Origin of the sequence: Rhodococcus sp. NCIMB 12038 (genome assembly GCF_002165735.1) — a bacterium.
Classification (GTDB): domain Bacteria; phylum Actinomycetota; class Actinomycetes; order Mycobacteriales; family Mycobacteriaceae; genus Rhodococcus_F.
The window spans coordinates 1-111,418 of the sequence record NZ_NHML01000004.1; the positions used below are offsets into that span (position 1 = coordinate 1).

General features: G+C 66.0%; 116 protein-coding genes and 4 pseudogenes (1 of these 120 cut by a window edge). 59 read left to right on the forward strand and 61 right to left on the reverse strand.

Annotation, left to right across the window (positions count from 1 at the left end; translation table 11 throughout):
- Window positions 1–275 (reverse strand): SDR family NAD(P)-dependent oxidoreductase (locus tag CA951_RS06115; RefSeq protein WP_143543023.1); only part of this gene is annotated, 275 nt, incomplete at its 3' end.
- 178 nt (window positions 276–453) lie between these two features.
- Between CA951_RS06115 and CA951_RS06120 the strand changes: the two genes are divergently transcribed.
- Entirely contained in the window at window positions 454–1,929 is a 1,476-nt protein-coding gene (locus tag CA951_RS06120) for an AMP-binding protein (RefSeq protein WP_256973422.1), read from the forward strand.
- 113 nt (window positions 1,930–2,042) lie between these two features.
- On the opposite strand, the gene CA951_RS06125 is transcribed toward CA951_RS06120, so the two are convergent.
- On the reverse strand, window positions 2,043–2,948 hold the full coding sequence (locus CA951_RS06125; protein ID WP_256973356.1) for a hypothetical protein: 906 nt from the start codon (window positions 2,946–2,948) through the stop codon (window positions 2,043–2,045).
- A gap of 286 nt (window positions 2,949–3,234) precedes the next feature.
- A pseudogene (locus tag CA951_RS06130) lies at window positions 3,235–3,880 on the reverse strand (enoyl-CoA hydratase/isomerase family protein).
- Window positions 3,881–4,526: 646 nt separating this feature from the next.
- Between CA951_RS06130 and CA951_RS06135 the strand changes: the two are divergent.
- Window positions 4,527–5,996 carry a PEP-utilizing enzyme gene (locus tag CA951_RS06135; protein ID WP_256973357.1) on the forward strand — a complete coding sequence of 490 codons (1,470 nt, stop codon included), beginning with the start codon at window positions 4,527–4,529 and terminating at the stop codon, window positions 5,994–5,996.
- Window positions 5,997–6,095: 99 nt separating this feature from the next.
- On the opposite strand, the pseudogene CA951_RS06140 reads toward CA951_RS06135, so the two are convergent.
- The 7 genes and pseudogenes from CA951_RS06140 to CA951_RS06165 all read right to left on the reverse strand — a co-directional run.
- Window positions 6,096–6,550 (reverse strand): annotated as a pseudogene (locus CA951_RS06140) (transposase); the annotation flags it as partial.
- 61 nt (window positions 6,551–6,611) lie between these two features.
- Entirely contained in the window at window positions 6,612–6,776 is a 165-nt protein-coding gene (locus CA951_RS44045; RefSeq protein ID WP_256973359.1) for a hypothetical protein, read from the reverse strand.
- Window positions 6,777–6,910: 134 nt separating this feature from the next.
- Window positions 6,911–8,239 (reverse strand): cytochrome P450, encoded by a 1,329-nt coding sequence (locus CA951_RS06145; RefSeq protein ID WP_256973360.1) that lies wholly within the window; start codon window positions 8,237–8,239, stop codon window positions 6,911–6,913.
- A 328-nt stretch (window positions 8,240–8,567) separates the two neighbouring features.
- On the reverse strand, window positions 8,568–9,521 hold the full coding sequence (locus tag CA951_RS06150; RefSeq protein WP_087556014.1) for a PDR/VanB family oxidoreductase: 954 nt from the start codon (window positions 9,519–9,521) through the stop codon (window positions 8,568–8,570).
- Window positions 9,522–9,525: 4 nt separating this feature from the next.
- Window positions 9,526–10,422, reverse strand: coding sequence for an LLM class flavin-dependent oxidoreductase (locus CA951_RS06155; protein WP_087556015.1), 897 nt, complete (start codon window positions 10,420–10,422; stop codon window positions 9,526–9,528).
- Entirely contained in the window at window positions 10,419–10,889 is a 471-nt protein-coding gene (locus CA951_RS06160; protein ID WP_087556016.1) for a nuclear transport factor 2 family protein, read from the reverse strand. Before CA951_RS06160 ends, CA951_RS06155 begins: the two co-directional genes overlap by 4 nt.
- Before the next feature lie 26 nt (window positions 10,890–10,915).
- On the reverse strand, window positions 10,916–11,347 hold the full coding sequence (locus CA951_RS06165; protein ID WP_087556017.1) for a limonene-1,2-epoxide hydrolase family protein: 432 nt from the start codon (window positions 11,345–11,347) through the stop codon (window positions 10,916–10,918).
- A 91-nt stretch (window positions 11,348–11,438) separates the two neighbouring features.
- On the opposite strand from CA951_RS06165, the gene CA951_RS06170 reads away from it, so the two are divergent.
- The 3 genes from CA951_RS06170 to CA951_RS06180 all read left to right on the forward strand — a co-directional run bounded on the left by CA951_RS06170 (window position 11,439) and on the right by CA951_RS06180 (window position 14,258).
- Entirely contained in the window at window positions 11,439–12,797 is a 1,359-nt protein-coding gene (locus tag CA951_RS06170; RefSeq protein ID WP_087556018.1) for an NAD(P)/FAD-dependent oxidoreductase, read from the forward strand.
- 81 nt (window positions 12,798–12,878) lie between these two features.
- Window positions 12,879–13,319, forward strand: coding sequence for a limonene-1,2-epoxide hydrolase family protein (locus tag CA951_RS06175; protein WP_087556019.1), 441 nt, complete (start codon window positions 12,879–12,881; stop codon window positions 13,317–13,319).
- An 81-nt stretch (window positions 13,320–13,400) separates the two neighbouring features.
- Complete coding sequence (locus tag CA951_RS06180) at window positions 13,401–14,258, forward strand: SDR family NAD(P)-dependent oxidoreductase (RefSeq protein WP_087556020.1); 858 nt, start codon at window positions 13,401–13,403, stop codon at window positions 14,256–14,258.
- A gap of 55 nt (window positions 14,259–14,313) precedes the next feature.
- Here CA951_RS06180 and CA951_RS06185 read toward each other — a convergent pair whose 3' ends face one another.
- Entirely contained in the window at window positions 14,314–15,450 is a 1,137-nt protein-coding gene (locus tag CA951_RS06185) for a hypothetical protein (RefSeq protein WP_087556021.1), read from the reverse strand.
- 112 nt (window positions 15,451–15,562) lie between these two features.
- On the opposite strand from CA951_RS06185, the gene CA951_RS06190 reads away from it, so the two are divergent.
- The 3 genes from CA951_RS06190 to CA951_RS06200 all read left to right on the forward strand — a co-directional run bounded on the left by CA951_RS06190 (window position 15,563) and on the right by CA951_RS06200 (window position 19,713).
- Complete coding sequence (locus CA951_RS06190) at window positions 15,563–16,804, forward strand: phosphotransferase family protein (protein WP_087556022.1); 1,242 nt, start codon at window positions 15,563–15,565, stop codon at window positions 16,802–16,804.
- On the forward strand, window positions 16,798–17,895 hold the full coding sequence (locus CA951_RS06195; RefSeq protein ID WP_087556023.1) for a hypothetical protein: 1,098 nt from the start codon (window positions 16,798–16,800) through the stop codon (window positions 17,893–17,895). The genes CA951_RS06190 and CA951_RS06195 overlap by 7 nt, the downstream gene beginning before the upstream one ends.
- Window positions 17,896–18,057: 162 nt before the next feature.
- Complete coding sequence (locus CA951_RS06200; protein ID WP_256973363.1) at window positions 18,058–19,713, forward strand: PEP-utilizing enzyme; 1,656 nt, start codon at window positions 18,058–18,060, stop codon at window positions 19,711–19,713.
- Window positions 19,714–19,826: 113 nt separating this feature from the next.
- Here the strand turns inward: CA951_RS06200 and CA951_RS06205 are convergent, their stop codons facing one another.
- The 3 genes from CA951_RS06205 to CA951_RS06215 form a co-directional block, all read right to left on the reverse strand.
- Window positions 19,827–21,323 (reverse strand): PEP-utilizing enzyme, encoded by a 1,497-nt coding sequence (locus CA951_RS06205; RefSeq protein ID WP_179220125.1) that lies wholly within the window; start codon window positions 21,321–21,323, stop codon window positions 19,827–19,829.
- Between the two features lie 155 nt (window positions 21,324–21,478).
- Window positions 21,479–22,099 (reverse strand): TetR/AcrR family transcriptional regulator, encoded by a 621-nt coding sequence (locus tag CA951_RS06210; RefSeq protein ID WP_087556026.1) that lies wholly within the window; start codon window positions 22,097–22,099, stop codon window positions 21,479–21,481.
- Window positions 22,100–23,017, reverse strand: coding sequence for a hypothetical protein (locus tag CA951_RS06215; RefSeq protein ID WP_179220126.1), 918 nt, complete (start codon window positions 23,015–23,017; stop codon window positions 22,100–22,102).
- Between the two features lie 623 nt (window positions 23,018–23,640).
- On the opposite strand from CA951_RS06215, the gene CA951_RS06220 reads away from it, so the two are divergent.
- The 3 genes from CA951_RS06220 to CA951_RS06230 all read left to right on the forward strand — a co-directional run bounded on the left by CA951_RS06220 (window position 23,641) and on the right by CA951_RS06230 (window position 26,920).
- A complete protein-coding gene (locus CA951_RS06220) occupies window positions 23,641–24,651 on the forward strand; it encodes a hypothetical protein (RefSeq protein WP_087556028.1) in 1,011 nt (336 codons plus the stop codon).
- Window positions 24,648–26,285 (forward strand): PEP-utilizing enzyme, encoded by a 1,638-nt coding sequence (locus CA951_RS06225; protein WP_087556029.1) that lies wholly within the window; start codon window positions 24,648–24,650, stop codon window positions 26,283–26,285. The genes CA951_RS06220 and CA951_RS06225 overlap by 4 nt, the downstream gene beginning before the upstream one ends.
- 164 nt (window positions 26,286–26,449) lie before the next feature.
- On the forward strand, window positions 26,450–26,920 hold the full coding sequence (locus CA951_RS06230) for a nuclear transport factor 2 family protein (RefSeq protein ID WP_256973364.1): 471 nt from the start codon (window positions 26,450–26,452) through the stop codon (window positions 26,918–26,920).
- Between the two features lie 13 nt (window positions 26,921–26,933).
- Here CA951_RS06230 and CA951_RS06235 read toward each other — a convergent pair whose 3' ends face one another.
- From CA951_RS06235 to CA951_RS06260, 6 genes are all read right to left on the reverse strand, one after another.
- Window positions 26,934–27,350, reverse strand: a complete 417-nt coding sequence (locus tag CA951_RS06235) for an arsenate reductase ArsC (RefSeq protein WP_087556030.1) — start codon at window positions 27,348–27,350, stop codon at window positions 26,934–26,936.
- Entirely contained in the window at window positions 27,347–28,444 is a 1,098-nt protein-coding gene (gene arsB, locus CA951_RS06240; protein WP_087556031.1) for an ACR3 family arsenite efflux transporter, read from the reverse strand. The genes CA951_RS06235 and arsB overlap by 4 nt, the downstream gene beginning before the upstream one ends.
- On the reverse strand, window positions 28,441–28,827 hold the full coding sequence (locus CA951_RS06245; protein WP_087556032.1) for a helix-turn-helix transcriptional regulator: 387 nt from the start codon (window positions 28,825–28,827) through the stop codon (window positions 28,441–28,443). Before CA951_RS06245 ends, arsB begins: the two co-directional genes overlap by 4 nt.
- Before the next feature lie 364 nt (window positions 28,828–29,191).
- Window positions 29,192–29,377 carry a hypothetical protein gene (locus CA951_RS06250; RefSeq protein ID WP_087556033.1) on the reverse strand — a complete coding sequence of 62 codons (186 nt, stop codon included), beginning with the start codon at window positions 29,375–29,377 and terminating at the stop codon, window positions 29,192–29,194.
- 94 nt (window positions 29,378–29,471) lie between these two features.
- Window positions 29,472–30,536 (reverse strand): NAD-dependent epimerase/dehydratase family protein, encoded by a 1,065-nt coding sequence (locus CA951_RS06255; protein ID WP_087556034.1) that lies wholly within the window; start codon window positions 30,534–30,536, stop codon window positions 29,472–29,474.
- 114 nt (window positions 30,537–30,650) lie between these two features.
- Complete coding sequence (locus CA951_RS06260) at window positions 30,651–30,959, reverse strand: WhiB family transcriptional regulator (protein WP_087556035.1); 309 nt, start codon at window positions 30,957–30,959, stop codon at window positions 30,651–30,653.
- Between the two features lie 546 nt (window positions 30,960–31,505).
- Here CA951_RS06260 and CA951_RS06265 point away from each other — a divergent pair.
- The 3 genes from CA951_RS06265 (at window position 31,506) to CA951_RS06275 (ending at window position 33,764) form a co-directional block, all read left to right on the forward strand.
- Window positions 31,506–32,354 (forward strand): SDR family oxidoreductase, encoded by an 849-nt coding sequence (locus tag CA951_RS06265; protein WP_087556036.1) that lies wholly within the window; start codon window positions 31,506–31,508, stop codon window positions 32,352–32,354.
- A 66-nt stretch (window positions 32,355–32,420) separates the two neighbouring features.
- Window positions 32,421–33,323 (forward strand): Rieske 2Fe-2S domain-containing protein, encoded by a 903-nt coding sequence (locus CA951_RS06270; RefSeq protein WP_256973367.1) that lies wholly within the window; start codon window positions 32,421–32,423, stop codon window positions 33,321–33,323.
- A 63-nt stretch (window positions 33,324–33,386) separates the two neighbouring features.
- On the forward strand, window positions 33,387–33,764 hold the full coding sequence (locus tag CA951_RS06275; protein WP_087556037.1) for a hypothetical protein: 378 nt from the start codon (window positions 33,387–33,389) through the stop codon (window positions 33,762–33,764).
- 93 nt (window positions 33,765–33,857) lie between these two features.
- On the opposite strand, the gene CA951_RS06280 is transcribed toward CA951_RS06275, so the two are convergent.
- The 3 genes from CA951_RS06280 to CA951_RS06290 form a co-directional block, all read right to left on the reverse strand.
- Window positions 33,858–34,505, reverse strand: a complete 648-nt coding sequence (locus CA951_RS06280) for a PAS and ANTAR domain-containing protein (RefSeq protein ID WP_087556038.1) — start codon at window positions 34,503–34,505, stop codon at window positions 33,858–33,860.
- A gap of 100 nt (window positions 34,506–34,605) precedes the next feature.
- The gene (locus CA951_RS06285; protein WP_256973369.1) at window positions 34,606–34,929 is read right to left on the reverse strand and encodes a hypothetical protein; all 324 of its coding nucleotides are present in this window, start codon (window positions 34,927–34,929) and stop codon (window positions 34,606–34,608) included.
- Window positions 34,930–35,003: 74 nt separating this feature from the next.
- On the reverse strand, window positions 35,004–35,330 hold the full coding sequence (locus CA951_RS06290; RefSeq protein ID WP_087556039.1) for a hypothetical protein: 327 nt from the start codon (window positions 35,328–35,330) through the stop codon (window positions 35,004–35,006).
- A gap of 311 nt (window positions 35,331–35,641) precedes the next feature.
- Between CA951_RS06290 and CA951_RS06295 the strand changes: the two genes are divergently transcribed.
- Complete coding sequence (locus CA951_RS06295; protein WP_087556040.1) at window positions 35,642–36,919, forward strand: APC family permease; 1,278 nt, start codon at window positions 35,642–35,644, stop codon at window positions 36,917–36,919.
- A gap of 208 nt (window positions 36,920–37,127) precedes the next feature.
- Window positions 37,128–37,394: a WhiB family transcriptional regulator gene (locus CA951_RS06300; protein WP_087556041.1), complete on the forward strand. Its 267-nt coding sequence runs from the start codon at window positions 37,128–37,130 to the stop codon at window positions 37,392–37,394.
- A 77-nt stretch (window positions 37,395–37,471) separates the two neighbouring features.
- Here CA951_RS06300 and CA951_RS06305 read toward each other — a convergent pair whose 3' ends face one another.
- Both CA951_RS06305 and CA951_RS06310 read right to left on the reverse strand, forming a co-directional pair.
- Window positions 37,472–37,723, reverse strand: coding sequence for a hypothetical protein (locus CA951_RS06305; protein ID WP_087556368.1), 252 nt, complete (start codon window positions 37,721–37,723; stop codon window positions 37,472–37,474).
- Between the two features lie 124 nt (window positions 37,724–37,847).
- Window positions 37,848–39,086, reverse strand: coding sequence for an acyl-CoA desaturase (locus CA951_RS06310; RefSeq protein ID WP_087556042.1), 1,239 nt, complete (start codon window positions 39,084–39,086; stop codon window positions 37,848–37,850).
- 120 nt (window positions 39,087–39,206) lie between these two features.
- On the opposite strand from CA951_RS06310, the gene CA951_RS06315 reads away from it, so the two are divergent.
- On the forward strand, window positions 39,207–39,914 hold the full coding sequence (locus CA951_RS06315; protein WP_087556043.1) for a TetR/AcrR family transcriptional regulator C-terminal domain-containing protein: 708 nt from the start codon (window positions 39,207–39,209) through the stop codon (window positions 39,912–39,914).
- Between the two features lie 24 nt (window positions 39,915–39,938).
- Here the strand turns inward: CA951_RS06315 and CA951_RS06320 are convergent, their stop codons facing one another.
- Window positions 39,939–40,322: a TIGR03618 family F420-dependent PPOX class oxidoreductase gene (locus CA951_RS06320; RefSeq protein ID WP_087556044.1), complete on the reverse strand. Its 384-nt coding sequence runs from the start codon at window positions 40,320–40,322 to the stop codon at window positions 39,939–39,941.
- Window positions 40,323–40,393: 71 nt separating this feature from the next.
- The gene (locus CA951_RS06325; RefSeq protein ID WP_087556045.1) at window positions 40,394–40,987 is read right to left on the reverse strand and encodes a dihydrofolate reductase family protein; all 594 of its coding nucleotides are present in this window, start codon (window positions 40,985–40,987) and stop codon (window positions 40,394–40,396) included.
- An 88-nt stretch (window positions 40,988–41,075) separates the two neighbouring features.
- Between CA951_RS06325 and CA951_RS06330 the strand changes: the two genes are divergently transcribed.
- On the forward strand, window positions 41,076–41,528 hold the full coding sequence (locus tag CA951_RS06330; protein WP_087556046.1) for a helix-turn-helix domain-containing protein: 453 nt from the start codon (window positions 41,076–41,078) through the stop codon (window positions 41,526–41,528).
- 8 nt (window positions 41,529–41,536) lie between these two features.
- Here CA951_RS06330 and CA951_RS06335 read toward each other — a convergent pair whose 3' ends face one another.
- A complete protein-coding gene (locus CA951_RS06335; protein ID WP_256973423.1) occupies window positions 41,537–41,905 on the reverse strand; it encodes a ParD-like family protein in 369 nt (122 codons plus the stop codon).
- A 53-nt stretch (window positions 41,906–41,958) separates the two neighbouring features.
- Window positions 41,959–43,470: a YdiU family protein gene (locus tag CA951_RS06340; protein ID WP_087556048.1), complete on the reverse strand. Its 1,512-nt coding sequence runs from the start codon at window positions 43,468–43,470 to the stop codon at window positions 41,959–41,961.
- Window positions 43,471–43,701: 231 nt separating this feature from the next.
- Between CA951_RS06340 and CA951_RS44050 the strand changes: the two genes are divergently transcribed.
- The 5 genes and pseudogenes from CA951_RS44050 to yidC form a co-directional block, all read left to right on the forward strand.
- The gene (locus CA951_RS44050; RefSeq protein WP_256973372.1) at window positions 43,702–44,166 is read left to right on the forward strand and encodes a helix-turn-helix domain-containing protein; all 465 of its coding nucleotides are present in this window, start codon (window positions 43,702–43,704) and stop codon (window positions 44,164–44,166) included.
- Window positions 44,163–44,501, forward strand: coding sequence for a hypothetical protein (locus CA951_RS43305; RefSeq protein WP_160102655.1), 339 nt, complete (start codon window positions 44,163–44,165; stop codon window positions 44,499–44,501). The genes CA951_RS44050 and CA951_RS43305 overlap by 4 nt, the downstream gene beginning before the upstream one ends.
- 58 nt (window positions 44,502–44,559) lie before the next feature.
- Entirely contained in the window at window positions 44,560–45,003 is a 444-nt protein-coding gene (locus CA951_RS43310; RefSeq protein WP_179220127.1) for a zeta toxin family protein, read from the forward strand.
- Window positions 45,004–45,216: 213 nt separating this feature from the next.
- On the forward strand, window positions 45,217–45,540 hold the full coding sequence (locus tag CA951_RS06355; RefSeq protein ID WP_087556050.1) for a DUF6412 domain-containing protein: 324 nt from the start codon (window positions 45,217–45,219) through the stop codon (window positions 45,538–45,540).
- A 134-nt stretch (window positions 45,541–45,674) separates the two neighbouring features.
- Window positions 45,675–46,541: pseudogene (gene yidC, locus CA951_RS06360) on the forward strand (membrane protein insertase YidC); the annotation flags it as partial.
- A gap of 6 nt (window positions 46,542–46,547) precedes the next feature.
- Here yidC and CA951_RS06365 read toward each other — a convergent pair.
- The 5 genes from CA951_RS06365 to CA951_RS06385 form a co-directional block, all read right to left on the reverse strand.
- Complete coding sequence (locus CA951_RS06365; protein ID WP_087556052.1) at window positions 46,548–47,153, reverse strand: TetR/AcrR family transcriptional regulator; 606 nt, start codon at window positions 47,151–47,153, stop codon at window positions 46,548–46,550.
- Entirely contained in the window at window positions 47,146–48,015 is an 870-nt protein-coding gene (locus CA951_RS06370) for an ABC transporter ATP-binding protein (RefSeq protein WP_087556053.1), read from the reverse strand. Before CA951_RS06370 ends, CA951_RS06365 begins: the two co-directional genes overlap by 8 nt.
- On the reverse strand, window positions 48,012–48,836 hold the full coding sequence (locus CA951_RS06375) for an ABC transporter ATP-binding protein (RefSeq protein WP_087556054.1): 825 nt from the start codon (window positions 48,834–48,836) through the stop codon (window positions 48,012–48,014). Before CA951_RS06375 ends, CA951_RS06370 begins: the two co-directional genes overlap by 4 nt.
- Window positions 48,833–49,912 (reverse strand): ABC transporter permease, encoded by a 1,080-nt coding sequence (locus CA951_RS06380; RefSeq protein ID WP_087556055.1) that lies wholly within the window; start codon window positions 49,910–49,912, stop codon window positions 48,833–48,835. Before CA951_RS06380 ends, CA951_RS06375 begins: the two co-directional genes overlap by 4 nt.
- A gap of 76 nt (window positions 49,913–49,988) precedes the next feature.
- A complete protein-coding gene (locus CA951_RS06385) occupies window positions 49,989–50,522 on the reverse strand; it encodes a putative immunity protein (protein WP_087556056.1) in 534 nt (177 codons plus the stop codon).
- A gap of 156 nt (window positions 50,523–50,678) precedes the next feature.
- Between CA951_RS06385 and CA951_RS06390 the strand changes: the two genes are divergently transcribed.
- From CA951_RS06390 to CA951_RS06405, 4 genes are read left to right on the forward strand one after another with little or no spacing between them, the layout of a single operon-like run.
- Window positions 50,679–51,056, forward strand: coding sequence for a PEP-utilizing enzyme (locus CA951_RS06390; protein ID WP_087556370.1), 378 nt, complete (start codon window positions 50,679–50,681; stop codon window positions 51,054–51,056).
- Window positions 51,053–52,249, forward strand: a complete 1,197-nt coding sequence (locus CA951_RS06395) for a hypothetical protein (RefSeq protein ID WP_256973374.1) — start codon at window positions 51,053–51,055, stop codon at window positions 52,247–52,249. The genes CA951_RS06390 and CA951_RS06395 overlap by 4 nt, the downstream gene beginning before the upstream one ends.
- A 3-nt stretch (window positions 52,250–52,252) precedes the next feature.
- The gene (locus CA951_RS06400) at window positions 52,253–53,887 is read left to right on the forward strand and encodes a PEP-utilizing enzyme (protein ID WP_087556057.1); all 1,635 of its coding nucleotides are present in this window, start codon (window positions 52,253–52,255) and stop codon (window positions 53,885–53,887) included.
- Window positions 53,888–53,901: 14 nt separating this feature from the next.
- Window positions 53,902–55,047, forward strand: coding sequence for a hypothetical protein (locus CA951_RS06405; protein WP_256973375.1), 1,146 nt, complete (start codon window positions 53,902–53,904; stop codon window positions 55,045–55,047).
- 45 nt (window positions 55,048–55,092) lie between these two features.
- Here the strand turns inward: CA951_RS06405 and CA951_RS06410 are convergent, their stop codons facing one another.
- A complete protein-coding gene (locus CA951_RS06410; protein ID WP_087556058.1) occupies window positions 55,093–55,923 on the reverse strand; it encodes a LuxR C-terminal-related transcriptional regulator in 831 nt (276 codons plus the stop codon).
- A 165-nt stretch (window positions 55,924–56,088) separates the two neighbouring features.
- Between CA951_RS06410 and CA951_RS06415 the strand changes: the two genes are divergently transcribed.
- From CA951_RS06415 to CA951_RS44055, 11 genes are read left to right on the forward strand one after another with little or no spacing between them, the layout of a single operon-like run.
- Window positions 56,089–56,760, forward strand: coding sequence for a PEP-utilizing enzyme (locus tag CA951_RS06415; protein WP_087556373.1), 672 nt, complete (start codon window positions 56,089–56,091; stop codon window positions 56,758–56,760).
- Window positions 56,761–56,764: 4 nt separating this feature from the next.
- The gene (locus CA951_RS06420) at window positions 56,765–58,342 is read left to right on the forward strand and encodes a hypothetical protein (RefSeq protein WP_087556059.1); all 1,578 of its coding nucleotides are present in this window, start codon (window positions 56,765–56,767) and stop codon (window positions 58,340–58,342) included.
- Window positions 58,329–59,798 (forward strand): AMP-binding protein, encoded by a 1,470-nt coding sequence (locus CA951_RS06425; RefSeq protein WP_087556060.1) that lies wholly within the window; start codon window positions 58,329–58,331, stop codon window positions 59,796–59,798. The genes CA951_RS06420 and CA951_RS06425 overlap by 14 nt, the downstream gene beginning before the upstream one ends.
- A gap of 23 nt (window positions 59,799–59,821) precedes the next feature.
- Window positions 59,822–60,430, forward strand: a complete 609-nt coding sequence (locus CA951_RS06430) for a hypothetical protein (protein ID WP_087556061.1) — start codon at window positions 59,822–59,824, stop codon at window positions 60,428–60,430.
- Window positions 60,427–62,166, forward strand: coding sequence for a pyruvate, phosphate dikinase (locus CA951_RS06435; protein ID WP_087556062.1), 1,740 nt, complete (start codon window positions 60,427–60,429; stop codon window positions 62,164–62,166). Before CA951_RS06430 ends, CA951_RS06435 begins: the two co-directional genes overlap by 4 nt.
- On the forward strand, window positions 62,163–62,702 hold the full coding sequence (locus CA951_RS06440; protein WP_087556063.1) for a biotin/lipoyl-containing protein: 540 nt from the start codon (window positions 62,163–62,165) through the stop codon (window positions 62,700–62,702). Before CA951_RS06435 ends, CA951_RS06440 begins: the two co-directional genes overlap by 4 nt.
- Window positions 62,695–64,104, forward strand: a complete 1,410-nt coding sequence (locus CA951_RS06445) for an acetyl/propionyl/methylcrotonyl-CoA carboxylase subunit alpha (RefSeq protein ID WP_087556064.1) — start codon at window positions 62,695–62,697, stop codon at window positions 64,102–64,104. Before CA951_RS06440 ends, CA951_RS06445 begins: the two co-directional genes overlap by 8 nt.
- Entirely contained in the window at window positions 64,101–65,603 is a 1,503-nt protein-coding gene (locus CA951_RS06450; RefSeq protein ID WP_087556065.1) for a carboxyltransferase, read from the forward strand. Before CA951_RS06445 ends, CA951_RS06450 begins: the two co-directional genes overlap by 4 nt.
- Window positions 65,600–66,013 (forward strand): Zn-ribbon domain-containing OB-fold protein, encoded by a 414-nt coding sequence (locus tag CA951_RS06455; RefSeq protein ID WP_087556066.1) that lies wholly within the window; start codon window positions 65,600–65,602, stop codon window positions 66,011–66,013. Before CA951_RS06450 ends, CA951_RS06455 begins: the two co-directional genes overlap by 4 nt.
- On the forward strand, window positions 66,010–67,149 hold the full coding sequence (locus CA951_RS06460) for a thiolase family protein (protein ID WP_087556067.1): 1,140 nt from the start codon (window positions 66,010–66,012) through the stop codon (window positions 67,147–67,149). The genes CA951_RS06455 and CA951_RS06460 overlap by 4 nt, the downstream gene beginning before the upstream one ends.
- A complete protein-coding gene (locus CA951_RS44055; protein WP_256973376.1) occupies window positions 67,146–68,315 on the forward strand; it encodes a tyrosine-protein phosphatase in 1,170 nt (389 codons plus the stop codon). The genes CA951_RS06460 and CA951_RS44055 overlap by 4 nt, the downstream gene beginning before the upstream one ends.
- Before the next feature lie 244 nt (window positions 68,316–68,559).
- Here the strand turns inward: CA951_RS44055 and CA951_RS06480 are convergent, their stop codons facing one another.
- From CA951_RS06480 to CA951_RS06495, 4 genes are all read right to left on the reverse strand, one after another.
- Window positions 68,560–69,054, reverse strand: coding sequence for a DinB family protein (locus CA951_RS06480; protein WP_087556068.1), 495 nt, complete (start codon window positions 69,052–69,054; stop codon window positions 68,560–68,562).
- A gap of 13 nt (window positions 69,055–69,067) precedes the next feature.
- Window positions 69,068–69,631, reverse strand: a complete 564-nt coding sequence (locus CA951_RS06485; RefSeq protein ID WP_087556069.1) for a pyridoxamine 5'-phosphate oxidase family protein — start codon at window positions 69,629–69,631, stop codon at window positions 69,068–69,070.
- A gap of 67 nt (window positions 69,632–69,698) precedes the next feature.
- Window positions 69,699–70,700: a MerR family transcriptional regulator gene (locus CA951_RS06490; RefSeq protein WP_087556070.1), complete on the reverse strand. Its 1,002-nt coding sequence runs from the start codon at window positions 70,698–70,700 to the stop codon at window positions 69,699–69,701.
- 11 nt (window positions 70,701–70,711) lie between these two features.
- A complete protein-coding gene (locus tag CA951_RS06495; RefSeq protein ID WP_087556071.1) occupies window positions 70,712–71,380 on the reverse strand; it encodes a HEAT repeat domain-containing protein in 669 nt (222 codons plus the stop codon).
- 79 nt (window positions 71,381–71,459) lie between these two features.
- Here CA951_RS06495 and CA951_RS06500 point away from each other — a divergent pair, with 79 nt between their 5' ends.
- The gene (locus CA951_RS06500; RefSeq protein WP_087556072.1) at window positions 71,460–71,975 is read left to right on the forward strand and encodes a putative immunity protein; all 516 of its coding nucleotides are present in this window, start codon (window positions 71,460–71,462) and stop codon (window positions 71,973–71,975) included.
- Window positions 71,976–71,984: 9 nt separating this feature from the next.
- On the opposite strand, the gene CA951_RS06505 is transcribed toward CA951_RS06500, so the two are convergent.
- The gene (locus CA951_RS06505; RefSeq protein ID WP_143543026.1) at window positions 71,985–72,587 is read right to left on the reverse strand and encodes a hypothetical protein; all 603 of its coding nucleotides are present in this window, start codon (window positions 72,585–72,587) and stop codon (window positions 71,985–71,987) included.
- A complete protein-coding gene (locus CA951_RS06510; protein ID WP_087556074.1) occupies window positions 72,580–73,515 on the reverse strand; it encodes an alpha/beta hydrolase in 936 nt (311 codons plus the stop codon). Before CA951_RS06510 ends, CA951_RS06505 begins: the two co-directional genes overlap by 8 nt.
- 49 nt (window positions 73,516–73,564) lie before the next feature.
- Here CA951_RS06510 and pip point away from each other — a divergent pair, with 49 nt between their 5' ends.
- Both pip and CA951_RS06520 read left to right on the forward strand, forming a co-directional pair.
- Window positions 73,565–74,521 (forward strand): prolyl aminopeptidase, encoded by a 957-nt coding sequence (gene pip, locus CA951_RS06515; RefSeq protein WP_087556075.1) that lies wholly within the window; start codon window positions 73,565–73,567, stop codon window positions 74,519–74,521.
- A 38-nt stretch (window positions 74,522–74,559) separates the two neighbouring features.
- Window positions 74,560–75,471: an amidohydrolase gene (locus CA951_RS06520; protein ID WP_087556076.1), complete on the forward strand. Its 912-nt coding sequence runs from the start codon at window positions 74,560–74,562 to the stop codon at window positions 75,469–75,471.
- A 62-nt stretch (window positions 75,472–75,533) separates the two neighbouring features.
- On the opposite strand, the gene CA951_RS06525 is transcribed toward CA951_RS06520, so the two are convergent.
- A complete protein-coding gene (locus CA951_RS06525; protein ID WP_087556077.1) occupies window positions 75,534–76,703 on the reverse strand; it encodes a serine hydrolase in 1,170 nt (389 codons plus the stop codon).
- Window positions 76,704–76,851: 148 nt separating this feature from the next.
- Between CA951_RS06525 and CA951_RS06530 the strand changes: the two genes are divergently transcribed.
- From CA951_RS06530 to CA951_RS06540, 3 genes are all read left to right on the forward strand, one after another.
- Window positions 76,852–77,187, forward strand: a complete 336-nt coding sequence (locus CA951_RS06530) for a YciI family protein (RefSeq protein WP_087556078.1) — start codon at window positions 76,852–76,854, stop codon at window positions 77,185–77,187.
- Window positions 77,184–78,404: an RNA polymerase sigma factor gene (locus tag CA951_RS06535; protein WP_087556079.1), complete on the forward strand. Its 1,221-nt coding sequence runs from the start codon at window positions 77,184–77,186 to the stop codon at window positions 78,402–78,404. The genes CA951_RS06530 and CA951_RS06535 overlap by 4 nt, the downstream gene beginning before the upstream one ends.
- Window positions 78,405–78,497: 93 nt before the next feature.
- On the forward strand, window positions 78,498–79,214 hold the full coding sequence (locus CA951_RS06540; protein ID WP_087556080.1) for a DUF899 family protein: 717 nt from the start codon (window positions 78,498–78,500) through the stop codon (window positions 79,212–79,214).
- Between the two features lie 21 nt (window positions 79,215–79,235).
- On the opposite strand, the gene CA951_RS06545 is transcribed toward CA951_RS06540, so the two are convergent.
- From CA951_RS06545 to CA951_RS06575, 7 genes are all read right to left on the reverse strand, one after another.
- The gene (locus CA951_RS06545; RefSeq protein ID WP_087556081.1) at window positions 79,236–80,465 is read right to left on the reverse strand and encodes a cytochrome P450; all 1,230 of its coding nucleotides are present in this window, start codon (window positions 80,463–80,465) and stop codon (window positions 79,236–79,238) included.
- 74 nt (window positions 80,466–80,539) lie between these two features.
- Complete coding sequence (locus CA951_RS06550; protein WP_087556082.1) at window positions 80,540–81,385, reverse strand: DUF4097 family beta strand repeat-containing protein; 846 nt, start codon at window positions 81,383–81,385, stop codon at window positions 80,540–80,542.
- Between the two features lie 279 nt (window positions 81,386–81,664).
- Entirely contained in the window at window positions 81,665–82,882 is a 1,218-nt protein-coding gene (locus CA951_RS06555) for an NAD(P)/FAD-dependent oxidoreductase (protein WP_087556083.1), read from the reverse strand.
- Between the two features lie 46 nt (window positions 82,883–82,928).
- On the reverse strand, window positions 82,929–83,222 hold the full coding sequence (locus tag CA951_RS06560; protein WP_087556084.1) for a putative quinol monooxygenase: 294 nt from the start codon (window positions 83,220–83,222) through the stop codon (window positions 82,929–82,931).
- A gap of 247 nt (window positions 83,223–83,469) precedes the next feature.
- Window positions 83,470–83,715, reverse strand: coding sequence for a hypothetical protein (locus tag CA951_RS06565; protein WP_087556085.1), 246 nt, complete (start codon window positions 83,713–83,715; stop codon window positions 83,470–83,472).
- Between the two features lie 88 nt (window positions 83,716–83,803).
- Complete coding sequence (locus CA951_RS06570) at window positions 83,804–84,133, reverse strand: branched-chain amino acid transporter permease (RefSeq protein WP_087556086.1); 330 nt, start codon at window positions 84,131–84,133, stop codon at window positions 83,804–83,806.
- Window positions 84,126–84,869 (reverse strand): AzlC family ABC transporter permease, encoded by a 744-nt coding sequence (locus CA951_RS06575; protein ID WP_087556087.1) that lies wholly within the window; start codon window positions 84,867–84,869, stop codon window positions 84,126–84,128. Before CA951_RS06575 ends, CA951_RS06570 begins: the two co-directional genes overlap by 8 nt.
- A 77-nt stretch (window positions 84,870–84,946) precedes the next feature.
- On the opposite strand from CA951_RS06575, the gene CA951_RS06580 reads away from it, so the two are divergent.
- The 6 genes from CA951_RS06580 to CA951_RS06605 all read left to right on the forward strand — a co-directional run bounded on the left by CA951_RS06580 (window position 84,947) and on the right by CA951_RS06605 (window position 91,176).
- Window positions 84,947–85,387, forward strand: coding sequence for an Lrp/AsnC family transcriptional regulator (locus tag CA951_RS06580; RefSeq protein WP_005254660.1), 441 nt, complete (start codon window positions 84,947–84,949; stop codon window positions 85,385–85,387).
- Between the two features lie 16 nt (window positions 85,388–85,403).
- The gene (locus CA951_RS06585; RefSeq protein ID WP_087556088.1) at window positions 85,404–86,387 is read left to right on the forward strand and encodes a histone-like nucleoid-structuring protein Lsr2; all 984 of its coding nucleotides are present in this window, start codon (window positions 85,404–85,406) and stop codon (window positions 86,385–86,387) included.
- A gap of 159 nt (window positions 86,388–86,546) precedes the next feature.
- The gene (locus tag CA951_RS06590; protein WP_087556089.1) at window positions 86,547–87,914 is read left to right on the forward strand and encodes a hemolysin family protein; all 1,368 of its coding nucleotides are present in this window, start codon (window positions 86,547–86,549) and stop codon (window positions 87,912–87,914) included.
- Entirely contained in the window at window positions 87,907–88,920 is a 1,014-nt protein-coding gene (locus tag CA951_RS06595) for a hemolysin family protein (protein ID WP_087556090.1), read from the forward strand. The genes CA951_RS06590 and CA951_RS06595 overlap by 8 nt, the downstream gene beginning before the upstream one ends.
- Window positions 88,921–88,957: 37 nt before the next feature.
- Window positions 88,958–89,488, forward strand: coding sequence for a hypothetical protein (locus tag CA951_RS06600; protein WP_179220128.1), 531 nt, complete (start codon window positions 88,958–88,960; stop codon window positions 89,486–89,488).
- Window positions 89,489–89,715: 227 nt separating this feature from the next.
- Window positions 89,716–91,176: a PepSY domain-containing protein gene (locus CA951_RS06605; RefSeq protein ID WP_087556375.1), complete on the forward strand. Its 1,461-nt coding sequence runs from the start codon at window positions 89,716–89,718 to the stop codon at window positions 91,174–91,176.
- A 21-nt stretch (window positions 91,177–91,197) separates the two neighbouring features.
- Here CA951_RS06605 and CA951_RS06610 read toward each other — a convergent pair whose 3' ends face one another.
- Window positions 91,198–91,866 (reverse strand): AIM24 family protein, encoded by a 669-nt coding sequence (locus CA951_RS06610; protein WP_087556092.1) that lies wholly within the window; start codon window positions 91,864–91,866, stop codon window positions 91,198–91,200.
- 21 nt (window positions 91,867–91,887) lie between these two features.
- Window positions 91,888–92,364 (reverse strand): Lrp/AsnC family transcriptional regulator, encoded by a 477-nt coding sequence (locus CA951_RS06615; RefSeq protein ID WP_087556093.1) that lies wholly within the window; start codon window positions 92,362–92,364, stop codon window positions 91,888–91,890.
- Window positions 92,365–92,498: 134 nt separating this feature from the next.
- Here CA951_RS06615 and pdhA point away from each other — a divergent pair, with 134 nt between their 5' ends.
- Genes pdhA through lpdA form a run of 4 tightly spaced genes read left to right on the forward strand, consistent with a single transcriptional unit; the run spans window position 92,499 to window position 97,243 of the window.
- Window positions 92,499–93,635 carry a pyruvate dehydrogenase (acetyl-transferring) E1 component subunit alpha gene (pdhA, locus tag CA951_RS06620; RefSeq protein WP_087556094.1) on the forward strand — a complete coding sequence of 379 codons (1,137 nt, stop codon included), beginning with the start codon at window positions 92,499–92,501 and terminating at the stop codon, window positions 93,633–93,635.
- Window positions 93,636–93,638: 3 nt separating this feature from the next.
- Entirely contained in the window at window positions 93,639–94,643 is a 1,005-nt protein-coding gene (locus CA951_RS06625) for an alpha-ketoacid dehydrogenase subunit beta (protein WP_087556095.1), read from the forward strand.
- Window positions 94,640–95,869: a dihydrolipoamide acetyltransferase family protein gene (locus CA951_RS06630; protein WP_087556096.1), complete on the forward strand. Its 1,230-nt coding sequence runs from the start codon at window positions 94,640–94,642 to the stop codon at window positions 95,867–95,869. Before CA951_RS06625 ends, CA951_RS06630 begins: the two co-directional genes overlap by 4 nt.
- The gene (lpdA, locus tag CA951_RS06635) at window positions 95,870–97,243 is read left to right on the forward strand and encodes a dihydrolipoyl dehydrogenase (protein ID WP_087556097.1); all 1,374 of its coding nucleotides are present in this window, start codon (window positions 95,870–95,872) and stop codon (window positions 97,241–97,243) included.
- A gap of 253 nt (window positions 97,244–97,496) precedes the next feature.
- On the opposite strand, the gene CA951_RS06640 is transcribed toward lpdA, so the two are convergent.
- The 3 genes from CA951_RS06640 to CA951_RS06650 all read right to left on the reverse strand — a co-directional run bounded on the left by CA951_RS06640 (window position 97,497) and on the right by CA951_RS06650 (window position 99,330).
- Complete coding sequence (locus CA951_RS06640) at window positions 97,497–97,817, reverse strand: hypothetical protein (RefSeq protein WP_087556098.1); 321 nt, start codon at window positions 97,815–97,817, stop codon at window positions 97,497–97,499.
- Between the two features lie 40 nt (window positions 97,818–97,857).
- Complete coding sequence (locus tag CA951_RS06645; RefSeq protein ID WP_087556099.1) at window positions 97,858–98,172, reverse strand: hypothetical protein; 315 nt, start codon at window positions 98,170–98,172, stop codon at window positions 97,858–97,860.
- Between the two features lie 282 nt (window positions 98,173–98,454).
- A complete protein-coding gene (locus CA951_RS06650; protein ID WP_179220129.1) occupies window positions 98,455–99,330 on the reverse strand; it encodes a hypothetical protein in 876 nt (291 codons plus the stop codon).
- 500 nt (window positions 99,331–99,830) lie between these two features.
- On the opposite strand from CA951_RS06650, the gene CA951_RS06655 reads away from it, so the two are divergent.
- The gene (locus CA951_RS06655) at window positions 99,831–100,265 is read left to right on the forward strand and encodes a VOC family protein (RefSeq protein WP_087556101.1); all 435 of its coding nucleotides are present in this window, start codon (window positions 99,831–99,833) and stop codon (window positions 100,263–100,265) included.
- Between the two features lie 12 nt (window positions 100,266–100,277).
- Here CA951_RS06655 and CA951_RS06660 read toward each other — a convergent pair whose 3' ends face one another.
- Window positions 100,278–101,117: a nucleotidyltransferase domain-containing protein gene (locus CA951_RS06660; protein ID WP_087556102.1), complete on the reverse strand. Its 840-nt coding sequence runs from the start codon at window positions 101,115–101,117 to the stop codon at window positions 100,278–100,280.
- A gap of 38 nt (window positions 101,118–101,155) precedes the next feature.
- Between CA951_RS06660 and CA951_RS06665 the strand changes: the two genes are divergently transcribed.
- Window positions 101,156–101,551 carry a VOC family protein gene (locus tag CA951_RS06665; protein ID WP_087556103.1) on the forward strand — a complete coding sequence of 132 codons (396 nt, stop codon included), beginning with the start codon at window positions 101,156–101,158 and terminating at the stop codon, window positions 101,549–101,551.
- 10 nt (window positions 101,552–101,561) lie between these two features.
- Here the strand turns inward: CA951_RS06665 and CA951_RS06670 are convergent, their stop codons facing one another.
- Window positions 101,562–102,710 carry an aromatic acid exporter family protein gene (locus CA951_RS06670; protein WP_087556104.1) on the reverse strand — a complete coding sequence of 383 codons (1,149 nt, stop codon included), beginning with the start codon at window positions 102,708–102,710 and terminating at the stop codon, window positions 101,562–101,564.
- Between the two features lie 276 nt (window positions 102,711–102,986).
- Between CA951_RS06670 and CA951_RS06675 the strand changes: the two genes are divergently transcribed.
- On the forward strand, window positions 102,987–103,154 hold the full coding sequence (locus CA951_RS06675; RefSeq protein WP_179220124.1) for a hypothetical protein: 168 nt from the start codon (window positions 102,987–102,989) through the stop codon (window positions 103,152–103,154).
- Window positions 103,155–103,578: 424 nt separating this feature from the next.
- On the opposite strand, the gene CA951_RS43315 is transcribed toward CA951_RS06675, so the two are convergent.
- Window positions 103,579–103,851, reverse strand: coding sequence for a hypothetical protein (locus tag CA951_RS43315; RefSeq protein ID WP_087556106.1), 273 nt, complete (start codon window positions 103,849–103,851; stop codon window positions 103,579–103,581).
- A 6-nt stretch (window positions 103,852–103,857) separates the two neighbouring features.
- On the opposite strand from CA951_RS43315, the pseudogene CA951_RS06685 reads away from it, so the two are divergent.
- Window positions 103,858–104,181, forward strand: a pseudogene (locus CA951_RS06685) (transposase); the annotation flags it as partial.
- A gap of 355 nt (window positions 104,182–104,536) precedes the next feature.
- On the opposite strand, the gene CA951_RS06690 reads toward CA951_RS06685, so the two are convergent.
- From CA951_RS06690 to CA951_RS06705, 4 genes are all read right to left on the reverse strand, one after another.
- Window positions 104,537–106,183 (reverse strand): NAD(P)/FAD-dependent oxidoreductase, encoded by a 1,647-nt coding sequence (locus CA951_RS06690; protein ID WP_087556107.1) that lies wholly within the window; start codon window positions 106,181–106,183, stop codon window positions 104,537–104,539.
- 216 nt (window positions 106,184–106,399) lie between these two features.
- Window positions 106,400–107,545 (reverse strand): acyl-CoA dehydrogenase family protein, encoded by a 1,146-nt coding sequence (locus CA951_RS06695; RefSeq protein ID WP_087556376.1) that lies wholly within the window; start codon window positions 107,543–107,545, stop codon window positions 106,400–106,402.
- A gap of 147 nt (window positions 107,546–107,692) precedes the next feature.
- Entirely contained in the window at window positions 107,693–109,483 is a 1,791-nt protein-coding gene (locus CA951_RS06700; protein WP_087556108.1) for a sigma-54-dependent Fis family transcriptional regulator, read from the reverse strand.
- Window positions 109,484–109,567: 84 nt separating this feature from the next.
- On the reverse strand, window positions 109,568–111,145 hold the full coding sequence (locus CA951_RS06705; protein WP_179220130.1) for a long-chain fatty acid--CoA ligase: 1,578 nt from the start codon (window positions 111,143–111,145) through the stop codon (window positions 109,568–109,570).
- A gap of 245 nt (window positions 111,146–111,390) precedes the next feature.
- On the opposite strand from CA951_RS06705, the gene CA951_RS06710 reads away from it, so the two are divergent.
- On the forward strand, window positions 111,391–111,418 hold the beginning of the coding sequence (locus CA951_RS06710; protein WP_087556109.1) for an SMP-30/gluconolactonase/LRE family protein. It continues 872 nt past the right edge of the window; only the first 28 of its 900 coding nucleotides appear in the window; its start codon is at window positions 111,391–111,393; the stop codon falls past the right edge of the window.

Sequence of the window (111,418 nt, forward strand, 5' to 3'; positions counted from 1 at the left end):
CNGGCCCAGCCGACGCCGGCGCAGTTGACGACGATGCGCAGCGGCACACCCGACTCGACGATCTTCTCGATCGCGGCCTGGACCTCGTCGCCGCTGGTGACGTCGGTGGCGAGGAGGGTGACACCGTCGGGGACGTTGTCGCCGGCGCGTTCGATNGACTGCTGCAGGTCNAGTCCGAACACGGTGGCTCCGGCGCCGGCGAGACGCTTGGCGGTGGCGGCACCGAGGCCCGAGGCCGCTCCGGTGACCAGTGCGGCGGTGTGTGCGATGTCCATGCGGTGTCCTGTCCTGGAGGTGCGTGCCGATCGGCGAGAATACGCTTGTGGTAGATAATCGAAGTATAGAGTAGTGGGGCGAGGTCTACCGTCAAGTGCCGTCCCGAGAAGTGGAGCAACGTAAGTGGGCTATCCAGGAACTTTCGCGCGATCACATCCCGAGCGCTCTGCAATGATCATGGCCGGTTCCGGGGCTCGGATCAGTTATCGAGAGCTTGATCGGCGGTCGACGTCTCTTGCCGTACTGCTGAGGAGCCGGGGTTTGTGTGCCGGCGACACCGTCGCAGTCGTTGCCGAGAACAGGATCGAGTGGGCGGAGGTCATCTGGGCGACTGTCCGCGCAGGATTCGACATCGCGCCCGTCAATTGGCACCTGGGTGGCGACGAGCTCGGTGCAGTCCTCGGTGCGTGCGACGCGCGGGTCGTCATCACGTCTCGGGACTGTCTCGAGGCAGTGCGGGCAGCGGTAAATCGACGCCTGCCTGAGGTCGAGACGATCTTGGTGTTGGGTGGCGACGTGGAGGGCGCTCCCGGTGGGCTCGGAAACGTCGAAGACTACGAAACAGCCTTGCTGTCAGCAGTTTCCGCAACAGAACTGCCGGACGAGCAACTCGGTGGCCGCGTGATGTTCAGTGCGGGGACGACGGGCACTCCCAAGGCGATACGGCATTCCGCACCGGTCGTCCATCCCGCCGAGGCACCACCTCATCTCGGTAGATACACGGAGTTGTTCGACTTCGATATCGACACCGTCTATCTGTCCCCGGCGCCGATCTACCACACCGCCCCCTTCAGATTCGTCCTCGCGATCACTCAGCTCGGCGGGACCGTCGTGTGCATGGAACGATTTGATCCGATGCAGGCGCTGCAGGCAATCACCGAGCATCGGGTCACCCACGCGCAGTTCGTCCCGACGATGCTGATCCGTCTGGATCGACTTCCGGAAACGGTCAAGAGTTCCGCCGATATGTCCAGCCTGAAGGTCGCGATAACCGGAGCCGCGCCGTGCCCGCCGGAACTCAAGCTCCGGATCATGAATTGGTGGGGGCCGGTGCTCCACGAACTCTACGGAGCATCGGAGAGTTACGGTAATTGTCACATCGGGCCGGACGAAGCGCTGGCGCGCCCCGGTTCGGTCGGCAGAGCACTCGTCGGCACGATTCACATCACCGACGACGACGAAAGGGAATGCCCCGTCGGCCGGGACGGAACCGTCTGGTTCGAAGGCACTCCCCGGTTCGCGTACAACGACGACGAGCAACAACCCCGGGACGGGGGATGGCAGACCGTGGGGGACGTCGGCCATCTCGACAGCGACGGCTACCTCTACCTGACCGGCCGGAGAAGTCAGCTCATAATTTCGGGCGGTGTCAATATCTATCCGCAAGAGGTCGAAGATCTTCTGCTGCTGCACCCCATGGTCTCCGACGTCGCGGTCGTCGGCCTTCCGGACACCGAATACGGCGAGATCGTTGCTGCGTATGTCGTACTGCGGGAGGGATTTCGGAACGTGACGCAGACCGAGTCGACACTCAGCGCATACTGCCGATCGAAACTTGCCGGCTACAAGTGCCCGCGGCGCGTCATCGTCGTAGAGAGCCTCCCGCGGGGTGACAACGGAAAGTTGTACAAGAGATTCATCGAGACCTCATAGGGAACCGGTCGAACACGCATGACACACGCCGATCCGTTGGGACCGGCGCGTGATCAGGGGCTTTCGACACCGAGTTACGGTGGCACGGGATGGGCCCGCCGGCGATGCGGCGCTTACCGTTGCGCCTCCACTCCGCCTTCCGCGGGAACTCGAGGAGGAATGTAGTTGGGCCGGAATGGCGGCCGACCGAGCAGGGTGTCGAGGATGAATGCAAATACCGCCACACCGAATGCGATGGTCACCATGCCGAGCAATTGTGTGGGAAGCCAGGGATAGTTGCCGTTGACGGCGATCCAGGACGGCATCGCGATGAAACCGTAGACGGCGGTGACGGACAGGGGAGTGATCAGGAGCATCGATATCGACTTCCATCCGCGCAACTGCTCGCGGTAGCGGTAGGCGATCGCTGCGGCCAGGAACACGCCGACCGAGTTGCACGGAATCCACCACCACGGCAGTTGCGAGATGATGACGAGCGGCTGGTTACCGTAGTAGTGGTAGACCCCCATTCTCAATAGAATCTCTTCGAACACAACGGAACTGGCGGCTGCGCCCGCCCACATCAACCAGATCATCTTGGTGCGAGGGTTACTCTCGAGCAGCTTGTAGATGAAGATCATGAAGGCGCCGTATCCGAACCATCCTGCGACGATCCACCAGGGCATTTCACGGCCGAGGATGGTGTAGGCGTGGTTCGATTCGCTCCAGGGGAAGTACACGGCACCGATGACGTCGTAGAACACCTCGGGTATGCAGATCACCGCCCCGCTGAGTGCGAGCAACAGCGGGAGCAGCGACCCGGTTCGCCGGATCTCGCGGATTCCCAGGCCGACGCCGATGAGTCCGACCGCAGTCATGCAGACGGTAGCGATGATGTTGTTCGTCGACATGTACGGCGTGTTGTGCGGCGGGGTGGGGATCCCGAACTCGGGATCTATTGTGAAGTCGGCGCTTCCGAGGACGGGACCCTGCCGGATCGAGGTGATGATCAGGGCGGCGATGATGGCGATGACAACCACGGCCGCAATGATCAACTTGCCTCTCGACGTGATCCCGTCGAACGAGGACTTCTCGCTACTCTCGGTGGGCGTGGCCCGTTGTATGGAGCCTTGCGGCGGCGTGGAAACCATTACTGCGCCTCTCTGTGGCACGGCGGATTGTGGGCTTCGGCCATGAGCGGGTTCGCGGAGTGACACGACTCAGATAGTGGCCGTCGCTGGGTCGACTCTATGACATAGACCACAATAAAGTCTAGGTTTCGACTGTCGTTGATGCGACATATCGTCCGTGGATGCGACGGGCCGGTCAGCGACGCGCGACGACATCGAAATCGGGGGCGCGCTTCTCGATGAACGCGTTGACCCCTTCGATGCCGGTAGGACTGTTCGCCGCGACGGCGATCGCTGCCGCTTCCGCGTCGAGTTGTTCGACCAGGGGCCGGTCGGCGGACTCGGCAAGGAGCTCCCGAATGCGCGCGTAGGCGGCGGTGGGGCCGCTCACGAGCGATCTGGCTACCCGCATTGCCTCGTCCTGCAATTCCTCCTCGGGTACGAGGCGGCTGAGGATGCCGAGGCGAACTGCTTCGTCGGCATTCAGGACGGCGTCGGTGAGGAGGATCTCGCGTGCTCGTGCCGGCCCGACGGCCCGCGGAAGGGTCCACGACATCCCACCATCCGGTGTGAAGCCGATCGACGGGTATGCCGGCCGTAGCTTGGTGGATGGGGTGCCGAGTGCGATGTCGGAGTGGAGCACGATACTCATGCCTGCACCCGCGGCCCAACCGTTCACGGCGGCCACGACCGGCGCCGATGTCGTCGGGCCCCGCGCCGTGCAGTGCGTCGATGCCCTGGGCGAGACCCATGGCCGAGAGGGAAGTGCCTCGCGCGGCGGTCGCCACGGAGATGGTCAAGACGCCGGCGTCGGACGTGAGGTGTGTGCGGGAAGTGGTCACTGGGAGTCCTGTCAGAATGCGCGCCGCCCTCGTGGGCGATCGCGGAACCTCGGCCGGGGTGCCTGTCGGCGGCGCATCGGCACTTGTGCACAGTGCGTCCGCTCGCACCCGGGAATTGCACAACCAATAATAGTCTAATGTTAGAGTATCCGCGGGGGAGAAGAGCGCCGATCCCCGCCCGCGCCGGCCCATGAGTGCTGTCGAATGAACTGTCGCGGAGCGGATCCCACGTCGGAAACATGCGCGATGCATGCCGAGAAGCGCACGTCACGCCTGGCGGCATCGGTACGAAGATATGTCGGAGAAGCGTGGGGCCGTCATATTCTGCTCGACAATCTATTGCACTATAGTCCAATAGTAGAGTTTAATTGTGGTGCCCGTCACTTGTTGCCGCAGAAACGTGCGGCATCACCGTGTCGGAGGGTGCTGCCTCCAAGGCTGTCCCGGCCTTCGTCGGCACGGCAGCATCGGCGCTCACGATGAGGAGAAGCTTTTGTACACCACCGTTACCGACCCGATTCGCGGAACATCTGAACCTGACCGGTATTGGACCAGCACCAACCTGGGCGAGGCATGCCCGGAGGTCATGTCACCCATGTGCTGGAGTTTGTGGGAGCGGTCAGCGGAGCTGGGTTGGCTCTACTCGATGTACGCATTCGGCGTGCTACCGAAGAAGAAGGTCACTGTCTCTCCGGACGTAAACGACCGCGGCCTGTCCTGCTTCTACGGGAGGCAGGCACTGAACGTCGACGCAATCAAGAAGATCATGTCGGCGCTGCCTGGAGTCGATGCCGACGACTTCGAGCGTGACCTCATGGGAAGTGTCCGACCGGATGCGCCGCGGTTCAAGTCGAGCTACGCCCGTGTTCCCGTGCTCGTGTTCAAGGCGCCATACGCCCTGCTGCGGACCGGCCCGAGGTTGAAGTCTCTGCACGACGAGATGTACGAGCGATGGGTGGCGTCGGTCTTCCCGCGGGAACAGTCGAGCAACGAGCCCATCGACGATTTGGTGCAAGCACGCGAGCAGTTTCAGCGTATCTTCTCCGTCCACTGTGTATGGCGGTTCGTGTTTCAAGGCGCACAGAGCGCGGTGGCACAAGCGGCCGAGAAGGCCGGAGATGCAACACTTGTCGATCAACTGCTGTCGGGAGTGGGAGATGTCAACGAGACGAGGATGGCTGACGACCTCTGGCGATTGGGTCAGGGCGAGCTGACCGAGGGCGAGTTCCTCGAGGCTTGGGGCTACCACGGACCGAATGAAGGAAATCCCTACACCACGGTGTGGCGTGAGAACCCCGCACCCATCCGTGCATTGGCGGCGGCATACGCTCAGCGGTCCGAACGACCCGCGGTGCGTGCAGCGCGAGCCCAGGAAGTCGGCATCGAGGCGGAACGCCGCCTTCTCGCCGCGACTCCATGGTCTCGCCGTCCGGCGACGCGTTGGTTGGTGCGTCGGATGCGAAATATCATCCGGACGCTGCAGGTCGGGAAGGCGGCGTACCTCATGGCAATTGACACCGCCCGGGCAGCGGCTCGCAACCTCGGTGCTCAACTTGTGGAACGCGGCGTACTCCGGCAAATCGACGACATCTTCTTCTTCACGGTCGAGGAATGTCAGGAACTGGCCAGCGGACGCATACCGAATGTGCAAGAGATCGTCGAGGTTCGCCGCGCAACACGCGACGAGTACAAGGCAATGGTGCTTCCCGTCGCGTTCCGGGGCATGCCGGAACCGCTCAAGGTCGACGTCGGTGTCGACGATGTCACCGAATTGTCCGGGGCTGCGAGCGGCGGCGGTAGCGTGGAGGGTCGGGCGCGTGTTGTGGTCGACCCGGATCAGGAAATCGAACTCGACGCCGGCGATGTCCTGGTGTGTCGGTTCACCGATCCGAGCTGGGCTCCCCTGATGGCGCTGGCCGAGGCCCTCGTCATCGACATCGGTGGGTCGGCAAGTCACGGGGCGGTGGTTGCCCGCGAACTGGGCATTCCCTTCGTGATCGGCACGGAGAGCGGGACGAGGGTCATCCACGACGGGGATCACATTCGGGTGGATGGTTCCGCGAACCTGGTCAGCGTCCTCACGCGAGCAAACGCGACGGAAACCGCGACGGCGTGAAGCGGGGAGCAGCGATCACGTAGCTGCGATAGATAAACCTCGATCCACCCGATCGCCGTGGGTTGAGTGCTGAGTTCGGTTGCGGGCGTTAATGGGCTGTCAGGGTGGGGGTGACCGCCCGACCTGGTGTCGGGTTGTTCCACTGAGGTGGTTCCATTCGGTTTCCCAGGGCCAGTGCCGCGGCAGGTGCAGGGTGAGCCGGCGGGCCGAGGACGCGATCCGCGCCGGCACCGAGATCAGGGTCCGGCGGATGGTGGCGGTCGTTGCTGTGGCCGGCCGCGTGCCGGTGAGGTGGCGGCGGCGCGGGTGAGATTGAACGCCATCACCGCCAGCACCAGCCAGGGGCTGTTGGCGGCGAACCGACCCGACGGCCGGTGCGCGAGCGCGGAAGCCGTCAGGTCGGTGAACCGCCAGGTGTCGAACATCGTGCCCTGCCCGTCGGTCGACCGGGGATTCAGGTCGGGGATGCGGCGCACCACCAACCGGCCCGGTGTTCGTTCGGATGCAAGGCGGGTGAATGCGGTGAAGTCGATCTCGGCGACCTCGGCGCGCGCCGATGGCGGAATCTGCCCGCACCAACACCCCACCCGGTGAGCGTAGGAGCGTCGACGGTGCTTACGGGCGGTCGAAGACCGTAGGCATCGTCAGATGCTCGTCCGCCAGGTCAGCGAGGCCGCCGTGCTGCGCCAACCCGAGTACCAGGATCAGGCCGGCCGCGGCGAGGAGGTTACGGTCGTCGAACGCCGCGGCGGTCACCGTGCGGGTGTGGGATAGTTGCACCTTAGAGATGCTCTTCGTGTTGATCGAGCTGGTTCTGTGAGAAGTCCAATTCTGTCAGCACGCAAACGACAGTGCGAGTCCCGGATGGGACTCGCACTGTCGTTTGATCTGTAGGGCAGACTCGTCGCTGACAGTCAGCGCGAGGGCGGAGAGAAGGTGATCGAAAGCGATTCGATGCCGTGAAGCACGAAACTCCGGTGGAACGTCACTTCCTGGTCGGGATCGGCCAGAGCAATGGAATGGCAACGTTCCAACAGAACCGACAGCGCTGCCTTGGACTCCATCTTGGCCAAGTTCATTCCCAAGCAGGAGTGCTCGCCGCGGCCGAACGTCAGATGGCGGGCACGCGCATTGTCGAGATCGAGTGCGTCGGGCTCGCTGTACACCGCTTGATCGCGGTTGGCTGAGCCGGTAACCAGGTAAATCAGACTATCGGCAGGAATGCGGGTACCTCCGACCTCCACATCCTCGACGGCGACCCGCCAGATTCCCTGTACAGGCGGTTCCAGGCGGAGCACCTCATCGAGGAAGTTCGTGATCTTTTCGGGATCCTCACGCAGGGATTCCTGCAACGCGGGATCCTTGGCGAGCATCCAGAGTGCACTGGTCAGCAGGTTGGTCGTCGTTTCGTTGCCGGCGACCAGGAATTGCACCAGCATCTGGAGTAGCTCGGCGAGAGTCAGGGGATCTTCGCCATCGAGTCGCGCCGCCAGCAGGTCGCTCAAGAGGTCATCGACAGGATGCTCGCGCCGGCGATCGAGTTCCTCGGTGAAGTAGTCGTAGAAAGCGTCGACCTGGTCGAAGATCTCGATGATCGCATCCATGTCGTGAGAGAGTGCGCCGACGCCACGTGTGAAGGCGTTGGACCACTCCTTGAAGGTCGCCATATGTGACGGCGGCACACCCAGTAGGGTCGCGATCACCGTCATCGGAATGGGCATGCTGAAGCCGGCGACGACGTCGGTGGGCCCGTCAGTGGCGAAGTTGTCGATGAGCTGGTTGGTCAGCTCTTTCACTGCGCCGTCGAGTTCTGCTACCCGGCGAGGCGTGAAAGCGGCATTGACAAGTGAACGCTGACGCTTGTGCAAGGGCGGATCGGAGAACAGGAGGACGCGCGATTTGCTCAGTTCGATGCGCCGGGCCGCCTGTTGCCGGGTGCGCTCCGGGAGATCGGCATTCTGCAGTATCTGCTGGGCGATACCTGATACCGAACTGGGCCCGCTGGCCATACGGTTCGAGAACCGGGTGGCATCACGCAACACATCCAGAACGTCTTCGTGCCGCGTGACAATCCACGCGCCCAACTGCTCATTGTATGAGACCGGGTCGCTGTGGCGCTGGGCGGCGTATGCGCCGTAGGGACACCGAACGACGTCGGGGCGCAGCGCTAGCAGGTCATCGAATGTGGCGGCGGGGCAGGTTGTTGTGTCCGCTCGATCTGTCACCGCAAACTCCTCATGCACGATTGCTAGAATATTGATTACTAGAGTATCTGACGTCGCGGCGACGTGTCTATACGCGGCGTTGACTCATCGAAAATTCCGTCGACCCGGTCGGACACGAGCGCGGCAACGCGGTCGGCAAACACAGGTACACACTGATGGTGGTCACCGACATCGCCACCGGCGCAGCGGAGAACCATTTGGTCCTCGACAGGCCGCAAATGGGTGGTCGCGGTGGCGAAGATGACCAGTTCGATGAGGGAGGGGAAAGATGCTCACGATTCTCTCCCCGGCACAAAGAAAACGGCGACGATCCAGAGCATCTGTTCGCTGGATCGACGCCGTATGATCACAGATCGAGTACGAGTTGTCTTCCCTTGCAGCGGCTCACGCAGATCATCATCATGTCGCCGTTGTCCTGCTCGTCGGGAGTCAGGTAGTCGTCGCGGTGGTCGGGCTCGCCGTCCAGTACCTTTGTCTCGCATTCGCCGCAATACCCCTCCTCGCAGGAGAAAGGCTGATCGGGGAGCACTTTTCGCACCTCGTCCAGGATGTTGACTCCTTCGGGGACGGTGAACGTGGCACCGGTTCGTCGTAGTTCCACCTCGAACGAATCGCCACTGGTGTCCACGGGCCCGCTGGCCGAGAAGCGTTCGAAATGCAGACCGCCGAGATGGTCGTGCGCGGAGAACTCCGCCGCAACCGCGTCGATCATCGCGCTCGGGCCGCAGGTATAGATCACGGTGCCGCCCGGCGCATTCGCGAGGATGGACGCCAGATCGGGATAGCCGCGCTCCTCCTCGATCCACAAGTCCACCTGATCTCCGAGTGAACCGAGCTGCTCGCGATACGCCATCGAACTGGCGCTACGGCCACCGTAAACGAGAGTCCATTGTGCCCCCGCTTTGCGCACCTGCTCGATCATGGGGATGAGTGGTGTGATGCCGATCCCCCCGCCGATGAAGATGTACGAGTCGGCCTCGACCAGGTGGAAGTTGTTCTTCGGAAGGCGGATTCCCAGCTCGACGCCGGTCTCGGCGGCATCGTGCAGTTCCTTCGAACCGCCGCGGCCGTTCTCCTCCCGCAGAACGGCGATCGTGTACTTCGATCGATCGTCTCTGTTCCCGCAGAGTGAGTATTGACGAGACAGTCCCGAAGGCAGGTGCACTTCGATGTGAGCCCCCGGCTCCCAGGTCGGCAGGGGATGCCCTTCCGGATCTGCGAACGATACTTCGATGACGTCGTCGGCGACCACGGCCACATTGGTGACGCGCAAGGTCAGGCTTTCGATGGTGGTGATCATGTGATCAGCCCTTCGCGGCTTCGACAAGCGGCTTCAGGTTCGTGAGAACCTCGAGCCATCCTGTTGATGTTGTGATTTCGGAGCAGAAGTTGGTCTCGATGATGACTCCTTCGAGGTCTGCGGCAACGCACTCCGCAACTCGGGTGGTCATCTCGTCCACGGTCATTCGTTTGCCGGCGGTGGATTGCTGAGCGAGTCGGTAGATCGCTCCGACCGGGTTCTTGTCTTGCGGCCGTTGACTGTTGATGTCCTCGAGGATACCCAGCACATTGCCGATGGGGATGGAACCGGGATTCCACAGGTCGAAGTCGCGAGCAGTTCGCGCGAGCCCTGCTTTGGAGTACATGCCCGACATCAAGCGGGGGATCCGTGTGGGCTTCGGTTGCATGATGGCCGGTCCGATGTCGAAGAACGCGCCATGGCGTTCCACCGGATCGTCGCTCCAGCACGCACGGAGGGCGGGAATGAAGTCATCCATCCGCTTGCCTCGCGTGCGGGGGTCGACTCCGACGGCCCGGTGTTCTTCCTCGGACCATCCCACGCTCAACCCCACGACGGACAGGCGGCCTTCGCTGATTCGGTCGACGGTGGCAAGTCGGTTGGCCAGTTGCGCAGGCCAGTGATTTCCGCCGACGAGAATGCTGGTTCCCAGTTGCAGGCGATCTGTCCAGGTTGCCACGGCGGCGAGCAACTCGGTGGGCGCCCACACCGAACGGTAGACGTCGGGCTGGTCGGTTGCGCTGCCGCCGTAGTCGCCCGACTGCTGGAGTGCGTAGAGGAAGTGGTCCTGCACCCACAGGGTGTCGAAACCCATGTCGTTGGCTTGTTGAACGAAGTCACGGATCAGGGACGCCGTCACGACCGGCCCCAGTTGTGGCAGCGTGAGCCCAATTGTTGTCACGAGGTAACTCCCGTTTCCTGCTTCGGAAGTTCGTGTCGTTCGATTCGGGAGAGTCGACTGCGACAGATGCGCCATCGCCCGTCGTCGCATCGCCGGTATGTCTCCGTGTAGTGACCCCACCCCTCGTGGGATACGTAGCCGCTGCCGGCCGGGGACTCTACGCGGTCGTACATCGGCCAGATGGCCGTTGCTGTCGTCTCGTCGAGAATGTCGATCTCGGGTACGTGTCCGTGGTGGACCGAATAGCCGGTTTCGAAATGCCTGGCCACGCTTGCAAGAAACTCCTGCTTACCGCGGGGGGAGGAGGTCGATTCGGCGAAGTCGACGATGAGGTCGTCGGTGAACAGGTCTGCGAATTCGTCCCAGAGTCGGAAATCAACGCAACGGAAGTATCGAGCCTTGAGTTGGCGAATGTCCTCTATGGCAACGAGTCGACGAACATCCTGTTCTATCGATTCAACAGTCATTGTTCCGTCCTCTGTGCGACGAAGGGTTAGTGGGTGTGTCGCGGGAATCGTTCCCGGATAGGCGAGTCCGCGTTGTAGTCGGAGTATCGCGCGATCTTTCCGTCAGTGACGACGAACGATCCCATGATCGGTATTTCGATCGCGACGCTTCCGTCGGCGGTATGTACCCGGTCGATTCGCTCGGTGAGCACGATGTTGCCGCGCGAGGCGATGTTCAGTAGCTCGGCGGTGCAGTACTCCATCTCGAGGGTGTCGTGCAGCGTGGTCAGAAAGTCCATCGCCGACTGCTTACCCTTGGTGGCCGGTGACCCGGTGTTTTCCCAGGAAACGTCTTCGGTCATCCAGTGGTCGTAGCAGTCGCGCATGTGCGGCCAGGCGCCAGGTCCCCAGTCGTCGAGAAACCCGACGACCGCCTTCTCCGAGTCGGTCTGTGCTTCCGCTCCAAGGTGGATGATCATTCTCGCCCTTCCATGTTCCTTGTCACATCAATAGTCGCATGCAAGACTATTGATCGTCAACGCAAGTTCTGCAAGATGCCTGGGAGGCGCGATGGGTCTGGACTCGGTCGTCATCGGCGGAGGAGGTATCTCGGGCCTGCTCGCTGCCGCGGCGGCGAGCCCGTTCGCGCGGCAAGTCGTCATTGTCGAGAAGGACGAGATACCGGTCGAGCCGGCACCTCGGCGCGGAGTCCCCCAGGGAAGGCAGGTCCACGCGCTGCTCGGCGCCGGCCAGGACGCCATGGCCGAACTGCTGCCGGGTATCGTCGACGACTTCGAGGCGGCCGGAGCCCGCATGGTCGACTCGCCCGCCGACCTGGCCGTCTATGGACGCTTCGGCTGGGCCGGTCGCGTGCGGAGCGGAACTCGCACTGTGATGATGCGCCGACCCGTACTAGAGCACGTGGTGCGGGACAGGGTGCTGGCCCTGCCGAACGTCACCCTCCGGTCGTCGGCCGTCACCGGGATATCGGTCACCGATGACCGGTCACGCGTGGCGGGATTCGCATTGCTCGACGGCACCACGCTGGAGGGGGACCTCGTCGTCGACGCCACCGGGAGGGTCTCTCGATCGGTGGAGTGGCTCGGCGACATCGGGTACGACGCTCCGCAGGAGAGGGAGATGCGGTCGCACATCGGATACGCCACGGTTGAGGTGCGGCTGCCCGACGGTGTCTTCGACGACGGCGTGGCAGGCGTGTTGGCGCACCCCCATCCCGGCAACTGTCGGGGCGCCGCGGTGGTACCTGCCGACAACGGGATCTATCTGATTGCCGGCCTCGGGATGATGAATCAGGATCCGCCCCGGGATATCGACGGGTTCATGGCTCATCTCGACGGCGCGCCGAGCCCCATTGTGGGGGAGATTGCCCGGAAGGCGGAGTTCCTCACCGACATTGCCACCTACCGGGTGCGCGGCAGCCGGCGGCGGGTCTGGGAGGATCTCACCCACCGACCCGACGGTTACCTGCTGATCGGCGACGCCGTCATGGCATTCAACCCGCTGTACGGCCAAGGCATGTCGGTGGCGGCCTGTGAAGCAGTGGCCCTGTCGCGCAGTCTGTCCGAGGATTCCTCGGCCGCTGGTCTCGCGTCTCGCGCACAGACGGCGATGAAGGAAGTTATCGACATCGTCTTCGCGATGGCGGTGTCGACGGACGGAGCGTACGAGGGCGCCGAGCTGATCGGGGTGCCGAGACCGTCCGCAGACGATATGGAGGCGGGTGCACTGCTGTCTCGGGTGGCGACCGATGATCCGGAAGTGGCCCTCGCGGTCAAGCGATACGCCCACTATTTCGATCGTGGTGCGCTGCAGTCGCCTTCGATCGCCGACAAGCTGGCAGCCTGGAAGGTCGGCAACCGGAAGGTTCTCCACGACAACCCGGTGGTTGTTCCCGGCATCATCGGCTGAGTGTCACTCTCTGTAATCCGCGTCACTAAACTGATACTCTCGTAGTGGAATATCTACTTCTCGACCTTTCAAGGAGATGCCATGGTCTCGGCCGGCAACGACAAGGAACAGTTCGTCCTCGATTTCTTCAAGGGAATGGGGCCTGACCTCGAGTCATTCAAGAAGACCTATCGCGAGTACCTCGCCGAGGACGTGGAGTGGGAAAGCGTGGGGTTCGATCATCACCCCAATCTGGAAGACTCCCTGAAGTACCTCGACACGCTCGCCGAGCAAACCGGAATGGCCTACTGCGATATCAACGTGATCAACATCGGTTCGGCCGGCGACCTGGTCTTCACCGAACGGGTGGACACGATGTACCGGGGCGACGGGTCGAAGATCATGGACTTCCGTGTCGCCGGTGTTCTCGAGGTGCGCGACGGCAAGATTCGCCGATATACCGACTACTTGGACAGCCTCGGCACCGCAACTCAGCTGCAGTCGCTGGCTCAGGAGATGGGCCACGGGGCCGTCAGCGCCTGACCTGATCGCTGCGTGGGGATCCGCATTTCCGGATCCCCACGCAGTGTCGTTGAATTGAATCGATTGCCAGGAGGCAACGTCATGATCACCGCTCCCTTTCGCATGGATGGTGAAGTCGCGGTTGTCACCGGTGGCACCGCGGGGATCGGGTACGAGACCGCGAAGGTGCTGCTCGCTGCCGGAGCCAGGGTCGTCGTGTGCGGGCGCAATTCCGATCGCGGGCAGCATGCGGTCGAGCAACTGGGAACGGTCGGCGACGTCCACTTCGCCAGGGCGGACGTGAGCGACGAGGCTTCGGTCACCGATCTGTTCGGCGAGGTCCGCTCTCGCTACGGGGCGGTGAGTGTTCTCGTCAACAATGCCGGCCCGACCGATCTTCTGCACTCGCGCGATGTCGATGGTCCGTTGGGTGCGGTACAGCCGACTGCGTTTGCAACGCTGATGGAAAGAACCGTCACGTCGAGCTACCTCCCGACTCGTGAAGCGCTGGGCGACATGGTCGGTGCGCGTGCCGGATGCATCATCATGATCTCGTCCATGGCCGCAGCACAGGCGATGCCAGGCTTCGACACCTACGCCACCGGGAAGGGAGCGATCGAGTCGATGACCCGTGCGATCGCGGGAAGCTATGGGCATCTCGGAATACGCTGCAACGCAATTCGTGTCGGTCGAATAGCGGTAGATCACGGTGGAGGACTCGGAGCGGCCGCTGACCCGGCCGAGGAGGATCCCGATGCCTGGCGGGAGCCCACCCTTCCGAGGGCAGGGGCCCCTGAGGATATCGCGCACGCGGTGCTATATCTCAGCTCGAGCGCCGGGCGCTACGTCAACGGTGCGGTCCTCCCTGTGGACGGCGGTGTCGGGGTGCGTTCGCTCATGCCCTGGCAGACGCCTCGGCCGGAGATGCTCGCCGATCGCACGACTGCAGGCCGCAGCTGATATCGGGCGAAACACCATTCGACCCCGCTACGCCCGGGCGTAGCGGGGTCGCCGTTCACTCGGCGAGGCCGCGATGCGGCAGTGCCCCGCGTGTCATCACGGCGCAGTAGCCGGTGGAATCGATTCCGTTCACCGTCATTTTTGCGAGTTGCTCCCGATGCCCAGTCGGAGTCGGCAGGCCATCGAGGAGGACCTCCTCGCGATCGGCATGCACGTAGACGTCGTACTCGGCGACGTTTCCGCGCCAGGCGCCGAGGCCACGACCATCCCGGTAGCCGCCGTCGTATCCCGTACCGGCGTACGCCCAGGCGTGGATCAACGGTGTGGCGCGGACGGTGAGTTCCTGCCCGTCACCGATCACGAGTCCCAGCCGCACCTCGTCGTACTGCCGGGTTCCGGGGTGGAAGGTGATGTCGAATGCCGAAACGCTGACCGGCAGGCGCAGACCCTCTCGTGTCATGGCGACGATGTCGCTGAAAGTAATCCTCCCTTCGCCGTCCTCACGCTGCTGGAGCGACACCCAAAGATCGTCGTGCTCCACGACCAGAGCGATGTGCAGCAGCGATGCGGCAGGCGCGGTTGGGGATGCGGCTTTGGCGGCCTGTGGATCCGCGACCGAGCGATCGAATCCACCGACTCCGGGCCGGACACCCCAGGAATGGTCACGGGTACCCCACCAGTCATTCACCGTCGCCTTGTTCTCGGGGTACTGAATCCAGCCCTCCCAGCGCCCGGGCTGGTGATATCTCGTGATCTCCTGCCCGACCCGTCCACCGCGCGAGTCGACGTAATGCGCCTCGCACGCCGGCGCGTGGTCGCTGGTGAAAGTCAGGTCCGCGGCAATCGGCGTGTCAGGGTTGTCCAGGCGGACGTTGATCTGCCGGTACGGCTCGACTACGTCCACGCTGAGCCCACCCACCCCCGTGGTGAGGACGTCATCGCTGAGAGCGCGGGAGAACCGTGAGTTGTGCTGCCGGTCCCCCTCGAGGATGCAGAGGAATCCGTCGCATACACCCATGTTCTTGTAGACGGCGAGCCCAGCGACGAATCCGAAACCGCCGGAGGGATCGACACCTGCGAACCAGTAACGGTCGAAGAATCGGTGATCGCTCGTCGCGGCGTACAGGAACGGCCACGGCGCCTGGTGGAGCAGGGTCTCGTCCGCGGGGTGGAGAGAGCGTTCGTCAATCACTGGTCACCTCGTGAGAGCAGGGTCGGATAATCGAAGCATCGATAGTCTAACTCTAGATGTTATTGCTGTTCGGTGCTACGGTGCGGGAGTGCGACATTCGGTAACCTCACAGGTGGCTAGCGTCCTTCGAACGGAGCTGGCGCTCGTCGGCGCCGACCCGGATCGGGTTGCCGAGTTGGTAACTGTCGGGCGTGCTCTGCTGAGGCGGGCGGAACTCGACGACGACCTCGGACGCAGACGTGCCGCAACTCCATCGCCGCAGGGCGCCGATCAGCTCCTCGCTCGCGAGTTGCCATCGGTCGGTGAGGAACTGGACGGTGCGCCGGTGCCGATCGACTACGGCACCTCCGCGGAACTGACCGTGACTGCTGCGAGCCTCGGCGCGGCACTCGCTCGCCATTCGCGGAGCGGACGCACCCTGACTTCCGTCGAGGACGTGAGGCGACTGTCCGGTGGCTTCTCCAAAGAGATGGTGATGGCGACAGCCGCGTACACCGACGGCTCCCGCGAACGATTCGTCGTGCGCAAAGTGGCACCGGGACGTCGGGCAGACGGCCTTCGCGCAGAATATGACGTCCTGCGGTCGACGTTCCGCAACGGCTGTCCCGTGCCCGAACCGTGGTGGTACGACGCGGAGATACTGGGCGCCCCGGCGATCGCGACGTCTGCCGTCGCCGGTGTACCCGCCGGCGACCCGAACGGGTGGCTCGTGCCACCGTCGGCGACGGTGTTGGCATCGGTGGCACGAGCCGTCGCCGGTCAGCACCGGGTCGGCGTCGAGGCGATCGACACGGCCCCGCTGCCGCCGTTGGTGTCCGTCGACGACCGGCGGGAGGCGCTCGCCGAACGACGGGGCGTCCTCGAAGGTCTATGGGCTGACGGTGACGACGCGTGGGCACCGGTATTCCACCTGGTGCTCGAATGGCTCGAAGCCACGGTCGCAGATCAAGCTGACGCGCCGGTGCTGGTGCACGGGGATTTCGGGCCGCACAACTTCCTTCTCGAGGGTGAGGAACTGTCGGGCGTGCTCGACTGGGAACGTAGTCACATCGGACTTGCAGTCGAAGATCTCGCGTACTTGCGACCCACGCTCGACGACGAGTCGTGGTCGAAGTTTCTGCGCGAGTATGTTGCAGCGGGCGGACTGGAACCTTCTGGCGACGCGCTCGCGTGGTACATCGTGTGGCAGGACTTCTGGCGGGCCGTCTCGGCGTACCGGATGCGCAATATCTTCCTACAGCGGCCCGAGCAGGTTCTCTACGGCATCTCGGGGTTGCTGCTCGCTCCACGTTTCCTCACGCGGGCAGCCCTTTCCGTGTCTTCGATGCACTCGTCGGGAGCCGTCAAATGCTGACGCCACTGGACGAGAGCCTGTTCCATCAGACGTCGGACCCCTTCGCCGTGGTGGCGACACCGGACCACCGATTCTTCGACCGGTACTGGTTCTCGGGGTTGGACCCCGACGGCGCGTGCGCCTTCTTCGCCGGCACGGGCCGGTACCCGAATATGGAGACGCGAGACGCCTTCGTCAACGTGCTGATCGGATCCCGGCAGCACAATCTGCGCCTCGCCGCCGAGATCGACGTGATCGCGGATGCGGCCGACGTCCATCACGCCGAGGTCGGACCCTTCAGAATCAATGTGGAGGAACCGTTCCGGAAAATCCGGTTGACGGTCGATGGACCGTCTCAGCCCGTACGGGCCGAACTCGAGTTCACCACCGCCCGCCATCCCCATCTCGAGGCCAAGCATCGAGAAATGGCGGGCCACCGACTCATTCAAGAGCAGACCCGTTACGACCAGGTCGGGTCCTGGAATGGCTGGGTGGAGGTCGAGGGGCGGCGCATAGACGTCAAGGACTGGTGGGGCGACCGAGACCATTCCTGGGGTGTTCGCGTCGACGTCGGAGGACTCGAGCCACCACCGCTGTCGCGCCGCGTCGGTAGCTTGACGATATGGTGCAACTTCTCGACTCCGACCCGGTACGGACTTATCCAACTGCGCGAGTATGCAGACGGCCGGCCCCCATATGTCGACGGGCGGATCTATGCGAATGACGGTTTCTCGCAGTCAGTTACGGCGGTCGACCACAAGGTGACGAGGGCGTCCGGCGGTTGGAGTGAAGCTCTGTTGCAGCTCACGCTGGAGGATGGCGGTGAGCTCACGATGCGTGCGACGCCACACCCGCGCAAAGCCTGGGCCAGCCGCGGGGGCGGCTACAACCGCGGCTTCAACGACGGATTGGGCTTCGGCGCTCGTCGCGGCGACGTGGCCGAATACGACGTCTACGACCTGGCCGACTCCGGTGCGGTCTCTTCTGTCGGACGTCCGATCGAGCCTGGTCATCGGGAGAATCTGGCAGCGATCGAGGTCGACGGTGAGGCCGGATTCGCCCACCTGCCGATCATGTGGCGCAGTGGTGACATGAGACGGCAGAACGGGTAAATAGATCTAGTATCCGATTGTTGATTGCACTAGTATTCTCTGTGAGCGGCGCCACTCGGAGTCGCCGGAAGGAGAATCATGGGCGACATTACGCGGCCCTGGGTAGTCGACAACGAATTGAGTGCGCGGTGGCCTGTGTACACCCGCGGAAATGTCGGCGAAGTGTCGTCTACCGTTGCGACACCGCTGTTCTGGAGCATGATTGGTGGCCCACCTTCGGAACGCGAGTGGCAGCAGGCGCTCGCCGAATTCGGTGCATTCGACCTCGACGAGTTCCGCGGCGATGTCATCGACATCCAAGGGCTCGTGCACGGATACGTGTACTTGAACCTCTCCAACATGCGCACCTTCGGCGCCCGGATGCCCGGTGCAACAGCAGATCTGATGGACCGCACCTATCTCGGAGACCGGGAAGCGCCGCCCTACATCCCGCACCCCGACGACGACAAGCCCGAGTACACCGATCGGATCCTGGCCACTGTCCAGCGGGTCATGAGCGAAACCGAACGGCCGGACATCGAGGAATTCCGAAAGGCCGCGGCGAAACTGCGCGCGGCACGCCCCGACTATGAGTCGATGAACGAGGCCGACCTGGTCGCTTACCAGCGCACAGTGATGCGCGAGCATTACCCGGTCTTCACCCGCACCCACCTGCGGATGGTGTACGAGGGCTCCATCGTCACCGGCGCCCTGGAAGAAGCAGTGGCACCGTTCGGCGATCCAGGGCTCGCGGTACGGCTCACCGCCGGCCTCGGAAACATCGCCTCGGCCGCCCCCAATCACGCAATGTGGAAACTGGGCCGCCTGGTGCGGGGGAGTTCGAACCTGACCGCCCAGTTCGATCAGGGGGTCGCGACCCTCGACGAGAGGCTCCGATCCGCAGCCGACTCGGACGCGAGCGAATTCGTCACCGCATTCGACGAGTTCCTGTACGAGTTCGGTTCGCGCTCCACTCAGGAATGGGAGGCCAACGCGCGAACCTGGGAAGCGTTCCCGACCATCCCCCTCGGAATGATCGACCGCATGCGCCTCCAGGAGGAGGACAAGAACCCGGTCGAACAGAGCAAGCGGCTCAGAGAAGAGCGCGAACTCTGCGTTGCTCAGATACGAGACAAGCTGGCGGACCAGCCGGAGCAGCTCGCAAAGCTCGAGGCCGCGCTACGGTCGGTGGCCGTCTACTCACCGGCCCGCGAGCAGAGCAAGACCAACACGATCAGAGTCCTTCACGAAGCCAGGCTACCGATGGCCGAACTCGGGCGCAGGTATGCAGCACAGGGAGTCTTCGCACGACCCGACGACATCGTCATGGTCCGTGAGGATGAACTGGACGCGCTCGTCGCCGATCCTCAGTCCTTCCGCGACACCATCGTGGAACGCTGGGAATGGTTCGATCAGTTGTCGGAACTCGAGCCGCCGTTCATGGTCGAGGCCGGCAAAATTCCCCCGATCACCGAATGGCCGAAGAAGACCGACCCCGGCGCCGAGCTCGCGACATCCGGCGACGTGTTGACAGGACTACCTGCCTGTGCAGGCGTCGCCACAGGAATTGCGCGCCTCATCACCGACCCCGAGAACGCACCGGATCTGGAACCAGGTGAAATTCTCGTGGCTCCTCTGACCGATCCCGGGTGGACGCCGATCTTCACCTCCGCAGCCGCCGTCGTCGTCAATGTCGGCTCCTCCATGAGTCACGCGGCCATCGTCAGCCGGGAGCTCGGCATCCCGTGCGTTCTCGGTGTTCGGCAGGCGACAAAGCGAATCAAGGACGGCATGCTGCTGACCGTCGACGGTGGTGCCGGGACAGTCACGGTGCACTGACCTCGGCGTTCCTGGGGCAATCTGACTCTTGCGTCCGCCGCTCGGGCGCACCGAGGCGCCGCATCCCGCCGGATGCGGCGCCTCGAAACCGTTGCAAGAGGACTCAGTGCAACTCAATTTCCCGGTCGAGGGCTGTCAGTCGCCCGACGGGCGCGATCCACCGTGACCGTCCCGGTTACGCCATCGACCACCAGGTGGTCCCCATCGTGTATCACTGTCGTCCCGATGTCGGTACCGATCACGTAGGTGATTCCGAGCTCGCGGGCCACGACTGCCCCGTGGCTCGACTGGCTGCCGATGTCCACCACCAGCGCAGATGCCAGTGCCATCATTGGCGTCCAACTGGGATCGGTGAAGCGGCAGACCAGAATGTCGGAACTTCCGAGGTCGACATCGTCATTCAGATCGGTGACGACGCGGGCGGTTCCTGTGACGACGCCGCCTCCTGAGGCCTTTCCGATGAGTGAGGTGGGGGTCGCAGGAGCGGCCGCGGAGAATCCGATGTCCTCCGGCGGCATACCCGTGAACGCAACAGGAAGGGTGATCTGCTCGTACTTGTGACGTTCTGCCTTGCGGAACGAGATCACGCCGCGGACGTCTTTCGAAGTGTCGTTCAGAACTTCGTCGAGCTCGTCGCTCGTCAGGAAGAAGACGTCGTCGCATTCGGAGAGTCGACCACGCGCCACGAGATCGGATCCGAGAACGCGAGCCGCAGCGCGGCATCCGTCCAAGGCCATGAGATACGCGGCTTTCGTGAGTTCGAGCTTCCGCGTGAGTCCCGCCGCTCGCCGCAGCATGAACAGTACAGATTTCCGCCGAATGGGTGGTAACGCGGCCAGCAGTTCCTTTTCGGCTGAAATGCGCTCAGTGATCGAGTGTGATTCGCGGTCGATCGGTCGGGCCATTTCAGGTCGGTTCCGATACGACTTGATGAGATTGCGAAGTGGTGCGTCATCCTCGCGCCACGATCGTGTGAAGACGTTTCCTTCATACGGTCCATGGAATCCGTAAGTCTCGATGAATGATTCGAGACTTCCCGTACCGTGAGCGATCTCCCACAGCGCGTCAGCCATCTGAGTTTCGGCAACGTTGCCGTACCCGCGCAGGGCCCGCACAGCGAGGTCCGGCACACCGGATCTCGCTGCCGCATTGTTCACCGAGCCCTCGGCTGCAGGAATCAGAAATCGAACCTGGGAATGTATGTACATCGCCTCGCCGAAGCGGCGGGATGCATCGCGCAGCAGTTCGATCGGTTGCCCGGCCACGCTGCGATCCTTGCTTCCGCAGTACACCTCGCGCCGCCACCATTCAGCCTGGTCGCGGTACATCTCCGAAAATCGTGATTCGAGGCGCAACAGGGCGACCGGTAGCTTCGTCATGATAACGGGGATGCGCCGCGGTGCAGACGCCTCGGGTTCGAGACCGTCCCGGACACTCCCCAGCAGATCACGCTCGACATCGTCGGGCTTGACCCCGGGCAACCGAGCCAGGACCGACCGCAGAACATCGACGTTGACCGCTTGGCGTCCGTAGATGGCAGCGGTCGACCTCTGATTCATGTCAGGCGACATCACCTGCTCGCGTCGTGACAAGACCCCGAAATCGCCCATCGACCTGAGCCACGCGGATTCCAACCCGGCTCCCCACACGCTCCAACACAGCGGGGTCAGGATTCGGGGTGTCGCCTCGGCGGTGTTGGTGGTCGACCAGAACCGGTCCGGTTCGCTCGCCCCACGGACAGGATCGAACGTCGGCAACGTCGATGTCATGAGTCCACTCTCATTTCCGGGCTGTCGGGGGAGGGGTGCCTTGAAATAGCCAGTACAGGTTTGACGACGAAGTCCTCGATCCAAGCCCGGATATCACCGTCGATCAACTCCGGCCGTGTCACGAACACATAATGGTTGGTCATGAACCAGTGCAGAATCCGGGCGTCGGGCATGTCGGAATCCAGTTCCTGCCGGCGACGACCGTGGTCGAGTATGGGTTGCCAATACTCGACTTCCATCGACATGAGATTGCTGTCGTCGGCGACGAGGCGGGCAGCTACTTCTCCCAGCTCTTCCGAAAAGATCACGGAGAGCAGTTCGTTTTTCATTGTGAGTTCGGCGCCAACCAGTAAGGACTCGACAATCAGATCGCGGACAGGACCGGACACGGGTATCCGATGCCGGCGCTGATTGTTGACCGCCAGAATTTCGGCCTCGAGGAGCGCGCGCACGAGCTCCTCCTTGTTGGCGAAATACCGGTACAGGTTGGGCCTTGCAATCCCGACCTGCCCCGCGATGTCGTCCATCCGCGTTCCCTCGAAGCCCCGCTCCCTCAGCGTCACGCGTGCGGCCTCGATGATTGCCTGGCGACGTGTATTCACTTCCCGTCCGCCCATCTAATCCGTGATCCTCTTGTCTGCGGGTATGCGGTCGCGGAAGTACTCGAACCAGCCATATCCGAACTCGACCTTGCGTGGGTCACCCCGGAGTGTGGTGATTCCGGCCATCGACCCGTAGCCGTCCCAGCGTGAGGCCTCGAAGTCGTCCATGTGACCCGTCTTATCGGAGCGGTACTCCCATACCTGTCCCGCCGACTCCTGTTGTGCGTAATGGATCTGGCCGGATTCTTCGATGCGGTAGCGGCAGTCGAGCTCGTTGTTCGACAACACGACGGTACCTACGCCGTCGAGGTCCTCGACCACGGCGGCCACACACATTCCCCGACTGCCACGGACCAGCGTGCCCCATTGCATGGTCCCGTCATCCAGTAGGTTCCCGAACGCGTTGAAGCTGTGCTCGAGTTCTGTGAAGAATTTCGCTTCCTTCGGCTCGACCCCATGCCTCCAGTAGCCCGTTTCGACGACCATGATTCCGCGGCACGGCCGGCCGAGCACCGTTCCGGAAACGCGGCAGGGGTACTCGGAGTAGAACCATGGATCCGTCGGCATAGGCGCATATCCCTGCACGCCCAGAGCGCCTGGCACACCCTCGAGATGCAGGAGGTCCCCCTCGTCCCACAGTACCGAGGTGTCTGTCAGTTCGACTGTCAGTGGCCGTTCATCGCGCGGCGCAACCCCTTCACGCGTGCGTTGCAACACGGGTTCCGACCATCGCCGAAGCTCGGGTGAGCTGAAGCGGCGGAGCTCACCTCTGGCGCTCTGGCTCGTCTCCGGTCGAAGGCTGAGGGCTCCGAACTCGTCGCACATTATGTAGAGTCCGCCGGTCATGGAACCGATGTACTTCCGCTCCACGACGTAGGAATTGCCGTCGTCGTCGCCGAGGTATGCATAGGTGTATTGGACCTGCATTCCCAATCCGTGATAGGTCGACGTCGGCAACATTGTCGCCACCCGTGGCCGGAATGGTCCTACGACGGTATGGAAGTCGAACTCCCCGAATTCGGGGGTCACTGCCTCTACTCTTGCCGTCACTTTGTGTGTCCTGTCTGTTGGTGGCGAACCTGCGGTTCGCGTGTGTGTGCCCTGTCGCAGCTCGGGTGCCGATCGACTCCCACCGCCGAAGGGTGGTCCCGGCCCAGGAGGTGATACGTGAACCGTATATCCGTATCAGAGCGATTTCCAGCAAATGCGCGATTCCGATCTTCGATTTCTGGCGGGCGGCCCGGTGTGCACACCCGACCCCCGGTCTCCTCGACGTCTCCGAATCGGCGTGGCACGAGAAAATCGTTCGATAGTCGAGGTTCGTGAAAAATGCTCGGCGCGAACATGTACCGCCGATACTCGACGGGAGGTGCATTGGGATGGCCGCGGTATCGCATCCGAGCCGAGTCGAGCCGAGCCGTGTCCGGCGGCACGGTGGTGGGCAGGCGCGACATAAGTCGGACCGTCGATGATCTGAGGCTAGACTTTCGGCCTCGTCGTGACTAGCATCACATCTAGTTCGATACTCAACATCACACTTCGTATCAGGGAGAGCAATGACTTCGTACAAGCTCGGAGACTTCGGTGCGCATCCGGTCGTAGGTGCCTTCGATCCGGATCCGGAGGATATGGAACTACTCGCGTCGAAGCACGGCATAGGCCTGCAGGCGACGTGGCTTTACGGGTTCTTCCGAGATGCCGACGGATTGACCTACTGCGCCGAACGCAAGTTCGTCGGGTCTTTGACTTCGGGCTGCTTCGTGATGACCCAGCATGGGGACGCGTCAAACGAACTCAACGTGCACAAGGACTCGGGCCGCAGTGCGCGAGGCGAGTTGCGACGTGTTCTCGAGGGAAAGACACGCCGCTGGTCCGACCCAGTTTTCCAGCGTCTGCCGAAAGACGTTCTGCCGAACGGTGAGCAACCGATGGAATTGGAGTTCACTCGCGAGAGACTCGTCTACAACGAAGGTGACATTCTTTCACTCGAAGGCGCTTCCGTCGGTCGAGGAGTGCAATTCTTCATTCCCTCGCTCGACCGCCCGCTGCTGTACACCTCCACGTGCTTCTGGATGGAGGGCGAGTTCCAGGGCAAGCACGTTTCCGGACCGATCTGGTTCGACAACGCCTACTGGAACCACGGCCTGGAATGGAAGGAGTATGGATACTTCAACGACTTCCAGATCATGTGGCACGTCTTTTGCAACAAGTTCGACGACGGGTCATTCGAATGGGGCCACCTGGTCTCGGGTCGCGAGGGATTCAGCCCGGGAGTCGTCGTGCAGAGCACAGGTGAGGTCACCGCTACCAGTAAGACCGATCCAACCTTCGAGTTGGCGGACGGTGCGTGGCCGACGAAGACGACGTGGCTGGTGGACGACAAGACATACACGTTCGAGGGTCCGAATACGGGACGTATGACCGAATTCTCGGAGTCTCGCTGGGCAAATTATCGAGCGCAACTCGGTCAGACCCGCCTCGACGGTGACACGCGCACCCTCGCCGACGGGCTCACGTGGAACGAAGGGTTCACCAATCGCATCGGACCTGACGGCAAACCGGCATGAGTGCCCTTACTCCTGCTACGGAAGAGCTGTTCGACACGGTGCACGGCAGCTCCGAGCCGAACCGATTCTGGACACTCGCAAATACCGGCGAGGTGACTCCGGGCATCCTTGCCGCCCTGGACTGGAGTGTCTGGGACAACTTTGAACTCGCCGTCCGGCAGGCATGGTGCGACCTCGGAATCATGAACAAGCGTGACGTGTACCTGCCCACCGATCCCAACCTGCGGCAGACATACGTCTTCTACGGCCGGCACTCGCTCAATGTCGACTACGTCCGCAACTTCATGGGTTCGGTGCCGGGTGCATCTCCCAACGACTTCGAGCGTGACGTGTGCGGCACAGTGAGAGAGGGGATGCCAGACGAGAAGGGCTCGTACCGTCGTGCGCCGGCGATGCTCAGGAAGCTCCCCGGGGCTTACAGGCGGACCAACTCGCAGCTTCAGCAGCTTCATCATGAGACTCTGACGTGGTGGCGCAACAATGTACTGCATGGTGTCGGAAGCGACGATCCGCTCTCTGATCTGCACGCGGCCGCACAGTGTTTCCGGCGGACCATGAGCATGCACATCAGGGTGCGCACCTTCCTGCAAGGTGTTCAGGGCGGTCTGGTGTCGCTGGCCGAGAAGGCGGGAAGGCCTGACCTCGCGTTGTCCGTATTCGCTGGATTCGGCGAAGTCAGCGAATCTGCTTTGGCAGACGACATCTGGGCACTCGGGTCCGGCAGTCTCGACCTCTCGACTTTCATCGAGCGACATGGTTACTACGGTCCCAATGAGGGGATGGTATGGACATCGTCATGGAGGGAAGACCCGACACCGTTACAGGCCATCGCCCGTTCCGTGGCCGCTCGCCAGTCGAGTGATGTGGCCGCCCGTGCGCAGGCGGCGGTGGCGGCGCGCGAGGACGCGGAACGTGAACTTCTCGCAGGGTTGTCGCCACTGCGGCGACGCCTGGCGCGTATCCTGTTTCGCCAGGCCGCCACTCAGGTGCGCAATCTGGAACTCGGGAAGGCCACCTACCATATCGCGCTCGATGGCTGCCGCGCCGCAGCGCGCCGAGTAGGAGACGACCTTCGGGGCCGAGGCGTCATCGACGATCCCGAGGATGTGTTCTTCCTCAGTATCGAAGAACTGGCGGAGCCACCGCTACACGCGAGGGAACTCATCGCCTTCCGTCGACAGCGTCGAAAGGAGTACGCCGCAATCGAGTTGCCGATGACCTTTCACGGCGTACCCGAGCCGACGTCGACATCGCCGATCGATGTAGACGTCACGGAAATCGAGGGAATCGGTGCCAGCAACGGCGTCGTGGAGGGACGCGCACGGGTCGTCAGTGACGCTGACACCGAGGGTCTCTTCGAGGAGGCGGGCGACATCCTCGTATGCCGCACGACCAATCCGAGTTGGACCCCTTTGTTCACTCTTGTCGATGCGGTCGTGATCGACATCGGCAGCACTGCGAGCCACGGCGCCATCGTTGCGAGAGAACTCGGAATTCCGTGTGTTATCAACACCGGCAGCGGCTCGAAGGTTATTCGCTCTGGTGACCGAATTCGAGTTGACGGCAACCGTGGGCTGGTCACAATTATCGACCGCGCGAAGAATCTCGGCGACAGTCACACCAGGGAGGCCTGAGCGCTCCCAGGTGCCGCGGAGATTATCGATACCGCCACCACCGGCGCCTCGACGCGACGACTTTGCAAACGGCTCTGCAGATTTCGGCCGCGGGCGGGACCAGATGTGTCACGGTGGTGAGTGTACGAAGCTCGAGGCCACGTGGAGGCGGTGTGAACGCCGGTGTGACACGAAGAATTCCCGGCTTCGCCGCCGCGATGCTGGTGGTCGGTGGGCTGACCGGATGCGGCGGCGACACGAGTGAGACGGCGTCGCCGTCCATCTCGCCGACCGCATCCGCCGGCGCGACCGGGGAGCAGGAGGCGGTGCTCGCTCAGGAAGCGCGATGGCTGACAGCCATCACTGCCGGTGACCGCGACACGATCGAATCGATCCTCGGTCCGGATTTCAAGCACATCACCAGTGAGGGCAGGCTCCTCGGTCGCGACGAGGAGATCGCGAGCATCGTCCCGGTGGCGTTCACAATGAACGCCACCGGCCAGGTCGTCGACATCGTCGGCGACACCGCCGTGATACACGGCGTCAACACCGTCACCGAGTCCGGCAATGTGCTGGCGCGAGAACGATTCACCGACGTGTTCGTCAAGCAGGACGGAACCTGGATGGCACTGTCGGCGCAAGAGACCTCGATCTGACCGGAATACGATCTCAGGGAACGAAGTCGGTGGTGGGTGCAAGTTCGGCGATCAGGGCTTCGACTCGCGCCTTGATCTCGTCGCGAATCGGACGCACGGCGTCGACGCCCTTGCCTGCCGGATCGTCGAGCGCCCAGTCCCGGTAGCTGACTCCGGGGAAGACGGGGCAGGTGTCGCCGCAGCCCATGGTGATGACGACGTCGGAGCATTCGACGGTGTCGGGCGTGAGGATCTTCGGGGACTGACCGGAGATGTCGATCCCGATCTCGGCCATCGCGTCGACGGCGGCGGAGTTGACAGTGTCGGCCGGGGCGGTCCCGGCGGAGCGGACCTCGATCCGATCACCGGCGAGGTGTGAGAGGAATCCGGCGGCCATCTGGGAGCGGCCTGCGTTGTGGACGCAGACGAACAACACGCTGGGCGTGGTCATGGGAGCGAGCTTTTCGTGACTGATGCGGGCTGCGCGCGGAACCGCGTGCGAAGCGCCAGGGCCACGTAGACCAGGCCGACGAGGACGGGGACCTCGATCAGCGGTCCGATGACACCGGCCAGGGCCTGCCCGGAGGTGGCGCCGTAGGTGGCGATGGCCACCGCGATGGCGAGTTCGAAGTTGTTGCCTGCGGCGGTGAACGCCAGGGTGGTGGTGCGTTCGTAGCCCAGACCCATGACGGCGCCGAGCAGGTAGCCGCCGACCCACATGATCGCGAAGTACGCCAGCAACGGGATCGCGATTCGGACGACGTCCCACGGCCGGGAGGTGATCTGGTCCCCCTGCAAGGCGAAGAGGATCACGATGGTGAACAGCAACCCGTACAGCGCCGACGGGCCGATGCGCGGAAGGAATGTCGACTCGTACCAGTCGCGGCCCTTGGCGCTCTCGCCGAAGCGGCGCGTCAGGTAGCCGGCGAGCAGAGGGATGCCCAGGAAGATCAGCACCGACTTCGCGATCTGCCACGGCGAGGTGTCGATGGTGGTCTGTTCGAGACTGAGCCAGCCGGGCAGCACGGACAGGTAGAACCAGCCGAGCGCGGCGAACATGACGACCTGGAACACCGAGTTGATCGCCACCAGGACGGCAGCGGCCTCCCGATCACCGCACGCCAGGTCGTTCCAGATGATCACCATCGCGATGCAACGGGCCAGGCCGACGATGATCAGACCGGTGCGGTACTCCGGCAGGTCCGGCAGCAGCAGCCAGGCCAGCGCGAACATCAGCGCCGGGCCGAGGACCCAGTTCAGCAGCAGGGAACCGATCAGCAAGCGGCGGTCGCCGGTGACGGTGTCGAGACGGTCGTAGCGGACCTTCGCGAGCACCGGGTACATCATGACCAGCAGTCCGAGTGCGATCGGCAACGAGATGCCGTCGATCTCGACGGCGCTCAGGGTGTCGCCGAGCCCGGGAATCAGCCTGCCCAGGAGCAGCCCTGCGATCATCGCGACGCCGATCGACACCGGCAGGAAACGGTCGAGGGCCGAGAGTTTGCCGACGACGGCAGGGTGCTCGGTAGCCGGGGCGGCGCTCATGCGAGGGTCTCGGCGCAGGTGGGGGACGGCACGGCGGGGCCGCCCTCGGTCAGCAGCACGGCGGACAGCTGTTGCAACGCCGACGGGATCACCCAGTAGTACACCCAGGTGCCGCGGCGTTCGCAGTCCAGCAGCCCGGCGGCGCGGAGCACCTTCAGGTGGTGCGAGATCGTCGGCTGCGACAGATCGAACGACGCGGAGATGTCGCAGACACAGGCTTCGCCGCCGGCGTGGCTGGCGATCAGGCTCAGCAAACGAAGGCGCACCGGATCGCCGAGGGCCTTGAACATCCGGGCCAGGTCGCCGGCCCAGTCCTCGGTCAGTGGTTCACGCGTGAGCGGCGAGCAGCACTCGCCGCCGTCCGGCCCATCCTGATTCGACATGCGTCGATATTGACAGATGTCGAATCAAGCTGCAACACGGAATGCGCTCACGAGAGTCGCCTGCCGAGCATCGGACGGCCTGATCGACGAAATATGTTGTGCTACTTCCCTAGTTCGCGCGCATCGGGACCCGGAGGGCCGCGGCGTGACCTCGTATCGAATCGGCCGTTGAGGTCTGTTCGGGAACGACTTAATCTGGAGGGAGCGGGCCGTATCCCGTCGGGTCGAGATTTGGCAGTCCGGGATACGACTCGCCGGAGGGGTTAGTCAAGCACCGTGCGCGGTCGGACTGCGGTTCCGGTCGCGTCATAGACTGGCTATCCCGGGCCCAAGCCTGCCGCTCGTCCGCTGCCGTCCGATCGTCCTAGCGAGCGCCTTCGGTGTCGTCGAAGAACGACCAGCCGTCGGTGTGCTGGACTTCCATCCGCCAGCCGAGTTCGCTGTTGTCGGCACGGACGTCGACGAACCAGGCGTGTGCATCTTCCGCGCTTTCGATGTCCTTGGTCTCGACGACGTTGCCGGTGGGATCGAGTACTCGATAGGTAGCCATGCAGTCCGAATGCCCAGGGACGGACTGGGTTAACCGATCGATCGCCCGGATGGGCTCGGACCACCGATTCGAACATCGACTTGGACAGCGGTATTCAGGGTGTGCGTCCGACGCCGGTAGTGATTTCGTGCCATCGGCGGCGGGCGGTGTCCGCGGCCAGGGGCGCGGTGGGCAGGCCGCTTCCCGCCCGGAGGCCGTCGAGGAATTCGGTGAAGGTGTCGTGTGGGGTGTAGGCGGGTGACCAGTCGAGTTCGGTCCGCGCGCGGGTGCTGTCCATCAGGGGTAGATGCAGCACCGTGTCGACGAGTCCCGGAGTGGCTGGAACAAGGCGTGTGTGCCATGCGGCGGCGAGGGTGGCACGCAGTGCCCCCGCGGGAATCCGCACGGGGCGTGCCCCGAAGTAGTCGGCCAGGAACCGCCGATCGACAGGAGGGTCGGTGGCCAGGTTGTACGCGCCGTGTACCGGCCGGAGGACGGCCTGTACGTATGCGGCTGCGGCATCGTCGGTGTGCAGGATCTGTACCCGGAGCTGGTCCGGTAGCGGCACGGCGGGCACAGCTGCGCGGCGGGCCAACGAACCCGGCACGAATGGGCCGCCGAACAGCCGGCGCTGTGAGGTCGCGGACTCGCGTTTGAAGATGAACCCTGGCCGCATCCGCACCACCCGGACTGCGGGATTGCGGATCTCATACGCGTCGAGCCAACGTTCGAGATAGGCCTTCTCTCGGGGATACGCGGCTCCGGGCCACCCGTGGGTAGGCCAGTTCTCGCTGACTTCCCGGTCGGAGGGTCTCGGGGAGTAAGCAGCCACGGACGACGCATATACCAGGGCGGGTACTCGTTCGGCGGCGACGGCGTCGAACACGCCGATAGCGCCCAGCACGTTGTTACGCCACGTCACGGCGGGTTTTCTCGTCGGCTGGAACAACCAGGCGAGATGGATCACGGCGTCCGCGCCACGGACAACAGCTCGCAGGTCACCCGTCGCGATGTCGGTAGTGACAAAGGTGGTCTTCGAGGTGGTCCAGGCGGTGGGCCTGCGGGCGACTGCCAATACAGTCTCTACGTCCGGGGTGGCCCCGAGGGCGGACACCACGCTGGTCCCGACGTTGCCGGTCCCGCCGATCACCACCACGCGCAGTCCGCGTCTGCTGCTCACGTGGTCCGGTTACCCCTGTCGGTCGGTGGCGAACCGGTCTGCCAATGGGCAGCTCGAAGGCCTTCGCCTACCCGAGTAGAGCGACGACGCGGCCCCGCGGCAGCGTCTGTCCTGTTAGTGGGTTCGTCGCTCCCACGCGCGTGGGGGTCGGGCGGCGTGGCGGGTGCGTCGGGTGTGGCGGGTGCGTTCGGTTTCGGACATGCCGCCCCAGATGCCGTAGGCCTCGGTGGTGGTGAGGGCGTGGTCNCGGCATTCGGCGAGGACGGGGCAGTTGTGGCAGATCTGTTTGGCGGCGTGCTCGCGTCGGGCGCGGACGCTGCCGCGTTCTCCGTCGGGGGAGAAGAACATGTCGGTGTCGGTGCCGCGGCAGGAGGCGAGATGCTGCCAGTCCTGGTCGATGGGGTGGTGCGAATGGTCGAGCATGGTGGCGTGGGTCGCTTTCGAAAGTCGAACGGGTTAAGCCCCCGCCTGCTGTGGTCGGCCGAAGTGTGTGCGAGATGACCCCTCGACATATCGCGTGCACACTCGCGCGGCCCGGGGACGTGGTCGCCAACGGAGCAGCGACGGACCGGATCCGGGACGGCAATTCGGTGCGCCGCCACATCCACAGCAGTAGGTGTCTGGGTGCGTTGATGCCTGGGCTCGACATCGGTGATACCGGGAGNAACCCCGGATGCTTCACCCCCTGTGTCGCCCGGAAGGGGCGGGTGCAGGGTGTGTGGTCAAGGGTAATGACCCGGCGCTCGATGTTGAAGAGAATCGCTGGAAAGTAACTGCCATCACAGCCGGTGACGCGTTATGGGCGTGGAACTGCTCAGTCGCGGCGGCGGGGGCTGCTTGATCTGGGTGCAGTCGACGGTGTCGCCGAATCCGGGGGTCTGGTAGAGGTCTCGGGCGTAAGTCGCCAGCGATTCACCCTGTCGAGGGTCGGGTATCCGTGGGATGACCGTTTCCCGATCGGAGAGGTGAATGAGCGAACACACCCCGCACACCATCGACTACCCTGGCCGCACCTCGGAGATGGCGGAAGAGCCGCGTGACGAGATGCGCGCCTACCGGGGAAACGCACTGTTGGAGGGCAAACGGGCACTGATCACCGGTGGGGACTCGGGGAAAGGGCGTGCGGTGGCGGTCGCCTTCGCGAAGGAAGGCGCGGATGTGGCCATCGCGTATCTCGAGGAGGACGACGACGCCGCCCACACCGCCGGGTTGGTCGAAGCGCAAGGGCGGCAGTGCCGCACATTCGCCGGCGATCTCGCCGAGCCGCAGCACTGCCGGGATGTCGTCGCCCGCACGGTCTCGGAGTTGGGTGGGCTGGACATCGTCGTCAACAACGTGGCGTTCCAGGAGCCGGTCGACGATTTCCTCGAGCTGTCGGACGAGCAGTGGCGGCGCACGTTCTCGGTGAATATCGACAGTTACTTCCACGTGACGAGGGCCGCGGTGCCGCATCTCGGTCGGGATTCTTCCATCATCAACACCGGTTCGGTCAACGGACTGCGCGGGAACAAGGCGCTGATCGACTATTCCGCAACCAAGGGTGCGGTGACCGCGCTCACCTACTCGTTGGCTCAGGCGCTGTTGGATCGCGGCATCAGGGTCAATTGTGTTGCGCCCGGCCCGGTGTGGACTCCACTGATCCCGGCGACGATGGACGAGGAGAAGGTGGCCGATTTCGGGAAGCAGGCACCCTACGGGCGGGCCGCGCAACCCGATGAGATCGCACCGTCCTACGTCTTCTTTGCTGCCGGCCTGCTGTCGTCCTACTACTCCGGGGAGGTCCTCGCCCCACTCGGTGGCGAGACGCTACCGGGCTGACGAAGATCGGGTATCCACGCCTGGATGACGCGAAAGGTGTTCGATTCGAATGAATATCGAGATGAGGTGGACGTGAACCTGCTCGAGCGAAGCGTGCGTCGGCTCGAACATGCCCGCACTGTGGATCGGCCCGCGGACGCGGTGGTGGACGCCATCAACAAGTGGCTTCCAGCGGGTCGGGTCAAGGACGCGTTGTCCGGTACCGATCTGGGGCACCCTCTCCACCCGTTCCTGGTCACCGTTCCCATCGGGGCGTGGGTCAGCGCGGGCTTCCTCGACGTGCTCGGCGGCAACAGTGCGCGTCCGGCCGCGGCGAAACTGGTGGGTCTTGGGGCTCTTGCCGCCGTGCCGGCCACGCTGACGGGTGCGTCGGACTGGGCCGACACCCTCGGTGCCGAGCGCAGGGTCGGCGCAGTCCACGCGGCGTCGAACTACGCGGCCATCGCCTCGTACCTCGCGTCGTGGACCGCCCGAAGGCGTGGCCGTCACGGCGTCGGCGTCGGCCTGTCCGTGCTCGGTGCAGGACTGCTCGGAGTCAGCGGATGGCTCGGTGGCCATCTGTCTTACGCCGCCGGAGTCGGCGTAGATACCACCGCGTTTTCCACTCTGCCCTCGGAATGGACGGATGCGGCCGCGGAAACAGCCCTGACCGGCAGGGACATGCTCGCCGTGCTCGTCGGCACCGTGTCGGTGCTACTGGTGAACCGAAGCGACGGCGTCGTCGCGCTGAGCAATCGCTGCACCCACCGAGGGGCTCCACTCGGCGACGGCTCCCTGCAGGAGGGGTGTGTCGAATGCCCGTGGCACGGGAGTCGCTTCCAGGTGGCGGACGGTCGGATCGACCGAGGCCCGGCGACCCGGCCACAGCCGGTGTACGAGGCCCGCGTGCGGAACGGACGGATCCAGGTCCGGCAATCGGACGAACAGCGGACGCTTCGCACCAACCCCGTTGCCAGCGGCAATGATTGACGGCCCGCCGCGGCGATTGCGGCGCGGTGCGTGGGCCACGCCGGTGCGGGGTATACGGGCGCTATGTCGACTTCCGCCGCGCGCATTCTTCCTCGGGTTCTGGGTGTCCTGACCGCCGCATACAGTGTTGCGATCATCGCCTCACCGAAACTTCTCGCGAAGCCCTGCAAACTCACTCGCGCCGACGGCGTCGTCCCTCCCGAGGTCGCGACGGTGATCCGGGCGGTGGGGGTGCGTGATGCGGCGAGCGGCCTGGCCCTGGTCACGGCACCTGCCGGGGCGGCGCTACGCGCCGCAGTCGCGGTCCGGGTGGTCTCCGATTTCGGTGATGCCGCGGTCTTCGGACTCACGCTTCCCGACGCGGCGACCAAGGCAAAGGCCGCCGGCGTCGCCGCGGCATGGGGCACGTTGTGCGCCTACAGCGGGCGTCACACCGGATAGGGGCGTCGGCGCGCCGAGCAGCAGTAACGGTGCGGGAGGGGTGGGGCACGCGGCCGAGCGACTGACCTCCTGAACAGCCCGCGGGACCGTCCGCTACTGCGGTCGGTGGGATGGTTGGTGGGCGGTGAGCAGCACGTGGTCGAATCGGGTGCGCAGGCCGGTGTCGGGTTCGACCTCCTCGAATGCGGCGACGATGTGTTCGGCGATCGTGCGGAGCCGGGTGTTGGTTTCTTGTGAGCGCCAGGTAAGGATGTCGAACGCGCGGTCGGCGGGGATACCGTAGACAAGCATCAGCGCCCCCTTGGCTTGTTCGATTACAGCCCTCGATTGCTCGAGTTCGGCGACGGTTTCGTCGACCGAATCTTTGACGTCGCTGCGGTGGGACTCGGTGATGTCGATGTAGAACCCGCTCGTGCCGATCACGGCGCCGGCGTCGTCGTGCATGCGGTCGCCGACGACCACGACGTGGCGGACCTTTCCGGTGGCGGTGATGATGCGATGTTTGCTGGAGAACGGTTCGGCGTCGTTGATCATCCGGTCCAGGACCCGTGCGACGTGCGGGTGGTCCTCGGGGTGTTTGTGGGAGAGCAGCAGTTCGGTGGTCGGCGTGACCTCGCCGGGCCGGTAGCCGTGCATCTGTGCGACGGCCTCGGACCATTCCCACCGTTGCCCGTCCAGGAAGAAGCGGAAGCTGCCCACCCGTTGCGGCTCACCGCCACCGAAGACCTGTTCAGAATCCACGCCTCATTTTCTAGCAAATCGCGCAGCCCGCAATTTGCTGGGCGGTCGGTCCTGCCCAGAACCGTGGGTCAGCGGCGGGTGGTCGAGACTGCTGTCTCGTCTACGAGCGCCGGGACCAGGACAGATCGTCGAGACGGGCCGCGCAGGCATTCTCGTGGGCGACGATTGCCTCCTGCCAGTCCCGATCGGTCATGCCGAGCCGGTCGCGGATGGCTGGAGGTGGAACCCTGAGATGCGTGGCGATGTGCGCCCACGACCTGCCCGCCTGGAGGGCCTCGATCACCGCGCGGGCGAGGCGCTCGTCGGTCTGGTCGCCATCAAGGACGGCATCAGCGCTGTCAACGGCCACGGGACGGTTGTGCGGTCTGGTGCGCTCGATGAGCGCGGAGTCGTATTTGCATCCCTGCGACTCTAGCGGTTGCAAGGAAATAATGATATGGCGCGCCACCCGACTCGATATCAGTGATCCTCGTCGGGCGGCTTCAGGTGGGGTTCTTACTACTCGGCGCGTCCGGACGGGAAATGCACCGACCCGTCGTTGCCGACGCAACCACCCTGGACCGGGCCGCTGCCGAAGAAGACGCCGTTGAGCTGCCCGCTGCCTCCGGGGGAGTTCGATCCGACTCCGGCACCCCCGACGCCGATCGCCCCACACTGGTAACTGTTCATGTCGTTCGGGGAGTCGTTGTGGACGTGGAGCTGTGTACCGGGTGTGTTCGGGTCTCCATGAAATGCCGGTGCCGCCGCTGCGAAGCCGGAACCGAGTGCAAAAGCGGTGGCGATCGCGGCCGATGTAATCGCCGTGCGCAATGCGAACGTGTTCATCTGATCTCACCTTTGATTTGATTGTCGCCCGGCTTCCACCGGCCGATGAGTCTCGGGTTGCAGACGATGTCCGGAGTACCTGTTTCCCGATGGACCAATTATGGTCCGAGCGGTTGGTGGAAATCACCCCTTCGCGTGGTTACCGACAATCCGAATGCGAAGTCCACACCCGGCCGTCGCAGCCCTGCTCGTGGCTGCGAGTATGCCGCAGAGCCGAAACCGTTTGACACCGTGGAGTTCACGTCTGCGTACCGGAGGGCGCTAGCGTTGGGCGGCCAGACATCGCACGTTCGAAGGGGAAACTGCCACGCATGACCGATGACGAGAATTCGGACGGCAACGACGCGTACCCCGCCGCGTCACCGCAGTTGCGTCGGCGGTTGGGGGTGTTCGACTCGGTGATGATCGGCCTGGGGTCGATGATCGGGGCGGGGATCTTCGCTGCGCTGGGGCCTGCTGCGTCCGCCGCCGGCGGCGCACTGCTCGTCGGGTTGGCCGTGGCCGCGGTCATCGCCTACTGCAATGCCAATTCGTCGGCCCGGCTCGCCGTGTTGTATCCGCAGTCCGGTGGCACCTACGTCTACGGACGTGAACGCCTGGGACCGTTCTTCGGGTATCTCGCGGGTTGGGGGTTCGTCGTCGGCAAGACCGCGTCGTGTGCCGCGATGGCCCTGACCGTCGGCGCCTACGCCTGGCCCGGCCGCGAGCATCTCGTCGCGGTGGTCGCCGTCGTCGTGATCACCGCCGTGAATTACTTCGGTGTGCAGAAGTCGGCCCTGGTCACTCGGGTCATCGTGTTCACGGTGCTCGCCGTCCTCGCGGTTATCGTCATCGTGTGTCTGACCGGCCCCGACACCGGGTTCGACGGCCTGGAGATCACGTCCGGCCACGGCGTGACCGGCGTCCTGCAGGCCGCCGGTCTGCTGTTCTTCGCGTTCGCCGGGTACGCCAGGATCGCCACGCTCGGCGAGGAGGTGAAGGACCCGGCCCGGACCATTTCCCGGGCAATTCCCCTCGCCCTGGCGATCACCCTCGTCGTGTACCTGTGCGTGGCGGTCGCCGTCCTGAACGCGCTCGGTGCCGACGCCCTCGCGGCCGCGACGGATCCGCTCGCGCAGGCGGTTGCCGCTGCGGGATTCGGGGGTCTCGAGCCGGTCGTCCGGGTGGCCGCGGTGATCGCCGCGCTGGGCTCGCTGCTCGCCCTGATCCTCGGGGTCTCGCGGACGACATTCGCGATGGCACGCGACGGCCACCTGCCGCGTCTGCTCGACGCCGTCCACCCCCGGTTCGCGGTGCCCTACCGGGCCGAGTTGGCGGTGGGTGTGGTGGTGGCGCTCCTCGCCGCAACCGCGGACCTGCGCGGCGTCATCGGGTTCTCCTCGTTCGCGGTGCTGATCTACTACCTGATCGCCAACGCGTCCGCCTGGACTCTGTCCGCGAAACCGTGGCCGCGTCTGGTGGCGGTCGTCGGTGCCGTCGGATGCATCGTCCTCGCCGCGTTCCTTCCCCTGGCGTCGGTGATTCCCGGTGTGATCGTCCTCGCGCTCGGGGCCGTGATCTACGCGATCCGCGCATCCCGTCGTACCTGATCCAAGCGCCTGATCCAAGCGTCGACGCGCGATCGGCACGAGGTGCAGTTAATCTGTCATCGGTGCGATTGTCGATCGCGCCTCGTCGCCGGAGCCGATGTGTTGCGAAAATCTGTCCGCAGCTGAATCCTTCCCTTGCTTCATCGGGCTGTGCCCGCATTCCCAGTGCCCTGACCGTGTTCGGTGTTCGAGAGGGGAATGACTCCACATGTCGGAACTCCACTGGATCACGCGAGGCCGGTGCCGAGACGGAGACCCGGATCGGCTCTTCGTGCGAGGAGCCGCCCAACGCAAGGCCGCCGCGCTGTGCCGGCACTGCCCGGTGCTGATGGAATGCGGCGCGTATGCGCTCGACAATCGCGTCGAATTCGGCATCTGGGGTGGGATGACCGAACGTCAGCGCCGGGCACTGCTCGAGGCGCATCCGCATGTCCGCTGGGCCGAGCTTTTCGCGAAGCTTTCGCGTGCGCGGTAGCCCTCACCCGGTCAGGTAGAGAACCTCGACCGCCGCTGCCACAGCGACTGCGGCGCTGTGGCAGCTCGATCGGGGGATCAGTACGGCAGCGAGGAGCAGCTGGGGTGGTCGACGACGGCCTGACCCTGGCACATTGCGCCCTGCGCGTCGTCGTCGAAACGGTCGCGCCGATCCCGGTCGCGGTTGTCACGGTCCGACTGTGAGGTGACGGCGACGTCACCGCCGCCCGTCGAAGCGGGCATGGCGTGCGCGATTCCGGCCGCGCCGGTGACGGAGAAGGCGACTGCGGCGAACATCAGGCCGGCGCGAATGGCGGTGTGGCGAAACATGCGGAGTCCTTGCTGGTGGGTGGTCGAGTGTTCCTTGACCACACCAACACTGCCCCCGGAGGGAGCCGGTCGACAGCCACCCAAGGGTGCTCATTACCCACCCCCTGTGGGAGCAAGCGGTGCGTCAGGCCCGTCGGCGCCCTGTCGCATGTCGTCGGCGGTTCGCTGTGGCTTCGCGCAACGCGGTGCGCAGTCCCGCACGCCGTCCGGTGCCTCCGTCGGAGGGCGGGGTGAGGGCGGTGCGGAATTTCAGTTCGGACGCGGTCTCGGGAGCGTCGTCGGCGGTCGCGGACAGGAACCGGTCCGGGAACGCCAGTTTGTGGATGGTGCGTAGGGTCAGGAAGTATTGCTTGGCAAGCGAACCCGTGGTGTATGGCAGATCGTATTTCTCGCACAACGCGCGGACCCGCGTCGCGATTTCTGCGTAGCGATTGCTGGGAAGGTCGGGGAACAGGTGATGCTCGATCTGGTAGCAGAGGTTGCCGCTCAGGAACGCTAGCACCGCTCCGGCCCGGAAGTTGGCGGTGCCCAGCATCTGGCGTAGATACCATTCGGCCCGGGTCTCGTGTTCCAGTTCCGCGGGCGTGAACTTCTCTGCGCCGTCCGGGAAGTGCCCGCAAAAGATCACGACGTACGCCCACAGATTTCGGAGCAGGTTGGCCGAGAGGTTCGCCTTCAGCGTCCGTCGCCACCGCCGCCCGCTGACGGCGGGGAAGAGCACGTAGTCCTTGCCGGCCTGTCGAGCGATCTTGCCGAGCAGTGCTCGGGTGTGGGCACTCTTCTCGGCGGCGGTGTCGACGCGGTCCCGTTCGGAATACAGGCCGTGCAGGGCGATGCCCCATTCGAATGTGGACGCCAGCAACAGGTTCCGCAGCGGCTGCAGTAGATTGTCCGGCTTCCAGGGTTGGTCGCGGGTGATGCGGATGACGCCGAACCCGAGATCGTCGTCCATCCCGACCACGTTACTGAACACGTGGTGGCGATAGTTGTGCGAGTACTGCCACTGGGACGACACGCCTGCCATGTCCCACTCCCACGTGCTGGAGTGGATTTCGGGGTCGTTCATCCAGTCCCACTGACCGTGGGAGACGTTGTGCCCGATCTCCATGTTCTCCACGCTCTTGGCCAGAGCCAGGGCCGTGGTCCCGAGGACCCACCCGATTCGCGCCCGGCTGCAATGGATCACCAGGCGCGCAGCGGCATCCAGCGCACGCTGGAAGGCGATCGTGCGACGGATATAGGTGGCATCGCGCTCACCGAGCGAATCGGTGATGTCTCGCCGGATGGCGTCGAGTTCGGAGCGGAGCGCCTCGACATCCTCCTCGGTGAGATGTGCGTATTCCTTGATGTCGGATATCGCCATATTCGACTCCCGATTTCCGGACCCGCTCCGTGCTTCACCCTGAAGTGAACGCCGCATTCCTCAGGCTGTCAACACTGTAGATCTACAGTTCAGGCCTACAGTGTTGGTGGAGGTGTCGTGATGGCCGATGAGCCCGAACGTCGTTCGATCCACTCCGACGACGGCCCGATTACCCGGGAGCGGATACTCGAAACTGCGCTCGAGATCGTCGACCGGGACGGAATCGACGGGCTGTCCATGCGCCGCCTCGGCAAGGCGCTCGACCGCGACCCGATGACTCTCTACCGTCACGCCCCGAACAAGGCCGCGCTGCTCGACGGTCTCGCGGAGCGCGTGCTCGACGAACTGGAGGTCGATACCGGCGACGGCGATTGGGCTACCCAACTTCGGGAGGTCGCGCGGGGTTTCCGTCGGCTGGCCCTCGCCCATCCTCAGGTCGTGCCGCTCCTGGTCACCCGGCCGCTGTCGACGCCGCTCGGGCTCAGGCCGCTCGGCACCCTGCGCCCCCTCGAGGACATCCTGACCCTGCTGACCCGGACGGGTTTCACCGACGCCGACGCCCTGCATGTCTATCGGGCGTTGTTCGGTTTCCTCTACGGCCACGTCCTCAACGAACTGCAGGAACTCGTCGAGCGCCCCGAAGAATCCGACGACCTCCTTCGCCTCGGCCTGCATCGTCTGCCGATCGGCGAGTTCCCGCTCCTGCGGGGTCTGGCACCGGTGCTGGCGTCCTACGACGGCGCCGCCGAACTCGAACGCGGAGTCGACATCCTCCTGGCCGGCCTGACCGCGACGCTGAAGCGCGGGGACAGCTCACCTCCGGAGTGAGCGAGCAGTCCGTCTGTAATCGGCTCAGCCGACGCCGACAGTCTGTCGCTCGGGCTCGATCACGGCCACGACGCGCTCATCGTCTCGGGGGTAGGGCGCGCCGGTGTATTTCGTGGACAGCTGGTCGATGATCGCCCACGCGGCATCGCCGTCGAGCCATTCGACGACTCGCCCTCGGACGACGACGGGCTCGAACGGGTTGTCTACGGGCGCGATGGACAGTGCCATCCGCGGGTCGCGGCGCAGGTTGCGTGCCTTGCGTGAGCCGGGGCCGGTGAGGAAGACGATTCGGTTGTCGTGGGTGCCGATCCAGAGGGGAACGGTGTGGGGCGAGCCGTCCGGGAGTGCCGTGGCGAGGTGAGCGATCGAGGTGCCGTCGAGTACGCGGCGCACGTCGGGGTCAAGCATGGGTCTGCTCCTTCATCGGGGTTGCCGGCGCGAAGCCGGGGTCGTGGGGGTGGGCCCGCCGTCGGCGAGGGTCATCGGACCACCGCGTAGCGGAGATGGGTCACGCCGGGCGCCGGGACGGCCTCCCGTAGACGGAGTTGTACGTGCTCCGGAAGTTCCTGGAAGAAACGGCGACCGGCGCCCAGCAGGACGGGCACCTGGTGCAGGACCACCTCGTCGACGAGCCCGGCCGTCAAGGCCGCGGTCAGGACTCCGCCGCCCATGAGGCTGACGTCCTTGTCTCCGGCGGCTTCGCGCGCCGCCGCGACCGCGTCCTCGATGCCGCTGGTGACGAGCGTCTGTTGCTCGGACAACTCCGGCACGGGTTGATGGCTGAGGACGAACACGCGAGCGGTCGGGTGGGGGCCGCCGCCGCCGAAACGACCGGAATCCTCGTACGTGTTGCGTCCTGCAACGACCGCACCGACGCGTCCGGCGAGGGTGTCGAAGATCCGGGCGCTGGGCTCGCTCAGACTGAACCCGTCGAACAACCGGCTGGGGGTGTCGCCGTCGCCGTACCAGTCGAACAGGGATGTCCCGTCACCGATTCCGTGTCCGGGTCCGGGACTGCGGCCGGTGATGTAGCCGTCGACCGAGACTGCGTGGGCGCTGATGACCTTGCTCATTCGTGTCCCTTTCGGGGTTCCTTCAGGAGACTCCATGAGCGTAACAGTGTGAGTTCCTTGAAGGAACCCCAATTGGTAGGCTGGATCCATGCAACGCACAGATTTCGGTGGGATGGCGTGCTCGATCGCGCGAACGCTCGACGTCATCGGGGAGCCCTGGTCACCGCTGATCCTGCGTGACGTGTGGGCCGGATTCACCCGGTTCGAGCAGATTCAGGCCGACCTCGGCATCTCGCGCAAGGTCCTGACCGAACGACTCAACCACCTCGTGGAGCGCGGAGTGCTCGAGCGCCGGCCCTACGACCGACGGCCGCGGTACGAATACGTTCTGACGGAGAAGGGCATCCAACTCCTCGACGTTCTGATGGCAATGGCCAACTGGGGCGACAACTGGCTCGCGGGGGAGGCGGGCCCGCCGGTCCTCTACCGCCACCACGCGTGCGGCGAGATCAGCAAAGTCGACCTGCGCTGCACACACTGCGGCGAGTCGATGCACGCCGGCGACGTCGAACTACTTCAGGGCCCCGGCGCTGCTGTGTGACTGTCGTTTCACTCGGGCAGGACTGTGTGCGTGCCGTCGGGACGGTGCTCGATGAGCTGACCGTCCTCGGACAGCGCGACCGTGGTGACTCCCCGGGCTGCAAGCGTGGCGTCGTAATCGGTGGTGGCCAGTTGTTCTTCGATCGCCGCGTCGATCTCGGTGTCGAACACTGTGCCTTCTTCGATTCCGAGTTCACTGAGCGGCAACCGGCCGGCGAGAGCGTCCTCCACTCGGCGCCGGGCCGCGGTCTGCCGACTCGAGACCGCACGCCCCACCCGAGCCCAGTGTTCGAGTTGCTGGCGTCCTGTCCGGTGCTGCCGTTCTCCTTCGGCCATGGCGCTGGCCACCAGGTCCGCTGCCCACCTGGAGCGCCGGATACGGGACGCTGTCGCCGATGGAGAGGGCGACGACCCTGCTCGTCGTGCGAAAGTTATGTGCCGCAGAAGGTTTGGAATGTTCTGGTGAATGACGGCGGGGCGGGTGTGGTGTAGTCGGCCCAGTCGTCGCGGCGGTCGAATGGATGGGTGACGACCTCGAGGAGCTTCTCGAATGGAGCGAGTTCACCGTCGGTCGCGGCCCGCAAGGCTGCGTCGAGCTGATGGTTGCGTGGGATGTACATCGGGTTGACGCGGTCCATTGCGTCTGCGGTCTCCGCTGCCCCGCGCCCGTGTTCTTGCAGGGCGCCGCGCCAGCGTTGCAACCACGGCCCGGTGTGCTCGCGCGGTGCGAGGGCGTCGAGAGGTGTCGAGTTTCCGCGTAGTTCGTCGGCGAGAGCGCGGAAGCCGCTTGTCCAGTCGATGCCGTGGCCTTTCATCAGCGTCAGAAGGTCGTCGATCAGTGTTCGGTCGAGGGGTGTGCCGGTCATACCGAGCTTTGCCGCCATACCGGTCGCGTAGTGGCCGTCGTAACGCTGATCGAAGGTGTCGAGGGCTGCCGATGCCGCGGTGATCGCGTCGTCCGGTGTGGAATCGATCAGCGTGAGCAGCGTTTCGGCGAAGCGCGCCAGATTCCACTTCAGGACAGCGGGTTGATTGCCGAACGCATAGCGGCCGCCGTGGTCGATCGAACTGAACACCGCTGCCGGGTCGAATGTGTCGAGGAAAGCGCACGGACCGTAGTCGATGGTCTCCCCGGAGATGGTCGTGTTGTCGGTGTTCATCACTCCGTGCACGAAACCGGTGAGCATCCACCGTGCCACCAGTGATGCTTGCGCTTCGACGACGGCCTCGAAGAATCTCAGGTAGCGGTTGCCGGCGCCGGTCGTCGGCAGTTCGGTCAGCTCGGGGTAGTGGCGGGCGATCGCGTAGTCGGCGAGCGGTTGCAGCAGCCCGGCTTGCCGCGCGGCGTATTCGAAGGTGCCGACCCGGAGGTGGCTGGCCGCGACCCGGGCGAGTACGGCGCCGGGTTCGGTGCCGTCGCGGTGCACGTGCCCGCCCGTCGCGACCACCGACAGTGCGCGGGTGGTGGGGATGCCGAGGGCGTACATGGCCTCGCTGACGAGGTATTCACGCAGCATCGGGCCGACTACTGCGAAACCGTCGCCGCCTCGGGAGAACGGCGTTCGCCCCGAGCCCTTGAGGTGCAGATCGACGCGCTGCCCATCACCGCTGGTCAGTTCGCCGAGCAGCAACGCCCGACCGTCCCCGAGGAGCGGGACGTATCCGCCGAACTGGTGGCCCGCATATGCCATCGCCACCGGTTTGGCTCCGGTCGGTGCCGTCGATCCGGACAGGACACCGACCCCGTCCTCGCTTCGCAGTGCCTGTACGTCCAACCGCAGCGTCGCCGCGAGCTGCTCGTTGAGCACCAGCAGCGTGGGATCCGGCGCAGGAGCGCCCTGCCACGGCACCGTCAGGGCGCCCAGGTCGTCGGCGAAGGTGCTCTCGAGGCCGGACACCGCGGTGTTCGTGCCCACTGTGGAATCCGGGATTGCAGCCATCATGACAGGGTAATCGCCGCGTGACTGGCGGCTGCATCACGCGGGGCACAGCCGATCCCACGTGAGTGCCCACACGGTGCGGGTGCCCGGCCTCCTTCATCGGTGGGCCGTGATCGATGGTTGGCCTGGTCAAGGACGCTGGAGCGATCGATTTGGCTCAGTGGACGGGGTCGGTGGGGGTGGGTATTGTGAGGTCGGTGATTCATTGTGAATCAACCCGAGGAGGTGGTTGTCGTGGACACCATCGACCGCAAGGCCGTCGCCGCTCTCGACGTGGCGGCTGCCCGGCGCAGGGTCGCCGACCTCGATGTCCTGCGGGCGGTGGCCGAGGCGAACGCCGCCAACATCACCCAACGGGTCATCCATGAGCACATCGGAATCTCGCAACCGACGATTCATCGCATGCTGCGCACCGTGCTGGAGAACCCGGCTCTACTCGATCGAACACCGACCGAGGTCATCGACCGCCGCACCGCCGGCGAGATCAGCGACGACGAGATGATGCAGATTCTGCTGGACTGGCAGTTCACCTTCGGCCGCGTCCCGGTCAGCGGTGGAGTGTCTGCCGATGCGTACGAGCCCGGCAGCTGGGACGAGATCGAACGCGCCTACTACCGCGGATTGCTGACCGACGATGAGATCGGTCGGCTGATGGAGCGAAACAGGGAAGCCCTCGAACAGGCGGCACGGTCTGCGTGAACTACCCGGATCCGCTGCGCGGTACCGTTGCCGCGCAGCTGGCCGCCATGTCTATGCCCGGCGGCCCGCTACATACCAAGTCCGACACGAACACGATGGTCCGGTTCGCGGCATCCCCTACCCGGCTGCGGTTCCGCCGCACGGTCATCGACCGGTATCTCGCACGGGCCACCCCGCTGCGCGAGGGACGCTCGGCGATCCTCACCGCCGGCGCACCCGGGGCCGGGAAAAGCACCCTGCTCCGCGAACATATCCCCGACTTGGACGGATACCGAAGCCTCGACGCCGACGAGGTCAAAGAACTTCCTCATCGGACAGGCACTCCGCGACGGTGACTATGCGGAACTACTCGGCACGAACCTCGCGGACGGCGCACCGCTGGCGCCGCGGGAGTTGGCAGCGTTGGTCCACGACGAATCCACCGCCCTGATCGATCAGATCCGCCATCTGTGCCTGGACCGCGGCGAGAACGTCCTGATCGAGGGAACACTCCGGTGGCCCGCACAGGGCCCCAAGGTGTACGAGGAACTGGTCCGCGCCAACTACACCTCGTTGCGGGTCATCGGAGTCGAAGTACCCCGAGGCATCGCGCACGAGCAGGCACTGTCCCGCTGGTGGCAGGGTCGCCTCGCCTGGCATGTCGACTCTTCGTCGCTCGGTGGACGGTTCACCCCGCCCGCGGCGATCGACGACTGCTACGACGACGCCGCGATGTCGAAGTGCGCCCGCAACGCCCAGACGCTCGCCGCGGCGGCGCGCAACAGTGAAGGTGTGACGGTGGTGGAACTCGAACTGTTCCGACGCTCCGCGGCCGGAGGATTCGAAACAATCGAGTAGATGGTCACGTTCGCTGTCACGTTGAAGGGTCAGTGGGAAGGCAACCGCTTGGTACTCGGGGTGGGTGCAGATTCTGCGGTCGACGGGGAGTGTGGAGGATCTCGAGGCCGTCCTCGACACCCTGATCGACTACCTTCGGGGCTTGGAATCCCACGCGACCTGCTGATCAGCTCGGGTTCCATCGGCACCTGGCGTGCTCGGTATGCTGCACGCATGGCACGGATCCGGTCTGTTCTCGCGCAGGGGCTGAACATCGTTCAGCTCGCGTGGGTTGCCGTGCTGGCATTGGTGATTGCCGCAACGCTCGCGATCGACGGACCGACTGCAATCGTGGGCGCCGCGGTGGCGATCGTTTTCCTGCTCGCCGTCGCAGGTCATGCGCGGTCGCCGTTGCACTTGTTGACGGAGCCGGCCACCGGTCCACCCCGTGAGGAGCAGCGCCTGCGTGGCGCGTTCCGTCGTCAGAGCGCCCCGGACACCCCCGGCCGCCCTCGCCTTCCCCGAGCACCCGGACGGGTCCTGGCCGCCGCCGCGTAGCACCTTCGGGTACTGCGTCGGCCGCCTCGTCGACCCAGTCACAAATTCACGTCCCTGGTCCTCGAATCTGGCGTGAAACTCCGACTCGCACGATGCCGCGGTCTCGCCGCGCCGTGCAGCAAAGAGGTCCTCCCATGCTCGACTTCATCTATTACCCCGTGTCCGCGATCCTGTGGTTCTGGCACACGGTGTTCGGCGCGGTACTCGGCCCGGACAACGGCGTCGCCTGGGCCCTGGCGGTAGTCTTCCTGGTCTTCACCCTCCGGACCCTCCTACTCAAACCCGCGATCAAACAGGTCCGCACGACCCGCCAGATGCAGGAACTCGGACCACAGATCAAGGCACTGCAGAAGAAGTACGCCGGCGACCGGGCGCGTCAGGCCACCGAGATGCAGAAGCTGCAGAAAGAGCACGGGTTCAATCCGTTGATGGGCTGTCTGCCGGCATTGGTTCAGGCGCCGGTGTTCATCGGCCTGTATCACGTGCTGCGCTCGTTCAACCGCACCGGAACCGGACTCGGCCAGCTCGGGATGTCGCCCGAGGCCAACGCGCACACCGCGAACTACATCTTCAGTGCCGCCGACGTGCAGTCGTTCCTCAGCGCTCGCCTGTTCGGGGCGCCGATCTCGGTGGCGATCACCAGCCCGCAGAGCACCCTGGCGTCGTTCGCCTCGCACGGGGGAATCCCGACGGTGGCCACGATCGCGGCGGTGGCGATTCCCCTGATGGTGATCGCCGGCCTGGCCACCCACTTCAACGCGAGGGCGTCGCTGGCGAGGCAGAGTCCGGAGGCAGCCGCGAATCCGCAGTCCGCGATGATGAACAAGATGGCGCTGTGGGTCTTTCCCCTCGGCGTTCTGGCAGGCGGTCCATTCCTGATGATCGCGATTCTGCTGTATTGGGTGAGCAACAACATCTGGACCTACAGTCAGCAGCATCTTGTGTTCGCCCGCATCGACCGGGAAGAGGCAGCGAAGGAGCGTGCGGTGGTCGAACGCCGCGACTAGTTACTCGTCGAAGTCGCGGAAGAGGTAGTTGTCGATGTTCGGCCCCACGCGCTGAGCGAGGATGTCGATGGGGGCGTTGGCGACGTCGGGCAGCAGGAGGATGTACTTCGATATCGCCAGCCCGGCCGTTTGGCTGACCACCAGTGCGTAACGCTCGTCCTGGTGATCGCGACGGACGACACCGCCGAGTGCGCGCTGCACGAGTCCGAGAAAGAAATCTCGTACTCGCATGGCGATCTCGTCGTGCGTCACGGCGACTCGCAGCAGCGCGATTGCGCGTGCGCGCTGTTGTGGGTTCGTCTCCCAGAATTCGAGTACGCGTCGGACGAAGATCTCACCGGGCGCATCGGTCTCGGGGGTGATTCCGGAGAACACGGTCTTCGCATCGACCTCCGGCTGCAGGGCGGCCACCAGCAGCGCGTTCTTGTTGCCGAAGTAGTGATGAATCAGCGCCGGGTCGACTCCGGCCCGGGCGGCGATAGCGCGCATCGTCGTTCGGTCGAAGCCCCTATCGGAGAACAGCTCTCGCGCCGACCTCAGAATGGTGTCGCGCTTGTCGGCGGAGTCTGCGACGACCTTCGGCCTGCCGGGAGCGCGACTATCCATGCGCTCCGGCACGCGCGAGGACCAGCATGCGCTCTTCGATGGTGGCGCGCACGGGCCGGATGTCGGCCGCGATGCCGGCTGAGTCCAGCACGGAATCGATCGTCGCCGGGTCCGTGTCCGGGACTCGGATCGCACGGCCGTCCAGGATCACGGGGACTCCGGCATCGTTCAGTGCCGCAAATGCCTGTGCCCAATCCGGTGTGTGCACCGCGACCGCGCGGGTGTCGCCGATGATGTCGTCCTCGCTGCCGGCGCCGACGAGTTGCCCGGACGACATCAGCAACAGGCGATCACACTGCTGCGCTTCTTCCATATAGTGGGTGGTGACCAGGACGCCGACGCCGTTGTCGGCCTGGTGCCGGATCGTGTCCCACAGTCTTGCGCGGGACAGTGCATCCACGCCGGAGGTCGGCTCGTCCAACACCAGCACGGTGGGCTTGTGTGCCAGCGCCACGACGAACGCCACCTGTCGTTGCGCGCCCAGGGCCAGTTCCCGGACGAGGGTGTTGCGCGCATCGTGGAGTTCGGCAGGGACACCCGGCACGGGAACACCGTAGGCCTCCGCGCTGAAGGCCAGGTTCTCTTCGACGGTCAGATCACGGTAGAGGCCCAGGTTCTGGGGCACGTAACCCATGTGTGCCCGGCGCGCTCGGTCCGGCGGGCCGCCGAGCAATTCGACGGCTCCTTCCGTCGCGGCGAGCAGACCCAGGAGCATCCGGATCAGCGTGGTCTTGCCGGCTCCGTTGGCTCCGAGAAGGCCGACCACCTCGCCGGGGGCGACCGTCATCGACATCGAGTCGACGGCCGTGAAGTCACCGAACTTCCGGGTCACCGAACGTGCCCGTAGTACCTCAGCGGTCATGACGTCCCGACCTCCTGCCGGCGTGTCAGCGATAACGCGATGACGATGTCTTCGAGGTCTGGCGTGATGGTTGCGGCGTCGGTGTCTGGATGGCCGTCCTCCCAGTATTCGTGACGCTCCCGGCCGCGGCGCCATGACCATTCGGGTCGCACCGGATCCGTTGCCGAGGTGATGGTGCCGGTGAATCCGGCGCGCACCTCGTCGTAGGAGCCCTGGGTCAGGATTCGGCCGGAGTCGAGGACGACGAGATGCCCGGCGCGCTCGGCCTCGTCGAGGTATGTCGTCGACATCACCACGGCTGCACCGTCCGCGGCGGCCTCCGAGATCATTCGCCACAGGTCGATGCGGCTCACGGGGTCGACGCCGGTGCTCGGTTCGTCGAGGATCAGCATCTTGGGTTTGTGCAGCATCGCCATCGCCGTGCCCAGTTTGCGCCGCATCCCTCCCGACAACGCGGAGGCGAGTCGGTCCGCTGCATCACCCAACCCGGACCGGTCGATGAGTTCCTCGCGCCGCTCGGCCAATTCGCTGCCGCCCAGGCCGTAGATGCCGCCGACGAAATCCATGTTCTGCCGGACCGTCAGGGCCGCCCAACTTCCCGGGCCCGCGCAGAGGAACCCGATTTCGTGTTTACCCGGGGCGTGAACGGTCCCGGTGTCGGGGAGGACCTCCCCGACGAACGTCCGCAACAGGGTCGACTTCCCCGCCCCGTCTCCGCCGACCAAGGCCACCACCTGGCCTGCCGGAACCTCGATGCTCACTCCGTCGAGGGCTGTTCGGTCGCCGAACCGGACGACGACGGAGTCGGTCGCGGCGATCATGCGGCGTCCGCACCGGTCGGATCGACCGATTTCGATGCCTCCGGCTTGCTCGCCTTCGAGACGTCGGGCGCGAGATCGCGCCGGAAACGAAGCGTCGACCCGGTGAAGACCACGATCGCCATCACGGCCAACACGACCAACGGCAACCACAGCGACGAAATCGGTGCATCACGCAACATGACGCCCTGCGAGATCATCGTGAAATAGGTCAGCGGAAGCAGGTAGCCGATCCAGCGAACCCCCGCCGCCATCGCATCGAGCGGAAAAATCATGCCGGACAATAGAATCTGCGGCATCAGGAACAAGAAGGCCGTTTGGATGGCCTGTCCGGTGGTCTGCGAGATCGTCGATATCAGCACACCGAGACCGAGGACGACGAACAGGAAGAGCGCGGCGCCCAGCGCGAACACCAGCACGTTGCCGTTGAACGGCACCCCGAACAGCACCATGCCCAGCACCGTCACCACGATCATGTCCAGCGAGGCGAGCAGGAAGTAGGGCACGATCTTCCCCAAGATCACCTGACTCGGCCGGATCGGCATGACCGCCAGTTGTTCGAGGGTCCCGGCCTCACGTTCCCGGACCAGACCGATGCTGGTGACGATCGTGCCGATGAAGGTGAGAATCAGGCCGATGATCGCCGGCACCATCACCCACGACGTTTTCAGCTCGGGATTGAACAACACCTCGGTGCGGACCTGGTCGCCGAGTTTGTTCAGAATCGACACGGTCGACTGCGCAGCGAACAGATTCGAGCCGTCCACCATTGCCGTCGACTGCTCGGCCGGGGTCGACCCGGTCACCACGACGACATCGACCTTGTTCTCCCGCAACAGGTCCGTCGCTTGCGCGGTCGAGCCGTCGACGTCGGTCTGTGTCACATCGAAGTAGGCCGGCAGAGATGTACTCACCGCCTGAGCGGACGGACCCACGACTGCCGTTTTGACCGAGGACACATAGAAGTTGGCCGCGTAGCCGAAGATCACCAGTAACAGGAGCGGCAACGCGATCAACATCGCCAGGGTGCGGGGGTCCCGCCGAAGTTCGCGAAATTCCTTGAGAATCATGGCGCGCATAGTCGATGCTAGGCACGCCGAGTGACCAGGGTCAACAGTTGATGAATTACACGCCGTGTCGGCAATCAGTCGTCGATCAGCGGCGAAGGGCATCGTCCAGCATGCGGATCAACTCGCCGACCCGCCCGCCGCCACCCGGTGCCGCCGGAAAACGTCCGAGTACGTCGACGACGACCGGTGTCGCACGCTGGACCGCCTGCCCGACGTGTCGGGCGCCGACGACCCGATCGTCCCCGGCGACGAGTTCGCCCGCTCTGGCCGCGTACGCGGCCGCTCCGAGAATGTGCTTGACCTGGGTGGCCTTCGCCAACGGATGCAGGTAGGCGGCGCCTGCCGCAGCCATCGCCGCCCACGCCGCCTCGCGCGCCGCCTCGGTGTCCGTGCCCTTGGCGGCCGCGAGTGCCGCCCACGCCGCGTCGCGCAGAGACTTCCCGCGCTCACCACCCCGAGCGAATTCCCACGCGGTAATGATCGCGTCGCGGGGCCGGGGGTCGCCCGGTTGATCGGCCTCGAATATCTCGAGCACCCCCTCCGCGCACCCCGCGGCGAACGCGGTGACCTCACGAAGATCCTGATTACTCAGAACGATTTCCGTTGCTTCCCGTGCCATGGATCCATTTTCGACCACCGGCCGCCGGGGACATCGAGACTGTCCCCCAAAGTGGACTGTGGCGCACGACACAGCCGATCGTAGCCTTCCTGGCACCGACGAAAGTGCGTGTTCAAGACAATCCCACGCCCACGAATGGGCCGAACGGAGTATGTGATGAGCGGAGACCTGAACGAGGTCGGGACCGGTGTCAACCTATTCACCGCAGGGGAGGTTCGCGGTACCGCGAGATGGTTCAACGACACGGCCGATGTGCTGTCGATCGACGACGACGATCTCGAGGACACGATCGCGTTCGTCAGCAAGGGTGGTATGACCTTCCTGTCGCCGATCCTGCCGGACCTGCGCGCAATCGTCTGTACGGCCGGTAGCCGGGAATCGCACCTCGCGATCCTGTCTCGAGAGTCCGACGTGCCCTGCGTGCTCGCCGCCGAACTGACCGGAACCGTCGCAGACGGCGACACCGTGGTGCTGGACCTGTCGGATACCGAGACCGCACGCGTGGCCGTCGCTGCAGGGGCGGTGACGGCGTGACCGCACAACTGACCACTCCCGTGAACGTGGAGGCTCTGTACACGGACCCGGCCTACGAGCCCACACTCGAGGAGTGGAATTGGCTCGTGCACGCCGCAGGTGCGGCCTACAAGTCCGAACTGTCCGCGCGGACCGTGTTCGAGTCGGAACTGTTCGGCATGAACACCTACATCTTGATGTCGATGATGGAGGACTACCTCAGGGTGCCCGAGCGCATCCGTATCATCCGGCAGCACGCCACCCCCACCGAACTGGTGGGCAAGGCTCTGCCGATCGGCAACAAGCGCAGCTTCATCAACCTCGCGGCCACCCCGCTGCACTACCTCACCGGACGTGAACTCTTCGTCGACCTCGGAGAGAGCACCCTGTCGGACGGTCTGGAGGACCAGCTCGAGGTGCTCCGCTTCTGGCGCGAGGCGACCATCGCCATGCGCACCGACAACGTCCTGTTCAACATGGACGCGGAGCCGCAGAACAGTTCGCATGTCATCGACGACGACCTGCTGGCGGAGATCCGGTCGCACCTCGTCCCCGCCGACGACGAGGTCAAGGCGGGGATTCGCAAATTCGGTGCGCGGCTGACCGCGTACGCATTCCTGGAGAACTGCGACGCGCGCACCGCGGTGTGCGACACCGGGCCCTATCAGCTCGAGGACGGTACGTTCCTGGCGCTGCGCGAGACCTGCGCGGACGGCGACGGAGACTTCCCCTGGGTCGACGGCATCCGTGAAACGCTGCCCTACCACCATTTCGTCATCGCCCACCGGCTGCCCGCCACTGTGAAGATGGACAACAATGTCTGGGGCACGGCCTGGTTCACGCCCAGCGACTACCAGGCCGACATCATCGAAACCCGCGTGTTCTGCACCGACGGTGGCACCCTCCGCCCACTCGGTGCCGACGAGGTCGACGAGGCCACCAAGGCGATCCGCAAGGCACACCGAGCGCTGTACCAGCGGTTGGCCGAAACCGATGCCGAAGAACGCAACCTGTACGCCACCGAGATGTACGCGTGGAAGCTCAAGGCGTGGGCACGACTCGCCGGCTGCTACGACGAGATCGATTGGGCCATCACGCCGCGGATCGCCGAATCCTTCCAGAAGTTCAGCGATCCCGACCTCGCGCTGCAGTTGATCGGCGGTGTCTTCGTTCCGCAGGACCGCGACGGGTGCTTCCGTCCACTGGGAGGCTGAACCATGTCAATTCTCGGTAAGGGAAATCCGTCGTACGCCTTCGCGCCGGTCACCGGAACAGTGCACCATTTCCGGTCGCCGGACGACGTGATCGCTTCCCTCGACAGCGATCTCGAGTCCACGATCGCGCTCGTCGCATCGGGCGGCACGACATTCCTTTCGCCGATCCTGGGCCGGCTCGGGGGAATCGTCTGTCTGGACGGAACACTCCGCTCCCACCTGGCGATCGTGTCACGAGAGTTCGAGGTCCCGTGCCTGGTCGGTACCGAACTGTCCGACGACATCCCCGACGGCACCGAGGTCACGCTCCGTATCGAGGAGCAGACGGGGGTCGTTGCTTCCCCGGATCCTGACATCGCATCGGACTCGTCCGCGGATGTGAGCGCCGCGTGGTGGGAATACATCCGGCGCGTGGGAGACGAGATCGCCGTCAAGGACTTTACGCTCGACGTGTCGGGCGCCGCGCTCGAGGCACTCATCGCCGAGGAACTCACCGACGACCGCCTCGACGACCTCGTCCAGCACATGGGCCGGGCATTCAAACCCGAATTGACGCGTCGCTCCGGTTTCACCTCCGAACTGTTTCCGATGCTGCCCTACATGTCGCTGTCGGTCATCGAAGATTTCCACAGCTACGTGGATCGGATACGCGTGATCGACGCGGCTGTGCCGGCCGAAGAGTTGGGTCGCCAGTTGCGTGAGGGGCCGAACAAGGTCAGCCCGCTGTGGATCTGGATGATCGGCTATCACTTCCTCTGCGGTCGAGAGTGCCTGATACAGATGGGCACCATCGAGGCCGGTGACCATCGGGAGGATATTCGCACCGTCGTGGATTTCTGGCGCCGCCTCACCCTGGCGCACCGTGGTGACGGCACGCTCGACTACAAGGACGCCGGATTCACCAACCGCTACCTGTCGCCGACAGTCGTCGACGAGCTGTCCGGCGCTGCAATCGCGTTGGACGCGACCACCGCGAAGAGCCTCAAGAGGCTGAACGCCACGGTCTCGGGATACTCGTTCCTGTACTTCTGTGATTCACGGGTCGGTATCTGCGACTCCGGTCCGTATCCGCGGCCGACGGGAAACAGGCAGACGATCGTGCGGGACTATCTCTCCCTCGGCCCCAGTTCGTGGGCCTATCCGTGGGCGGACGATCTGGACCCGCCCTACACCGGGTTGACGATGGTCCTGACGTTCGACCGCTCGAAGTTCACCGAGTTCGAAATCAACGACTGGGGAACCACGTTCACCGAGCCGGATCAACTTCTCGCTGTGGTCGACGAAGCTGCCGTGTACGGGTATCGCGCCGACGGCACCCGTGAACTGATCGCGCCGGAAGACTGGCCGAGTGTTGCCGCGGATCTCAGCCGATGCCACATGGGTCTGTATCAGAAATTCGCCGCCATGGACCGAAGCGAGCGAATTATGGCCGCCACCACCATGTACACCTCCGGTCTTCGCCCCTTTGCCGCGCTGGCCGGGGTGACGGAGCAGGTCGACTGGGCGATGTCGCCGAAGACCCTTGCGCTCTACCCTGATCCATTCGATGACGACGACAAGGCTGCGGCCATATTCGGTGGTGCCCTGGTGGCACACGACATGCCCGGATCCTTCTCGCCCATCCGCCCGAACTCCTGAGAGGAGGCGTTCACATGCGCCAATCGATGCAGAAACTCATTCACGCCGACGAACTGTTGTGTCACCAGACGCCCGAAACCTTCGCGACCATCAGCCACGCCGACACGTCCTGGACGGAGAAACTCTGGGCGTCGCTGTTCGCCCGCGACGGGTCCATCCAGGTCGACATCGGCCTCGGGAAATACCACAACCGGAACGTGATGGACATGTTCGCCGGCGTCTCTCGAGGCAAGGAACAACTGACGGTCCGTGCCAGCAGGCAGCTCGATCTCGACGGCGAACGGACCGGCGTGGGGCCCTTGGACTACGAGATCATCGAGCCCCTCCGTCAGGTGCGCTGGGTCCTGCAGGAGAACGACGTGGTCCCACTGCGATTCGACCTCACCATCACCGGAGTGCTGCCGCCGTTCCTCGAACAGAAGGACGTCCAGCGCGAGCTGCAGGGGTTCCGGGTGCAGTCCGACCTCCTCCGGTACCACCAGGCGTCGACGATCAGCGGTGAGATCTGGATCGACGGCGAGCGTATCGAGGTCCGGGACGAGGAGTGGTTCGGCTTCCGCGACCACTCCTGGGGAGTACGGATGGACGTCGGCGAGACGGCGCCCGACGTCTTCAAGCCGCAGCGCCTCGACGGCGACTTCATCCTCACCTGGAGTCCGATGTGGCTGCAACGTCCCGACGGAAGTAGTTACGAAATCCATCACTACCTGCAGTGGGTCGACGGAGCCGTGACCTACTTCTCGGGTTTCGAGAACCTGCCGGACGGCACTCAGCGGCAGCTTCACGGGATGCGGGACGAACTCAAGTACGATCCCGTCAACCGCCGCCTCCTCGGGGGCAAGATGACGTTCGACTCCGGTTGGGGCGAGACCCGGACCCTCGAGATCGAACCGATCAGCGACACCGGATTCCATCTCGGTACCGGACTGTATTTCGGCTTCAAGGGCCATCGCCACGGGCAGTGGCACGGTCCTTCGCATCTGGACGGCGAGCGGTATGCCGATGTATCCGAGGAGAATACGGCGCGCGAGGTGCACCAGTTGCGTGACTGTGTGATCAGGGTTCGTGAAGGCGACGCCGTCGGATACGGCATCTTCGAATCGATGGTGATCGGTGAACATCCCCGCTACGGGCTGACGAAGGAGAGTTCCTTCCTCTGACCGGAGCGTGACGGGGCCGCGGACGAACAGTCCGCGGCCCTTTTGTCATATCCGCTGCGCCCGCGCCAGCAGCGCCAGTTCCATCCGCGACTGGCAGCCTGTGGTGGTGAGGATTCGGGTGACGTACTTCTTCACGCTGTCCTCGGCAAGGGAGAGGATCTCGGCGATCTGCGCATTCGACAATCCGTCCGCGACGAGTCGGACGACCTGCCGCTGCCGCACGGAGAGCCGTGCGAGGGCGGCCTGCGACTTCGACGCGGGCAGGCCGCGAGCCATGGCGGACAACTGCTGACTCAGCAGGCGCAGCGTAGCCGCCTCGGAGGCGCCGATCTTGCCGGGCTCCGGGTCGAACATCCCCAGCAAAGCCGTGTGTCCCGCACTCAACTCCAGGCGCAATGCGGCAGCGGTCTGCATGCGCCACGTGGAGGAGAGGAAGTATCGGACGTAGGCGTCGGCCGCCGCGGGTACCTGGCCCATCGACTGCAGTTCGTCCAGTGAAGACACGCCGCTGGAGACGAGTTGCCGCATCGCGGCCGGCGTACCGAAGATGTCGTAGCGAGCCCACCGGTCCTGATATTCGGGCAGCATCTTGGCAGTTTTGCCCACCGTCAGGGGTGCCGAGTCCTCGAACACGGTGTGGAAGGTGGCGCCGGCGAAGAACGAGACATGCCGCAGGGCGAAGTGCTCACTGATCGCCTCGACGGCCCGTTCCTTGAAGTCGGGAAGGCAGGCAGCGCCGGAGCACTGTTCGAGGATGTCGAAGGCGCGCTCGTAGTCGGCCTTGCTCAGGTTGGCTCGGAATGGGGAGCGGTCCCGGGACGAGGACTTTGCGCTCGGCGTCGTCCCGGAAGTGTCCCCCAACGTGGACTGGGTCACACCACGGAGCGTAACTAGTTTTATCTCACAACGCCAAGAAGCCGGAGAAAAAATACCAGGTAGCCACCTGTTTCCGGCCGCGATGGCGGCTGCGTCAGTCCCTAGGAAACGTGAGGTGACATGTCCGACTCCGTGGTTACGCCCCCGAAATGGGGATCGACCGAAATGCTCCCATTGCCGGGCCGATTCAACACCGCTGTGCGGTCGTTGGCGGCACGACGATTCGCCGCCACCGGCGAGCAATGGAAAGACAGCGTGTTCGAACGCCAGTTCGATATTTTCTCGGTGGAGGACGCGCGAGCGATCGAGCAGGAGGCCCTGGATTCCGGGTACCGGTTCGAATACTCCGCGACGGTCTCGCTCGAATCCGAGCCGCACAAATACAAGCGAACCGACCGAGAGGCGCGGGCGTTCTCGGAAGACCGGGACTCGGACGGTCGCCGCCACGTGGGTATCGGCGACAACGTGATCAAGAAGTCCCAGACGGTCATCGGACCGGTCGCATTGATCTCCGCAGTCGAGCAGGTCATGGAATTGCTCACCGACGGCATCCCGCCCGGCACCATCGCCGTGATCGACGACTCGGGCGGCACCTTGACCGCACCGATCATCGAAGGGTTCGCCGGCGTCATCTGCCTCGGTGGCACCGTGCGGTCGCACCTGGGCATCCTCGCCCGGGAGTACGACGTCCCCACACTGATGAACTGCAAGATCAACGACCTGAAGAACGGCGACCTGGTCGAACTCGAGGTGACCGCGGCGCCCCCGGCAGCGGATGCCTACGAGACGGGTGACACCGGGCATGCCCGGATCTGGCTGATCGAAAGCGAGAGCTGAGACCATGGCGAATCTGAACTACCGGACCCTGCTGGAGACCAACAACTACCTCCGGAGTCTGTCCGACACCACCTACTGGCTGTGCATCACGCGCACGGTGCAGGAGTCGAAGCTGTTCCCGATGAACCCGTACATGCTGGTGAGCTATCTCAACAGCTTCTACCGGTTGCCGACGCTGTTGCGCGAGATCGACGCGGCGACGCCGGCTGAGGAACTCGGAGACCGCGCCCGCGAGGTCAGCCTGAAGGTGGACACGGTCAACGCGGCGTGGGGTATGCCCGCGTTCTACCTCATCGGCCGGGAAATGCTGATGAACTGGGGGCTCCTGCGGCCCACCGACGCGGTCGACGACGTCGTCGACGTGCTCGACTTCTCCCGGCGGTTCAATCTGGCCTACCACCGCAACGACGGACACCTGACGAACAAGGAATTCGGCGACCGCAGCCAGTTCCTGCCCGAACGAACCCTGCAGGTCTTCGAGTCCGACCTGCACGGTGTGGTACCCGGTGACCGGCTGCACACCGCCGCAACCAAACTCGTCGCCCAGCTGTCCCAGTACGCGTTCCTCGCGCACTGCGAGTGCCGCATCGGTCTGCACAACAGCGGCCCCTACGACTTCGGCAACAACCGGCAGATGATCATGCGGGACTTCTTCGACCTCACCGAGGGCGATTACCCGTGGCTCGACGGCATCGCCACCCAGTTGCCGTTCAACAATCTCACGATTCCGATCGTCTTCAAGGGCACCAACTTCCACTTGATGGACGACTGGGCGTCCTTCGAGGCCGAACCCGGATACAACGCCGCCAATATCGAGGCCGTCGGGATGTACACCTCGGATGCGTTGACCGACGGATACATTCCGGTCGGCATGGACAACGCCGACACGCTGGCCGACACCATGGAGCAGTACCGCGAGATCCTCAACGAGGCGACCACCGACCTGTGGAAGCGCATCGCCACCTGGTCACGCGAGCAGATGATCGACGCCGGCGCCCTGGTCTACTCCTCGGTCGGCAAGGACTTCGCTCATCTCGCCGGAACCTACCGGCAGGACGACTGGTTCCAGGTCGACGAACGCGTGCAGCGGTTCAAGCCCCTGCTCAACGACGAATACGGGCGCGACAACCTCGGCGAGATGGTGGGCCTGCTGGGATTGCCCCACCAGACGAGCAACGAGTACACCATGGCCCGCTACTCCGACCAGAACCGCAACATGCTCACCGGCATCCCGTACTCGGTGCTCACCGACGACGACTACGCACCGACCGCCGGTGACCGGTTCACCGGCTCGTCGAGCCTGCCCGGCAAGACCGGTTTGTGGACCACCAGCGCCGGACGCATCGATCTCGACGACTACAACACGCGCGCAAAGGGATTCACCCCTGCCGTGCTCGATGGCAGCAACCGCTACCTCGACGAGGAATGGGTGAAGTGGAACCACGGGACCCCGCAGGCGGACGAGTTGTACCGCCTCACGCAGCGGGGCTCACGGAACATCGAGGGCCGCGGGTCCGGGCTGCGTCGCGCCGACCTGCCCACCACCGACGACACGACGGGGACCGACGATGCAGATCGGTGACCTGATCCGCCGCGCCGGGCGTCAGTACGGTGCCGCCCCCGCCCTGATCGACGGCGATCGAGTGGTCAGCTTCGCCGAGTTCGACCAACTCACCGACCGGCTCGGCCACGCACTGCTGGCCCGCGGCCTCGACGCCGGTGACCGTGTCGCGGTCCTCATGCCGAACGGTATCGACGGCGTCGTCGTCTACTACGCACTCGCGAAGGCCGGGCTGGTCCGGGTCCCGCTCAACGTGCGCGAGACGGCCCACGAGCACGCCTACAAGGTCGAGGACTCGCAGGCGCGAGCCCTGGTCTACGCAGGGGATCCCCCAGCCCGGGTCGAGTTGATGATCACCGCCGACGAGCTGCCCGGACTCGTCGCCGGCGCGCCCGACGGCCCGTGTGACGTCCGGCGCGACCAGGACGAACCGCTGCGGTTGGCCTACACCGGCGGCACGACCGGCAAGCCCAAGGCGGTGGTCCTCACCACGCGCAGCGAACTCGCCGAAGTGGCGAATTTCCTGGTCGACCTGCTGCCCAACCTGCGACCGGACTCGGTGATGCTGCACGCCGCACCGATCACCCACGGCAGTGGCGCGTTCTTCCTCCCGCATCTGGTCAAGGGCGCCCCGAACGTCATCGTGTCGAAGTTCTCGCCCAGCGCCTTCCTCGAGGCCGCGCAGAAGTATCGGGCCACGTCGACGTTCATGGTGCCGACGATGATCGCGATGCTGCTCGAGGATCCCGCAACGGCAACAGCGGATCTCGCCCTCGAACGGTTGTGCTACGGCGGCGCCCCGATCGCGACCAGTGTGCTCCGACGCGGAATCGACATCCTCGGACCGGTTTTCGCGCAGCTCTACGGTCAGGCGGAGGCGCCGCTGGCGATCACCTGCCTGCAGCCGTGGGAGCACACACCGGAGCGGCTGACCTCCGCCGGCAAGCCCTACACGTTCGTCGAGGTGCAGGTCCGGGCCGCCGACGGCACGGTGCTCGGACCGGACGAGGTCGGGGAGGTCATGACCCGGGGACCACACACGATGAGCCGGTACTGGCGTCGCCCGGACGCCACCGCCGAGACGATCGAACCGGACGGCTGGTTGCACACCGGTGACATCGGACGCTGGGACGGCGACGGCTACCTGCACCTTCTCGACCGTAGGCACGACGTCATCATCTCGGGTGGCTTCAACGTCTACCCCCGCGAAGTCGAAGACGCCCTGCTCACACACCCCGCGGTCGTCGAGGCCGCCGTGGTGGGCCTACCCGACGAGAAGTGGGGCGAACGGGTCGCCGCCGCCGTGGTCACCCGCTCCACCGCCGAACCCGACGAGATCCTCGAGTTCTGCGCCGATCGGCTGGCCGGCTTCAAACGACCTCGTTCCCTGGAGATCTGGCCGAACATTCCCACCAGTCCGGTCGGGAAATCCCTGCGCCGCGAAGTGCGCGACCGCATGGTCGCCGCGCAGGTGTGACCGCGACACCGAAAGGACCAATCATGCTCGACCCCAACGAACTCACCGTTCACACCCTGACGCTGCGTCAGCTCGGATCCGCCGAACAGCTCGCCGAGATCAACGCCCTCCCGATCGCCGACGTCGAGGCGGCGCTGGAGAAGGCCGTCGCGGATGGCGCGGTGATGGCCGCACGCGGCAACTACATGATCACCCCGGCCGGCCGCGAGTTCCTCGACGAGGTGTACCTCCGCGCCTTCGCCGATCTGCGCGCGGACCCGGCCGTCACCGACGCGATGGATTCGTTCGAGACCGGCGTCAACAAGCAGCTCCTCAGCCTGACCACCGACTGGCAGACCATCGAGGTCGACGGTGCCCGCGTCAGCAACGATCACGCCGACGCCGATTACGACGCCAAGATCGTCGAGAAGCTCGGCCGCGTGCACGAGAAGACGCAGAAGGTCCTGCAGCCCCTGGCCCAGCAGGACCTGCTGGTCGATCGTTTCCTCGATCGGATCGGCGCGGCGCTGATCCGCGCCGAGGGCGGCGAGACCGACTACGTCAGCGGCGTCCGCGTCGACTCCGTCCACACCGTGTGGTTCCAGATGCACGAGCACATCCTCCGCCTCACCGGACGGGAGCGCCCCGAATGAGCACCGCAACGGGGTTTCGCTGGCTGGTCGTTCCCGACGAGAACGCCGCCGAGCCGAGCCGCGATCTGGTCGGCGGGAAGGCGTGGAGCCTGTGGCGGATGCGGTCCCTGGGCCTGCGGGTGCCACCGGCGTTCGTCGTCACCACCGCGGCCTGTGAGACCTACTTCACCGACGGCGGCCTGCCCGAGGGCCTGGCCGACGAACTGATCACCGGAATCCGGTTGCTGGAAAAGCAACTCGGCCGCACGTTCGGCGGCACCGAACGCCCGCTGCTGGTGTCGGTCCGCTCCGGCGCCGCGATCAGCATGCCCGGCATGATGGACACCATCCTCGACCTCGGCTGCAACGACGAGGTCGAGGCCGCCCTGGCCGCAGAAAGCGGCGACCGCGACTTCGCCGCCGAGGTGCATCGCCGCTTCACCGGCTTCTACGGCCGCCTCGTCCTCGGCTGCACCGAGGAACTCGAAGACCTGCCCGACACCGCGTCGGTCCGGGCCGCAATCGCCTCCGACACCGGTGACGTCGTGCCGGCCGACCCCTGGGAGCAGCTCCGCGCCGCGGTGGCCGCGGTGTTCGCATCGAGCCGATCCCGGCGAGCCCTCGCCTACCGCAAGCACTACGGCATCCCGGACGATCTCGGCACCGCGGTCACCGTGCAGGCAATGGTGTTCGGCAACCTCGACGACGACTCCGGCACCGGGGTGCTGTTCACCCGTAACCCGGTCGACGGTTCCCGCGAACCCTACGGCGAATATCTGCAGCGCGGGCAGGGCGAGGACGTCGTGTCCGGCCGGATCACCCCGAAACCCCTGACCGACCTGGAAGAGCGCTGGCCGACCGTGCACGCCGAATTGCTCGAAGCCGCCGAGCAACTCGACCGTGAGGGTCGCGACGCGCAGGACATCGAGTTCACCGTGCAGAGCGGCGAGCTGTTCCTGCTGCAGTCCCGCCCGGCGAAGCGCACCGCCCGCGCCGCAGTACGGATCGCCGTCGAACTCGTCGACGAGGGTGTTCTCGAACCGGGGGAGGCCCTGTCCCGGGTCACCGCGGAGCAGATCCGCACCCTCCTGCGCCCGGAGATCGCACCCGGTGCCGCCGACACCGCGGAGGTACTGGTGACCGGGGTGGCCGCAAGCCCCGGCGTCGCCACCGGTGTTGTCGTGGATACTCCGGAAGCGGCACAGGCGAACCCGGGATGCATCCTGGTCCGCAAATCGACCAGCCCGGACGACGTCCACGGCATGATCGCGGCCGCCGCGGTGGTCACCGAGCAGGGCGGCGCAACCTCACACGCCGCCGTCGTCAGCCGAGCCCTCGACACTCCCTGCGTCGTCGGCTGCGGCACCGACACCGTCGCGAGCCTGGTCGGCCGCACCGTCACCGTCGACGCGACCACCGGCCACGTCTACGCCGGCGCACTGCCGACCTCGGCGATCGACGAGAGCGACGACGAGGACCTGCGCCGCCTCACCCGGTGGGCCGAGAGCGCCACCTCGTTGCGGGTGGGTCCCGACGTCGCCGTCGCCCCGATCTTCGACGCGGAAACGCTTGCCGCCGAGGACCTCGGTGAGCAATTGCCCGACATCCCGCCCGGCACCAAAACCGTACGCGGCGCGGTGTTCTGCGCCCCCGACGGCGTGCGCGCCGCACTGGACGCCGGAGTCGACGCGATCGTCACCGCACACCGGTTGCCGGTGCTGCTCGCCGCCATCGCACACCAAAGGAGAACCTCATGACCACGCCGGAACGGGTGACCCATCGCGAGGTGCGGGAGATCCTGCGCACCTTCCAGGACTCCGGATGGGCCGCCATGACCCTCGAACTCGACGGCATGCGTATCACCGTCGGCAAGGACGGCCCCCCGGCCACAGCGGGCCACTCGGCGGCCCCGGCCCCAGTGCCGGCCTTGGCTCCGGTCCCGGTGTCCGCGCCTGCTGCCGCCCCCGCTACCGCCGTGCCTCCTGCCGCGAGTCCCGCGAGCACCCCTGCCACACCCGCACCGGCCGCAGTTGTGGACACCACCGGCTGCGTCGAGGTTCGATCCCAGACCGTCGGCGCCTTCTGGGTGGCCCCGGGCCCCGGCGAACCGCCGTTCGTGCAGGTCGGGCAGACCGTCGAGGCAGGGCAGCAGATCGCCATCGTCGAGGTCATGAAGCTGATGAACCCGGTGGTCACCCCGCGCGGCGGGGAGATCGTGCAGATCTGCGCCACCAACGCGGATCTGGTCGAATTCGACCAGCCGCTGTTCCTGATCAGGCCGACCGATGGCTAGCCCGTCGACCCTGACCACCGAGTCGCCGCGCCGCACCACGCTGCGGCGGGTCCTGATCGCCAACCGCGGGGAAATCGCGGTCCGCGTGATCAAGGCCTGCCGGGCCCTCGGCATCGAAACGGTCGCGGTGACCTCGACCGTCGATCGCGACGGACTCGCCGCCCGGATGGCCGACCGCGCCGTCTGCATCGGCCCCGCCCCCGCAGCGCAGAGCTACCTGGCGATCCCCGCGGTGCTCAGCGCCGCGCTCGGCACCGGGTGCGACGCCGTGCACCCCGGCTACGGGTTCCTGTCGGAGAACCCGGAATTCGCCGCCGCCTGCGTCGCCGAGGGCCTCACCTTCGTCGGACCGCGGCCGGAAGCGGTTGCCGAGGCCGGCGACAAGGCCCGCGCCCGTGAACTCGCCCGCTCGGCCGGCATCCCCGTACTGTCGGGATCGCCGGTGATCGACTCGACCGAGGCCGCGGTCGCCGCGGCCGCCGAGCTGGGCTATCCCGTGCTGGTCAAGGCCGCCGCCGGCGGCGGTGGGCGGGGAATGTCGGTGGTCGAGAACGAGTCCGAGCTGCGCGCCCGCTGGTCGTTGGCCGCGGCGGAGGCCCAGTCGGCGTTCGGCGACGGACGACTGTACGTCGAGAGGTTCATCCGCAACGCCCGCCACATCGAGGTCCAGGTGCTCGGGGACAAGCACGGCTCCGTCATCCACCTCGGCGAACGCGACTGCACCCTGCAGCGGCGCCACCAGAAGGTCGTGGAGGAATCGCCGGCACCCAACCTCCCCGAGAAGATTCGTCAGGACATCCGACGCAGCGGGGTTGTGTTCGCCGAGGCGCTCGGGCTCGACAGCGCCGGAACCGTCGAATTCATCTACGACGCAGACTCCCACGAGTTCGCGTTCCTCGAGTTCAACGCCCGAATCCAGGTCGAACACCCCGTAACCGAGATGGTCACCGGCGTGGACCTCGTCGCCGAACAGCTGCGCTCGGCGGCCGGCGAACCGCTCCGGTTCACCCAGGACGACATCGACCTGACCGGGCACGCCATCGAGGTCCGCATCACCACCGAGAATCCGGCCCGCGGCTTCACCCCCAACCCGGGCACGGTGCAGACCTGGGATCCCCCGGAGGGCGAGGGCATTCGCGTCGACAGCCACTGCGAAACCGGTTACGTCGTCACCCCCTACTACGACTCCCTGCTCGCCAAGATCGTGGCGCACGGGACCGACCGTGACGTCGCAGCGGACCGGATGGTCGCCGCCCTGGGCCGGCTGGGGGTGACCGGAGTTCCCACCACCGCGGATTTCGCCCGGGTAGCGCTGGACCATCCGGACTTCCGGGCCGGAACCGTCACCACCGATTGGATCGCCTCTCGGGGCCTCCCCGACTACTTGGAGAAGATCTCATGAGTTACCTCGACTGCGCCCCGCGTAACGCCGACGGCAGCAAGCGCAAGATCGACATCGTCGATCAGACGCTGCGCGACGGTCCCCAAAGTTGGTGGGGCATGCGGCTGCGCAAGGACATGGGTCTGCCCATGGCGTCCGAGCTGGACCGCACCGGCTTCCACACCATCGACCTCGTCGGAAGCTCACTCTTCGAGGTGCTCGCGCGGCACTGCAAGGAAGACCCGTGGGAGCAGCTGATCTCGCTGTCGAAGTCGATGCCGGAGACGACGGTCCGCGCCGGAACCCGCAGCAACGGCATCGTCACCTTCGGTCTCACCGCCGACAGCGTCATGGACCTGTGGGTGCAACGACTGATCGCCCACGGCATCGGCGCCTTCTGGATCTACGACGGACTGTTCAACATCGACAAGATCGGCCGCCTGGTCAAAACCGTGCAGGCCGAGGGCGCGAAGGCACTGCCCTGCATCCTCTTCGCGGATACGCCGTACCACACCGACGAGTACTACGCCGCCCGCACACGGGAGCTGGTCGGTCTCGGCGCGGACGGCATCGAACTCGAAGACGCCGCCGGACTACTGACTCCCGAACGCACCCGTTCCCTCGTCGCTGCCATCAAGGGCGCGGCCGGAAACCTGCCGGTGGAGATCCACTTCCACAGCAACAACGCCCTCGCGCCACTGAACTACCTCGAAGGCATCCTCGCCGGCGCAGATCGTGTCCACACGGCAAGCCGTCCCCTCGCCGCCGGGGTGTCGCTGCCCTCGACCGAGAACACGGTCGCAAACCTGCGCTACGCCGGATTCGACGTCGACCTCGACGAGTCCCGCTTCGCCGCAGTCGAACAGCACCTGCTGCGCGTCGCGGAATACGAGGACCTGCCGGTCGGCCAGCCGGCAGAGTACTCCCTGTTCCAGTACCGGCACCAGCTTCCCGGCGGCATGGCGGGCACCTTCAAGGCGCAGCTGCGTGACCGCGGCATGGAGGATCGCTTCGAGGAGGTCCTCGACGAGATGTCCCGGGTGCGAGAAGAACTCGGATACCCCGTCATGGCCACCCCGTTTTCCCAGCTGGTCGGCACCCAGGCGGTGCTGAACGTGGTGTCCGGGTCGCGGTACTCGGTGGTACCGGACGAGGTGATGATCTACGCGAACGGCTTCTACGGCACACCGGTTGCGCCGATGGACCCGAACGTGCTCGACACCATCCTGAGCTCACCCAAGGCCAAGAGTTACCAGAACTGGGAGCCCCCGCAGCCGAGCCTGGACGAACTGCGCAAGAAGTTCGGTGGATCGATCAGCGACGACGAACTGCTCCTGCGTCTGCTCGTTCCGGAGAGCGATATCAATGTCATGCGCGCGACCCCACAACGCAACCGCGACTTCGCCCCGACCAGCAAGCAGATGAAATACATCAGGGACCTGGTCGAGACCTCGGTGGGCGCCTACCTGCATATCGAGGCGGACGACTTCTCGCTGACACTGGAAGGCGATCACCGGTGAGCGAATTGGGCGTGGGGCGGCCGACCAAGCGCCGTGCCGGCTCCGCCGTCGGGGGACTGCCGGTCGCCGACTCGCGGCCGATTCTCGACGGTGATGCCGTGCTCGGCTCCCGGTGCACGGTGTGCCGGTACCCGACCGCGCAACAGGACCTGCCCTGGTGCCCGGTGTGTTACGCCGCCACCGAACCGGCCCGCTTCGCCCGCACGGGCAGCGCCTGGTCGTCGACCGTCGTCAAGATCCCCGTGGGCACCCGCCGGCCGCCCTTCGGGCTGGCGTACGTCGACCTCGACGACGGCCCCCGGGTACTCGTTCACCTCGACGAACCCGCGGTACTCGAACTCGGTACCCGCCTCGAGATCACCGGAACAGACGACGGCGACCTCGTCGCCACCACGGAGGTGCAGCGATGAACCAGGCCATGTTGTGGGGCGTCGGAACCTCGTCCTACGGCCGATTCCCCGACCAACGAGTCGAGTCACTCGCCTGGACAGCGGTCGCCGAAGCAGTCCAGGATGCCGGCATCCGGCCCGATGCGATCGACGCGATCATCGTCGGGTCGGTGTTCGGCCCGCCCGGGGTGGCCACCCGCATCCAACGCGGACTCGGTATTCCGTCCGTGCCCATGTGGACCGTCGAGAACGCTTGCGCCAGCGGCACCGCCGCTTATCACGAAGCGGTCGAGGCCGTGCGGCACGGCCGATTCAAGTGCGTACTGGTACTCGGAGTCGACCAGATGTCCACCCTGTTCTCCGGGGCCATCGTGCCGGAGGCGACCGATCCGGAAGGCGCTGCATCGCTGCCGTTGCCGGGACTCTATGCTCTGCAGGCGCAACGTTACGTCGGCGAATTCGGTGTCACCCCGGAACAGCTCGCGGCCATCGCCGTCAAGAACAAGACCAACGGGATGGACAACCCTCGCGCCCAACTGCGGGACACGGTGCCCACGATCCAGGAGGTGCTCGACTCCCGGATGATCGCCGAACCGTTGACCTTCCTGCAATGCTGCCCGACCAGCGACGGGGCCGGCGCCGCCATCGTCGGTGGCGACCGCGGCAACCGCAACGACCTGCGGATCGAAGCCTCCGCGATGGTCTCCGGTGCCCTGTGGGACCAGCGCAGCGAGGACGTCTGGGGCTTCGCCAGCGTCGCCCGCGCCGCCGAGAAGGCATTCGACCAGGCCGGCCGCACCCCGCAGGAGATCGACGTGCTCGAGGTACACGACGCCTTCACCATCGGTGAAATCATCACCCTCGAGGCGCTCGGCATCGCACCCCGCGGCAAGGGCGCCGAACTCGCCCCCTCCGGCCACACCACCCGCGATGGTGCGCAACCGGTCAACCCGAGCGGAGGACTGCTCTCACGCGGACATCCTCTCGGCGCAACCGGAATGGCGCAACTCGCCGAAATCGCCTGGCAACTGCGCGGACAGGCAGGACCGCGGCAGGTCGCCCGGCACCGTGTCGGGCTGGTCGAGACGATGGGTGGCGGAGCGGCCGGAATGGACGGCAACGCCTGCGTGGTCACCATCCTGTCCACCCAGTCATGACCGCGAGCTACGGAGGGCTTCTCGGGTTCCGGGACGTCGGCGGACTGCGAACCCGGGACGGTGGGCGCGTCCGGACCGGGGTGCTCTTCCGCAGCGGGACACCGCAGTTCTTGGACGAGCAGTCGGCGCGGGCACTGATCGCAGACACCGGGATCCGGGCGACCATCGATCTGCGGTTGCCTCACGAGGTCGCGGTGGAGGGGCGGGGACCTCTCGACGAGTTGGGGGTTCGCCACTTCCCCCACCCGTTCAGCATCGGCGACCGCGTGGCCGAGGACTCGGCGGTTGCCCCGATGGACGGTGACGATCCGCTGGTCACCCGCTACCTGAAGTACCTGGCCGAGGATGCCGCCGGGGTCGTCTCCCCGACCATACGGCTTCTCGAACCCGCCGTGCTCCCGGTCTTGGTGCACTGCATCGTCGGCAAGGACCGGACCGGAGTGGCGGTCGCGCTGCTCCTCGACGCCATCGGGGTGCTCCGCGAGGACATCGCCGCCGATTACGCCGCCGCCCCCGACGACGTCGCCGCATCCATGCGGCGACTGCGGCAGATGGCGTCGTACGGATCTGCAGCCGACCTCTACCCACCGGAGGCATGGACGGCGCCGGCGGATGCGATAAAACGGTTCCTCGGCGACGTCGACCAGCAGTACGGCGGAACCCTCAACCTGCTCCAGGGCAACGGCATAGGGCCGGACGAGATCCGCCGACTGACCGAACTGCTCATCACCTACGACGACGCAACGAAGAAGGAGTACCGCATGCGAGTAACTGAAACCTGCGTCATCCGGACAACACCCGATGCCGTGTGGAAGGTCGGCGGCGACACCGCGAATGTCGCGGACTGGATTCCCGCGCTGGAGAAGTCCCACCAGCACGGTGACCTGCGGTACGCGACCTTCGCCAACGGCGGAGGCGAGGCGACGGAGCGAATCGTCCACCACGACGATCCGCAGCGAAGCTACACCTACGAGTACGTCTCTGGGCCCCTCCCTCTGTCGTTCTATTCCTCCACCTTCACCGTCAACGACCATCCCGAGGGCGCCGAAGTCGTGTGGAGTGCCGAGTTCGCATCCACGTCCCCCGAGAGTGAACCTGAACTCGCAGAGGCGATCACAGACATTTACCGTTCCGCGTTGGTTGAATTAGCCAACCGCACACAGTAATTGGGTTCGACCCCTGCTCAGTGGTTCTGGTTGAAGAACGGGATCAGGGCGTCGAGGGCGATCTTGACGGGCTCGGGCTGGTCGTACAGGTCGTAGTGTGAGAAGCCTTCGGCCACGACGAGTTGTTTCTTTTCGGAGCGGGCGCGGCGGTAGATCTCGAGGCCGTCGCGGTAGGAGCCGAAGGCGCCGGGCTTGCTGTCAGCACTTCCCTCCCGTCAGCGCGACTCGACGGCCCGCGGGCAGGTCACGGAGTGCGGTCGGCGAGGATCTGCTCGCGCAGGATGTCGGCGTGCCCGGCATGTTGCGCGAGTTCACGCAGTACCTGCAGATACAGCGCCCACACGGTGCGCTCGCCCCGGCCGTCGACGACGTCGTCGAGCGCCAGAGGAGACATCGTCTGCCGGGAGAGGGCACAGCGTTCGGCGTGCGCGTCCAGCACGGATGCGATGGTGTCGGCTCGGGTGAGGGTGAACGACCGGTCCGGGGTGCTCGCGATGCCCATCTCCCGGTACGAGCGGCCGGTCACCGCCTGGTCGAACCAGACGCCCTCGACGTAGGTGACGTGCTTGACCAATCCGAGCAGCGTCGTCTTCGACGGCACCAGATGCCGGCGCGCCTGCTCCTCGTCCAGGCCGTTCAGCGCGCTGCGCAGCGCGGTCCGGTATCCGTCGAGTAATTCGTCCAGCCGGCCACGGAGATCGGCGGTCCACTCGTCGCGCTGCGGTTCCGGCGATCCCATGCAGGCATCGCAATCACACGGACCGGTCTGTGTGATCGATCGGGGGTCGTGAATTCGACTGCGCAGCAAGCTGAGCGAAATCGGCGGCGTAAACCGTCATCCAGTGCGGATGCAGCCGGTAGTAGACCACGTCGTTGTCCCAGTCGAAGGCGTCTTCGCCGTAGAAGTCCTTGAAGTAGGCGAGCAGGTCCGGCCAGTCCGCGGCCGGCTCCCCGTCTTGCGGGTTGAGGATCTCCACCGCGCCGTGCGTGAATACGCCCAGGTCCTCACCGCGCATGTGCGCGGCACTGGCGACGGGCCGGGCGGCGAGGTGCCGGGCCTTGGCCGCGCCGCGCGCCGTGCCGAAGTGCCACTTCCCGTGCAGGAAGTGCCCGTCCACACCGCTGATCCGGGGTTCACCCGTGGCCGTGACGGTGGACAGCGCGAGCGTGCACATGCTGGTGACGACCTGGGTGAGGTGCTCCGCGGTCAATGTTCTGTCGGTGTCGATGATCGACCGGAGATGTGCGGTCGAGCGGGACAGCGAGGCGTCGAGGAGTCGCTGGAGTTCATTGAGTTCTTCGGGTGTTTCGAGCATGGGAGTCCTTGTCTGTCGATTCGTGGAACCATGCTCGCACCGAGACCCTGACATCGTGTGTCAGGAATTATCCGCGGTCCTGCGCGTGGATGATCGCCGCCGCGGTGGACGCGATCGTCCGGTCGTCGTCGTGGGTCAGCCGGGTGAGTGCCCTCCGTGCCGCGGTGCCGGGAATCTCGGCGAGGGCCTGCGTGATCCGCAACCGCGTGGGCGCGTCGTCGACGGTGTCGAGCGTGTCCTGCATGGCCCCGACGATGTGGTCGGCGGAGGGAGAGAGCGTCGTCAGCAGACCCAGCACCTCGGCGGCCTCGACGTCGAGCCGCCCCGTGACGACCATCTGGAGGAGGACGGGTATCGACTCGCTGTTTCCGCGAGCGCCGAGCGCGAGGGCCGCGTACCCGCGGACCGTGGCGTCCGAGTCGTCGAGGGCCCGTCTCAGATGCACGACGGCTTCCTCGGTGTGGATGGCCGCTATCGCGGTAGTGGCCCGACGCCGGACGTCGACCTCCTCCGCGTCCAGGCCGTTGGCGAGTTCCGCGAGTCCCCGACCGGCGATCCTCGCCAACGACCACTGCAGCGCCCCGGCCACATTGAGGTCGTCCTCCGTCAGGGCGGCCTCGACCAACGCCTCGACGGGCAGCGACGCCTTCCCGTTCGCGGACAGGATCGCCTGCTGACGCCGCGCCGCGGACTCCGATTCGAGCGCCCGCAACAGGGTGACGAGGTTCAGGACATCGTCCCACTCCGCGGGGGAGGCAGCGTCGACGCTTTCGAGCCTGCCGAGCAGTTCCTCCTCGGCGGCGATCCGCCGGCGGGTGTGCCGAATGAGGTCTCCCACCAGATCGGCCGGTGCGAAATCGGGCTCGTCCAGGGCGCGCTTGGCCTCGTTCAACGACAGCCCCAACGTCCTCAGGCTCTCGACGTGGAAGAGCCGTCGGATGTCATCGGCGGAGTACTCGCGGTAGCCACCCGACGTGCGGCCGGTGGGCTCGACCAGACCCAACCGGTCGTAGTGGCGCAACATCCGCGTGCTGACACCGCACCGCCGCGAGACCTCGCCGATCAACATCCCATCTCCTCCTACTGCGTGTCGGGGCCGGCGACCGCGACGCGCTTCGCCATCTCGAGTGAGAGGGCGAATCCGCTGTCGGGGTCGTGGCAGAGCTGCCGCGTCGCATCGGCATGCGCGCGAATGTGCGGATCGGGACTCCTCTCAGCTGCGTCGAGGACCGGCAGGGCGCCGTCCCCGAGTCCGACGAAGGCACGGCTCAGACTGAGGTGCATCTGATGGTCGCCGCGTCCGAGTTCGGTCACCAATTCGCCCGCGAGCGCAGCCTCGTCGCCGGGCGGCACGAGGACCACGGCCGCCCGCCACGCGCTGCGCGCGACCTCGTCGTGCCGGTCGTGCAGCAGCGCCGACACCGCGGGCCACGCGAGCCGATCCCCGATCTTGGACAGGGTGTGCAGCGACTGGCTACGGGCCTGCGCGGATCCGGATCGGAGTTCGTGGATCAGTCTCGGCACCGTGACGTCGGCAGGCAGCCGGCACAGTGCCCAGGTCAGCATGTCGCGGACGTAGAAGTCCGGTTCGACGGCACACCGGTCGACGAGAGCGTCCGCGAAGCGCGGATCGGGGTGCGTGCCCGCAGCGAGCGCCGCCCGCAGCCGGGCGGACGGATCGGCCGCGGCCAGAGCGTCGACGAGGTGAGCATTCGGCCCACCGTGGTTGGTTGTATTCACGACAACCACCTCCTTCGCCGACCATTCGAGTCCTTGTCACTGTGTCAGGGTCAAGGCCGGGTGGATGCGCGTCATGGAAAATCTAGCCATGATCCTCCCGAAGGTCCGAGACCCGCGTTTTGTGACGATCCGCCGCGGTGGCACCCTCACCGACGCGGATCACCAGCTTCTGGCGCTGTGGGCGGCGTCGTGCGCGGAGCACGTGCTGAACCTGTTCGAGTCGGTTCGGCCCGACGACGCACGGCCGCGTGATGCGATCGAGAACGCCCGCGCGTGGGTGCGTGGGGAGGTCAAGATGATGGAGGCTCGCGCCGCCGGTGGCCATGCCATGGGCGCGGCCCGAGACCTGCGTGGAGCAGCCCGGCACGCCGCCTACGCTGCGGGGCAGGCCGGGGCGGTCGCGCACGTCGCGGCGCACGAACTCGGTGCCGCCGCCTATGCGATCAAAGCCGCACGTGCTGCCGCGCCCGCGGGTGAGGCAGAGGCAGCCGGACGACGTGAGTGCCGGTGGCAGCGTGACCAACTCCCCGAGGCGATTCGCGAACTCGTCCTCGACGACCAGCGGCTGCGGAACGACATCTGCTGGTCGGTGTTCGACTGCTGAGCGCGTCGGCTACCGCACGTCACCCGTTCGGACGCGGCGCCCCCGTCCGAGCACCCAGCCGGCGTAACCGATGAACACGACCCCGGCTCCGGCACCGGCCGCCGCGCTCGGCGCCACGGCGCCGGCAAGCCCGAGACACGCAGCGGCCACCGCGACGACCGCCGCGACGACACCGGTCAGAGCAAGGCCCCGGGCATGGAACACCTTGCCCAGCGGAACGAAGTGGACACCGACGACGAACAGCGTCCATGCCGCGTCGTAGGCCTGATGCCCGCCCGCGGCGAGGAGGAGGTTTCCGCCCACGATCAGCACCACCTCCACTGCCACCGTGAGCCAGTAGCGGCGGCGGACCCGCGGGTCAGCCATCGGAGAGCCGGGCGTCGTCAGTCGGCGCACCAGTAGCGCCACCAGCGCGACCAGGAGCAGCGCCGAGACCACCGACCCGGCGATCAGGTAGGGGACCCACGGTGCCGGCGGATCCTCCTGCGCCCAGCCGAACCAGGCGATCCCCGCGACCGCCAGCACCGCGGCGCCGATCACCTCGCCGCGATCCCAGAGCGCCGCCGTCGGCACTATCGGAACAGAAGTTTCGGACAACTGATGCTCACTCATGCCGATCACCTCCAGCACTCGGGTGTAGATGACCGTTGAGCCACCTCTGCATGTCGTCATGGGCCGCTCGCGCCATCGGGGTCGGGTGGCCGGTGAATCCGTGGGGTGCGTCCGGGTAGATACGGAGATCGACGTCGACACCCGAGGCGGACAGTCGCGCGGCCATGGCCAGGTTGTCCTGGAGCAGGATGTCCTTGTTGCCGACGACCATCAGGACCGGAGGCAGGTCGGTGAGGTCGGCATAGATCGGGGAGAGGTCGGGATGAGTGCGGTCCGACGTCGCGCCCGCGTAGGCGTCGAGGAAGTACTCGTCGGCGATCAGGCGTCCGGCCGGTGTCTGCGCACTGAGGTCGTACGTTCCGAACTGCAGGACGGCGGAATCAATGGTGGATATCCCCCGTTCGCGCAGCCGTAGCAGCGTGGTCGTCGCGAGCGTTGCACCGGCCGAGAAGCCGCCGATGGAGATTTTCGACGTTCCGAAGCGGTCCGCGGCGTGCTCGAGGAGCCACAGCGCCGCGGTTTCGCAGTCGTCGGGTGCGGCCGGCCACGGGTGTTCGGGAGCGAGCCGGTAGTCCACGCCGACGACCGCAATGCCGAGCGCGTCCGCGAGCCGTCGGTTGCGGACGTCGCTGCCGGCGGCCGACCCCATATAGAAGCCGCCGCCGTGAATCTCCAGGTAGACACCTGTCGCTGCCCGGCCGACGGGGGCGTGAATACGCAGCGGGACTCGACGACCACCGGCGACGACGACCTCCTCGACGGCCGGCGGTTGCGACGGGGCGGGGGCCGGGGCGTCGGCGCGGAACGCGCGAAGTTCCTCCCGGCTACTCGGACCCCGACCGGCGACGCGCGTCGCGTAGAACGCCCGCGACGCGTCGACGAGAGACAGCAGGCGCGGGTCGATCAGATCTGTCAGTCCGAGTTCCATCGAGACTCACAGTACGGACAGTAGGCCGGCGCCGTGGCAGGGTGAGTCGGTGGGCGACGCACTGTATCCGGCGGTAGAGCCGTACGAGTCCGGACTCCTCGACGTCTCCGACGGTCACCACGTGTACTGGGAGACCGTCGGGACCCCGACCGGGGTCCCCGTGGTGTACCTGCACGGCGGACCGGGCTCGGGTAGTACCGCCGGAGCGCGACGTTATTTCGACCCGACCGCCTTCCGCGCGGTGCTGTTCGACCAGCGCGGGTGTGGTCGCAGCACGCCGCTGGCAGACGGCCCCGATTACGACCTGGGGTCGAACACGACCGGGCACCTGGTCGACGACATCGAGAGCCTGCGTGACCATCTCGGGATCGAGCGGTGGATCGTCACCGGCGTCTCGTGGGGCGTCAACCTGGGATTGGTGTACGCACAGAAGTACCCGGAACGGGTGATCGCGGCGGTGTTCGGTGCGATCACCACGGGTTCCCACAGGGAGATCGAGTGGATCACCCGTGCCATGGGGCGCGTGTTCCCGCAGCAGTGGGAACAGTTCGTCGCGGTGGTGCCGCAGACCGAGCGGGCGGGGAACATCCCGGCCGTCTACGCACGCCTGCTGGCCGACCCGGATCCGGAGGTGCGCCGAAAGGCGGCGGTGGCGTGGTGTGCGTGGGAGGACACGCATGTTTCGCTGATGCCGGGGTGGCAGCCGAACCCGCGTTACGACGATCCCGCATTCCGGAGCGTGTTCGCGCGGTTGGTGACGCACTACTGGTCACACGACTGCTTCCTCGCCCCGAACGAGATCCTCGACGGGATGGGCGCCCTCGCCGGCATCCCGGCGATCCTGGTGCACGGACGTTACGACGTGTCCGGCCCGTTGGACACCGCGTGGGAGATCGCGCAGGCCTGGCCGGGCAGCAAGTTGGTCGTGCTCGACGACGCCGGGCACGGCGGAGAAGGATTCGCCGCCGCACTGACGGCCGCCGTGGACAGATTCAACGCGAGTTGAGCTCAGCCAAGTCTCGGCCGCTCGGGGCGAAGTGAAATATGCTGTGTGAGGTGGACATCGTCGATGCTCATCATCATTTCATCGATCTGCCCGATCTCGCGTACCCGTGGATCGACAGTCGCCCACTCGCGCTGACCGCCTTGCTGCCGAATTACTATGACGCGGCGCGCCGATACGTACCGCACGACTATCGGGCACAGGTCGACGGGATACCCGTCACGGCCTCGGTCGCGTGTGAGTTCGGCGCAGCGGATGGTGTCGCGGAGGCCATCTGGGTTCAGCAGTGTGCCGATCGCGTCGGTGTTCCGAACGCCTTCATCGCGGCTGTGCAGCTCGATTCACCTGATCTGGCAAGTGTTCTCGCGCGATACCGGGATCTGCCGGTGGTCCAGGCGGTGCGTCAGCCGCTGTACTGGGCGGCCGACCCCGTCAAGCGTCTGGGTGCGCGCGGCGACTACCTGTCGGACCCGGAGTGGCTGCGCGGGTTCGAGAAGGTCGCCGAGGCGGGACTGGTGTGGGAGTTGCTCGTGTACGACGAGCAGCTACCCGACGCGCACGAACTCATTGCGGCGTTTCCCGACACGACCTTCGTGTTGGAGGCGGTCGGCTGGCCCGTCGACCTCACTGCCGAGGGCTACTCCCGTTGGAAAGAACGCCTCGGTGCGGTGAGTCAATTTCCGAACGTCGTCCTCAAGTTTCAGGGAATCGCCCTCATCTTCGGAACCTCCCTGGACGCGATCGGTCGCTGGGTGCGGACGGCAGTAGGGATCTTCGGTGCCGGACGATGCATGTTCGCCTCGCATTACCCGATCGACCATCTGCTGTGGGACAGCGAAACCATGGTGTCCACGATGCAGGCAGCCCTCGGCGACCTGCCGTCGGCGGAACAGGCGCTCTTCTTCGGCGAAACCGCGCGGCGGGTGTACCGCCTCCCGGCGGCCGGGAGTTGATGTTCGACCGGGCCGGTGGACGATGGCAACCGTGGTCGTTCCGTTGACGACACCCGCGGAGGTCAGACGTTCGGGGGCCGGTCGGGGACGAGGAGAGCACCGATGTCTTTACCGATCGGGACGGCGTTGTTGTTGTCGGAGTTGGCTTTCGGTCCGAGGGTGCAGTAGACGACGATCGTCGTGTCGGTCTTCGTGTCGTAGAAGGCGACGCCGTTGTAGCCGCCGAAGGCCGGGTTCATGTAGAGCCAGTCGTCGATGTGGACGACCCCGAACGCGAAGTACTTCTGCGCCGTCATGGGTCCGAGGCCTGCGGTGCTGGGGGCCATCATCTCCTTGAACTGCTCCTCGGAGAGCAGCTTGCCCGCGGCGAGCGCACGCACCCACACGGAGACGTCGGCGAGGGTGGAGTTCATGTTGCCGCTGTTGAGGAAGGCGGTGGGGTTCCAGAACGTGGAGTCCTCGAAGACGCCGCGTTCATTCGTGTAGCCGTGCAGCGTCGGCTCCGTCATCTGGGGTGTGAGTACGACGTCGCTGGCGTTCATGCCGAGCGGGTCCAGGATGCGCTGCTGGATGAGGTCGTGGAGGGTCGTGCCGGTGGCCTTCTCGAGGACCACGCCGAGCAGGCACAGGTCGCTGTGGGTGTAAGCCCAATTGGTGCCGGGCTCGAACAGCGGCGGCCGCGAGTTGGCGAGGTCGAAGATCTGCTGCGCGGTGAAGCCCGCCATCGGATTGGCGTAGAACTGCTTGAGGAATTCGGGGTCGGTGACGTAGTCCGAGATGCCGGTGGTGCTGTTGGCGAGCATCCGCGGGGTGATCTTGTCGGCGCGCGGGAAGTCGGGGACCCATTCGGCGATGGGCTTGTCGAGGGGGACGACGCCGTCCTTGTCGAGTTGCAGCAGCACCGTCGACAGCATCGGTTCCATCGGCTGGCCCACCCGCAACTGCATGTCGGGTGTCGCGGGAACGCCGATGGGGGATCCGCCCAGCGCGCCGACGGTGACCTGCTCGTCGCCGCGCCACACCCCGAACACGGCGGACGACAGGTCGAGTTCGGTCATCTTGCCCTGGACGATCTGTTCGATCTTCGCGACGTCGGCGGATTCCGGGGCTGTCGACTCCGTCCCACCGCCGCTGGTGTCATCCGAACCGCACGAGAGGGTGGCGAATCCGATGGCGACGGCGAGGGCGGCGGATGCACCGCGGCGCATCCACCGGCGAGTCGGCTTACTCATAACGGACGATCCCTTCGACGAGCGGGAATCTTGCGGGAGCAGCGATACGTGAATCTACCGTCGCCGACGCCGCGCGGGGAGCAAACGGGCGGGTGTGCCCCGTCGGATCCGGTGACCGTCCGGCCACTGCTCGGGCAAGATCGGAGGTATGAAGTACGTCCTGCTGATCTGCGACGACGAGTCGGTATCGCCGACGAACGAGGAGCTCGAGGCAGACCCCGTGCATCAGGCGTGGTGGGCCGACGTGCAGCGGCGCGGCGGTCTGCTCGTCGGCCAGCGGTTGCGGCCGGTGGTGGACGCCACGACGGTCCGGGTCCGCGACGGTGAGACTCTGGTGTCGGATGGGCCGTTCGCCGAGACCAAGGACTTCGTCGGTGGATTCGTGATCGTCGACTGCGAGAACCTGGACGAGGCGATCGAGATCGCGGCCGGCCATCCCTACGCGCGGTGGGGCGGCGTCGAGATCCGCCCTGTGTGGGAATGACGGAGTCCGAGAACCGAGTCCGTGCGGCCGTCGATGCGGCGTTCCGGGATGAGTGGGGTCAGGTGGTTGCGACGCTGATCGGGATGACGGGGGACTGGGATCTGGCCGAGGACTGCGCGCAGGACGCGTTCGCCTACGCGTTGACGAGCTGGGAACGCGACGGCATTCCGCGGCGCCCCGGTGCGTGGCTCACCACGACGGCCCGCAACCGCGCGATCGATCGGCTGCGCCGCGACGCCGCGGGTGCGGGCAAGGTGCGCCAGCTCGCGGTCCTGGCCCGCGACCCGGACGAGGTGCCGCACGACGAGATTCCTGACGAGCGGCTGCGGCTGATCTTCACCTGCTGTCATCCGGCGCTGCCGTTCCCGGCCCGGGTCGCGCTCACCCTGCGGACGTTGGCAGGTTTGAGCACCGCCGAGATCGCTCGGGCCTTCCTGACTGCCGAGTCCACGATGGCGCAGCGTCTCGTCCGCGCGAAGCGGAAGATCCGGGAGGCCGGGATCCCGTACCGGGTGCCGCCCGTCGAACTGCTGCCGCAGCGGCTGACCTCCGTCCTGGCGGTGCTCTACCTGATCTTCAACCAGGGCTATGACGAGGAGAACGGGGAACGGGCCCTGGCCGCCGAGGCGATCCGCCTGGCCCGGCTCCTGGTCCGGCTGATGCCCGGGGAACCCGAACCGCGCGGCCTGCTCGCGCTGATGCTGCTGCACGAGTCACGGCGCGCGACCCGCACCGACGCCGGTGTGCTGGTCAACCTCGAGAACCAGGACCGGTCTCGGTGGGACCGGACGCTGATCGCCGAAGGAGTGGCAACGCTCGACCAGGCGCTGGCGGCGCGACGTACCGGTGCCTACCAGGTGCAGGCTGCCATCGCCGCCTGCCACGTCACCGCGCCCGACGCGGCGAGCACGGACTGGCCGCAGATCGCGGCCCTGTACACCGAGTTGGCGCGGCTGGCGCCGTCCCCGGTCGTGGATCTCAACCACGCCGTCGCGGTCGCGATGGCCGACGGCATCCCGGCCGGCCTGGCCCTGGTCGACGAGATCGAGGCGTCCGGCCGGCTCGACCACTATCACCTGCTGCCCGCGACCCGCGCCGACCTGCTCCGACGGGACGGCCGGGCCGCCGAGGCCAGGGCGGCGTACGAGCAGGCCCTGCAGCTGGCGCCGACCGACGCCGAGCGTCGCTACCTGACCGGCCGTCTACGCGAGGTCTGAGAAATCTCGAGATTTTCTCGCGATTGTTGTCGATCCCGGACGGCATCCTTCGTCGGTTGGTTGAAAGCCCACCTGGATGAAAAGGAGACTGTCGTGAACACCGAAGCGACCCCACCGGCACCGTCCGTCGTCGACCACGCGACCTACCAGGCCGAATTGGACGCGTTGCGGGTGCGGGAGAAGGCGCACACGCACGAAGGCGACGCGATCGCGGCGGCCCGCCGGCGACTGCCGATGGTCGAGGTCGACCCCAGCATCACCCTCGTCGGCGCCGACGGGCCGGTCCCGCTGCTGGACGTGTTCGAGGGCCGCGGTCAGTTGATCGCGTATTTCCATATGTGGCACACCGACGAGCCCGTGGCCGAACAATGCGAGGGATGTACGTTCTTCAACGGGCAGGTGCGGGAGCTGTCGTACCTGCACTCCCGCGACGTCACGTATGCGACGCTGTGCCAGGGTCCGTACGACGTGAGCGTCGGCTACCGCGACTTCATGGCCTGGGACGTGCCCTGGTACTCCGCGCAGGACGCCGCGGATGCTCTGCTCGGCGACCGCCAACGGTCCCCGGCGCCGCTGATCTGCTATCTGCGACAAGACGACCGGGTGTTCGAGACGTTCTGGACCAGTGGCCGTGGCCTGGAACCGATGGCCCCGACGTACGGGCTTCTCGACATGACCACGTACGGCCGGCAGGAGTCGTGGGAGGACTCGCCCGCCGGGTGGCCGCAGCGGTGGCAGCGTCGCACGCGGGACATCATGCGCACCGACGGTCGGCCCACCGCGCAGTGGTCGAGAGTGCTTCGCTCGTGAGTACTTATTAACCGCCCGACGTTAATAAGTACTCACGGGCCGAAGGCACACCGGAAGCGAGTGCACGCCATAGATGTTCATGTCGGACTTGAGTTTCACCTCGCTTGCCGGGACGGCGAGCTCGAGATTCGGGAAGCGGCGCAGCAGTCCCTCGAAGCCGGCGCGCATCTCGAGGCGGGCCAGTTGCTGGCCCAGGCACAGGTGGACGCCGTGGCCGAAGGACAGGTGACCGCGGGCCTTGCGATGGATGTCCAGGGTGTCGGGGTCGTCGAAACGCAAGGGGTCGCGGTTGGCGGCCAGCAGGGAGACGACGACGGTCGATCCCTGCCCGATCGTCTCGCCGCCGAGTTCGATGTCCTCCGTGGCGTAGCGGTAGAAGATGTCGGCGACGGCCAGGTAGCGCATGAGTTCCTCGACGGCATCGGGCATCAGCTCCGGGTCGGCGCGGAGTTCGGCCAGCTGCTCGGGATGCTCCAGGAGCGCGAAGGCGCCCAGCGCGAGCATGTTGGCGGTCGTCTCGTGGCCCGCGAGCAGCAACAGGAACGCGACGCCGATCAGTTCCCCGACGGTGAGGTCGTCGTCGCGGGCCAGGTCGGACAGGATGTCCTCGCCGGGCGCCGCGCGTTTGAGCGCGACCAGTTCGGCCAGGTACCCGGTCAGTGCGCCGTACGCGGCCATCTTCTCGTCGAACGCCTGGTCCTTGATCAGGAACTTGGCCGTGTTGACCTGGAACGTCTCCCGGTCCGCGTAGGGAACGCCGAGCAGTTCGCAGATCACCAGTGAGGGCACCGGCAGCGCGAACTCCTTGACCATGTCTACCGGCTGGGTCAGGCGCGACATCTCGTCCAGTTGCCGCTCGACGACGTCGACGATGTGCTCCTCGAGTTGCTTCATGCGTCGCACGGTGAAGGCGCCGGTGAGCTTGCGCCGCAACCGGGTGTGGTCCGGCGCGTCCATCGCGATGAACAGTCCCGGCACCTGCGGGGACGGCTCGGTGGCGGCGGGCATGCCGGGCGTCTCGTACGGCACGTGGAGAATGCCGATGTCCGAGCGGGAGCTGAACCGGGTGTCGGCCAGAAGCCGGCGGACCGCGTCGTAGCCCGTGACGAGCCAGCCCTCGTGACCGTCGGGGAAGATCAGCGGACTGACGGGTCGAGCGTCGCGCAGCCGGGTGATTGCGCTGGGCGGGTCGAACGGCCCTGCATCGCGATCCATGGGGAGGCCGTGCGGGACGGGAACGGTTCGGCTCATCGGATGTCCTTCTCGTGCCGGGTGAGTTTGCTTGACAGTCATGGGTTCTCCTGTTCGACAGGCTCGGAAGTGGATCAGGAACGGCGGATCGTGATGCCGCCGAACGAGGTGTGCGCATGCACCTCGGCGGTCCTGTCGGAGGCCGCCGGCCGGGTGACGTCGTCCAGGGCGTTGTGCACCCGCCCGAACTTGGACTTCACGTCCAGCCGTGCGGCGGTGCCCTCGGCGATGCCGATCTCCAGGTCGCCCATCCCCGTCCCGACCTCCACCGAACCGTGGGCCACCTCGGCGATGCGAATGTTGCCGTTGGCCGTCTTCGCCTCGACGCTCGCGCCTGCCCGGTCGACGGAGATGGCGCCGTTCGCCGAGCGCACCCGGACGTCCCCGGTGACCGCGGCGATCGTGGTGTCGCCGTTGGAGTTCTTCACGACCACGGAGCCCGCGGTCTCGCCGATGCGGATCTTCCCGGAGCCGGTTCGGATCTCGGCGTTGCCCGCGACGCCGTCCGCGCTGACGTCGCCGGCGGCGGTGTTCACGCGCAGGGAACCGGTCCGCTCGAGCCGCACGTTGCCAGCGGAGGTCTTGAACGTGCATTCCCCGAGCCGGCCCGTGCCGCTGAGGTTTCCCACCTGCAACGCACCGGATACCCTTGAACCGCTGGGCAATTCGATGGACACGTTCACCGACCTGGTCTTGCGGGAGAAGTCGAAGGCGCGCGCCTTCGGTCCCGTGACCTGAAGAACGCCGTCCGCGTAGTCGATGCGGACCTGCTGGGTGGCCTGAACGTCCGACTCGTCGGATTCGTCGCTCGGATGCACGTCGACGACGGTGTCGGTCCGGTCGCTCGCGGTGATCCACACATTGCCGACGCCGAGGCCGAGCGTGACGGAAATCGGTTCGGGTGTCTCGAATTTGGGCATGGTTGTCCCCTTCATCGAGGGTGGGTGGCACGTCCCGCAGGCCGGGGACGTGGTGTAGCGGGATGCACTGCCGCATCCTCGACCGGCTCAGCAGGCGGTGCGGTCGCGGTGTCTCACATACGAGATCGAGTGCATGGCACCACTATGGCACCACGATGGCATCAACGCAAGACATAGATGGCTCACATAGCATGCGGCGCGGCACCATGCAGTGAAAAGTTGCTGGTCGGGAAGCGACCAAGTCGATCGGCGCAGGATGTCTTCAGACGGCCCGGACGATCACTGTCCGGGGTCGGGTCGTGCCTGCAGCACCGGCGCGGCGGCGGCCAGCAGCGCATCGCGGTCGCGGTTCAACGGCGGATAGATGCGCTGGGTGTTGATGGTGACCTTGGTGGCTTTGGCCTGCGCGCCGCGCGTCACGACCTGGCGATCCCACCCCTCGGTGTACACCGCGCCTGCCGGTCCGAGGTCGAGAATGGTCGCGTACCAGGGGATCCGGAGCGGCAGCATCGGCTCGTCGAGCAGATCGCTGACGACGTTGTAGCCCGCGTAGCGACCCATCGGGCGCCCGTGCTGGCACGACATCACCGACAGGTGACCCTCGTCCACCCGCGCCGCGGCGACGTCACCGGCGGCGAACACGCCGGGCGAGCCGATCACGCGCAGATAGTCGTCGACCGGCAGGCGGCCGAGCCGGTCGCGCTCGGCATCGAGTTGTGCGGTCAGCGGGTTCGCCCGCATGCCCGCGCACCACACGACGGTCTCTGCGGCCAGCACCTCGCCGGAGGAGAGCGTCACCCCGTGCTCGTCGACGGCTGCGACGCCGACACCGGTCATCGTCTCGACGCCGTTGTCGGACAGGCCCGCTTCGATCACCGGTCGCGCCGAGTCCCCCATGTCGGAACCGACGTGGGGGTTGTGGTCGATCAGCACCACCCGCGGTTCGCCGTGACAGGTCTTCGCGAGCATTCCGGGCAACTCGGACGCCGTTTCGATGCCGGTGAGTCCGGCGCCGACCACCACCGCGGTCGCCGCGCCGGCGCCCGCTCGGCCGTTGGACAGTGTGGCCAGGTGGCGTTGCAACTTCATCGCGCCGTCGTACGTGTCGACGTCGAAGCCGAATTCCCGCAGACCGGGGATGTCGGGTTTCGCCACCCGACTGCCCAGCGCCAGGACCAGGCGGTCGTACCGCTGCGTGCCCCCTGCCCCGTCGCCCGAGACGGTGACAGTGCGCGCCGCGGTGTCGATCGCCGTCACCTCGGCGGTGATGTGCCCGACGCCGACCGGGTCGAGCAGGTCGGCCAGCGGGATGCGGCACGCGCTCAGGTCCGCCTCGTAGTTGCGGACCCGGATGTCGTGGAACGGCTTCGCGCTGATCACCGTGACATCGACGGTGCCCGCGGCGCCGAGTTCGTCGAGCCGCCGCGCTGCCCCCAGCGCGGCCCACAACCCGGCGAACCCCGAGCCGAGGACGAGGACGCGATCGGAATCGGTCACCCTGCCATCGTGCCAGGTCTAGGCCGCGACGACTGCCGGATCGCGGTCATTCGCCGAACAACGACCGCTCGTCGGCGACGTCGTACTCGGCTACCGACGCCGTGAGCATCGCCGCGCCCTGCTCGTCGCTGGGGCCGCTGCTGCGGAAGGCGTCGACCGCCGCTTGCGACTCCCAGCGCTCGAAAATGTTGATCCGGCGGGGGTCGATCAGGTCGGCGGAGATCGCGAAGTCGAGGCAGCCGGCCGCGCCGCGCGCCTGTTCGACGACGGTCACGCAGCCGGCGAGGTAGGACTCGCGCTGCTCCGGTTCGACGGTGAGGTGCCCTGCGACGATGACCATGGGTTCGCTCCCGGTTCGGGTAGTCGGACGCTTGTTCCGGAGTCGGGGTGATTTTCGGGGGCGCGGAAGATCGCGGAATATCTCCGAGGGCGGTACTGTTGAACGCGCTGACGGTGTCGGACATACCCCGGGTACCACATTAAATTCGTCGCCTAGAGCGACCACTTGCCGAGAGGCGATATGACGGCACCGTCGCAGAAGCCGCCGGCACCTTCGGGTGCCGGCGGTTTTCGTTGTGCGGTGGACCTTACTTTTCCTTCTTTTCTTTCCCGAGGCGGGCGGCGAGCATCGCCTTGCCCAGATCGCCGCCCTTCCGGCTGACGGCCTGGGCGCGGCGGAAGAAGTCGGCCAACTCGGCGTCGCCGTCCATGTCGGCGTCGGAGATGTAGCCCTCGAGACGCAGCGCGTTGCTCAGTGAGGCTTCGACGAACCAGATCAGGTTGTAGTCCTTGTCCCGTAGACCCGTAACCGAACCGGCATCTTGTTCACTCATCAGTGCGTCCTTCCCGAGAAACGGCCGACTGTCTTGTGGTTCCTGCCTACCCGTGTGGTTGCATCGTAGAACGTGAGGCGCGCCGGGCTCAGGCGAATGCCCAGTTCATCAGGACGACGTAGAGACCCGTCCCGACGACGATCGAGAGCACCGCATTCTTGCGCCACAGGTGTACCGCGGCCGTGGCCCCCACCGCGATCAGTTCGGGGATTCCGTGCGACGGGGCGGCGACGGAGACGTTCTTCAGCGAGTACGCAACCAGGATCAGCATGATCCCGGCGGGCATGTAGACACCCAGGTAGCCGACGAGCGCGGACGACCGCAACGGCATGACGATCGCGAACGGGATCGCCCGCAGGGCGAACGTGATCACTGCCATGATCGCGACGGCCGCGAGGATGTAGCCGGCGTCAGGCATCGGCGGGCACCTTTCTGCGTGTGACGAAATACCGGACGACGAGCAGGCTCACGAATGCGCCCATCGCGATCGGCAGCATGTGTTCGGCGTCGACGAGTCGCGCAGTCAGGGCGCACGCCACGGCGATCGTGGGAATCGCGAAACCGCTCTGGGCCCGGATCGCCTCGATGGACAGCACGACGAACAGTGCGGTCAGCGCGAAGTCGAGTCCGACGATGTTATCCGGGATCCACTGTGCTGCAGTCGCTCCGAGAATCGCCCCACCGATCCAGTACGCGTGGAGATACAGCTGCGAGTACACGATGACCCGACCGGTCATCGACCTCCGGTCGCCGGTGACCGACATGGCGTACGCCTCGTCGGTCAGCGCGAACATGCTGTAGAGCCGGGCGAGCCGGCCCTTGACCCGGTCGAGGGGAAAGCTCAAGGCGTAGAACACGTGCCGGAAGTTCACCAGCAGTGCGGTCAGTGCGATGTAGGGGAGTGGCGTCAGGGTGGCGACCATGCCGACCGCGATGAATTCGAGGGAACCGGCGTAGATCAGCGAGGTGAAGACCATTGCCCACCAGGGGTTGAGTCCCTGCTGGACGACGAGCACCCCGAGGGCGATCCCCAGCGGAACCAACCCGATCCCGACGGGGAGGGACGCCTGAAGGGCCCGACGCCATTCCGGGGTGTGCCGGTGGTCGGGGTCGACGACTGCGGTCGTGGAAAAGGGGGCTGGATCGATCACCACGCAAATCTATAGCAACTATCCCGGTGCACGATTGCGAGCGAATGCCCATAAGTGGCCTCGTGCGCAATAATAGTGCGATGGATGATATCGATCACGCAATTCTCGACCACCTGCGCAACGACTCCAGTCTGACCAACACCGAATTGGCAGATTTGGTGGGTCTGACTCCCTCCCCGTGCCTGCGCAGGGTCAAGAAACTCGAGGCGGACGGCGTCATCACCGGCTACCGCGCCATCGTCAGCCAGGAGGCGCTGGATCGGGGATTCCAAGTGATCGTCACCGCCGAGATCGGCGTGAACGACCAGGCGACCATCGAGCAGTTCGAGTCCCGGGTCGCCGCCTTCGACGAGGTGATCGAATGCCGCAGGCTGTTCGGGATCCCCGACTACTTCATCCGGGTCGCGGTCCGCGACCTCGCGACGTACGAGAACTTCATGGCCACCAAGCTCAGCGGACTCCCGGCGGTGTCGCGGGTGACGTCGCTGATCACGATGAAGACCATCAAGAGCGCCGACTGACCTTTATTCTGGCGGTATGCCCGACGACCTGCTGATCGCGCGGAATCCGGACGCTGATTCGACGCTTCCCTATCTGGTGCGGGTTCCGCTCGGACCGGGCGGCATTGTCGTCAAGGCGAAGCAGCCCTGGCCCCGCGCATCCAAGGTCTACTGCCACCGGGCCGACGAGTGGCCCGCCGACGCCGAGATCTTGGAGCGGCTCGAGGTTCGTTCGTGCACCCGGCGAGGTCCCGCGATCGACCTGGTGCTCACCCGTGCCCGGGAGAACCGCTCGCAGTTGGTCATGACCCGGGCGCGGGGCCGGGAGATGATCTTCTGGCAGTCGCCGCGCACCGCCAAGCAGGCGAGGCCCGCCGTCACGGTGCCGACGGCGCGGGCTCACGGCCGCGTCCTCGACATCGTCGTCGACACCGCCGAGAAGTATCCGTACACGTTCGGGAAGCAGCAGGCGACCACGGTCCGGCGACGGTTGTCGGCGGGGGACTACGCGGTCGAGGTCGGCGACGAGATCGTGGCAGTGGTGGAACGCAAGACGATCGAGGATCTTGCGGCGAGCCTGCTGTCCGGGCGGATGACGTACGCGGCGGCCGAGTTGAGCGCACTGCCTCGGGCCGCTGTGGTGGTCGAGGACCGGTACAGCCGACTGTTCAAGCTGGAACACGTCAGCGGCGCCAGGGTTGCGGAGGCGCTCGCCGAATTGCAGGCCCGGTTTCCGGCACTGCCGGTGACGTTCTGCGAGACACGGCAACTGGGGCAGGAGTGGACGTACCGCTGGCTGGGCGCCTGCCTGCACGAGTGGGAGTCGGCTCGGGCGACCAGCGATCTCGAAACGACGTTCGCGACGGCGCCTCCCGTGGCGCCCGCGAAAGTGGACGTGCAGCGCCCCGCGGTCGTCCGCGCCTGGGCTCGGACTCAGGGCATCGAGGTGTCGGAGAAGGGTCGGATCCCGGCGGCGGTGATGCGCGCGTTTTCGGCGGCTCACGCCGATCGATACCGGTGAGGCTGCGCACCCCTCGTGCTAAAAGGTAAAGGGTCCTTTACTATGGGTGGCTCGTACTCCTATTACAGAGAGAGCCGTGACCAGCGCTTCGCGCCCCCGAAGACCCAGCCCGCCCCAGAGTGATCACCGCAGTCCCGGATGCAGGACGCGGGTGAAGCCATGGTGACCGTCCTGAGCATCGGCTTCGGCGTCGTCGTCGTATTACTGATCACCGCCCTGACCGGCTATTTCGTCGCGCAGGAATTCGCGTACATGTCGGTCGACCGTTCGCGGCTCAGGGCCAGGGCCGAGGCGGGAGACCCGGGTGCCGCACGCGCACTGGGCGTCACCCGCCGCACCTCGTTCATGTTGTCCGGCGCCCAGTTGGGCATCACGGTCACCGGTCTGCTCGTCGGTTATGTCGCCGAACCCCTGATCGGGCGTGGTCTCGGCGAACTCCTCGGCGGTGTCGGCATCCCGACCGCGGTCGGGATCGGTGTCGGTGCCGTCCTCGCCGTCCTGTTCTCCACCTTCGTCCAGATGCTGTTCGGTGAGCTGTTCCCGAAGAACCTGGCGATCGCCCGTCCCGAACCGGTGGCGCGATGGCTCGCGCTGTCGACCACCGTCTACCTGAAACTCTTCGGCTGGCTGATCTGGTTGTTCGACCAGTCGTCGAACCTGCTGCTGCGGGCGCTGCGGATCGAGCCGGTGCACGACGTCGAACACTCGGCGACCGCGCGGGACCTCGAGCACATCGTCGCCGAGTCCCGCGACGCCGGGGAGCTGCCACGGGAACTGTCGACCCTGCTCGACCGGATCCTCGACTTCCCCACCCGCACCGCCGGGCACGCCATGATTCCCCGCGCCCACGTCGACACCGTCCGGGCCGACGAACCCCTGAGCAGCGTGCTCGGGAAGATGGGCGCCGGCCACACCCGCTATCCCGTCGTCGGGACCTCCTCCGACGACCTGCGCGGCGTCATCCACCTCCACGACCTGCTCGGCGAACAGTCCGACGGGGTGGCCGCGTCCCGGGCCCGCGCGGCCGTCGTCGTGCCGACGTCGCTGCCGCTGCCCGACGTGCTGGAACAGCTGACGGCTGCCCGCGACGAGATGGCCCTCGTCGTCGACGAGTACGGCGGTTTCGCCGGCGTCATCACGATCGAGGATCTCGCGGAGGAACTCGTCGGTGAGATCGCCGACGAACACGATCCCGACGGCGACGCGTCCGTGACGGGCTCCGAGTCCGAGGGCTGGACGATGCCCGGCGACCTGCACATCGACGAGGTGGAGCGCGTCCTCGGGCACGACCTGCCGTCCGGTGACTTCGAGACGCTCGCCGGCGCCGTCATCGCGGAGTTCGGTGGTCTCCCCGTCGTCGGGGATGTGGTCGCGATCCGATTGAACCCGGATCCGGCCGACCTGATCACCGACGCCGACCCACCCGCCCGCAGCCTCGTCGCCGAGGTGCGGGCGGTCGACAAGCACGTTCCGTCCTCGCTGTTCGTGAGGCTGCGCGTCCTGGAAAGCGAGACGACCGATGAGTAATCCCTGGGTCGTCGTGGTGGTCACCGTCGGGTTGATCGCGGCCAGCGCGTTCTTCGTGGCGATCGAGTTCGCGTTGATCGCTGCCCGTCGCCACCGACTCGAGGACGCCGCCCCCACCAGTCGGGCGGCGCGGGCCGCCCTGCGCAGCGCGTCCGAGCTGTCGGTGTTGCTGGCCGGATCCCAGCTGGGCATCACCGTGTGCACCCTCGCGCTCGGTGCCGTCACGAAGCCGGCCGTGCATCACTGGCTGACCCCGGCGTTCGCGGGGTGGGGTGCCCCGCTGTGGCTGGCGGACGTCCTCGGATTCGTCCTCGCCCTGATCATCGTCACGTTTCTGCATCTCGTCGTCGGCGAGATGGCACCGAAGTCGTGGGCGATCGCGCATCCGGAGAAATCGGCGACCCTGCTGGCGATCCCGATGCGCGGATTCATGTGGGCCACCCGCCCGCTGCTGCTGGTGCTGAACCGGATGGCGAACCGGTGCCTGCGACTGTTCGGCGTGGAACCGGTCGACCAGGTCGGGGCGGGCCAGGATCCCGACGCGCTGCGTCACCTCGTCGAGCACTCCGCGACCGTCGGCACGCTCGACGAGCGGTACCACGGCCAGTTGACCAGTGCCCTGGAACTCCAGTCGCTCACCGTGCGGGACATGGTGCGGCCGAACACCTCCCCGAGCAGCGTCCCCCCGGATGCGACCGCGGCGGCGATCAAGGCGGCCGCGGATCGAAGCGGCCACCTCCGGCTGCTCGTGCGCGACGACGACGGGATCAAGGGTGTGGTGCACGCGCGGGACAGCCTCCGGGCAGGCACCGCGGTGACGGCCGCCGACCTGATGCGTCCTGTGCTGACCCTCGACGCGGACGCCGCCGTGTACGAGGCGTTGCACACGATGCGCGAGACCCGCAGCCATCTCGCGATCGTCACCGACGACGGGCAACTGATCGGTGTCGTCACGTTGACGGACGTCCTCGCGCGTCTGCGTCCGGCCGCGGGGGCGTCCGCCTGACCTTCGTGCCGGGCGCGGGAGGCGGTACCCTCGCTGGGTGAATTCACGGTTGGATGTGGTCGCGCAGGTGCGCGGCTCCGTCGTGGGTTCACTGTCCGGCGCGGTCAGCATCGCCGCGCACGGTATCGCCGGCGGCGGAATGCCCCCGAGCGACGGTTCGGTGGTGCTGCTTCTCGCCGCGTGCGCCGCGGTCGGCGCGTCGGTCGCCGCCATCCGGGTGGCCAGCCGCGAATGGTTGTTCGTGCTGTCGGTGCTCGCAGTGGGCCAGTTGATCGGCCACACCACGCTGGCGTTGGCGGCCGATCATGCGCACGGCCTGGGACTGTCGACGCCGATGATCGCCGCGCACATCGTCGCCATTGCAGTGGCCGCGGTGCTGGTCCGATCGGCCGAACGTGCCTGTCTGCGGGCCCTGGCGGCGCTGTCGCGCATCGTTCTCGCCGTCCTGGCTCCGTTGCAGGTCGATACCGGCACCTGGTCGGCGACCCCGGTCTACCGCGCGAAGCTGTCGTTGTGGTTGCTCGTCGCCGCGGGCGCCGGCACCCGCGGACCACCCACCCTCGTCTAGACGACCCCTTTCCTCACCGCCTTCCGGCGCACACCTCAGTCGTGTGAGTCGCCGGTCCGGCGTGTTCCCACTCGGCATCAGGCGACTCCCAGGCGAGCCGCGGTGCCGACCCCTCCCGAGTCGGTGCGTCCTTGACGCGTCACCTCGAGCTGTCGGCGCACCTTCCCCGTGCGCCGCCTCGAGGGCGCTGGGTGCCCCGGCTCACCCGAACTCGAATCGAGATCAACATGTCCGTCCCTGAGCTCGAACGCGACAAACCGGTCGCGCCCGCCCCGGTGCCGAAGGACTCCTCGCCGCCGCGCAGTCTCCGGCCACTGATCCTGCGACTGCATTTCTACGCGGGGATTCTGGTGGCACCGTTCCTGGTGATCGCCGCCGTCAGCGGCGGCCTCTACGCCCTCGCGCCGTCCGTTGAGCAGTTGGTCTACCGCGACTACCTGCATGTCGACTCGACGGGCCCCGACCTGCCGATGTCCGAACAGGTGCGGGCCGCGCAGCGGGTTCGCCCGGACCTTGCCGTGGCGGCCGTGCGCCCGGCGACCGAACCGGGTGACACGACGCAGGTGATGTTCACCGACCCCGGGCTGGGCGAATCCGAACGCCTCGCGGTCTTCGTCGATCCCGCCACCGCGCGGTCGAAGGGCGAACTGGTGGTCTACGGCAGCAGCGGGGCGCTGCCGATGCGGACCTGGATTTCGCAGTTGCACCGGCACCTGCACCTCGGTGAGCCCGGACGTATCTACAGCGAGCTCGCCGCGTCGTGGCTGTGGGTCATCGCGCTCGGCGGCGTGTACCTGTGGGTGCAGCGGTACCGCACGACCCGGGCCCGGAACACGGACGTCGCCAGGCTGTGGACGCTCGACCGGTCGAGCCGCGGCCGCAATCGCACCCTTAGCTGGCACGGGGTGGTCGGCATCTGGATCGCGGTCGGGCTCGTGTTCCTCTCGGCGACGGGCCTGACCTGGTCGCGGTACGCGGGCGAGAACGTCGGTGAACTCCGCTCCGCCCTGAGCTGGACCACCCCCAAGATCGACAAGAAACTGGACTCGGCGCCGAATCCCGGCGGCGCAGCATCGGGCGGTCACGACGGGCACGGCGCGGGGCATAGCCCCGCGTCGGATCCGGGGATCCTCGACACGAACGTGGGCGAACTCGACACCGTCCTCGACGTGGCTAGGCGCAGCGGTGTCACCGGTGCCGTCGAGGCGACCGTTCCCGCGGACGCGGGCACCGCATTCACGGTCACCCAGACCCGGGAGCCGTGGCAGTTCTCGACCGACTCGATCGCCGTCGACGGGGCCACGGGCACGGTGGCGGACGTGTCGCGATTCGCCGACTGGCCGCTCGCCGCGAAACTGACGTCCTGGGGCATCGCCCTGCACATGGGCTTGCTGTTCGGTCTGCTCAACCAGCTGATCCTGGCCGCTCTCGCAGTGGCGTTGCTCGCCGTGATCGTCCGCGGCTACGTCCTCTGGTGGCGGCGCAGGCCCACCCGCGGCACCGTCCGGGCGGTGGGCAGACCGCCGGCGCGCGGCACGTGGCGTCGCATCCACCCTGTCGCGGCCCTGTCCGGAGTCGCCTGCGTCGTCCTCGTCGGCTGGTTCGTCCCGCTTCTGGGACTCAGCCTCGTCGCGTTCCTGCTCGTCGACGTCGCCGTCGGCGCCCTCGGCCGCACCCGGGCCGGGTGATCGACAGGGGCACCCGCGCGGTCACGCCTTGGGAATCGGGTGCCCCTCCGAGGCCTGCACGACGACGACGCCGTTTCCGGTGAGGCACAACTGGTACGCCTCACCGGATCCGCGGCCGATCGCGGCGGCCATCTTCGCCGTCTTCCGGATCGTCGAGTGCAGGCCGGTCGACCACAGCACCGCGCTCTGCATGTCGACGTAGGTGGGCGTGTCGACGTTCAGGACGACGGGAGTGCCGTACACGGTGACGGCGAGAACACCGCGCCCGGTGAACGTGGTGTTGAACAGTCCGCCGCTGAGCATCGACGCGCCCTCGACACGGTGGATGTCCCAGCTCAGCGAGCTGTCGAACGCGAGGACGTTGGAACCGTTGACGGTCACCGACTCGTCCTCGAGTTCGAGCAGGAAGATCTCGTCGGCGTCGCGGGCGAGGAACACGTCGCCGCTGCCGGACACCTTCATCAGCGACATGCCCTCACCGGTGAACGCCTTCTTGAAGAACTTCCCGACTCCGCCGCTGCCCTCGTACGAGAAGTCGACGTCACCCTGGTACGCGACCATCGCTCCCTGCCGGGCGAAGAAGTGGCCACCGGTTCCGGTCAAGTCCACCTTGAGCATTCGGGGATTCTGGAGCACGAAGGTGCCCGGTTCACCATTGCGTTCCGCGTTCTGCATCAGGTCGCTGCGCATGCTGCGATCGTATCCGCCGCGTCAACGAACCCATTCCGGTCCGGGGCCGCTGGCTTCCTCGAAGATCAGCCACGTCTTGGTCGCCTGCACACCTTCGAGACTCTGCAACCGCTCGAGGACGACGTGACGCAGTGCGCTGTTGTCCGGTGCGCGGACGAGGACGAGAACGTCGAAATCGCCGCCCAGTAACGAGAAGTGCTCGACGAACGGCAGGGTCCGCAGCTGGGTGGAAATTCCCCGCCACGAGTCCTGCCTGATCGACAGGGCGATGAACGCGGAGGAGCCCAACCCCGCCTTGGAGTGCGAGATGCGGGTGGTGAAACCTTCGATGATCCCGGCTTCCTGCAATCGCTCGATGCGGACGTACGCGTGGGCGCGGGAGATGTGGGCCTTCTCCGCCAGCGCTCGCATCGAGATGCGGCTGTCGGCGACGAGTTCCTTGATGATGCGTCGGTCGATCGCGTCGAGTTCGTACGTGTCCGCTGTGCCCTCGGCCATCTGTCCATCCCTGCTGTGGTCGCTCAACTCCGGTGAGACATTCTGCCCCCGACAGGCCGATTCTAGGCCATTTGTCTCTGATTTTGCCCAGTCGTTGTCGATAGGTCGTTCAGTTGCGAGCATTGACGAACACAATGCATCTGGAGGTAGACGTGACGCTCGTAGAGCCGCCCCTGGCGAGGCCGTATCGGAAGTTCCTTCCCGCGGACAGCGCCGTGCAGTATCTGGATTCGGCGGGCGAGCTCACCGGGAGCGAGGCCCGGTACCCGAGGCCGAGCGATCACCGTCTGGTGGAGATGCACCGGAACATGGTGCTGGGCAGGCGTTTCGATCAGCAGGCGACGGCCCTGACCAAGCAGGGCCGGCTGGCGGTGTATCCGTCCTCGCGCGGCCAGGAGGCCTGCCAGATCGCGGCGGCGATGAGCCTGCGGCCCGCCGACTGGATGTTCCCCACCTACCGCGACTCGGTGGCGCTCGCCGCCCGCGGCATCGACCCGGTCGAGATCCTCAGCATGCTGGCCGGCGACTGGCACTGCGGCTACGACCCGGCCCGGCACCGCAGCGCACCCCAGTGCACCCCGCTGGCCACCCAGTTACTGCACGCCACCGGTGTGGCGTACGGCGAAAACCGCAGGGGCCGAGACACGATCGCCCTGGCGTTCTGCGGCGACGGCGCGACCAGTGAAGGCGACTTCCACGAGGCCCTCAACTTCGCGGCCGTGTTCAAGGCCCCGGTGGTGTTCCTGGTGCAGAACAACGGATTCGCGATCAGTGTGCCGCTCGCCCGGCAGAGCGCCGCACCCACGTTGGCGCACAAGGGCGTCGGCTACGGAATCGGCAGCGAGCAGGTCGACGGCAACGATCCGATCGCGATGCTCGCCGTGATGGACGAGGCGGCGAACTTCGTCCGGGCCGGCAACGGACCGGTCATCGTCGAGGCCCACACCTACCGGATCGACGCGCACACCAACGCCGACGACGCCACCCGCTACCGCGATTCGTCCGAGGTGGAGCAGTGGCTCGGACGCGACCCGCTGACCCGGCTCGAGAAGTATCTGCGCGGCCGGGAACTGCTCGACGACAGATCCGTCGACGCCCTGGCCGCCGAGGCCGACACTGCCGCCGCGACTCTGCGCGCCGGGATGAACGTCGACCGGCCCCACGACCCGCTCGATCTGTTTCGGCACGTGTTCGCCGAACCCACCCCACAGTTGCGCGAACAGCAGGCGCAGGTGCAGGCCGAACTGGCCGCCGAATCCGAGGAGCACTGAATCATGCCCACACTCACCATGGCTCAGGCCCTGAACACCGCGCTGCGCGACGCTCTCGCCGCGGACGAGAACGTCGTCGTCTTCGGTGAGGACGTCGGCACCCTCGGCGGCGTCTTCCGGGTCACCGACGGACTCACCCGCGACTTCGGCGACGACCGCTGCTTCGACACCCCGCTCGCCGAATCCGGCATCATCGGCTTCGCCATCGGCATGGCCATGGCCGGGTTCAAGCCGGTCGTCGAAATGCAGTTCGACGCATTCGCCTACCCGGCGTTCGAGCAGATCGTCTCCCACGTCGCGAAGATCCGGAACCGCACCAAGGGCGCGCTGTCGGTGCCGATCGTCATCCGGATCCCGTTCGCCGGGGGCATCGGCGGCGTCGAGCACCACTGCGACTCCAGCGAGGGCTACTACGCGCACACCCCGGGGCTGAAGGTGGTGGCCCCGTCCACCGTCGAGGACGCCTACACCCTGCTGCGGGCCGCGATCGACGACCCGGACCCGGTGATCTTCCTCGAGCCGAAACGGCTGTACTTCTCCCGCGCCGACGTCGATCTCGCGGTGGGCGCACCGCTCGGGCAGGCCGCCGTCCGGCGTGCCGGACGGGACGCGACGCTCGTCGCGTACGGTCCATCGGTGACCGTCGCGCTCGAATCCGCCGAGGCCGCCGCGGCGGAGGGCCACGACCTCGAGGTGATCGACCTGCGGTCGATCGTGCCGTTCGACGACGAGACGGTCATGGCGTCGGTCCGGAAGACCGGACGGTGCATCGTCATTCAGGAGGCGCAGGGCTTCGCCGGTGTCGGCGCCGAGATCGCCGCCCGCATCCAGGAACGCTGCTTCCATCACCTGCACTCCCCGGTGTTGCGGGTCAGCGGATTCGACATCCCGTACCCGGCGCCGAAACTCGAACGCCTGCACCTGCCGAACGTCGACCGCGTCCTCGACAGCGTCGACCGATTGCAGTGGAACGATTCCGCCGACACCCGGTGGGCGGTGACCGCATGAGTAACCAGGTCTTCCTGCTCCCCGACCTCGGTGAGGGACTCACCGAGGCCGACATAACCGAGTGGCGAGTCCGGGTCGGCGACACCGTCACCGTCGACCAGGTGGTTGTCGAGGTCGAGACCGCCAAGGCCGCGGTCGAGGTGCCGATTCCCTTCGAGGGCACGGTGATCTCCCTGCACGGCGACGAAGGCTCGACGCTGAAGGTGGGCACCCCACTGATCACCGTCAGCGGAACCCCCGCCGCGCACGAGCAGTACCGCGAGGAGGAACGCGCCGGGAGCGGCAACGTGCTCATCGGATACGGCACCAGTGAGGACACCCGCCGGCGTCGGCGTCGTGTCGCCGCGAACCGTGAAGTCACGCAGGTCCACAAGGCTTCTGCGACCCGCGTCATCTCGCCGGTCGTCCGCAACCTCGCGCGGCAGAACGACCTCGACCTGTCGCGGCTGCCGGGCAGTGGTCCCGGCGGGGTGATCAACCGCGCCGACGTCGAGCGGGCACTCGCCACGACACCCGCCACCGACGCAGTTGACGCGCAGCGGATACCGATCAAGGGCCTGCGCAAGGCGGTCGCCGACAAGCTGTCGACGAGCCGCCGCGAAATTCCGGACGCGACGACGTGGGTGGATGTGGACGCCACCGATCTCCTCGCCGCCCGCCAGTCGATCAACGCCGCACTGCCCGAGGACGACAAAGTCAGTCTGATGGCACTGCTCGCACGCCTGGCCCTCGCGGCGCTGGCGCGCTACCCGGAACTGAACTCGACGGTCGACACCGAACGCAACGAGATCGTCCGCTACCGTCACGTCCATCTCGGCATCGCGGCGCAAACCCCACGCGGGCTCGTCGTCCCGGTGATCGAGCGGGCCGACTCGCTCACGACCGTCGACCTCGCCCGGCAACTGCGCGACACCACGGCGCTGGCCCGCGAGGGAACGCTCCCGCCGTCGCGGCTGACCGGGGGCACGTTCACCCTCAACAACTACGGCGTGTTCGGTGTGGACGGTTCGACCCCGATCATCAACCATCCCGAGGCCGCGATCCTCGGTGTCGGTCGTATCGTCGACAAACCGTGGGTCGTGGACGGGCAGTTGGCGGTCCGGAAGGTGATGCAGGTGTCGCTGAGTTTCGATCACCGGGTGTGCGACGGCGGTGTCGCCGGTGGATTCCTCCGGCTGTTCGCCGACTACATCGAGAATCCGATCACCGTGCTGGGGAGGCTCTAGATGACCGCCACACACAGCGACGTCCTGATCCTCGGTGGTGGTTCCGGCGGCTACGCGTGCGCTTTCCGGGCCGCGCAACTCGGGCTGTCGGTCCGCCTGATCGAGGCGGACAAGATCGGCGGAACCTGCCTGCACCGCGGCTGCATCCCGACCAAGGCGCTGCTCCATTCCGCCGAGATCGCCGACACCGCGCGGACCGGTGCGGAGTTCGGCGTGCGAACCACGTTCGACGGCATCGACATCGACGCGGTACACCGGTACAAGAACGGCACGATCGATCGGTTGCACAAGGGACTGCAGGGCCTGGTCGCCCATCATGCGGTGTCCGTCGTGCGCGGGCACGGAAAGTATCTCGGAGACAGAACGATCGAGGTGGACGGCACCCGCTGGACCGGGACGTCCGTGGTGCTGGCCACCGGGTCCTACGCCCGGACGGTGCCGTCCATCGAGTGCGGTGAGCGCATCGTCACCAGCGATCAGGCACTGACTCTCGGGTTCGTCCCGGAGAAGGCCATCGTTCTCGGCGGTGGCGTGATCGGTGTCGAATTCGCCAGTGTCTGGGCGTCGTTCGGCGCGGACGTGACCATCGTCGAGGCCCTGCCTCGCCTGGTCGCGGCGGAGGATCCGTGGTGCTCGAAGCACCTCGAACGCGCGTTCCGCAAACGCGGGATCTCCACCCGTACCGGTGTCACGGTCGCCGCGGCGAAGGAATCCGCGGATGGCGTCCTCGTGGAACTCGCGGGCGGTGACACGCTCGAGGCGGACATCCTGCTGGTGGCGGTGGGGCGGGGTCCGCGCACCGGCGACTGCGGTTTCGTCGAACACGGCATCGCCCTGGACCGCGGGTTCGTCGTCACCGACGACCGGCTGCGCACCCCCGTCGACGGCGTATATGCCGTCGGGGACATCGTGGCCGGACTTCAGTTGGCGCACCGCGGTTTCCAGCAGGGAATCGTCGTCGCCGAGGAGATCGCCGGCCTCGACCCGGTTCCCGTGGCCGAGGAGCTGATTCCGCGGGTGACGTACTCGCACCCGGAGGTCGCGTCCGTCGGCCTCACCGAGGACGCCGCCCGGGAACGGCACGGCGACGCGACGTCCGTGGTGTACGACCTCGCCGGCAACGGCAAGAGCCAGATCCTGCGAACGTCGGGCGGGATCAAGGTCGTGCGGGCCGGGGACACCGGGCCGGTGGTGGGTGTGCACATGGTCGGCGACCGCGTCGGCGAACTGATCGGCGAGGCTCAGCTGACCGTCGCGTGGGAAGCCCTGCCCACCGATGTGGCGCCGTTCGTCCACGCGCACCCCACGCAGAACGAGGCGCTCGGCGAAGCAATGCTCGCGCTGTCGGGGAAGCCACTGCACGCGCACGGCTGAGCGCGTCGGGACGATCGAGCGCCGGTCCACGGTTGAAATCGGGTGATCATCGGAAAACGACACAGGAGCGTGATGGCATTGTGGATGAGGGAGCCTTGGTCGGTTGGAACGGGCATGTCGCCGGGTCGTCTCGCATCGACTTGGCGTGCGCTGGGCCGGTTTCGTGTGCATCGATAGGTTCTGAACGAGATTGACAGAACGGAACTGGAAGGGCCCGCCCGGGGAGGCCGGGCAGGGCTTTCCGGTGTTCGGGTCAGCTGTCGAAGAATCCGGTGATGAAGTCGTGGAGGAAGTTGGCGCCGATCTCGTTCCAGGTGGTCGGCGTCGGCCGGTTCGTTTCGGGCTCGTAGGCCAGTTCCCATCCGCTTGCCTGTCCGGGCATCGATCCGCAGCGTGCATAGGTGCCGGGGTGGGCTTGGTGGTAGGCGTTCTCGGCTTTGATGCAGTCCGAGTAGGTCGGGTAGCCGGTGATGTATTCCGTGGCGTTGGCGGTCGGGGCCAGCAGGAGGGCGGGTGCGCTGATGATTGTGGCGGTTGCCAGGGTCGTGGCCGCGGTGCGGGTGAGGTGCTTCATTAGAGATCCTGTCTCGGGGCTGAGGGTGGCGGGGGCGGTGTCAGCTGCCGAAGAATCCGCCGAACGCCGGCGGTGTGGGCTGCGGGTTGGACTTCAGCTTCGGGATGTCGGCCGGGTCGTACTTCAGTTCGGTCTGCCCGTCTGCGGTTCCGGCTTTCATCAGGCACGAGGTCCGCAGCCCCGGGTAGGCCTCACGGAGCGCCTTTCCCGCGTTCGCGCAGGCCGTCGATGACGGGTAGGTGGTGTAGACCGGGGTCGCGCCGGCAGCCGGGGCGAGGGCCAGTGCAGGCGCGGCGAGGATCGCGGCGGTGGCCAACGCGGTCGCCGCGGTACGGGTGAGGGTGCGAAGGTTCATGTGTGAATCCTTTTCTCGTCGGTAATGGGGGCAGGGGTGTGTGTCGGCAAAGTGGGTTGCGGGTGTGGACCGCAGTCGGTCGTGATTTCTGATGCCGGGCATGCTGTGACACCGCGACAGGGATCGGCCCCAGAGCGCTCATCGAGTCGCGTCGGATCGGTATTCCGGAACTCGAGGTGATAGTCCGCTACAGCGATCAGGGCGGAAGTCGATCAACTTCGGATTACGTTGGACCAATCGGTTTTAGTGCTTCTCGGAGGCTTCACTATGGGTGTTGGTGTGCTAGCTGCTGCCGAAGCCTGACAATGAGCCCGTCCCGGGGGAAGGAGGGGGAGTCGTCGGGCTGATAGCTGGGGCAACGGCGACGTCGGTGGGTAGGTTGAATCCGGTCCCGATAGTTGTTTGGCCGCCGCCGTCTGCCGGCACCATCACCACTCTGTGGTTGCTGCTGTCGGCGATGTACACGTTCGCCGCACCATCGACTGCGACCCCGGATGGTCCGTTGAGGTCGGTGCCGACTTCGGTGTGGGGTCCGCCATCGACGGGTACCCTGACGACTCGACTGTCGCCCTGGTTGGCGATGTAGACGTTGCCGGCGTTGTCGACCGCTACGCCATCCGGCCGGTTGAGTTCGGCGGCGACAGTGGTCTGGGGGCTTCCGTCGGCGGGGACCTTGACCACGGTTCCGCCGTCGAAGTTGGCGATGAACAGGTTTCCGGTGGTGTCGACAGCGATCCCTGAGGGCGTGCGGAGGTTGGTGCCGACGGTTGTCTGAGCCCCGCCGTCATAGGGCAGTCTGAGTACTCGTTGGTGAAGAGTGTCGCTGACGAATACGTCTCCGGCGGCGTTGACTGCGACCCGAGTCGGGGCGTACAAGCCCGTGTCGAGGACGATGGTTTGGGTGCCGTCGGGTGTCACCTTGACCACCCGATTATTAGAGGTGTCGGCGATGAACACGTCACCTCGGGTATCGACGGCCACACCGTTCGGCTGGTTCAACCCGCTACCGACCGCAATCTGCTCGCCAGCTCCTGGTGCAATGCCGACGACCTGATTCAAGATGACGTCGGCGACGTAGACGGTGACCGGTGGCGTCACCTCGGCCGCCGCCGCCGGAGCAGCGGACAACACACCGCCAGCGGTAACGCTCGTCAGCATTGCGCCCACCAGCACGCCGGCTGTGAGCATCCCTACCCGTCGGCACCCGGGAAGCGCTCGGGAGGGTGCCGAGGCGACCTCAATCCACGAGGAATGCAGCGGCAGAGACATCGACAGTTCTCCTCAGTAAGGGCGGTTCGAAGACCGTAAGACGTGACGACCGCGCATTACCGGGTATCGGCAAGTTGCGGACATCCAGACTGTAGTTCAAACTTCGATCACCGCCGCACATCCCTGGCGATTGAAGTGGCCGTGTCTTCGATGATGAGAAGCTAACGGGGCGAATGTCATTCAGGTGAATGACAACCGGAATTGGGTGAACTCCGGACCGCCGAGGCGCTGGGCGAAGCGATGCTCGCGCTGGCGGGGAAGCCGTTCCATATGCACGGCTGAGCGCGACGTCGTCGATGCGCCGGCGTGCGGTGCGGAACAGTGCCACTATCTGATGCGGAGCATTTCGCTACCCAGGTACACCGCCCAGCTACGGAGGAATTCGCATCATGGACTGGACTCTCGAAGTGGTCGTTCTGCCCGTCAGTGACATCGATCGATCCGTTGCGTTCTACCGCGACAAGCTCGGTTTCCATCTCGATCACGACACCCGCAACGAGCACATGCACGTCGTTCAGCTGACGCCGACCGGTTCGGGGTGCTCGATCGTGATCGGCGACCTCCCGTCACACACGGAGATGGCGCCGGGGTCGATGAGGGGATTGCAGTTGGTGGTCGCCGACGCGACCGCGGCCCGGCAGGAGTTGCTCGACCGGGGTGTCGAGGTCAGCGAGATCACCGTGTTCGACGAGCGTGACGGGGGAACGTTCTTCGGATTCGCCGATCCCGACGGCAATACATGGGCGGTCCAGCAGATCAGGGCGCGGGCGGAGAAGCCGCTGATTCCGGTCGAGGCCCGCGGGCGGTTCGGGGAGGACGGCTGAGGGTGCGCGCGCTCAGGTGAGTGGGCAGGCGTCGCGGGTGTCCGCGACGAGCAGTTCGGCCAGGGCGAGAGCGGCGGTCAAGTCGTCCGGTGTCGTGCCGAGCCGGCCGAGCACGGCGTGAGCGCGAACGCTGAAATCGGCCGGTGCGTTCGGCAGGGCGCCGGCGGCGGCTACGGCGCCCTTCTCGCTGATGAGCCAGCGCCGGGCGTGCGCGTGGAGGGCGTGGGCGCACAGGCACACCGCGCGAAACAGGCAGCCCGCCACGTACGTCGTGTCGGCTCGCGGGATTGCCTTGCGGCCCAGCACGGTGACGAACTCCGCCTCCCACAGTCCGCGCCGCACCAGCGCGTCGCGCAGCGCGTCGGGGTAGTGCTGCATGTCGGTGCGAAACTCGCCGAGCTGTCTGGACGGATCGGCGAGGATCACCGCCGACGCGAGTTCGCCCGCGTACGCGAAGTCCGCGAATCCGAACGGGTGACCGGTCTGGGCGTGGAACCCGTACACCCCCTGTTGCGCGTCCCGCCACACCGCGGCCACCCGGTCGAGGTCGCGGTACAGCCAGTCCACCGCCCGGCCGTCGTACGACAGCCACGCCCCGCCGTCGACCCACGGACCCCATTCGCCCGTACGGGTCGCCGACGTCCCGGCGCCCGCCCACTCCTGCGCGAGCGCGGTCAGCCCGTGGGTGTCGAGCGCCCCGCGGTAGTAGACGCCGAGGTCGTAGTCGGATTCCGCCGTGTGGGTGCCGCGGGCGCGGCTGCCGCCGAGGGTGACGCCGACGACGCCGTCGACGCGACACAACCGTTCGGCGAGGGGCCGCAGCACCGCATCCTGAAAATCCACACCCCACATCGTCCACCCCGGCCCGGCGCAGCGGATAAATTCGGATCATGCTCATCCTGGGAACGACCGTGATCGGGGCACGCGACGTCGACCGCGCAATCAGGTTCTGGACCGAGGCACTCGGACTGACCGCGCGCCCGCCGGTCGGCGACAACAATTTCACCAACCTGACGCGGCCCGACGGCCGACCGGTGCTCGGGATCCAGCAGAGCGAACACGACGCGGAACCCGAGCCGCGGCTGCACCTCGACCTGCACGCCCGCGACAGCGACGATCAGGCCGCCGAGATCGAACGACTCGTCGGTCTCGGCGCGCAAAGGGTGCTGTGGGACCGCTACCCGGAGGACTCGGACTTCGTCGTGCTGGCGGACACCGAGGGCAACCGGTTCTGCGTCATCGACAACTCCCGCGCGCCGGAAGAGTGCCGGCTCGAGCTGTCCTGAAATCGACGGACTACGCCGCGCCCGCGTACTGGGCGGGACGGGGCAGCATCGGCCGGCAGACGGCGCGCGGGATGCCGCACACCTCGAAGAAGTCGATGACGATCGATCGGACCTGCGCGGAGACGACCGCCGCGGAGAACCCGGCCGAGATCTCCTGCTGCGGCAGTGCGCGCGCGAAGCGTTCGAGTTCGTCGCTGATCTGAATTTCGTTGGGCTTCTTCGCGGGCGTCGTCGTGAGGATCATCAGCCGCATCCGGTCGGCGAGGTGCGCCAGTTCGGAGACGGCGTCCGCCAACTGCGGGTCCACCCGCTCGCCGTCGTATGTCGCGATCAGGGCCCGCCGGACCAGAACCCGGGTGTTGCGTGCGGCGTTGTCGATCGGGTCCGCGATCGACGCGAGCCGGCCGATGCGGCGGCGTCCCCGCCAGTGAATCGGTGAGATCCGCGCCACCTCGGAGCCGGACCGGAGTTCGACGCGCATGCTGTCGATGGTCGACTGCGTCGAACGGGCAAGTGCGAGAGCGTCCTCCAGCGCGGAGACGTCACCGGCAGCCAGCCCCTTCGACGTCTGCCGGAGGGCCGCGGCCACGCTGTCCAGCACCGAGGCGGCGCACCGGCGTGTCCGTCGGACGGGGTCGGTCGGCAACACGGCCAGCGCCACCAGACTCAGCGCACCCCCGATCAACGCATCCACGACCCGGTCGAACGGATGCGCGGCGGTCGCGGACGCCATCGCCGCGACCAACGCCGCCGACGAACCCGACTGCAGCACGATCACCGAACCACCGTCGAGGAGCACCGCCAGCGACATGGCCACCGCCACCACGAGGCAGATCTGCCACGGACCGTTGCCGATGTACCGCACGACGACGTCCGACACGATCGTTCCGATGGTGACACCGGCGATGAGTTCACCGGCCCGGCGGCTGCGGGCGCCGCGCGCGACGCTCAGACACACGACCGCGGCCAGCGGGGCCAGCAACGGTTGCTCGTGACCGGCCACCTCGACCGACACCCACCACGCCGCCCCCGCGGTGACCGCCGTCTGCGCAATCGGCACCAGGTACCCCGCGAAGCGAAGCAACGCGGTGCGCAGCGACGGCCACGCGGTGGAACCGGCACGTCGGAGGAGGCCGAGTATCGAGATGAGCTGGAGCACAGTGGTACAGCTTTCTGGACGATCACACGCGGGCAGGAGCACGTTCACCGCAAATCCTGTCCTGAATTTCTTACGCGCGTGTAAAAGTGGCCCCTTTCATTGCGCAGATCACGTTCTGCCACCGGTTTCGGGCGATGCAGGTCACAACGGGTGAACGCGGTTTGGAATCTTCGTGATTCAAACCACTCGCCGGGGTCGTGAGCAACCGTACGATTCCCCCACATGTGCGGGGAAATCCCTTCTCCGTGAGTGAAGGGATTGCGCGCGTGCCCGAAAGTGGGAAGTAACGGAACCGGTGGTGTCGACGGCGAACAGCAGATCCCGTCGGGCGCGCGAGGGTACGACGGATTCGGCGGACACATCGGGCGGACCAGCGCGGAGTCGACGCCGTGGTGGAAGCCGGAGGCGAAGGCCCCGGCCCGCGCTGCGCTGCTCCCGGCCTGAACCCGCACCGCGCCGGATACGCGGACTGCACAGTGACTCTGCAAACCGTGAGCAGGAGGGCCCCGGTGGTGGCCGCGGGTTTCGTGTCCGGGCTGATGAACACCACCGCCGGGGTCGCACCCCCGGTGACGACCGACGCGCTCGCCTCCCGCTGGCCGCAACAAGCATTCGCCGCCACCTGCAACCGTTCTTCTTCACCGTCGCGGACCTGTCCCTGGTCACCAAACTCGCCTCCGGCGGCGCCGTCCACATCGATCCGAGGCTCGACCTGACCGCGGCCGCCGCCCTACTCGTTGGCGTCAAGATCGGCAGCGCACTGACCGGGTGCGTCGACCCCGCCCACGCCCGCACACTCGCTATTCGCCCTGGCTACGCCGGCGCAGCAGCCACCGTGCTACGGGCGATCATCTCGCTCTGAATGCCGTCAACGCCAGGCGTGGGTGACACGCGGACAATGATCGAAGTGTTTTGGCAGCAAAGCAAACCCGAGCAGCGGTACTGGTTCGCGCCGGATTCGACGATGCCCGGGGGAGGGCTCAACGGCTCGTCCGAGTCCACCGGGGGGGACCGAACCGGTGTCGAGTGCGGTGATGGCGTCGACCTCCTCCGCTGTGAGACTGAAGTCGAAGATGTCGATGTTCGCTGCGATCCGCCCCAGGTTCGCCGATTTGGGCGCGGCGATCAGGCCGAGGTCCATGTGCCAACGGAATGGATTCCCGTCGTGGACGTATCCGGGGCGAACACGCACGACAGCACGATGCTCCAACCGTTGGTGGCCGCGATCCCGGCGGTGAAATCCCGGCGTGGACCGCGCCGCCGCAAGCCGGGAAAGCTTCGCGCCGACAAGGGCTACGACTACGACAAACATCGTCGGTGGGTACGCGAACGGGGCATCGTTCCGCGGATCGCTCGCCTCGGCATCGAGAGAAATGATCGGCTGGGCCGGTATCGGTGGAAGATCGAACGCACCATTGCTTGGCTTACCGGCTACCGGCGCATGACCATCCGCTACGAACGCCACGAATAATCCGCCGGATTTCTCCACCTCGCCGCCGCACTCACCTGCTTCAAGAAACTTCCCACATGAGACACGCTCTAATTCGTTGTCAGCGAGGGCTTCTCATTAAGCTGTCAGAATCCTCAGTTTCAGTGCGTTGCTGCAGGAGGAGAGCTCACCGCGCAGCGACAAGCGCGGGCGGTCTCGCGGCCCTGGGCTGATTGCGGCGCCGGCTGCCGTCACCGCGCTCGGAGTAGGCATGTCCGAGGCGGGAAGCGTACCGGCAACCGTTCATCGTCAGGGTGGTCGGATGGTCTGCTCTTCTCGCCCGCTGCAGCTCGTGGGCCACGGATGATGCACCGCGGCCCACGTGAACTCCTTTGGATCAGTTCGTCTCGTAGGCGTCGTAGCCGTTGGCCTTGATGTCGTCCCAGCGAGCGAAGTACTGCGGCACACCCCCCGAATAGTTGAGCATCTGCGCCGGCTTGCCGGGCACGTTCGCGCCCCAGTACCAAGATCGTGCCTTTGTGAACATCGAGTTCAAGAACAGTTCGTCGACGTGCGCACGCCACTGCTTCTCCGACTCAGCGGTGTTCTCGAATCGGGTGATGTCGTGGTCGCGCAGATGCTGAAGGAACTCGACGACGATCTCGCCTTGGTACTCGGCGGACGTGGGGCCGTTGCAGAAACCGGACGGGCTCTGCGGGCCGTAGAGGAACATCATGTTCGGGAACCCGCGGGTGGACAGGCCCATGCAGGTGTCGACCCCGGACTTCCACTTGTCCTGGATGCTCAATCCGTCGACACCGTGGATGTCGATGGCCATGATTCCGCCACTGTTGTTGTCGAAGCCGGTGGCCAACACCAGCAGGTCGCAATCGATGACGCCCTCGTCGGTCTCGACGCCGTGGGGCAGCACCCGGCGGATCGGGGTGAGGTTGGAGTCGATGACATCGACGTTGCTCTGGTTGATGACGTCGAAGTAGTCCTGCTCGAGTGATGGGCGTTTGACTCCGTAGGGGTGCGGCGGTGTCTCGGGCGCCACGATCGCGGCCTTCTTCGGGTCGGTGACCCGCTCGTGGACCTTGCTGCGCCAGAAGTCGTAGAAGGTACGGTTGGCCTCCTCGTCGACGAGGATGTCCTGGAAAGTACCGAGCCACATCTCGAAACCACCTTCGGACCACATCTTCTCGTAGATCGCGTCGCGCTCCTCCTTGCTCAGGTCAGTGGCGTTCTGCGGCAGGAAGTCGAAGTCGAAGCCTGCGAAGGCCTTGTAGCGTGCCGCGAACCGCTCGGGCAGTCCTTTCCGGAAGTTCTCGTTGTCGTCGGGGCTGAGCGTGCGCTGCTGCATCGGAATCGCCAGGTTCGGGGTGCGCTGGAACACCGTGACGTGTTCGGCGACGTGACCGGCTTCCTGCACCACCTGCACGCCACTCGAGCCGGTGCCCATGACGACGACCTTCTTGCCGGTCATGTCCACGCCCTCCTGCGGCCAGCGGGCAGTGTGGTGGCATTCACCAGCGAACGAGTCGAGCCCTTCGAGATTCGGGTAGAGCGGCTTCGCACCGAATCCAGTGGCGACGATCACCTGACGTGCCTTCTGGACCTTGCCGTCCGCGGACCGCGCGGTCCACTCGCGAGAGGCCTCGTCCCACGTGCACGCCTCGGCGAAGGTATCGAACACGACGTCGCGCGTGAGATCCAGCTGCGAGTCGACGTGCTCGAAGTAGTTCCGGACTCCGGCGAAACCTGGATACAGTTCGGCGAAATCGTAACCTTTCCACAGGTCCTTGTGCGAGAACTGATAGATCTGTCCGGTGCTATCGGTGCGTGCACCGGGATAGCAGTTCCACCACCAGATTCCGCCTAATCCGCCGGCCGCGTCCCAGACCTTGACGGTGAAGCCGAGGTCGCGAAGCCGGTCCAGCGCATACAAGCCGGAGAAGCCTCCGCCGATGATCAGGACGTCGAGCACATCGTTGTCAGAGTGCGAGCCGGTGCGGGTGGCCGTGTCGGCCTGGGATGCCGTCATTGGTTCCTCCTCGAGGTTTCCCGGGACGTCTATTCCTGCCCGGACATGTATGACGTTAGAAGCGACGGTGTGATGTGAAGTGTCCGAAATCGAATCACGAGTGCCGATCGGTTCCAAGATAGTCTCAAGAACCACAAGGACATTCGAGTTCCGTCTTCCGACGGACCAGGCGGCAGCAGCCACGATTGTTCCCGGGCGCGCGCCACCGACCGGGATTCAGAAACCGAGGTCGCGGCCGATCAGTTCCATCATGATCTCGTTCGACCCCGCCCAGATCCTCGTGACCCGTGCATCCCGCCACGCCCGCGCCACCCGGTATTCGTTCATGTAGCCATAGCCGCCGTACAGTTGCACGCAGTGGTCGATCACCCGGTTCTGGACGTCGGCGGTCCACCACTTCGCCTTCGCCGCGTCGACGGAGGTGAGCTCACCCGCCACGTGGGCTTCGACGCACCGGTCGACATACGCCTGCGTGACCTCGATCTGCGTCACCAGGTCGGCGATCAGAAACTTGTTGTGCTGAAATGTTCCGATCGACTGACCGAAAGCCTTTCTCTCGCGGCAGTATTCGATGGTCTCGACAAGGATCTGCGCGGCGTGCGCAAGATTCGCGACAGCACACCCCAGCCGCTCCTGGGGCAGGAACGACATCATGTGGATGAAGCCGCGATCGAGCTCACCGATGACATCGGCGTCGGTGACCCGCACGTTGTCGAGGAACAACTCGGCGGTGTCGGCTTCGTCCTGGCCGACCTTGTCGAGTTTACGGCCCCGCTCGAATCCGGGCAGTGAAGTCTCGACACCGAAGAGGGTGATGCCCTTGGCCTTCTTCTCCGGTGAAGTCCGTGCCGCGATCACCACCAGGTCCGCCGAATAACCGTTGGTGATAAACGTTTTCGCGCCCGAGAGCGCCCAATGGTCGCCGTCGCGTACCGCGGTGGTCTTGAGCGCGGCCAGATCCGAACCGCCGCCGGGTTCGGTCATCCCGATCGCCGTGAGTATCTCACCCGAACACACACCGGGCAGCCACCGCTTCTTCTGTGCGTCGGTGGTCAGTCGCACCAGATACGGCGCTACGACATCGCAGTGGATGCTCACACTCGACGCCAGGGCAGCGTTGGCCTTGGCCAGTTCCTCGATGAGCACCGCGTTGAAGCGGTAGTCACCCGCGTCCGCACCCGTGTACTCTGCCGGCACCTCGAGTCCCAGCAGATCGTGTTTGCCTGCTTCGAGCCAGAAGTCCCGGGGCAGCGCCTTGTCGGCACGGACGTCGTCGGCGCGCGGTTCGAAATGCCGGACGAGGAACTGACGGACGGAGTCCCTGTATGCCTCGTGGTCGTCGCTGTAGACGGTGCGCTTCATCATTGATCATCCCTTCGGATCGGTCCGCCGCCGACACCCGGCGGGGCGGCGCGAGGAGTCGGGTGACTGGGGTCGCCCGTCCTGCGCCTATCGTCTCCGCAATGGATGTGGCTGGGATGTCCCGATACGCGACAAGGGGTTTCGGGATCAGGATCCGAAGCGTTCGTTCTCCAGCCCGAGCGCGCGGAGCTTACGGTACAGCGTCGACCGGGCGACACCGAGCCGATCGGCCGCGAGCGACTTGTTGCCGTCGGCCTCGTCGAGGGCACGCACGATCGCTTCCCGCTCACTGCGTTCGAGGGAGGTGAGCTGCCGGCCCGATCCCAGTGCGCGGTAGTCGTCGGGAAGGTGTTCGAGTCTGATGTCGAATCCCATCGATCGGGCGATGGCTGTGCACAGGACGGCATCGAGCTCTCGGACGTTGCCCGGCCAGTGGTGGGCAACCAGAGCCCGGTGGGCTGCCGGCTGCAACTGCGGGGTGGGCCGCCCGGGGAGGTGAGCGCCGAGCAGTTCACGTGCGAGGTCGTCGAGATCCTCGATCCGCTGGCGCAGCGGCGACACGGACACACTTCGGCGCACATGGGTGTGCACCTGCTGGCCGGCACCGTCCGGCGCCGTCGAGGTCGCGGTCGCGACGATCGGCGCGGACATCGTCGCGGCCGCGTCCAGTAGCCGGCGGGTGGGAGCGACCGCGTCGTCCGGTATCTCGTCCACGTGTTCGACGATCCACGGGACGTTGCTCGACAGGCGCGCGCGCAGATCTGTGACGGTCTCGGGGGTCAAGGTGGACCCGTCGATCACGGGGATGTCGCCGTCGTGGCCCCAGCGTTGCTGAATGTACCGGGCGACATGCGACTTGCCGACCCCGGACTCGCCGGTCACCAGGACCGGACCCACCGTGCCCGCGATCTCGTCGATGCGGCTCTGCAGCCGGTGCGTGGCCAGGCTTCGGCCCACGATCCGGCCCGCGGACTCGGTGGCGGGAGCATGACGCGATGCGGGAAGCGCGGCCGTGTGAGGACGGGAGACCGCGGACGAGACCATCGGACGCAACTCGAGAATCGCACTGAGCTGCTCGCCCGACTCGCTCACCCGACGCGCATGAACCCGCACGTCGATGCCGTCCGCGAAACGCAGCGGTCCTTCCCATTCCTGCTTCGTGCCCAGATGGCTGCTGATCCAGTCCCAGATCATCATCTGATCCGTCGAGTCCATCAGCCGAGACGCGGTCGGAGTTGCGATCACCGTGTCCGGACTCATCGCCACCACCGCGGCATTGCCGCGGCGCTTGCTCCGCATGTATTCGCGCAGCAGAACTTGCTCACTCTTGGCGGACTGGTCGAAGAGCCGCTCCTCGACGTCCCGGACCGCGGAGAAGATCAGCGGCGCCATCAGGTCGCTGACCTGATCGACGTTGCACGTGATGTCGAGGATACCCACCACCGTGCGCGAGACCGGGTCGACGATCGGCGAGCCAACGCACGCCAGCGACTGCAGGGACTCGAGCATGTGCTCGCCGCCGCGCACCCGGAACGCTTTGCGTTCCTCGAGGGCCGTGCCGATGCCATTGGTGCCTGCGTACTCTTCGGAGAACATGAAGCCGGGCGCCACCTGGGCACGGTCGAGACGCCCGAGCAGTGACCTCACCCCCGTGCGGCGGTCGACAATGGTGGCATCCTGATCCGCGAGCAGGATCGTCACCGGCGTATCGGCGAGCTGTTCGGCCAGCCGATCCACGACGGGGCGTGCGGCACGAATCAGTTTCGAATCGGTGTAGGTGTCGTCGATGAACCGAAACCGCGAGCCGTCCGGCGCCGCCCCGATGGCGCGGCACCGCCGCCACGACTGTTCGATCTCCGGTCGCAACCTCAGCGGAGCACCCTCATCCGCGTCGAGGGAACGATCGTCCGCACGCGCGGAGGACCGGTCGGTTACCACACCACATCACCACCTCGGAGCACTTCACAGCCAGTACAGTCATTATGTAACCGAGGTCACACAGGCTGCGAGTGTCCCAGAACGCTACACCACGTCCTCGCGCCACAGTTGACGCATCCGCGCCTTGTCGAGTTTGCCCACCGACGTCGTGGGGATCTGGCCGACCCGGACGAACGAGTCCGGAAGCCAGAACTTCGGTAGGGACGCCGCCAGATGGGTCCGCAGTTCGTCGTCGGTGACCTCGCCGGTGAGCCGGACCCACGCCACGGGGCGTTCCTGCCACGTCTCGTGTGGAACGGCGATGACGGCGGCTTCGAGGACAGTCGGGTGGAGTAGCAGCTTGTTCTCCAGCTCGACCGAGGAGATCCACTCCCCTCCGCTTTTGATGAGGTCCTTCACGCGGTCGTGGATTTGGACCTGGCCGTCGGGGTGGATCACAGCGATGTCGCCGGTCCGCAACCAGCCGTTGTCGAACGCGTCGGCAGTACGGTCGTCGTCGAGGTAGGTGCCGGTCACCCACGGCGAGCGGACTTGCAGTTCACCTGTGGTGAAGCCGTTCCACGGCAGGGTCCGACCCTCCTCGTCGACGATGCGCACCTGGAACAGCGGCAGGGGCCGTCCGTGGTTTGTGGGGGCGTGGCTGAAGGTTCCCATGGGCGACGTCTCGGTCATCCCCCATCCGTTGACGGTCGACACTCCGTGTGCCGCCCACCAGTTCACCAGACCCGACGGCGGCGCCTGGCCGCCCAGCCACAGGGTCCGCAGGCTCCCGAGATCGTAGCGGCCGGGATCGGCGTCGAACCGCTCGCGCATGAGCGCCGCGACAGCCGGTACGCCGACGAACACATCCGGGGTCTGCTCGGTGGTGATGCGTAGCAGCTCCGCCGGTGAGGGGTGCGGTCCGGGAAGGACGAGGCGCGCCCCCTGCAGGACACCCGCGTGCGGAACACCCCAGCTGTGGACGTGGGACATCTGCGTAGTCAGCAGATACGAGCGTGACCCGTCGATCGCGACACCACCGGAGGCACTGATGGCCATCGCGTGCAGCACAGTGCTGCGGTGGCTGTACACGACACCCTTGGGCAGTCCGGTGGTGCCGGAGGTGAAGCAGATCGACGACGCGGAGGTCTCGTCGAACTCCGGGAACTCCCCGATCGGCACGGCGTCGTGCAGGAGCTGGTCGAACGACCACCACGTCACCGTCGCGGACGCTATGGGCGCGATACCGTCGAAGGCCCCGAAGACCACGACGTGCCGGACCCGGGAAAGTCTGGGAAGTACGTCTTCGAGCACGGGCAGCAGATCGGCGTCGATCAACACCACTTCGTCCTCTGCCTTGTCCATCGCGTAGACGATGTGGTCGGGCGACATCCGGTGGTTGACCGTGTGCAGGATCGCCCCGCACGCCGGAACCGCATAGTAGGCGACGAGGTGCTCGAACGTGTTCCATGCGAGCGTCGCGACTCTCGTCCCGAACCGGATCCCGAGGTTGTCGAACGCACCAGCGAACCTGCGGGTGGCCGCGCCGAGATCGCGATAGGTGAACTCCCGGTCGCCGCGGTCACCGTCACACGAGACGCAGACTCGGTCGGCGAAAACGTTCTCTGCATGCCACAGCAACGAGCTGACGAGCAGTGGGCGATCCATCATCGTGGTGAACATTCTGTATTTCTCCGGATCCGGTGGGTGAGCGAGTGCGACCAGCGTCCATGCCGAACCGCCCTGCGGACCGTCCGAATTCGCGACAACGAACCCCGAGCCGCACTGCGAACTCACTGTTGCGTTGTGGGACACCCGCGCCGCACCGCGAATCCCGAGACTGGGGCTCACACCACCGGCCCAGTCGATCGACCTGCGACCGACGGCACAACCCACGGCAAAAGCCGAACTCAGGAAGAGGTACCGACATGTCCGATCGTCAGCTCACCGAGATCG

What these genes read in the sequence shown, in the direction of transcription:
- CA951_RS06195 (WP_087556023.1), top strand. Translation starts at nt 16,798, where the DNA reads ATGCTGACGCCACTGGACGAGAGCCTGTTCCATCAGACGTCGGACCCC.
- CA951_RS06625 (WP_087556095.1), top strand. Translation starts at nt 93,639, where the DNA reads ATGCCCACACTCACCATGGCTCAGGCCCTGAACACCGCGCTGCGCGAC.
- CA951_RS43315 (WP_087556106.1), bottom strand. Translation starts at nt 103,851, where the DNA reads ATGGACCTCGGCCTGATCGCCGCGCCCAAATCGGCGAACCTGGGGCGG.
- CA951_RS06420 (WP_087556059.1), top strand. Translation starts at nt 56,765, where the DNA reads ATGGCGAATCTGAACTACCGGACCCTGCTGGAGACCAACAACTACCTC.
- arsB (WP_087556031.1), bottom strand. Translation starts at nt 28,444, where the DNA reads ATGAGCGCCGCCCCGGCTACCGAGCACCCTGCCGTCGTCGGCAAACTC.
- CA951_RS06510 (WP_087556074.1), bottom strand. Translation starts at nt 73,515, where the DNA reads ATGGAACTCGGACTGACAGATCTGATCGACCCGCGCCTGCTGTCTCTC.
- CA951_RS06265 (WP_087556036.1), top strand. Translation starts at nt 31,506, where the DNA reads ATGAGCGAACACACCCCGCACACCATCGACTACCCTGGCCGCACCTCG.
- CA951_RS06585 (WP_087556088.1), top strand. Translation starts at nt 85,404, where the DNA reads ATGCCCGACGACCTGCTGATCGCGCGGAATCCGGACGCTGATTCGACG.
- CA951_RS06520 (WP_087556076.1), top strand. Translation starts at nt 74,560, where the DNA reads ATGCTGTGTGAGGTGGACATCGTCGATGCTCATCATCATTTCATCGAT.
- CA951_RS06135 (WP_256973357.1), top strand. Translation starts at nt 4,527, where the DNA reads ATGTACGCATTCGGCGTGCTACCGAAGAAGAAGGTCACTGTCTCTCCG.
- CA951_RS06650 (WP_179220129.1), bottom strand. Translation starts at nt 99,330, where the DNA reads ATGCTGACGAGCGTTACCGCTGGCGGTGTGTTGTCCGCTGCTCCGGCG.
- CA951_RS06560 (WP_087556084.1), bottom strand. Translation starts at nt 83,222, where the DNA reads ATGGTCATCGTCGCAGGGCACCTCACCGTCGAACCGGAGCAGCGCGAG.
- CA951_RS06615 (WP_087556093.1), bottom strand. Translation starts at nt 92,364, where the DNA reads ATGGCCGAGGGCACAGCGGACACGTACGAACTCGACGCGATCGACCGA.
- CA951_RS06315 (WP_087556043.1), top strand. Translation starts at nt 39,207, where the DNA reads ATGGCCGATGAGCCCGAACGTCGTTCGATCCACTCCGACGACGGCCCG.
- CA951_RS06690 (WP_087556107.1), bottom strand. Translation starts at nt 106,183, where the DNA reads ATGACGGCATCCCAGGCCGACACGGCCACCCGCACCGGCTCGCACTCT.
- CA951_RS06295 (WP_087556040.1), top strand. Translation starts at nt 35,642, where the DNA reads ATGACCGATGACGAGAATTCGGACGGCAACGACGCGTACCCCGCCGCG.
- CA951_RS06120 (WP_256973422.1), top strand. Translation starts at nt 454, where the DNA reads ATGGCCGGTTCCGGGGCTCGGATCAGTTATCGAGAGCTTGATCGGCGG.
- CA951_RS06370 (WP_087556053.1), bottom strand. Translation starts at nt 48,015, where the DNA reads ATGACCGCTGAGGTACTACGGGCACGTTCGGTGACCCGGAAGTTCGGT.
- CA951_RS06590 (WP_087556089.1), top strand. Translation starts at nt 86,547, where the DNA reads ATGGTGACCGTCCTGAGCATCGGCTTCGGCGTCGTCGTCGTATTACTG.
- CA951_RS06660 (WP_087556102.1), bottom strand. Translation starts at nt 101,117, where the DNA reads ATGTGGGGTGTGGATTTTCAGGATGCGGTGCTGCGGCCCCTCGCCGAA.
- CA951_RS06640 (WP_087556098.1), bottom strand. Translation starts at nt 97,817, where the DNA reads ATGAAGCACCTCACCCGCACCGCGGCCACGACCCTGGCAACCGCCACA.
- CA951_RS06530 (WP_087556078.1), top strand. Translation starts at nt 76,852, where the DNA reads ATGAAGTACGTCCTGCTGATCTGCGACGACGAGTCGGTATCGCCGACG.
- CA951_RS06415 (WP_087556373.1), top strand. Translation starts at nt 56,089, where the DNA reads ATGCTCCCATTGCCGGGCCGATTCAACACCGCTGTGCGGTCGTTGGCG.
- CA951_RS06305 (WP_087556368.1), bottom strand. Translation starts at nt 37,723, where the DNA reads ATGTTTCGCCACACCGCCATTCGCGCCGGCCTGATGTTCGCCGCAGTC.
- CA951_RS06385 (WP_087556056.1), bottom strand. Translation starts at nt 50,522, where the DNA reads ATGGCACGGGAAGCAACGGAAATCGTTCTGAGTAATCAGGATCTTCGT.
- CA951_RS06665 (WP_087556103.1), top strand. Translation starts at nt 101,156, where the DNA reads ATGCTCATCCTGGGAACGACCGTGATCGGGGCACGCGACGTCGACCGC.
- CA951_RS06605 (WP_087556375.1), top strand. Translation starts at nt 89,716, where the DNA reads ATGTCCGTCCCTGAGCTCGAACGCGACAAACCGGTCGCGCCCGCCCCG.
- CA951_RS06390 (WP_087556370.1), top strand. Translation starts at nt 50,679, where the DNA reads ATGAGCGGAGACCTGAACGAGGTCGGGACCGGTGTCAACCTATTCACC.
- CA951_RS06435 (WP_087556062.1), top strand. Translation starts at nt 60,427, where the DNA reads ATGAGCACCGCAACGGGGTTTCGCTGGCTGGTCGTTCCCGACGAGAAC.
- CA951_RS06610 (WP_087556092.1), bottom strand. Translation starts at nt 91,866, where the DNA reads ATGCGCAGCGACCTGATGCAGAACGCGGAACGCAATGGTGAACCGGGC.
- CA951_RS06330 (WP_087556046.1), top strand. Translation starts at nt 41,076, where the DNA reads ATGCAACGCACAGATTTCGGTGGGATGGCGTGCTCGATCGCGCGAACG.
- CA951_RS06235 (WP_087556030.1), bottom strand. Translation starts at nt 27,350, where the DNA reads ATGACCACGCCCAGCGTGTTGTTCGTCTGCGTCCACAACGCAGGCCGC.
- CA951_RS06695 (WP_087556376.1), bottom strand. Translation starts at nt 107,545, where the DNA reads ATGAAGCGCACCGTCTACAGCGACGACCACGAGGCATACAGGGACTCC.
- CA951_RS06425 (WP_087556060.1), top strand. Translation starts at nt 58,329, where the DNA reads ATGCAGATCGGTGACCTGATCCGCCGCGCCGGGCGTCAGTACGGTGCC.
- CA951_RS06480 (WP_087556068.1), bottom strand. Translation starts at nt 69,054, where the DNA reads ATGGGATCGCCGGAACCGCAGCGCGACGAGTGGACCGCCGATCTCCGT.
- CA951_RS06150 (WP_087556014.1), bottom strand. Translation starts at nt 9,521, where the DNA reads ATGATCACCACCATCGAAAGCCTGACCTTGCGCGTCACCAATGTGGCC.
- CA951_RS06205 (WP_179220125.1), bottom strand. Translation starts at nt 21,323, where the DNA reads ATGGGCGATTTCGGGGTCTTGTCACGACGCGAGCAGGTGATGTCGCCT.
- CA951_RS06460 (WP_087556067.1), top strand. Translation starts at nt 66,010, where the DNA reads ATGAACCAGGCCATGTTGTGGGGCGTCGGAACCTCGTCCTACGGCCGA.
- CA951_RS06580 (WP_005254660.1), top strand. Translation starts at nt 84,947, where the DNA reads ATGGATGATATCGATCACGCAATTCTCGACCACCTGCGCAACGACTCC.
- CA951_RS06550 (WP_087556082.1), bottom strand. Translation starts at nt 81,385, where the DNA reads ATGCCCAAATTCGAGACACCCGAACCGATTTCCGTCACGCTCGGCCTC.
- CA951_RS06160 (WP_087556016.1), bottom strand. Translation starts at nt 10,889, where the DNA reads ATGACTGTTGAATCGATAGAACAGGATGTTCGTCGACTCGTTGCCATA.
- CA951_RS06705 (WP_179220130.1), bottom strand. Translation starts at nt 111,145, where the DNA reads ATGTTCACCACGATGATGGATCGCCCACTGCTCGTCAGCTCGTTGCTG.
- CA951_RS06630 (WP_087556096.1), top strand. Translation starts at nt 94,640, where the DNA reads ATGAGTAACCAGGTCTTCCTGCTCCCCGACCTCGGTGAGGGACTCACC.
- CA951_RS06375 (WP_087556054.1), bottom strand. Translation starts at nt 48,836, where the DNA reads ATGATCGCCGCGACCGACTCCGTCGTCGTCCGGTTCGGCGACCGAACA.
- CA951_RS06645 (WP_087556099.1), bottom strand. Translation starts at nt 98,172, where the DNA reads ATGAACCTTCGCACCCTCACCCGTACCGCGGCGACCGCGTTGGCCACC.
- CA951_RS06310 (WP_087556042.1), bottom strand. Translation starts at nt 39,086, where the DNA reads ATGGCGATATCCGACATCAAGGAATACGCACATCTCACCGAGGAGGAT.
- CA951_RS06565 (WP_087556085.1), bottom strand. Translation starts at nt 83,715, where the DNA reads ATGAGTGAACAAGATGCCGGTTCGGTTACGGGTCTACGGGACAAGGAC.
- CA951_RS06180 (WP_087556020.1), top strand. Translation starts at nt 13,401, where the DNA reads ATGATCACCGCTCCCTTTCGCATGGATGGTGAAGTCGCGGTTGTCACC.
- lpdA (WP_087556097.1), top strand. Translation starts at nt 95,870, where the DNA reads ATGACCGCCACACACAGCGACGTCCTGATCCTCGGTGGTGGTTCCGGC.
- CA951_RS06170 (WP_087556018.1), top strand. Translation starts at nt 11,439, where the DNA reads ATGGGTCTGGACTCGGTCGTCATCGGCGGAGGAGGTATCTCGGGCCTG.
- CA951_RS06250 (WP_087556033.1), bottom strand. Translation starts at nt 29,377, where the DNA reads ATGGCTACCTATCGAGTACTCGATCCCACCGGCAACGTCGTCGAGACC.
- CA951_RS06225 (WP_087556029.1), top strand. Translation starts at nt 24,648, where the DNA reads ATGAGTGCCCTTACTCCTGCTACGGAAGAGCTGTTCGACACGGTGCAC.
- CA951_RS06450 (WP_087556065.1), top strand. Translation starts at nt 64,101, where the DNA reads ATGAGTTACCTCGACTGCGCCCCGCGTAACGCCGACGGCAGCAAGCGC.
- CA951_RS06535 (WP_087556079.1), top strand. Translation starts at nt 77,184, where the DNA reads ATGACGGAGTCCGAGAACCGAGTCCGTGCGGCCGTCGATGCGGCGTTC.
- CA951_RS06440 (WP_087556063.1), top strand. Translation starts at nt 62,163, where the DNA reads ATGACCACGCCGGAACGGGTGACCCATCGCGAGGTGCGGGAGATCCTG.
- pdhA (WP_087556094.1), top strand. Translation starts at nt 92,499, where the DNA reads ATGCATCTGGAGGTAGACGTGACGCTCGTAGAGCCGCCCCTGGCGAGG.
- CA951_RS06220 (WP_087556028.1), top strand. Translation starts at nt 23,641, where the DNA reads ATGACTTCGTACAAGCTCGGAGACTTCGGTGCGCATCCGGTCGTAGGT.
- CA951_RS06655 (WP_087556101.1), top strand. Translation starts at nt 99,831, where the DNA reads ATGGACTGGACTCTCGAAGTGGTCGTTCTGCCCGTCAGTGACATCGAT.
- CA951_RS06485 (WP_087556069.1), bottom strand. Translation starts at nt 69,631, where the DNA reads ATGCTCGAAACACCCGAAGAACTCAATGAACTCCAGCGACTCCTCGAC.
- CA951_RS06380 (WP_087556055.1), bottom strand. Translation starts at nt 49,912, where the DNA reads ATGCGCGCCATGATTCTCAAGGAATTTCGCGAACTTCGGCGGGACCCC.
- CA951_RS06165 (WP_087556017.1), bottom strand. Translation starts at nt 11,347, where the DNA reads ATGATCATCCACCTTGGAGCGGAAGCACAGACCGACTCGGAGAAGGCG.
- CA951_RS06340 (WP_087556048.1), bottom strand. Translation starts at nt 43,470, where the DNA reads ATGATGGCTGCAATCCCGGATTCCACAGTGGGCACGAACACCGCGGTG.
- CA951_RS06430 (WP_087556061.1), top strand. Translation starts at nt 59,822, where the DNA reads ATGCTCGACCCCAACGAACTCACCGTTCACACCCTGACGCTGCGTCAG.
- CA951_RS06320 (WP_087556044.1), bottom strand. Translation starts at nt 40,322, where the DNA reads ATGCTTGACCCCGACGTGCGCCGCGTACTCGACGGCACCTCGATCGCT.
- CA951_RS06545 (WP_087556081.1), bottom strand. Translation starts at nt 80,465, where the DNA reads ATGAGCCGAACCGTTCCCGTCCCGCACGGCCTCCCCATGGATCGCGAT.
- CA951_RS06595 (WP_087556090.1), top strand. Translation starts at nt 87,907, where the DNA reads ATGAGTAATCCCTGGGTCGTCGTGGTGGTCACCGTCGGGTTGATCGCG.
- CA951_RS06210 (WP_087556026.1), bottom strand. Translation starts at nt 22,099, where the DNA reads ATGGGCGGACGGGAAGTGAATACACGTCGCCAGGCAATCATCGAGGCC.
- CA951_RS06500 (WP_087556072.1), top strand. Translation starts at nt 71,460, where the DNA reads ATGATCCTCCCGAAGGTCCGAGACCCGCGTTTTGTGACGATCCGCCGC.
- CA951_RS06525 (WP_087556077.1), bottom strand. Translation starts at nt 76,703, where the DNA reads ATGAGTAAGCCGACTCGCCGGTGGATGCGCCGCGGTGCATCCGCCGCC.
- CA951_RS06505 (WP_143543026.1), bottom strand. Translation starts at nt 72,587, where the DNA reads ATGAGTGAGCATCAGTTGTCCGAAACTTCTGTTCCGATAGTGCCGACG.
- CA951_RS06325 (WP_087556045.1), bottom strand. Translation starts at nt 40,987, where the DNA reads ATGAGCAAGGTCATCAGCGCCCACGCAGTCTCGGTCGACGGCTACATC.
- CA951_RS06290 (WP_087556039.1), bottom strand. Translation starts at nt 35,330, where the DNA reads ATGAACACGTTCGCATTGCGCACGGCGATTACATCGGCCGCGATCGCC.
- CA951_RS06355 (WP_087556050.1), top strand. Translation starts at nt 45,217, where the DNA reads ATGGCACGGATCCGGTCTGTTCTCGCGCAGGGGCTGAACATCGTTCAG.
- CA951_RS06365 (WP_087556052.1), bottom strand. Translation starts at nt 47,153, where the DNA reads ATGGATAGTCGCGCTCCCGGCAGGCCGAAGGTCGTCGCAGACTCCGCC.
- CA951_RS06300 (WP_087556041.1), top strand. Translation starts at nt 37,128, where the DNA reads ATGTCGGAACTCCACTGGATCACGCGAGGCCGGTGCCGAGACGGAGAC.
- CA951_RS06445 (WP_087556064.1), top strand. Translation starts at nt 62,695, where the DNA reads ATGGCTAGCCCGTCGACCCTGACCACCGAGTCGCCGCGCCGCACCACG.
- CA951_RS06400 (WP_087556057.1), top strand. Translation starts at nt 52,253, where the DNA reads ATGTCAATTCTCGGTAAGGGAAATCCGTCGTACGCCTTCGCGCCGGTC.
- CA951_RS06275 (WP_087556037.1), top strand. Translation starts at nt 33,387, where the DNA reads ATGTCGACTTCCGCCGCGCGCATTCTTCCTCGGGTTCTGGGTGTCCTG.
- CA951_RS06405 (WP_256973375.1), top strand. Translation starts at nt 53,902, where the DNA reads ATGCGCCAATCGATGCAGAAACTCATTCACGCCGACGAACTGTTGTGT.
- CA951_RS06570 (WP_087556086.1), bottom strand. Translation starts at nt 84,133, where the DNA reads ATGCCTGACGCCGGCTACATCCTCGCGGCCGTCGCGATCATGGCAGTG.
- CA951_RS06490 (WP_087556070.1), bottom strand. Translation starts at nt 70,700, where the DNA reads ATGTTGATCGGCGAGGTCTCGCGGCGGTGCGGTGTCAGCACGCGGATG.
- CA951_RS44055 (WP_256973376.1), top strand. Translation starts at nt 67,146, where the DNA reads ATGACCGCGAGCTACGGAGGGCTTCTCGGGTTCCGGGACGTCGGCGGA.
- CA951_RS06175 (WP_087556019.1), top strand. Translation starts at nt 12,879, where the DNA reads ATGGTCTCGGCCGGCAACGACAAGGAACAGTTCGTCCTCGATTTCTTC.
- CA951_RS06245 (WP_087556032.1), bottom strand. Translation starts at nt 28,827, where the DNA reads ATGTCGAATCAGGATGGGCCGGACGGCGGCGAGTGCTGCTCGCCGCTC.